Here is a 103,342-nt window from a genome sequence, read left to right as displayed (position 1 = left end):
CATTCGCGCAGAGCGGTTTGGATAAACCGCTCTGCCTTGCCGTTCGTGCGCGGCGTGTAAGGTTTGGTATAGATGTGTTTAAGCCCTAGCCGCTGGCATAGACGCTTGAAGCGTCCGGACTTGTAGCAAGGGCCGTTATCGGTCATCACCCGCTCAAAGCAGACGCCAAGGCTTGCGTAGTAGCGCAGAGCCCGAATCAGTGCGAGGCAGGCGCTGCGTCCACTTTGGTCTGGGTACAAGCCGCTGTGTGCCACTCGACTGTTATCGTCGATGGCAACATGGGCGTATTCCCAACCGACATGGTAAGAGCGGCCCTTTAGGCGGTCTCGCGTCACTCGGTGACCTGGTTTGTTAAAGCGCCCCAGCTTCTTGATGTCCAGGTGAAGCAGGCCTCCGGGCTGAGAATATTCGTAGCGAATCACCGGCGGTGGCGGTTCCAGGTATGCCAAGCGGTTGAGGCCGTTACGGCTCAATAACCTGCCTACAGTGCTGTGTCCCACCTTCAAGTCCCGGCTGATCTGGCGATAGGTTTTTCGCTGGCGACGTAGCTCAAGCACTTGTTCCTGGCACTTCTCAGGAAGCGCGTGCGGACAGAGCTTGGGGCGGGACGAACGGTCCTGCAGTCCTTCCTCGCCTTCAGCGCGATAACGATTAAGCCACTTGTAGGCCGTGCGAACACTGACTCCTTGGGACTGAGCTACCTCAACAGGTCTTAGGCCTTCTTTAAGTATTCGATGAACAAGAAGGGCTCGACCAGAAACGGTTAATCGGGCATTTTTATGAGTGTTCACTCGGGGCCTCCAGGTACTTGGTTTGGTTCGCACCTCCAATTTCCCGGAAAAGCCCCGAGTGAACAACCTACAGAGAGATCACAGCTAGCCTGCTGGCGATGACGGGCTGTCAGGCGACGAAGATCAAGCGCCTGGAACGAAGTGCTTCTGCGCCGTACCACGGGCAATCAGGCGGGAAATGTAGTCGAGCTTCTGCGCATCCTGATCCACAAAACGGAAGGTCAGTTGCAGCCAGTCGCTGTCGGGTTTCGGCTCAAACGCGACGATGGCGTGCAAGTAGCCATTGAGGCGGGCGACTTCTGCGTTCTCACCCTGCTCCAGGTCCAGCACCGCGCTGTCGAGGACTTGCGGCAGCGTGTCGGTGCGTTTCACCACCAGCAGCGCTTCCTTGATGCTCAAGGCTTTGATCACGCATTGCTGAATGCCGCTTGGCAGACGCAACTGGCCTTGACCCCGACCGCTGGACGGCGCGGAAGCAGCAACCGGTGCCTTGACCGGCGGGCTGTTGAGCAATCCGCGCGACGGGGCCGCCGCCGGTGTCGGAGCTGCGACCACGGCAGCCTTGCCGCCGGTCAATGCGCTCAGGGAATCGTTGCCGAAGGCCGAGTTCATTTTGGTCGGCGCACCGCTCATCAAGGCATCGAGCTTGCCGACCTTGTTCAGCGCCTGCTTGACCTTGGTCAGCAGTTGTTCGTTGGTGAAGGGCTTGCTGACGTAGCCGGAAACGCCGGCCTGAATCGCCTGGACTACGTTCTCCTTGTCGCCACGGCTGGTCACCATGACGAAGGGCATGGTCTTGAGGTTGTCCTGCTCGCGGCACCAGGTCAGCAGTTCCAGGCCAGACATTTCCGGCATTTCCCAGTCGCACAGCACCAGGTCGAACGCTTCCTTGGCCAGCATGGCCTGAGCCTTTTTACCGTTGATGGCGTCTTCGGTCCGGATACCCGGGAAGTAGTTACGCAGGCACTTCTTTACCAGGTCACGAATGAACGCCGCATCGTCCACCACCAACACACTGATCTTGCTCATCCACCACCCCTCGAAAAAATCCCGGCAAGCATACCGTTTTGCTGATGGCACATTGCCAAAAACCTTCAGTCACGCCGGGACTTTTCGTTCGCGGGTGCTGCTATTGAAGTCGAAAACCACACAAAAAAACGCCCGGCCAAAGGACCGGGCGTTTTTCTTGGGCAGTCTTACTTATCGTCAGCTTTGTCCGGAACATTAGCGGTTTCGGCACTTGTGCCTTCAACTTCTTCTTTCATGCGCTTGAGGCCCAGGTGCCGCACGTCGGTGCCGCGCACCAGGTAAATCACCAGCTCCGAGATGTTGCGTGCGTGGTCGCCGATCCGCTCCAGCGAACGCAGCACCCAGATGATGCTCAAGACCCGCGAGATAGAGCGTGGGTCTTCCATCATGTAGGTCGCCAGCTCACGCAGCGCAGTCTTGTATTCGCGGTCGATGATCTTGTCGTACTGGGCCACCGACAACGCCAGGTCGGCGTCGAAACGGGCAAAGGCATCCAGCGCATCGCGAACCATGTTGCGCACCTGGTCACCGATATGACGAACCTCGACGTAACCGCGCGGCGCTTCGCCTTCTTCGCACAGCTGGATGGCGCGGCGGGCGATCTTGGTCGCTTCGTCACCGATGCGTTCCAGGTCGATCACCGATTTGGAGATGCTGATGATCAGACGCAAGTCAGACGCCGCTGGCTGACGGCGGGCCAGAATGCGCAGGCATTCTTCGTCGATGTTGCGTTCCATCTGGTTGATCTGGTCGTCGATCTCGCGAACCTGCTGGGCCAGGCCGGAGTCGGCCTCGATCAGCGCGGTCACCGCGTCATTGACCTGCTTTTCCACCAGACCGCCCATGGCCAGGAGGTGGCTGCGAACTTCCTCCAGCTCAGCGTTGAACTGCGCGGAGATGTGATGGGTAAGGCCTTCTTTGCTAATCATGTTGGCGTCCTTGGAGCGTCCGGTAAGGTGCGGTGGACCGCAGCGTCAATTCAGTGAGCAACAACAGCTTCCTAGCCGTAGCGACCGGTGATGTAGTCTTCGGTCTGCTTCTTCGCCGGATTGGTGAACAGGGTATCGGTGTCGCCGAATTCCACCAGTTTGCCCATGTACATGAACGCCGTGTAGTCGGAAACCCGCGCGGCCTGTTGCATGTTGTGGGTCACGATGACGATGGTGAATTTCGATTTCAATTCGTAGATCAGCTCTTCGACTTTCAGCGTCGAGATCGGGTCGAGTGCCGAGCAGGGTTCGTCGAGCAGCAGCACTTCCGGCTCTACGGCGATGGTGCGGGCGATCACCAGACGTTGCTGCTGACCACCGGACAGGCCGAGTGCCGATTCATGCAGACGGTCTTTGACTTCGTCCCACAGCGCCGCGCCTTTCAACGCCCACTCGACCGCCTCGTCGAGGACGCGCTTTTTGTTGATGCCCTGGATGCGCAGGCCGTAGACCACGTTTTCGTAGATGGTTTTAGGGAACGGGTTCGGCTTCTGGAACACCATGCCGACGCGACGACGCAGCTCGGCCACGTCTTCGCCCTTGCGGTAGATGTTGTTGCCGTAGAGGTTGATTTCACCTTCTACGCGGCAGCCGTCGACCAGGTCGTTCATGCGGTTGAAGGTCCGCAGCAGCGTGGACTTGCCGCAGCCGGACGGGCCGATGAAGGCGGTCACGCGCTGTTTCGGGATGTTCAGGCTGACGTCGTACAGCGCTTGTTTGTCGCCGTAGAACAGATTCAGGCCCGGCACTTCGATGGCCACGGTTTCCTGTTCAAGACTCAGGCTCTGTTTGTCGCGGCCCAGGGCAGACATGTTGATGCCGTGGGTATGTGTTTCGTGCTGCATGGGAGGCTCCCTGTGCTAACAAATTCGGTTCGGGGCCGCAGGCCAGGCCTGCGGTTACGCAATTCTTTTGTAGGAGCCGGCTTGCTGGCGATGCAGACAACTCGGTCCCGCAGTCTCACCGCGGTGATGCCATCGCCAGCAAGCCGGCTCCTACAGTTGATTAGCTATCCAGCGCTTTGTATTTCTCGCGCAGATGGTTACGGATATAAACGGCCGACAGGTTCAATGTCGCGATCACCAGCACCAGCAGCAGCGCCGTGGCGTACACCAGCGGCCGCGCAGCTTCGACGTTCGGGCTCTGGAAGCCGACGTCATAGATGTGGAAGCCCAAGTGCATGATCTTCTGGTCCAGGTGAAGGTACGGGTAGTTGCCATCCAGTGGCAGCGACGGCGCCAGTTTCACCACGCCCACCAGCATCAGCGGCGCCACTTCACCGGCGGCGCGAGCCACGGCGAGGATCATGCCGGTCATCATGGCCGGGCTGGCCATCGGCAGCACGATCTTCCACAAGGTTTCAGCCTTGGTCGCACCGAGGGCCAACGAGCCTTCACGTACGGTGCGGGGAATCCGCGCCAGGCCTTCTTCGGTGGCCACAATCACCACCGGCACCGCCAGCAGCGCCAGGGTCAGGGACGCCCAGAGCAGGCCCGGCGTACCGAAGGTCGGTGCCGGCAACGCTTCAGGGAAGAACAATCGGTCAACCGAGCCGCCGAGTACATAGACGAAGAAGCCCAGACCGAACACGCCGTAAACAATCGCCGGAACGCCCGCCAGGTTGTTCACCGCGATACGGATAATCCGGGTCAGCGCGTTCTGCTTGGCGTATTCACGCAGGTAAACCGCCGCCAGTACGCCGAACGGTGTCACGATCATCGCCATGATCAGGGTCATCATCACGGTGCCGAAAATCGCCGGGAAGATCCCGCCCTCGGTGTTCGCCTCACGCGGGTCATCGCTGAGGAATTCCCAGACCTTGCTGAAGTAGAAGCCGATCTTGGTGAAGGTGCCCATGGCGTTCGGCTGATAGGCGTGAACCACTTTGCCGATGTCGATCACGACCTCTTTGCCGTTCGCATCGCGGGCCGTCAGGCTGTCGCGGTTGAACTGGGCGTGCAGGTCGGCAAGACGTGCTTCGATGTCCTGATAACGCGCATTGAGCTCGGCGCGCTCGGATTCCATGTCCGCTTGCGCGGTGGCATCGAGCGTGCCGGCCAGTTCCAGTTTGCGACCGTGCAGACGGATGCGTTCGAGCCCGGAGTTGATCGCACCGATGTCGACCTTTTCCAACGTCTTGAGCTGCGCGGCAAGCTGATTGACGCGGGCGACACGGGCCTGCAACTCAGGCCACGCGGCTTCGCCTTCAGCGATGACTTTGCCGTCCTGCTTGACGTTGACCAGGTAGCCGTAGAAGTTGCCCCACTCGCGACGCTCGATGGCCATCAGCTCCGGCGGCGTCTTCTGGTTGGTCAGCCACTCGCCGACGATCCAGGTGAAGTCGTTGCCGTTCAGGTCACGGTTGCCGACCTTGATCAGCTCGCGGGTCATGAATTCCGGGCCCTGATCGGGCACCGGCAGGCCAGCGCTTTTCAGGCGCTCGCGCGGCACTTCTTCTTTCTGCACCACTTCGCCAATGACGAGGTGGTTGGCCTGGCCCGGCACGTCGTAACTGGCGTGCACCAGGTCTGCCGGCCAGAAGTGGCCAAGACCGCGCACGGCAATCACTGCCAGCAAGCCAATGGTCATGATGACCGCGATGGACACCGCGCCACCGCTGATCCAGACGCCTGGGGCGCCGCTCTTGAACCATCCATTCAGGGAGTTCTGTTTCACAGACTTCTACCTTTCTTAAAGCGACGAGTATTTCTTGCGCAGACGCTGACGAATCAGTTCCGCGAGGGTGTTCATGACGAAGGTGAACAACAGCAGCACCAGCGCCGAGAGGAACAGCACGCGGTAGTGGCTGCCGCCGACCTCCGATTCGGGCATTTCCACCGCGACGTTGGCGGCCAGCGTTCGCAGACCTTCGAACAGGTTCATCTCCATGACCGGGGTGTTACCGGTGGCCATTAGCACGATCATCGTTTCACCGACCGCACGACCCATGCCGATCATCAGTGCCGAGAAGATGCCCGGGCTGGCGGTGAGGATCACCACTCGGGTCATGGTCTGCCACGGTGTGGCACCAAGGGCCAGGGATCCGAGGGTCAGGCCGCGAGGTACGCTGAACACGGCGTCTTCGGCGATGGAGTAAATGTTCGGGATTACTGCGAAACCCATGGCCAGACCGACCACCAGAGCGTTGCGCTGGTCGTAGGTGATGCCCAGGTCGTGGGAGATCCACATGCGCATGTCGCCGCCGAAGAACCAGGTTTCCATGTACGGGCTCATGTACAGCGAGAGCCAGCCCACCAACAGGATCACCGGAATCAGAATCGCGCTTTCCCAACCGTCCGGCACCCGCAGGCGCAGCGATTCAGGCAGGCGGCTGAAGGTGAAACCGGCGACCAGGATGCCGATCGGCATCAACAGCAGCAGGCTGAAAATCCCCGGCAAATGCCCTTCCACATACGGTGCGAGGAACAGGCCGGCGAAGAAGCCGAGGATCACCGTCGGCATCGCTTCCATAAGCTCGATTACCGGCTTGACCTTGCGGCGCATGCCCGGGGCCATGAAGTACGCGGTATAGATTGCAGCGGCAACGGCCAGTGGCGCGGCCAGCAGCATGGCGTAGAACGCGGCTTTCAGGGTGCCGAAGGTCAGCGGAGACAGGCTCAGCTTCGGTTCGAAGTCGGTGTTGGCCGCAGTCGATTGCCAGACGTATTTAGGCTCGTCGTAGTTCTCGTACCAGACCTTGCTCCACAACGCGCTCCACGACACTTCCGGGTGCGGGTTGTCGAGCAGCAACGGTTGAATCTTGCCGCCCGCTTCGACGATCACGCGGTTGGCCCGTGGCGACAGGCCGAAGAGGCCTTGGCCGTCAACCACCTGATCCACCAGCAAGGTGCGGTGAGCGGTGCTGTGGAACACGCCGAGCTTGCCGGACGCATCGAGGGCAACGAAGCCTTTGCGACGTTCTTCGGCGGTGATTTCAACGATGGGCGTGGTGCCCATCTGGAAAGTGCGGATCTGCTTCAGACGCAACTCGCCATCCGGGTCACGGGCCATGAACCACTGGGCCAGGCCACCCTTGGAGTCGCCGAGGATCAGCGAGATGCCGCCCACCAATTGAGTACTGGCAGTGATTTCCGCCTCGCCGTTTTCGAGCAGTTTGTAGCGACCGTTGAGGCTCTTGTCGCGCAGGCTGAACACGTCGGCCTGCGCACGACCGTTAATCACATACAGCCATTGCTGACGCGGGTCGACGAAGATGTTCTTCACCGGCTCGGTCATCTGCGGCAGATCGATACGCTTCTGCTCGTTGGTGATTTCGCCGGTCATCATGTTTTCTTCGCTGGTGAGCGAGAGCACATTGAGTTGCGAACCGGTGGAGCCGACCAGCATCAGGGTGCTGTCAGTGGCGTTGAGGCTGACGTGTTCCAGCGCACCACCCGCCTCGTTCAGCGCAATCGGGGTTTCGCCGTACGGGTATTCAATGGCTGGCGAGATGGTCTTCTTGCCGTCCGGGTAGCTGACTTTATAGGTGTGACGGAACACCAGCGCCTGGCCGTTGGAGAAGCCCACCGCCACCAATGGATGGCCCGGTTGGTCTTCGCCGATGGAGGTCACGGTAGCACCGGCCGGAACCGGCAGATCGACGCGCTTGAGTTCGGCGCCAGTGTCGATATCAAAGAACAGTGCCTGCCCTTTGTCGGAAACCCGCATGGCGACCTGATTCTGCTCTTCCAGGGAGATCATCAGCGGCTTGCCGGCGTCTTGCATCCAGGCAGGCGTGATGGTGTCCTTGGCAGTCAGGTCGGCACCCTGGAACAGGGGGAAGACGACGTAGGCAAGGAAGAAAAAGATCAGCGTGATCGCACCGAGGACGGCGAGGCCGCCGACGAGGACGTACCAGCGGGTCAGGCGATCTTTGAGCGCGCGGATGCGGCGCTTGCGTTGCAGCTCAGGCGTATTGAAGTCAATTCGCTTGGGGGGATTCGTAGTCATGGTGGAATTGGCCAGATCATTCATGCGCACACCCTAGCGATCCTGTATGACAGAAAGATGACAATGCAGTGACGCAACAAATCCGCCGCCAGCGGGAACTGGCAGTGGACCGGAAATTTGGGGGTGTAGGAGCCGGCTTGCTGGCGATGGCATCACCGCGGCGAACGTGTCAGACCGAGTCGACAGAATCGCCAGCAAGCCGGCTCCTACAGGTCCGGGTTTACCCCGGGCCTAGGGTTTTACTTTTTTGCGACTTCAGCGCCGCCTTCCTGCAGACCCAGGTCAGCCAGTGCTTTGGCAGCAACTTTGGCCGGCAACGGGATGTAGCCGTCTTTCACTACAACTTCCTGGCCCTGTTTGGACAGAACCAGTTTCACGAACTCGGCTTCCAGCGGGGCCAGAGGCTTGTTCGGGGCTTTGTTGACGTAGACGTAGAGGAAGCGCGACAGCGGGTACTTGCCGTTCAGGGCGTTTTCTTCGGTGTCTTCGATGAAGTCAGTGCTGCCTTTCTTGGCCAGGGCCACGGTCTTCACGCTAGCGGTCTTGTAGCCGATGCCCGAGTAACCGATGCCGTTCAGCGAGGAGCTGATCGACTGAACGACCGAAGCCGAACCTGGTTGTTCGTTGACGTTTGGCTTGTAGTCGCCTTTGCACAGGGCTTCTTCTTTGAAGTAGCCGTAGGTGCCGGATACCGAGTTACGACCGAACAGCTGAACCGGCTTGTTGGCCAGGTCGCCGGTCACACCCAGGTCGCCCCAGGTTTTCACGTCGGCTTTGGCGCCGCACAGACGAGTGGACGAGAAGATCGCGTCGACTTGTTCCATGGTCAGGTGCTGGATCGGGTTGTCTTTGTGAACGAAGACAGCCAGGGCGTCCACGGCAACCGGGATAGCGGTTGGCTTGTAGCCGTACTTCTGCTCGAAGGCAGCCAGTTCGGTGTCCTTCATCTTGCGGCTCATCGGGCCCAGGTTAGAGGTGCCTTCAGTCAGCGCAGGTGGCGCAGTGGCGGAGCCAGCCGCCTGAATCTGGATGTTTACGTTCGGGTATTCTTTTTTGTAGTTCTCAGCCCACAGGGTCATGAGGTTGGCCAGGGTATCGGAGCCGACGCTGGACAGGTTGCCCGACACACCAGTGGTCTTGGTGTAGCTCGGGATAGCAGGGTCAACAGCGGCAACCGCGTTGGCAGTCGCAACGCCAGCAGCGACAAAAGTCATTGCCGCCATCAAACGCTTCAGTTTCATGCCTTACTCCTAGCAGATAGGGTGTGTTAAGTCGGGGCCAAGTATCAGCAGGCCGTGTGAACACTCTATGGCTGAAATATGACAATTGGATGAAAGGCCAGCATTCGGGTTTTTACAGAATGATTCATGCGGACCAATCGCCAGCAGGCTAGCTCCCACATGGGAATGCATTTCAATGTGGGAGCCAGCCTGCTAGCGATTGGGGCCGGTACAGCACAGACAATTCAGGGATCAGCGCCCCTTCTTCCAGAGATAAGCACCCACCAGAATCCCGACACCGCAAAGAACCGCTACGTAATACGACGGCCCCATCGGGCTTTCCTTGAGCAACAGGCTGACGATCATCGGCGTCAGGCCGCCAAAAATGGCGTAGGCGACGTTGTAGGAAAACGACAGGCCACTGAAGCGCACTACAGGCGGGAAGGCTTTGACCATCACGTAGGGCACGGCGCCGATGGTGCCGACCAGCAAGCCAGTCAGGGCATACAGCGGGAACAGCCAGTCGGGATGCGCGGCCAGGCTGTGATAGAAGGTCCAGGAGCTGAGCAACAGTGCCGCACAACCGAACACGAAGACCCGCCCTGCGCCGAACCGGTCCGACAGTGCACCGGCAATGATGCAGCCAAAACTCAGGAATACGATCGCCAGGCTATTGGCTTGCAGCGCCGTGGTTGGCGAGAAGTGGTACACCGTCTGCAGCACGGTCGGCGTCATCAGGATCAACACTACGATGGCGGCGGACAGCAGCCAGGTCAGCAGCATGGAAATCAGGATCGCTCCGCGATGGTCACGCAGCACCGCGCGCAGCGGCACTTCTTCGGCCAGGGCCTTGCGCAGTTGCAGCTCGGCGAAGACAGGGGTTTCGTGCAGCCAGCGGCGCAGGTAGACCGAGAACAATCCGAATACGCCACCGAGCAGGAACGGGATCCGCCAGGCGTAATCGGACACTTCAGCCGGGGTGTAAAGGCTGTTGATCGCGGTGGCGACCAATGAACCCAAGAGGATGCCAGCCGTCAGACCGCTCGTCAGGGTGCCGCAGGCATAACCGATATGACGCGCTGGCACGTGTTCGGAAACGAATACCCACGCGCCCGGCACTTCACCGCCAATCGCCGCGCCTTGAATCACCCGCATCAGCAGCAACAGGATCGGCGCCCACATGCCGATCTGCGCATAGGTCGGCAGCAAACCCATGATCAGGGTCGGCACCGCCATCATGAATATGCTCAGCGTGAACATCTTCTTGCGACCCAGCAGGTCGCCGAAGTGCGCCATGACAATGCCGCCCAGCGGGCGAGCAAGGTAGCCGGCGGCGAAGATGCCGAACGTCTGCATCAGGCGCAGCCACTCGGGCATGTCCGCCGGGAAGAAAAGCTTGCCCACCACCGTGGCGAAGAACACGAAGATGATGAAGTCGTAAAACTCCAGCGCACCACCCAAGGCAGACAGCGATAAAGTCTTGTAGTCGCTACGGGTTAACGGGCGTGCAGGCTGGGTCGGCTGCGCGATGCTAGAGGGCGCTGTGGTCATGGCAAGGGCTTCTCTTATAGTCGGATCTGCAACCCCAACAACGCTGGCGAGGGCTTGGGCAGGTCCGGCACGATAGCAAATTGTTCGAAAAAGCACATAGAGGTGCGTATTTGACAGTCAAAATGAGAACCGGACGGTCGTCTCGGAGTCTACCGACCGATATACTCGCTGCATTGCAGCATTTGTAAGGGGTTGCTGTGCGAAAACGCGCTGGCTGTCAGGCAAGGTAATTGCCTGATTCAGTCGCTTTCGCAGAGTTTCCCTTTAGGCGCCTTACGAAAAACGTGACGAACGTAGTATGTTCGGGCTGAATCGTTTTTCCTTGAGACGGCTATTCACCTGAAGTACCAATGAAGAGTCACGGGTCAGAGGCACCCCCGGCATGATAGAGCTCGAACAAGAAGATCCAATCCCGCAAGGCGACCTGGCCCTGCAAATCACCGCGCTTCCGCGTGAAACCAACGGCTTCGGCGATATTTTCGGCGGCTGGCTGGTAGCACAGATGGATTTGGCCGGCACCGCGATGGCCAGCAAAGTCGCTGGCGGACGCGTGGCGACTGTTGCGATTGATCGCATGGCGTTCCTGGTGCCGGTGGCAGTGGGCGCCCAGCTCTCCTTCTATACCCAGGCGCTGGAAATCGGCCGCAGCTCGATTCAGATGATGGTCGAAGTCTGGAGCGACGACCCGCTGTCCAGCGAGTGGCGTAAAGTGACTGAAGCCGTGTTTGTGTTTGTCGCCATCGACGGCAGTGGACGCACCCGTTCGGTTCCACCACGCGCGCGTTAAACGCCGCGATCGTTTTGCGGTCCATTGCAGTCATTGTTCCTGATCGAGAGCTGTTCCATGACAACGCCCAACGTTGAAGCCGTGAAACTGGATGAACTGAACTGCTGGCGAATCCGCCACGGTCAGGCCGAATTGCTGGTCGCCCAGCAAGGCGCGCACATCCTCAGTTATCAAGTGGCCGGCCAACCGCCGGTGATCTGGCTTAACGACGAAGCCGTGTTCAAGACCGGCAAGAGCATCCGCGCCGGTGTGCCGGTGTGCTGGCCGTGGTTTGGCAATTTCCCGCGCAACCCGCAAAGCGTCCAGGCGATGCGCGTGAGCAACGAGCCGCCGACCGCCCACGGTTTTGTCCGGGCGATGGATTGGGAATTGGGCGGTATCGAAGCCGAGGGCGAAAGCCTGAAGGTGGAATTCGTCCTGCCCTACCCCGAAGGCGGCTTCCCTGGCTGGCCGCATCAGGTGGATCTGAAGCTAAGCATTCGTCTGGATGAGCAACTGCACATCAGCCTGACCAGCCACAATCGCGGCACCGACAAAGTCACCATCAGCCAGGCGCTGCACAGCTATTTCGCCGTCAGCGATGTGCGCAATGTGCATGTCGAAGGGCTGGATGGCTTGAGCTATATCGAAACCCTGGATGACTGGAAAACCAAGGCTCAGACCGGTGAACTACGTTTTACCGGCGAGACTGATCGCATCTACCTCAATACCCCGGCGAAGCTGAGCATTGTCGACCCGGCCTGGGAACGGCGCATCGAGCTGACCAGCAGTGGTTCGCGCACGGCAGTGATCTGGAACCCTTGGATTGATCGTGCCGCAGCGTTCAGTGACATGGCTGACGATGGCTGGCAGAAGATGCTGTGCATCGAGACGGCGAATGTGATGGATGACGTGGTGACATTGGCGCCGGGTGCGAGCCATACCTTGGGTGTCAGCGTCGGCGCAAAACCGCTCTAAGCCATACCGTAATACGAAATGTGGGAGCCAGCCTGCTGGCGATGGCGTCGTGTCAGTCAACTTGAAAGTATCCGACCCACCGCTATCGCCAGCAGGCTGGCTCCCACAGTTATTTCGAGTGGCTGTTAGAGATCGGACTCCTGCACCACCCGCACCTTCGCCGCATCCAGCGCATACGCCGCGTCAGCCAGATCATTGTTGACCTTCTCGATCTTCAGCGTGCCGGTCACCCACAGCGGCGTGTAGATATCATCCAGCTTCAATCCCTTCGGATACCGCACCAGCACCAACTGATTAGGCGGCGGTGGCGGCACGTGGATGCAGGCGCCGGGGTACGGCACGAGGAAGAACAGCGTGCTGCGACCCTTGGCGTCGGACTCCAGCGGCACCGGATAACCACCGATGCGGATGTTCTTGTCGTTCATCGACGGCACGGTTTTGGTCGAATACATCACCGCCGGCAAGCCCTTGCTCTGCTTCATGCCACCCTTTTCGGTAAAGGTGCCATCGCCTTCAGGGGAGTTGTGGTCGATTTCGGGCATGGCCTCAAGGGCCTTCTGGTCCGACTTGGGCATCAGTTCGAGCCAGTCGGTTTCCGGCAATTCGCCGGCATGGGCCAAACCACTGCCCAACAGGAGGAGAGTCAACAAAAGACGGCGCATGGAGGTGCTCGGTAAGGAAAGGACGTGTAACGCCGAGCATTCTAGCCCTCCCCGCGTGCGCCGCAGAGAGGACTTTGTCGCTTAAATCAGTTCTTTCTGATCAAGCCGTAGATCACCAGCAACACCACCGCGCCGACCAGCGCACCGATGAAGCCTGCACCTTCGCCCGCGCGATAGATGCCCAGAGCCTGACCGCCGTAAGTGGCCGCCAGCGAACCGCCGATACCGAGCAGGATGGTCATGATCCAGCCCATGCTGTCATCGCCCGGTTTCAGGAACCGAGCCAGCAGGCCGACGATCAAGCCGATAAAGATGGTTCCGATAATTCCCATGACATTTCCCTCTGATTTGAATGGCTATGCCAAAGCCTAGTCAGACTTTGGCATCCTGCCATGAGAGAACGGCGACACTTGAATGGTTCCGCCGCTGCCACATGAAACTGTTTATTCGGCGATGAGCGCTTCGACCTTGAGGATCTGCGCGGCCAGTGTTTCGCGGTTTGCACAACGCAGGTTGGCGTGACCGACCTTGCGGCCGACCTTGAACGCCTTGCCATAGTGGTGCAGATGGCAATCGGCGATGGCCAGGACTTTCTCGGTCTCCGGCACTTTACCGATGAAGTTGAGCATCGCGCTCTCACCGACCTTGGCCGTCGAACCCAGCGGCAGACCGGCAACGGCCCGCAGGTGGTTTTCGAACTGGCTGCACTCGGCGCCTTCGGTGGTCCAGTGCCCGGAGTTGTGCACGCGCGGGGCGATTTCGTTGGCCTTGAGGCCACCGTCGACTTCAAAGAACTCGAACGCCATCACGCCGACGTATTCCAGCTGTTTAAGCACGCGGCTGGAGTAGTCTTCGGCCAGTGCTTGCAGCGGGTGATCGGTGCTGGCCACGGACAGCTTGAGGATGCCGCTGTCGTGGGTGTTGTGAACCAGCGGATAGAACTTCGTTTCACCATCACGAGCGCGCACGGCGATCAGCGAAACTTCACCGGTGAACGGCACGAAACCTTCCAGCAGGCAGGCGACGCTGCCCAGTTCGGCGAAGGTGCCGACCACATCTTCGGGTTTGCGCAGGACTTTCTGGCCCTTGCCGTCGTAACCCAGGGTGCGGGTTTTCAGTACGGCCGGCAGACCGATAGAAGCAACGGCGGCGTCCAGATCGGCTTGCGATTGAATGTCGGCGAACGCTGGGGTTGGAATCCCCAAGTCCTTGAACATGCTCTTTTCGAACCAGCGATCACGGGCGATGCGCAAGGCTTCGGCGCTCGGATAGACCGGGACGAACTGCGACAGGAACGCCACGGTTTCGGCCGGGACGCTTTCGAATTCGAAGGTCACCAGATCGACTTCATCGGCCAGCTGACGCAGGTGGTCCTGATCGCCGTAATCGGCCCGCAGGTGTTCGCCCAACGCAGCTGCGCAAGCATCCGGCGCCGGGTCCAGGAAAGCGAAGTTCATGCCCAGCGGAGTGCCCGCCAACGCCAACATGCGACCCAACTGGCCGCCACCGATTACACCGATCTTCATCGTCAACAACCTCAGGCGATGCGTGGGTCTGGATTTTCCAGGACGCTGTCTGTCTGCTCAGCGCGGAATTTTTTCAGCACCGCGTGGAATTGCGGGTGCTTGGCGCCGAGGATACTCGCCGACAACAGCGCGGCGTTAATCGCGCCGGCCTTGCCGATGGCCAGGGTGGCGACCGGAATGCCCGCAGGCATCTGCACGATCGAGAGCAGCGAATCGACGCCCGAAAGCATCGACGACTGCACCGGAACGCCCAGCACCGGCAGGTGGGTCTTGGCCGCACACATGCCAGGCAAGTGGGCCGCGCCACCGGCACCGGCGATGATCACCTCGATGCCACGCGCCTCGGCCTCTTCGGCGTACTGGAACAGCAGGTCCGGGGTGCGGTGGGCGGAGACCACTTTCACCTCGTAAGGGATGCCGAGCTTTTCCAGCATATCGGCGGTGTGGCTAAGGGTGGACCAATCGGACTTGGAGCCCATGATCACGCCAACCAGTGCACTCATCGTCGTGCCTCTTCTCTCTGGGCGCCCGCAGGCGCGTCAAAAAACAACAAGCCACGCAAAAATGCGTGGCTTGATTGTACGAATTATGGCCGGACGAACCGGCCGAAGGCCGCGCAGTATACCTCAATGAAGCAGATAAACAGCCCCCGTTGCGACCATCTGTCATATGCCGCAGAACGGTGTCTTTGCTGACTCGAAAGTCAACGGATCACAACTGACTCCAACACGGCATGCAACGCTGGCGTAACAACAAAATACTTCAACTAAATCCCCTTACAAAAACATCTAAAACATACTGCGCAATACAACCACGACTGTCCAGAAAAGCAAAACCGGCACTCGCATGGTATATATCGATGCAGCACCAAAAAGAACAACCAACACGCAGACATCCATCCTCATTCCAAAACTATCGAGAGCTGTCGCTCCATGAGAACTACCTATGTCCATTGCACTAAGACTTTTCGCACTTATCGTTACTTTGATATTAAGCATCAGTGCTAACGCACTCAATAAACAGAGCGGGCTTACCGACAATATCGAGGACCCTTTCCGACTGTTCGTCCTATTCCACGACGACGTTCCAGAATCAAAACGAAGTACCGTTTACGTTGAGCATATCCGCCCCTTTACAGCGGAATTTGAAAAAATAACCGGTCGGCAAATCAGCGTAGTCTTTGATCGAAGCCGGCCACCCTATACCAACTTCAACTACAAAGCTGAAGACCATAAAGCCATGTTTGAACGCTGGAAGAAACTGACATGGACCTATAGAGCAGAACGACATGACAGCAATGAATTCCTCTTCTCCCGTAATGATCGAATCCTTTTAATCACCAATGACTTCATTAACGGCAGCCCTCTCTTTGGAGGGACTGGAGGTATCGCAACTCAGCCTGGGAACTCTGCCATTGCTTCGCTTGATTACAAGCAGATAGTCGGGCACGAGCTGGGGCATTCATTTAATGCCATCCACGAAGACGGCGAAGTACTTTATAACGGATGGTGGTGCGAAACCTTTATGTTCGAACCCCTGCCGTTCCGATCGAATTGCTATGTATTCAGCGAAGCAAACAAAAAGCACATAAAAGCGTACGTCGACAGTCAGTCCTGAAACTAGCCGCAGGCGCGAGATTCTGCTCGCTCCTGCGGCACCGTCATGCTCCAGCCGCAGCCCCGCCTTCGAGCTTGCGCCACAACAACCTTACATTCGCCTTGCGCACCAGCGCGCAACGGTACAAACGAATCTCCAGCGGCACATGCCATTGCGGGCCGCCGCAGACCACCAGCTCACCACGCGCCAGTTCGGCGCGGACGCTGAGCTGCGGCACCCAGGCAATCCCCAATCCCTCCAGCGCCATGCTTTTCAGGCTGTCGGCCATGGCGGTCTCATAGATGGTGGTGAAGCGCAGCGCGCGCTGGCGCAACAGCATGTTCACCGAACGCCCAAGAAACGCACCGGCGCTATAGGCGAGCAACGGCACACTGCCTTCGCCCTCCAGATCGAACAACGGTTTGCCGTCGGCATCCGCCGCGCAAACCGGCAGCATCTCGGTGTGGCCCAGGTGCAGCGACGGGAAGATTTCCGGGTCCATCTGCAAGGCTGCATCCGGGTCATAGAACGCCAGCATCAAGTCGCACCCGCCTTCACGCAACGCATGCACCGCGTCGCCGACGTTAGTCGCCACCAACCGCGTGGCAATGTTCAAGCCTTCGTTACGCAGCTGCGCGATCCAGCGCGGAAAGAAACCCAACGCCAATGAGTGAGCGGCAGCCACTTGCATCACTTCGCCCTGCCCACCTTCCAGATGATGAAGATGGCGCAGCACTTCGCCGAGCTGTTCGACCACGGTCCGTGCGGTCACCAGGAACAGCTGCCCCGCCGCCGTCAACTCGATCGGCGTGCGCGAGCGATTGACCAATTGCAGCCCCAGCGCGGCTTCAAGGCTGCGGATTCGGCGGCTGAACGCCGGCTGGGTCACGAAGCGTCGTTCCGCAGCTTGGGAGAAGCTGCGGGTGGCGGCCAAGGCACTGAAGTCCTCGAGCCATTTACTTTCCAGATTCATCCGTCCTCCCGGACACGCACCAATTTAGGTCACACGCTCGCCGCATTCGCGGCGTCACATGGGCATTATGCCGAATGTGCATAGGCCAGTGTTTAACAGCATTGGCCGAAAATTCTCCACAAGCCTAGCATTTGCAGTGTTCCGGCACAGACCGGGTCCCTATCGAGATGATTTCTATCATGTCCTCCGCTGCATCTTTCCGCACAGAAAAAGACCTGCTTGGCGTACTCGAAGTACCTGCGCAAGCGTATTACGGCATCCAGACCCTGCGAGCGGTGAACAACTTCCGTCTCTCGGGCGTTCCGATTTCGCATTACCCGAAGCTGGTTGTCGGCCTGGCAATGGTCAAACAGGCCGCCGCTGACGCCAACCGCGAACTGGGTCACCTGAGCGAAGCCAAGCACGCTGCCATCAGCGAAGCCTGTGCACGTTTGATCCGCGGCGATTTCCACGAAGAGTTCGTGGTGGACATGATTCAAGGCGGCGCTGGCACTTCAACCAACATGAATGCCAACGAAGTCATCGCCAACATCGCGCTGGAGGCCATGGGTCACCAGAAGGGCGAATACCAATACCTGCACCCGAACAACGACGTGAACATGGCGCAGTCGACCAACGACGCCTACCCGACCGCGATCCGTCTGGGTCTGCTATTGGGTCATGACGCTCTGCTGGCCAGTCTCGACAGCCTGATCCAGGCGTTCGCCGCCAAGGGCCAGGAATTCAGCCACGTATTGAAGATGGGCCGTACCCAGCTGCAAGACGCCGTGCCGATGACCCTGGGTCAAGAATTCCGCGCCTTCGCCACCACCCTGAGCGAAGACCTGGCGCGCCTGAAAACACTGGCACCTGAACTGCTGACCGAAGTGAACCTGGGCGGCACCGCGATCGGCACCGGCATCAACGCCGACCCGCGCTACCAGCTCCTGGCCGTGCGGCGTCTGGCATTGATCAGCGGTCAACCGCTGGTTCCGGCGGCCGACCTGATCGAAGCCACTTCCGACATGGGCGCCTTCGTGCTGTTCTCCGGCATGCTCAAGCGCACCGCGGTCAAGCTGTCGAAGATCTGCAACGACCTGCGCCTGCTGTCCAGCGGCCCACGCACCGGCATCAACGAAATCAACCTGCCGGCGCGTCAGCCAGGCAGCTCGATCATGCCCGGCAAGGTCAACCCGGTTATCCCGGAAGCCGTGAACCAGGTAGCGTTCCAGATCATCGGCAACGACCTGGCCCTGACCATCGCGGCCGAAGGCGGCCAACTGCAACTGAACGTGATGGAGCCGCTGATCGCGTTCAAGATTTTCGACTCGATCCGTCTGCTGCAACGCGCCATGGACATGCTGCGCGAGCACTGCATCGTCGGCATCACCGCCAACGAAGAACGCTGCCGTGAACTGGTCGAGCACTCGATCGGTCTGGTCACCGCGCTGAACCCGTACATCGGCTATGAAAACGCCACCCGCATCGCCCGTATCGCTCTCGAAAGCGGCCGCGGCGTGCTGGAACTGGTGCGCGAAGAAGGCTTGCTCGACGACGAAATGCTCGCCGACATCCTGCGCCCGGAAAACATGATTGCTCCGCGTCTGGTTCCGCTTAAAGCCTGATCCGACGCGTTACTTGTAGCACCGCTCACCAGGTCGAGGGACTAGACACCTCTCACCTTTTGAGGGCTTGGGGATTTATTCCCCAGGCCCTTTTTTTTAACTCGTTAAGCGACAACACCGACCCTGTGGGAGCGAGCCTGCTCGCGATAAACGATGACGCGGTCTAACTGAAAAACCGCGGTGCCTGCATCGCGAGCAGGCTCGCTCCCACAAGAGCCCGGCGCCGGTAACGCCGGGTGTTTCAAAGGCTTCAGTTCACCGAATGCACCACAACCGTGCAGACGGACGGCACTCTCCTAGGTATAGTGCCGCCCCTCTTCGCGTGAGCGGTCGTCGGTAACGAGGCCCAAACCCATGCGAAACCCGAACTAATAACAAACCTGCGATATGGGCCCGGGACGAACACTCGCCTCACTGTTGTGCCACGTGCACATCGGTGTAACGCGATGTTTCTACCTGCCCAGCATTTGCCTACACAAAAAACAGCGAGGAATAATCCATGCTCGAAGTCATTAACGACTTCCTCTCAGGGAAAGTACTGATCGTGCTCATTGTCGGGCTCGGTAGCTACTTCACGATCCGCTCGCGTTTCGTTCAATTGCGCCACTTCTTCCACATGTTCGCGGTGTTCCGCGACAGCCTGAAAAGCAGCGCCGGGCAACTCAGTTCGTTCCAGGCCCTGATGCTCAGCCTCGCCGGCCGTGTCGGCGCGGGTAACATCGCCGGTGTCGGCATCGCCGTGACCCTCGGTGGCCCGGGTGCGGTGTTCTGGATGTGGGTGACCGCACTGGTCGGCATGTCCAGCAGCTTCTTCGAATGCTCCCTTGGTCAGCTCTACAAACGAACGGATGCCGACGGCACCTACCGTGGCGGCCCGTCCTACTACATCCAGCACGGTTTGCAGAAGCGCTGGTTGGGTATGGTCATGGCGTTCCTGTTGCTGGTGACCTTCGGGTTTGCCTTCAACGGCCTTCAAGCCCATGCCGTCACTCACTCGCTGAACAACGCGTTCGGCCTCGACACCACCTACACGGGCCTGGCCCTGGCGGTGTTGCTGGGCATGGTGTTCATCGGCGGGATCAAACGCATCGCCAAGGTCGCTGACCTGCTGGTGCCAGTGAAAACCCTGGTGTACATCGGCGTGACCATCTACGTGATCGTGCTGCAATTCGACCACGTGCCGGCGATGCTGATGACCATCGTCAAAAGCGCTTTCGGTCTGGATCAAGCCTTCGGCGGCCTGATCGGCAGCGCCATCGTCATGGGCGTGAAGCGTGGCGTGTTCGCCAACGAAGCGGGCCTGGGCAGTGCGCCGAACGTTGCCGCTGTGGCTTCGGTCGAGCACCCGGTGGCACAAGGCGTGGTTCAGGCGTTCAGCGTGTTCCTCGACACCTTCGTGATCTGCACCTGCACCGCGTTGCTGATCCTGCTCTCGGGTTTCTACACACCGGGTTTCGAAGGCGATGGCATTGCCTTGACCCAGAACTCCCTGGCCGCCGTGGTCGGTGACTGGGGCCGGAGTTTCATCTCCGTAGCCCTGTCGTTGTTCGTCTTTACTTCGATCCTCTACAACTACTACCTGGGCGAGAGCAACCTGCGCTTCCTGATCGGTGAAAACCGCAAGGCGCTGATCGGCTACCGCGCGCTGGTGCTGGTGTTGATCTTCTGGGGTGCGATCGAGAACCTGGGTACGGTGTTCGCGTTCGCCGACATCACCATGACCCTGCTTGCGTTCGTGAACCTGATCGCGCTGTTCCTGCTGTTCAAGGTTGGCATGCGCATCCTGCGTGACTACGACGACCAGCGTGCTGCCGGGATCAAGACGCCGGTGTTCGATTCCAGCAAGTTCCCGGATCTGGACCTGGACCTGAAAGCCTGGCCCGCCAACCCGCCAGCGGCTGCCACCCGGGCTGAAGCTGAGCCGCAAGGCGTACCCGCAGCGCAACGCTGATCGTTAAAAGAAGGGTGCACAAACCTGTGGGAGCCAGCCTGCTGGCGATGCCGGACTGTCAGATGACACATTAGTGTCTAACATACCGCCATCGCGAGCAGGCCGGTCTCGCTCCCACATGTCATCTCTTGCGGAGACTTCCCCATGGTTCCCAATTCCTTTCCTGCCGCCCAGCACGTCATGGTGCTCTACACCGGCGGCACCATCGGTATGCAGGCCAGCGCCAATGGCCTGGCCCCGGCGTCCGGCTTCGAAGCGCGGATGCGCGAATACCTGAACAGCCAGCCTGAACTGGTGGTGCCGCAGTGGCGCTTTCGCGAAATGTCGCCGCTGATCGACAGCGCCAACATGAGCCCGGCGTACTGGCAGCAACTGCGTGAAGCGGTGGTCGACGCCGTTGATGTCCACGGCTGCGACAGCGTGCTGATCCTGCACGGCACCGACACCCTCGCCTACAGCGCGGCAGCCATGAGTTTTCAATTGCTCGGCCTGCAGGCCCGCGTGGTGTTCACCGGGTCCATGCTGCCGGCCGGCGTGACCGACAGCGATGCCTGGGAAAACCTCAGTGGTGCGCTGGTTGCTCTGGGGCAAGGCCTGGCCCCGGGCGTTCATCTGTACTTCCACGGTGAACTGCTGGACCCGACCCGTTGCGCGAAAGTCCGCAGCTTCGGGCGTCATCCGTTCAAGCGGCTGGAGCGTCAGGGCGGTGGTGTGAAGGCCACTTCACTGCCGGCTCAATTGAATTACAACCAGAGTAAGCAGTTGGCCAAAGTCGCTGTGTTGCCGTTGTTTCCTGGCATTGGCGCCGAGCAACTTGATGGCGTGCTGAACAGCGGCATTCAAGGCTTGGTCCTCGAGTGCTACGGCAGCGGCACCGGGCCGAGCGATAGCCCTGAGTTTCTGGCCAGCCTGGAGCGAGCGAGGGACAAGGGTGTTGTGGTTGTGGCGGTTACGCAGTGCCACGAAGGTGGTGTCGAGCTGGACGTTTATGAGGCCGGTAGCCGATTGCGTGGCGTTGGCGTGCTTTCGGGCGGCGGCATGACCCGTGAGGCGGCGTTCGGCAAGTTGCATGGGTTGTTGGGTACCGGGCTCGACTCCGCTGAAGTGCGACGACTAATCGAACTCGACCTCTGCGGCGAACTCAGCTGAAACAATACAAAACCTGTGGGAGCGAGCCTGCTCGCGATGCGGTATGTCAGACACATTAATGTTGAATGTGCCGACGCCATCGCGAGCAGGCTCGCTCCCACAGAATCTTCACTGGGCACACAACTTGCTGCCGTTCCAGCATCCCAAGGCTGGAACACCCCATGCTCCATTCCCACCTCACCACCCTCAACGCCGTCTCTCTGGTGCTCAATGCCTTCAAAGGCGAAGGCTTGTCCAGCGAGGCACTGTTGGCAGGAAGTGGCATCAGCGCGGCGGATCTGGGCCGGGCGGACACGCGCATCACCACCAACCAAGAGATGCAGGTCTGCGCCAACGCGGTCGCGCTCAAGCGTGATATCGGCCTGGAACTGGGGCGGCGCATGCACGTTTCGTCCTACGGCATGCTCGGTTATGCGCTGCTCACCAGTGCCACCTTCGGTGACGCTTTGCGCCTGGCGATACGTTATCCGGCGCTGCTGGGAACACTTTTCGAGTTGAGCCTGGAAGATGACGGCGAGCGCACCTGGTTTGTGGCCGCCGATTACCGGGAGAACCCGGCTCTGGCGGTGTTCAACGCCGAGTTCTGTCTGGTGTCGTTGAAAGTCACCTGCGATGACTTACTCGGGCACCCGCTGCCATTACTCGCGGCACGTCTGGAACATGCGGCACCCGACTATCAGGCGACCTACGCCGAACACTTCGACTGCCCGTTGCACTTCGACGCACGGGACAACGCCTTCGCTTTCGACAAGCGCTGGCTCGACCAACCCTTGCCGCTTGCCGATGTCATCACCCATCAGGCCATGGTCGAACGCTGCCGCAAACAGAACACCGAGTTCACCGGGCGTCAGGCGTGGCTGGGGCGGATTCGAGAGTTGCTCCGTGCGCAACTGAATGCGGCGCCGGGGCTGGAAGGTTTGGCGCTGCAAATGAATTGCTCGGCGCGCACGTTACGTCGCCATCTCAAGGATCTGGGATGCAGCTATCAGGAATTGCTCGACGAATTACGCTTCGAACAGGCCAAGCAGATGCTTTGCGAAGACCATCTGCCGATCTACCAGATCGCCGAGGCGCTGGGCTTCAGCGAAACCGCAAGTTTCCGCCATGCGTTTGTACGCTGGAGCGGCGTAGCACCCAGCCAGTTCCGCCCTTGACCCACCCCCTGTGGCGAGGGGATTTATCCCCGTTCGGCTGCGAAGCAGTCGTAAACACGGTTTAACTTTGAAATGCCGGGGCCGCTACGCAGCCAAACGGGGATGAATCCCCTCGCCACAGGGGTCTGCACTCCATGCTCTGAACCGGGGCACGCCTGCGCCACAGGGGGGCGAATTCCGGTCAATTATTTTGGCCATATCGATCCCCTTTTGGCCTTTCCTGCCGTTCTCCCAAACGCCGGCGCCCGCAAGACTGTGTTCAACCGAATCAGCCTGCGGAGAACAAGAAATGCTGACGATCTACTCGGACGATCACCACCTGCACCACGGCCGGTGTGAATTGATGGACGGGCAACTCATGCCCTGCTTCGAAATGCCCTCTCGGGCCGACCATGTCTTGCAGCGTGTGCAAAAACAGAACCTCGGCCCGGTCGAAGCGCCGCAGGATTTCGGCCTCGACCCGATCGCGCGCATTCACAGCCGCGACTACCTGGACTTCTTCAAAGGTGCCTGGGCACGCTGGACCGAGTTCAATACCGACGGCGACTTGCTGCCCTACACCTGGCCGGCCCGCACTCTGCGCCGAATCATCCCCACCAGCCTGCACGGCCAGCTCGGCTATTACAGCTTCGACGGCGGCGCACCAATCACCGCCGGTACCTGGCAAGCGGCGTACAGCGCAGCGCAAGTGGCCCTCACCGCCCAAGCCGCGATCCAGCGTGGCGCTCGCAGTGCCTTCGCCCTGTGCCGTCCACCGGGACACCACGCCGCCAGCGACTTGATGGGCGGTTACTGCTACCTCAACAACGCCGCCATCGCCGCTCAAGCCTTCCTCGATCAGGGCCACAAAAAGGTTGCGATCCTCGACGTCGACTACCACCACGGCAACGGCACCCAATCGATTTTCTATGAGCGCAGCGATGTGCTCTTTACGTCGATCCACGGCCATCCGGAAGCCGAGTTTCCGTTCTTCCTCGGCTACGAAGACGAACTCGGCGAAGGGGCCGGCGAAGGCTTCAACTTCAACTACCCTTTGCCGGCTGGCAGCGGCTGGGACAGTTGGAGTGCCGCGCTGGAACAGGCCTGCAAAGAGATCGAGAAATACGGCGCCGACATTGTCGTTGTCTCCCTGGGCGTCGATACCTTCAAGGACGATCCCATCTCCCAGTTCAAACTCGACAGCCCGGACTACCTGGCCATGGGCGAGCGCATCGCGAAGCTCGGCAAACCGACGCTGTTCGTGATGGAAGGCGGTTACGCGGTAGAAGAAATCGGCATCAATGCCGTGAACGTTCTCGAAGGTTTTGAAAGCGCCCAATGAGGAATTAGAACAATGAACAGACTCAAGCGTTTTATCGCACCGGTGCTCTGCGCCACGGTGCTCGGTGGCGCCGCCCACGCTGAAGAGCGAACGTTGCGCGTCTACAACTGGTTCGACTACATCACCCCCAAGGCGCTGGAAGATTTCAAGGCCCAGAACACCCAGACCAAACTGGTCTACGACATCTTCGACACCAACGAAGCACTGGAGGCCAAGCTACTGACCGGCAACTCCGGCTACGACGTAGTAGTGCCGTCCAATGTGTTCCTCGCCAAGCAGATCGAAGCCGGCGTGTTCCAGCCGCTGGACCGCAGCAAACTGCCGAACTGGAACCACCTCGATCCGAAGCTGATGAAGCTGCTGGAAGGCAACGATCCGGGTAACAAATTCGCCGTGCCGTACATGTACGGCACCATCCTGATCGGCTTCAACCCGGACAAGGTCAAGGCCGCACTGGGCGACAATGCGCCGGTGGACAGTTGGGATTTGATCTTCAAGGAAGAGTACATCAGCAAACTCAAGCAGTGTGGCGTCGCCCTGCTCGATTCGCCGTCGGAGATCCTGCCGCTGGCCCTGCAACACCTCGGTCTGGACCCCAACAGCAAGAAGCCGGCGGACTACGAAAAGGCTGAAGCGCTGCTGATGAAAATTCGGCCGTACGTCACTTACTTCCACTCGTCCAAATACATGGCCGACATTGCCAACGGTGATATCTGCGTCGCAGTCGGTTACTCCGGCAGCTTCTCCCAGGCCGCCAACCGCGCCAAGGAAGCCAAGAACGGGGTCGTTGTCGACATGCGCCTGCCGAAAGAAGGGGCGCCGATCTGGTTCGACATGCTCGCCATTCCCAAGGGTGCGAAGAACCCGGAAGACGCCTACACCTTCATCAATTACCTGCTGCAACCGAAGGTGATCGCGCCTGTCAGCGACTTCGTCGGCTACCCGAACCCGAACAAGGACGCCACGGAGCTGGTTGATCCGGCGATCCGCAACAACCCGAACCTGTATCCGACGGAAACGGCGATGGGCACGCTGTACACCCTGCAACCGTTGCCGCGTGATGCCGAACGCGCACGGACCCGGGCCTGGACCAAGATCAAGTCCGGGACCTGAAAACTCTCCTTTGTAAACCGAAGACCCGCCGTGAAGCGGGTCTTTTTTTGCCAGCGATATTTATGTACCGCCAAACACATGGGCCCGCCCGATACCGTCCTCTGATCCAGCGCTGCGCAATCAACAGCGGCGCATCCTCAATCAGGAGACGACCATGCCCGACACCGCCTCGCCGAGTTCAGAAAACATACTGACCCAACTGGTCACAGGTCCCTCGATCAGAGAAGTTGCAGCGACTGCATTGGCACCTGCACTCAACACGCTTTATCCGCATTTGAAGATTGATCCGACACTTGCCACGGTCGTCACCCCGACCTGGGTCGATACCGGCAACGATGTCGTGCCTGGCGATAAAGTGTATGAAACGCTCACCGATGTGCTGGTGCGACTCGGATTGTCGGGATCGACCGTGACCCTCATTGATGGAGAGCATTTCCTGACCCTGCAACCGGGCGCTGAACCGCAGATTCAACTACCGGTGAAAATCGATGCCCTCGGATGCCTGCTCAATACGCTGGCACCGCAACTGTTCATCGCCTATCAGCAACAGCAGCTTGATTACTGGAACCAGGAAACAAAGCCTTCGACCCCACGCTGGCATTCGCTCTCACGATCGCTACAGGAGATCTGGAACCTCGATGAGGCCAGTGACTGGAATGAAGATGAAAAATCAATGGCCAAAGCCGTGTTCAATGATCCAGATCGCGCAACGCGGCGCCCACAGGACAAGTACCTGACCAAGGCCTGCCTGATCGACACCGATTGCGTTGAAAAAGCGGTGAGCGAACATGTGCGTGTCCTGGATATTGCCGTGTTCGTGGGCACAGTGGGCACGCGAACCCTGGTGTTGACGCACTCGATCGCTGAAGGGTTCAAGCGTTACGACTCTATTGCGGCACTGGGTGATACGTTGTTCGCCCAGCCTGGAACGTCGAGCAGCGAACAGACATTGCAATGGCGTCTGTATGAACCCAAGGGCAATTTCTTTCATCACCAGGCCTGCGCGCTGATCGCACTGGAAGCCGAAGCCATCGGTGCATTGAATACCTTTCAAAATGAATCTCCAGCGAACCTTTCACCGCACATCAGCGCCTCGGCAAAAAGCATCATTGATACCGCAGCGTTGCCAGCGTCACGTTTCAGCAAGGTCCAGGGACTGCTGACGGGTTGGGTGATGAATGCGTCGTCAGCGGATCTCACCCGATACAGCCGACACCTGATGGACCTTGCGCTGTTGCGGGAACAGGACGCGGGAAAAGTCTTCGACGAAGGCATCGCGTCCCTGCCGGTATTTACGCTCAATACCCTGCGCGAACAGATGATCAAAGATCATCCAGCGGCAGCGGGCCTGAATCTTGAAGACGTGCAAATCAGCATCACCAGCGTCATTGTCCTGGGCGCTGTCGTAGTACCCGGCAAGACGCAGACCGTCACGCTGTCTCTGATCGAACTGGCGCTGCAAAACCTGATTGCCGTGCCGCTAGGCAACAAGACGGTGCAATACAAAAACGGCGACGCAGTACCGGCCTGGATGACTTCCTCCTATCTGGAAACACTTGTTACCAAGGTCGATATCGGCGCGGTATACCCGGCGCTGATCAAGCGCAAACTGCTTGAGGATCCGCAAGAATCAGTGCGACGACAGGCGCTCTACACCCGTCATCTGCGCACCCAACTGCCCTTGCAGGCGCTGCAACACAAGATGCGCGGTGAGGCTGGCATCGATGAACGCGGGTATCAATTCGTCAATGCAGCCATGCAGGAAAACATCGCCGACCGCAGGGTGAACGGGCTGGAGATTGTCATTCGACCGCTGGCCTTCATAACTGGAGATCGCGCCAATAGCAAAGGTGATGAAGTCGCCAACATGTTCGTCATCGGTCCCCGGTCCGCTGATCAGGGACCGTGCCTGCTTTACCGGCCATTGCTCACCCCCTCGCTGACGCAGTACCCGAACGAGGCCAATCTGCTGTATGCAATCAAGCACGAAAAGCCCCTTCGCCAATCTGTCCTGGCGTGGCTGGGTGACGATGTGCGCTTCAACTATTCCCAATATGTGTTTTCGGGTGAGTTGCCTTCGGTCTGGACGCTGACCCAATTGCTGGTCGATCCCACTTCGGCCCTGGGCATGATGGGCAAGGTGTCGCTCAGTGCTGCTGCCCTTGATGACGCTTCACTGGCAACCTTGTTCAAAGCCAACGTCAACTTCATGATTACTCTGGCGGACCGTCAATCGGTGTCCAATGCGCAAGCTCGCTGGGCAACGCTCAAGCACGGCGCATGGATGCTGTTCAACGTTGCCTTGCCCTTTCTCGGTCGCACTGCCGGGGTGGCCGCGTGGATCTGGCAGATCATGGACGACTTGCAGGCAATGACCGATGCCAAAGAGAACGACGACAGCGAATCCGCCTGGTCCGCCCTGACCGATTTGCTGCTGACGCTCGGTATGGTGCTGGCCCATCGGGCTGCCACGCGCAATAAACCCATGGCGCACCTGCCCGAGAAGCTCGAACCGCCACTTGTAACACCGCCAACCCGTACCGAGAGCAAAATCACCGTCACTCGTCTGTCCGACCTCAATCAGCTTCCTGCCGCTCACGAGATATCTCTGCACGCCACCGCTGCGCTGCCTGCTACTGCCTTGGGTGTCTTGCTGGATGAACTGGCCATCGCCGAACCCAAAGGCATGGCGGCCGCCTCCAGCAATCCCGGTCCTCATCAACACCTCAGTTCACTCAACGGAAAACTGTACGCGAAGGTCGGTCAGCGATGGTTCGAAGTCACTCTCGACGATAACGATGTACAGATCACTGACTCACGCCAGACTCCCGCACGCACCGGTCCGCTGCTGGTCAAGAATGCTAACGGCGAATGGTTCATCGATACACGGTTGAGGCTCAGGGGCGGAGGCAAGGGAAAACAACGGCTGCAAGAGCAAAACAGGCAGCGCCAGGCTGAGTTGAAACAGCAAATGATCGCGTTCGAAAGCCAAACCAAAAGCCGGGAAACCGAGCTCAAGGAAGCTGAAAAAAACGCGCAGGGGGCCGACGCTACCGATGCCCATCGCCGCTTGTACCTTGAATTGCTCGACACGCAATTGTCCGCCATCAGCGTCAACCTGGAGCAGATGAAAGCGTTCAATGCTCGCGAGGCCATTCCCAATTACCGAAAAGCGATGATCAGCCGCCTGGATTTCCAGCTTTCGCTACTAGAGAAATGGTTCAACCACCAGCGCCCGGTTTTCAACGATCAAATGCGCCTGTCCCTCGATCTTCTCGACACACAGCCAACGGGAGACACGCAGACCGCCCGACAGACCTTTCAACACATGAGCGATCTGACCGCAGGCTACATCCAGAAAATCGAGTTTGCGCAATCGCGCTTCGAGCAACTGAACCTGCTCGGCAAAGAAGCCATCGAAGTGATCCGCGACGTCAAGGCCAACATGCCGTCGTTCGATTTGCAAGACCTTAAAATGTTCCAGATCACCCTGGGGCAGGAGTTGTGCCTCGTTACCAGCAGTGCGGCCGCGTCTGAAGCACGGCAGGCGCTGGGGAACGTTGTCGAAAACGCAGCCCTCGCCATCCAGGCTTCACTGGACCTGGCCGCTGACGAAGAGGTACTGAGGTTACCGGAGCGGATCGCCGGGCTCAGCGATCTGGTGGAGCAACTCACTCTCAGCGACCAGCATATCCTCGATCTGCCAACCGAATTTCCCGGTCAGTTTCTGCAAGCACCGCTCGACTCGATGCGCCAACGTATCAACGACTTTTACAAGCGCACCGTGAAACATCTGGCGAGTCTGCTGCGGGAGCGCCAGGCGCTCGAGCCGCAACCGGGCCCTTCACGCCTGCCGGCCGTTCCCGCCAGACGAATCATCAAGACCCGCTACAAAGGTACGGTGGTGGGTCAGATACGGCCCGACCCGTTGGCGCACGGGACAGAACTGCTCGACGTGACCTCGGGATTGACCGGCAAAGTCATCTCGACCTTTCATGAAAAAACACCGGGTGAGTGGGTTGAAAGGGTGATCTCTACACAGGTGTCCCCTGCCGTCGCGCCCCCCGATGTGAGGACAAGCATTCTTCAAGGCCAGGCATTGCTGGACGCGCAGGACGCGTTCATTCGTCGAACAGAGGCCCACTCAAAAGGGACGCGGCGAATTCCGGTGGAAATCGAAGAAATGTTCCATCAGGAGGCCCGTCGCCTGCAAAAGGCTGCCAGCGCAATCGACGATGCGCTGATCGCCAGTAATTCCACTGATAGCGGGCCGGGATCCGCCGTTGCGCTGATCAGGCAACTGAACGACGCGGCAACCCGGCTATACAGCCGAGGAAGCGAGACGCGAATCAGTATGACCAAGCTACAGCCGCCGACGGCGGAGCGCGTCCAGTGGTTGCAAACCAAAGGCCAGGTCGACATCGTCAAAAATCCCGGCCGACGCTTGCTCAAAACCCGGAAAAAAGACTACCTCGAGGAGTATGAAATACGTGACCACAGCACCCAAAAAGTTCTGTGGTATGCCCACTTTCACTATTCGCAGCCCGCATCACCTGCACCCGCTTTCACGGCGGCGCACCTGAAGACCGTGGAACAACGATTGCTGGGTGGCGCTATCGAAGCTCGTAGCGTGACCGATGATCTACAGACGATTTCAATCTACCGTAGCGAGATAAGTCAGCCACTGGCGACAACACTGTTCTTCGCGAATGTGCCGTCAACTTCGTCAGGATCGTAAGCTTTGGGTTGTTCTGTACCGGACCCGCAATCGAGGGTCTTTTTTTGACGGGCGACAAGTGCGCCGAGAGGTGTTTCTGGCCTGGAGATCGAACCGGGCGCTACGTCTCGGCCATTCAGGGGCGCCAGACTTTTTCCAGGCGTTCGAGCGCTGCACGAATCGCCGCCTCCGGCACCGCCGCGAAACCCAGGACCAGCCCGGCGCGCTGGTCCGCAGGTTTTGCGGTATCCGGCAACCAATAGCTGCTCAGCGCATTGATCTCGACATCGACGCTGGCCGCGTGCTCAATCAGTTCCCGCTCTCGGACCTGTGAGTCGACCGCCACCGTCAGATGCAGCCCTGCCGCGACACTCGGCAGGCTGCCGATGCCCGGGATATTCTGCGGCCAGCCGGCCAGCAGGGTATTGCGTCGGCTCAGGGCCGCTCGGCGCATGCGACGGATATGCCGCTGAAAATGCCCGGCGGCCATGAATTCGGCCATGACCGCTTGAGTGCTTACCTCGGAATGCCGAACGTCCACCGCTCGACGCTGAGAAAACGCCTGCACCAACGCCGGTGGCAAGACCAGATAACCAAGGCGCAGCGCCGGGAAGGCGACTTTGCCAAAGGTCCCGACGTACAAAACCCGCCCCTGGCGGTCGAGTGCGGCCAACGGGGCCAACGGCGCGCCGCTGTAACGGTATTCACCGTCGTAGTCGTCCTCGACGATCCAGCCTTGGGTGCGTTCGGCCCAGGCCAGCAATTCGAGGCGTCGCGCCAGGCTCATCACCACGCCGGTCGGGTATTGATGCGACGGCGTGACATACGCCAGCCGACAATCGCTGAGGCCATTCAATTCGTTGCAGTCGATGCCCTCACTGTCTACCGCCACGCCGTGCAATCGCGCACCGGCCACGGCGAACGCATGACCTGCCGCCCGATAACCGGGATTTTCAATCCCTACCCCGTCACCCGGCTCCACCAGCAGCTGTGCACAAAGGCTGATCCCCTGCTGCGCACCGCTGGTGATCACTATTTGCTCAGCCGAGCACTGCATTCCCCGCGAACTGCGTAAATACGCGGCGATCATGCCCCGCAAACGCTCGTCGCCCGCCGGATCGCCATAACACAGCTGCTGTAAATCCGGCTTGCGCCAGAAAGCCGCATTCAGCTTGGCCCAGACCTCGAAAGGAAACAGATCGAATGCCGGAACACCGACCCGAAAGGCACGCGGCGGGCCATTTGGCGGGGTGGGCAAATGGTTATTTTCCACGCGCCCCAACGCGCCGCTGTGGATAACTTTACTGGATGAAACCACAGGCAAATCAAGCCAATTTGTGGATAAGGCTGTGGGTAACCCTGTTGACAACCCTGTGGATACTTTTGTGGATAATTTTTTGGCGGGTAGTGCGGCTTGAGGCAGTAGCGCAACGTAAGTCCCATCACCGACACGCCCCTCAATAAACCCTTCGGCATAGAGCTGATCGTATGCGCGCACCACGCTATTACGAGAAATCGCCAGCGCCGCTGCGAGATCCCGGCTCGCCGGTAATCGTGTGCCGCTGGCCAGTCGCCCGTCGAGCACTCGCAGGCGCAATGCCTGATAGAGCTGACGACTCAGGCCCTGGCGACGGTCGAGTTCGATACCGGCAGGGTTGAACGACAGGGAAAGCGGCATGTCGGTCATGGCAATGGACCTATGAAATTGGTCATTAATGGCTCTTACAACAGACCAATAGCCTGCCTAGGATGAAGGCATTCGCCAAGGAATATTTCTATGTACAACCCCAGCGGCTTTGCCATCAAAGATTTGTCTGAACTGCAGCAGCAGATACTCGATACGCGCCTCGCCATGGTGGTCACTCATGGCGAGCAAGGCCTGCAAGCCAGTCATCTGCCGCTGTTATTCAATCCTGAACAGGGCCCGAATGGCACCCTCTACGGTCACTTCGCCCGGGGCAATCCCCAGTGGAAGGAACTGCAGGATGGCGCAGAAGCGCTGGTGATTTTTGCCGGTGCCGACGCCTACGTCAGCCCGGGGTTTTACCCGAGCAAGGCCGAGCACGGCAAAGTCGTACCGACGTGGAACTACGTCGCCGTGCACGCTTACGGAACCGCTGAGGTGTTCACCGATGCCGATCGCCTGCTCGCCCTGGTCAGCGCTTTGACCGAGCGTCATGAAGCCGGTCGTGATCAACCCTGGAAAGTTGCGGATGCGCCAGCCGACTACATCGACGGCATGCTCAAGGCCATCATCGGATTCGCCCTGCCGATCCAGCACCTGGAAGGCAAACGCAAGCTCAGCCAGAACCGCAGCACCGCAGACATCGCCGGTGTGCGCGAGGGGCTCGCCGCCAGCCCCAATGTGCACGACCAGGCCCTCGCCCACTTGATGCGTTAAGGAAAGAACATGAGTCAGATTGAAATCCGCCAGGTCAGCGCCGACGATCACGCAGCGTGGCTGCCGCTGTGGCAAGCCTACCTGCGCTTCTACAACACCGAATTGCCCGAGGTTGTCACTGACAGCACCTGGCAGCGCATGCTCGACCGCAATGAGTCCACTCATTCGGCGTTGGCGTGGGTCGATGGCAAAGCCGTCGGCATGGTGAACTTCATCTACCATCGCTCGAACTGGAGCATCGAAAACTCCTGCTACCTTCAAGACTTGTTGGTAACGCCGCAGACTCGCGGCACCGGTGTCGGCCGCAAGCTGATCGAATTCGTCTACGCCACCGCCAAGGCGGACGGTTGCTGCAAGGTCCACTGGCTGACCCACGAAACCAACGCCACCGCGATCCAGCTCTACGAGCGCATCGCCGAACGCCCCGGTTTCATCCAGTTTCGCAAAGCCCTTTAAGGTTCAAGGAGAACAGCATGTCGACTTCACTCGCAGACTGGAAAGGCGTCCCGGCGCCATCGGTTCAAATCATCGAGGGGCGTTTCATTCGCCTGGAAAAACTCGACCCGGCGCGTCACGCCGATGGCTTGTGGAAAGCCCTGCAGGGCCCCGGCTCCGACCCGAAACTCTGGGACTATTTGCCGTACGGTCCTTTCCCTGAACGCAGCGCTTTCAATGATTGGCTGAACAACCATGCGGCCAACAGCGACCCGTATTTCTTCAGCGTGATCGACCGTTCCAGCGGTGAGGTGCAGGGCATCCTGAGTCTGATGTCGATCGTCCCGGCGCAAGGACGCATCGAAATCGGGCACGTGACCTTCGGCGCGCCGATGCAACGTTCGCCGAAAAGTACCGAAGCGGTTTACTTGCTGGCCAAGGAATCCTTTGCGCTGGGTTACCGGCGTCTGGAGTGGAAGTGCAACAACGGCAACGCCCGTTCCAAGTACGCGGCCGAGCGGTTGGGGTTCAGTTTTGAAGGCGTGTTCCGTCAGCACATGGTGGTGAAGGGGCAGAACCGGGATACCGCGTGGTACTCGATTCTGGATTCGGAATGGCCGGCGATCGGGGCTGGGTTTGAGCGGTGGTTATCCGATGAAAACCAGACGGAATCGGGGCAGGTGAAAACCCTGGCTGAGTACCGCGGGTAATTATTCGGCGCCTGGACGGACGCCTTCGCGGGCAAGCCCGCTCCCACAGGGTTTGGGGTCGCTCACACTAGTGTGATCAGCGATTCAATGTGGGAGCGAGCCTGCTCGCGAATGGCTTCACGCAAGTTTCTGGGCAAGCACCGCAATATGCTCCGGCCCAATCCCGCAGCATCCGCCCAGATGACTGGCGCCGCGTTCTTTCCAGTCCACCGCCCACTGCAGATACCCCGGCGGATCGAGGTCCTCACGCAACGGGTCCAGAACATCGTTGGCCGTGGCCTCTTTCGGCTGTGGCGGGAAGGCATTGGCGTACGCGCCGATGTAGATCTTCACCCCCAAACGCTCGAAGGTTTCCCGCGCCGCATCAATTGCAGCGCCGATCACTTCTGGCTGACTGCAGTTGAACAGCAACGCCTCGACACCCAGCTCAGCCGCCACCGCAGCGGCCTCGGCTACAGGCTCACCCGAACGCAAACGCGGCACTTCGTCCGTGTCCTCATCCTTCAAGGTAAACGACAGCCAGAACGGCTTTCCGTCCTTTGGCAGACCAGCCTGAATCGCCCGCGCCTCGACGATGGAGCTCTGTGTTTCGGCTAGCCACAGGTCGACATGAGGCGCCAGCCCCTTGACCAACGGCGTCAGCAATTCCGTCACCCGAGCAGCGTCAAACAGGTCTGGACGATAGGAGCCAAACAACGGTGGCAACGAACCGGCCACGCGCACAGCCTTGCCCGAAGCGTCCACTGCCCGTCGCGCCAACTCACCGGCCAGCGCTGCGAGGGCCTGGCCCTCAGCGGCAAAACGCTCTTCGCCAATGTGAAACGGCACCACCGCGTAACTGTTGCTGGTAATCACGTTGGCGCCACTGTCGATATAAGCCGCATGCACCGACTCTACCGCTTGCGGTGCCTCAATCAAGGCCAGCGCCGACCATTCGGGCTGTCTGAACGGCGCTCCTGCACGCTGCAGCTCACGGCCCATGCCGCCATCCAGAATCACTGTGCTTCCTGCGCTCATATGCTTTTCACTCATATGCTTATGAAAATTACTCACTACCAATGTAGTTCTTATAACTATTTAATACGCACCATTCGGTTAATAACAACCACTTTTTTTCAGGGATCGACTGTGAAATTTCAACCACTCCTGGCCCTGGGCCTGACGATTCTGGCTGCCTCCACCCAAGCCTTTGGCGGAGCGACACTGGACCGCATCGAGCAGAAGAAAGAACTGGTGGGCGTGTTGATGGAAAGCTATCCACCGTTCTCGTTCCTCAACGAACAGAACCAGCTCGACGGGTTTGACGTTGATGTGGCTAAAGCCGTGGCTGACAAACTGGGTGTCAAACTGCGCCTGGAAACGCCGTCCTGGGACGTCATCGCCGCCGGTCGCTGGAGTGGCCGTTACGACATCTGCGTCTGCTCGATGACGCCGAGCAAGGCAAGGGCCGAAGTCTTCGATTTCCCGGTCGAATACTACGCCTCGCCCGCCGTGATCGTGGTCAATGCCAAGGATGATCGCATTCACAGCGCCAAGGACCTGAGCGGCAAGAAAGTCGGCCTCACCAGCGCCTCCAGCTACGAAAGTTACCTGAACAAAAACCTGGTAATCGAAGGCGCTGAAGACACCCAGTTGCAGTACCCGTTCGAGGACGTGCAGATCGCGCCGTATGACACCGATAACGTGGCGTTCCAGGACCTGGGTCTGGGTGCCGGTGTGCGACTGGATGCGATCCTCACCAACCTCGTCACCGCACAACCGCGCCTGACCGAAGACAAACGCTTCAAGCTGGCCGGCGAGCCGCTGTACTCGGAGCCGAACTCCGTGGCCATCGAGAAAGGCGACGCGCAGTGGGACGCCAAGGTGCGTGAGGTCTTTGCGCAACTGAAACAGGACGGCACCCTGAGCAAGCTCTCGCAGAAATGGATCGGCGCCGACATCAGCCAATGACTTCTTTCCCGACACCTCCTCAGCCACCGCAACCGGTGGCTGAGTCGCGGCTGCAACGCCTCTTCGGTTTCCGCACACGGCTGTACCTGACGTGGGCGGCGATGTTTGGATTGTTCGCCAGTTTCTTCCTGAGCTTCGACCTGAAGTTCTCGATCATCCTCGACAAACTGCCCAACCTGATCGGCCTGCACCTGGCGCCAAACGGCTTCCTGCAAGGCGCGGCGCTGACGCTGTTCTTGTGCCTGGCCTCCATCGTCACGTCGTCGCTGCTGGGTTTCATCACCGCCCTGGCACGGCTGTCGAAAAGCGCCGTGGCCTTCGGCATCGCCAGTTTCTACGCCTCATTCTTTCGCGGCACACCGCTGCTGATCCAGATCCTGCTGATCTACCTCGGCCTGCCGCAGCTGGGCGTCGTGCCCGGCGCAGTCACCGCTGGCATCATCGCCCTGTCACTGAACTACGGCGCCTACCTCAGCGAAATCTTCCGCGCCGGCATCCTCGGCGTCGCCCATGGACAACGCGAAGCCTCTCTGGCACTGGGCATGCGCGAAACCGTGATCTTCTGGCGCGTCACCCTGCCCCAGGCCATGCGCACCATCATCCCGCCGACCACCAACCAGTTCATCTCGATGCTCAAGGACTCGTCGCTGATCTCGGTGATGGGGGTTTGGGAAGTGATGTTCCTGGCGCAGTCGTACGGGCGGTCGAGCTATCGGTATATCGAGATGCTGACGACGGCGGCGATTATTTACTGGGTGATGTCGATCGGGCTGGAGCTGATTCAGGCCAGGATGGAGCGGCATTATGGAAAGGCGTATTTGAGTCGGAGTTAATTTAAGGATCGCTGCCTCCGAATGGCAGCAATCCCTGGATGCCATCTTAAAAGGGGGCGCCTGTGCGCGGTGCAGTATCAGGTCAAGTCGCGCCGAATCCGAACTACGCCCATCTTCAATCCAAACGGTCTGAACACTGCATTCAATGATTTCAGCGTCTGGTTTCCTTCTCCGTGCTCGATATGCACCAGCGTGCGCACCGAGATTTTGCACATTTTTGCGAATTGGGTCTGGTGCAGGCCTGTGACCTCTACTCGTAATCGGCGAACCGCCTCGCTTATCTCAAGAGTGCCTTGGGCCAGCGCTTTCTGGATGCTTTCGATGAGCACAGTACGCTCGGCAACAGTCATGCTCATTTCAGGTCCCACTCTTTCAAACGCTGCTCCAGATTTTTCAAGGTGACTCGCGGGTGATTCATTGTCGCGTCAGGCAAGCCACTGGCGGTCAAAATGTCGGGGAGTGCTGCCAGATGCTTGGCGTCCTCACGCAATCGCTCGAAAGCCCCCTGTGCGTCATTCAATGCGGCCAATGGATCCTTCGGATCGGCAATGTCCGCCAATGCTCGGCATACGCCGCGCCAATCAACGTCACCCGCTCTTTCCAATTCTTTTGGCCACTTGGTGGTGCGTGTTACGCCTTCGTCATCCATCACCATAGGCGCCAGATCATAAATCGGAGCCAGACGAAATGAGTCTGTATCGCGGATGATTGCGGTGTTGCGGCCATGGTTATCTGAGTTTCCGAGAATTTTGTTGAGCAGATCCCGACGCAGATAGTCAGCAACAAGATTCGGGATCTGGTCCGTCTGCCCTGCATCACGCCAGAGTCTCGCAAGTAGCCGGATAACCTCCATGTGGTCCATTGCGCTACCGGGCGTGGTTACTTGCGCCAGAGAGTAGATCGACTCCACGGCAAAACGCTCGACCCCCTGAGAGGTCACTTGTCGATCAAAACGCTGCATCCACAAGCTGGGTTTGGACGCCTCTTCCAAGGCCAGACCCTCTTCTGCCACCGTTTCGATACCTAGTTTTTGCAGTGCCTTGTAGTAGTGGTACTCGCTTCTGAGGATGTCCTGATCGTTCCTGTTTCCTTTGTTGCGAGAGAACTTCACGAACCAGTGTTGGGTAACGTCTGCGTCGTCCAATACTGCGTCGGGGTATAAATTTCCATCCTTACCCTGAGCTAACAAAAGTTTGGGCGCCTCGCCACCCGCCCCCGTTGCCCCACCAATAGCGGCGCCTTGCTCATAGGCATATTCGAGAAACCGGTTATCACGACTAATGACGTCTTGGCGTTTAAACCCTATAGGCTCGCGCTGATCTACCGCCTCGGCGGATTCCTTAATGCGCATATTGCCGATCGGTGCAGGAGTGCTTTCGGCCAGTAAATAGAGGTCGGCACTGACGTCAGCAGGCTTGTCGCGACCTACGTGTGTCAGCAGAAATTTCTTGGCGGCACCGGCGGGTGCAATGTCGTGAAGAAATGCTGGTGCATTGGATCGCTTGCCCTCCCATTCCAAGGGAAACCTGGCACTCACGGCCTTGGCAAATGGAGCTCCAATGTCCTCAATATTTTCGACGAGATAAGGTGTTGCGTAGCCGAAGTTGCATCGGCTTTCGAATCCTTTTTCAGGACTGTCGAAGCTCAAGACCATGGCGTCGTGCCATTTCCCTGTAATGAAAATCTGTAAAGTCAGGTTGTACATGCCATCGCCACCTGCATCTAAATGCACACTTGGGGAATTTTTTAAGCCCTGAGTGCAATATAGTGCATTTGGAATACCCTAGGCATTCGATTGAACGCATTAAAATGCAGATGCAGAACTGTTAGTCGTTTGAAAATGCAAAATAATGCAGATACCGGTGATGCGCAGACATCATTCTGTAAAAACCCTCCGCTATACAAGACGGCCCGCTTATAACAAAAAGGCCGTCTCACATGCCCTTCTCTCCCCAGCGCCTGGCATTCAGCATCGCGTTATTGATCAGTACAGGTGCCCACGCCGCCCCGTTCAAAAATGTGCAAATCGACACCGCCACCACCACAGCACAAACCCTCGGCGGTGCCGACACGCTGACGATCTCGGCGCCGGGCAGCATCACCAATGCCGGCAAGACTGTCAGCCTCAAAGACAGCACCAGCGGCGTGGGGGTGGTGATCGATAACTCGGGCAAGATCATCTCGACCGGAGGCCGGGCAATCGACAGCAGTGGCGACCTGACCCAAGCCCGCAACTACAGCATTTATAACCGTGCGGGCGGGCAGATCCTTGGCTTCAACGACGCGTTGCGCATCGACAGCAACTTCGCCAGCGGCAGTCTGCTAATCGACAACAGCGGCGTCATCCGCTCAACCACCGGCCAGGGTCTGGATCTGGATGCGCTGCGCAGTGCCGGGGTCAAAACGACGATCATCAATCGCGCGGGCGGATTGATTCGCGGGGATGCCAGCGATGGCATGAAGACTGGCGCCAACGCGACGATCACCAACCATGGCGAGATCTCTACCGGCGACTCTCGCAGCGCCGACGACAAGTTCGACGGTATCGACATCGACACCGCGACCGGCGTGACGGTGACCAACTACGGCAGCATTTCCGGCGGCCGCCACGGCATCACCACCGACCTCGGTGCGACACTGACCAACTACGGTCAGATCACTGGTCGCAACGGTTCGGGCTTTGGCTCCGATGGCGACGGCACCGTGATTAACCACGGCACGATTACCGGCGCCTATTCGGGCCTGCAAGCCAATGGCGACGGCGATGGCGTGGACATCGACAAGCTCGCCCACATCGAAAACTACGGCACCATTCAGGGTGTCGGCGCGGGCGGTGTCGACAAGGGTGGTTTCGCCAACGGCAGTGAAGGCATCGCGCTGGGCGGTGGCTATGTGTTGAACGCCAACGGAGCCCTGATCAGCGGCGCCAACAGTGCAATTCTGGTGGACGATGGCAGCGGCGGATCAGGCGTGGCGGCGACCACGCTGGAAAACTTCGGCACCATTCAGGGCCTCGACGGGTTCGGTGTGAAGTTCGTCGGTGAGTTCGCCGACAGCGTGATCAACGGCGGCACCATCAGCAGCAGCAACGGCCTGGCGCTGGATTTGGGCGGCGGCAACGACAGCCTGACCTTGCGCAACGGCAGTCGCTTCGTCGGTGTGGTCGACGGCGGCAGCGGTTATGACCGAGTGGTGATGGACGACGCAGCCGGCGGGAGTTTTGGCGCGAGTCGTAACTTCGAATGGCTGGAGGTCGAGCAAGGCGCCTGGACGCTGACCGGCAGCGGTGATTTCAGCGATGGCGGCGCGGTGCGCAACGGCGCGACGCTGATCAACCAGGGTGGCATCGCCGGTAACCTGACCGTCGACGCCGGCGGTGTGTATGCCGGCGGTGGTTCGGTCGGCAACTTGCTGGTCAACGGGACGTTGCAGACCAACACTCAACTCGGCACGGCGACCATCGCCCATGACTTGACCATGGGCAGCGGCGCGACCCTGGCCTACGGCGTCAACGCCGACGGCAGCAGCGCGCCGATCAAAGTCGGCGGCATAGCCAACCTGAACGGCGCCACCCTGGCGGTGAACCCCGGCAGCGGTGCCTATCCGTGGCAGAGCCAATACACCGTGCTGCAAGCCGCGAGTATCAACGGCACCTTCGGCAAAGTTACCAGCGACTACGCATTCCTCACGCCGACCCTCGCGTACACCCCGACCCAGGTCGACCTGACCTACACGCGCAACGATGTCGCGTTCAACGAATTCGCGGTCACCGGCAACGGCAACAGCGCCGCCAACAGCCTGGCTTCGATGAGTAAAAACAACGCGCTCTACAACGCACTGCTCAACACCTCCAGCAGCACGGCTGGCGCTGCCATCGAACAACTCGCCGGCGCCAGCAACGCCAACCTGACCAGCGCCACCCTCGGCGCCAGCAGCCAGATTGGCGGCAGCATGCTGTCGGCGATGCAGCAAATGGGTAGCCGTCCAGGATTGCTGGTGGGCCTGGATCAGCGCGACACCCTGGTGCTCGCCGCCACCGGCGTCCCGTCCGAAGCCCGCAACCTCAACGACCCGAATGCCCAGGGCCGACTCTGGCTGCAAGCCATCGGCGGCTACGGCAAGCTCGATGGCGAGCATGGCAGCAGCGGTCTGGAACAACACACAAAGGGCAGCGTACTCGGGGCTGACTGGGCGCTCGATCCGCAATGGCGACTGGGTGTGCTCGGCGGCTATTCGAAAACGGATCTGGACGCCACAGGGGTCGATGGCAACGTCGAGAGCTGGCACGCCGGCCTATATGCCTTGCGCCAAAGTGGAGCTTTCGCTTTGCGTCTCGGCGCCGCCTACAGCGGTCATCAAGGCGAAAGCAAACGCACCGTCGCCTTCAACGGTTTCAGCGACCGACCAAAAGGCGATTACGACGCCGACAGCCAACAGGCCTTCGCCGAGCTGGGTTACGCGATGGGCAGCGGTCGGCTCAACGCCGAACCGTTTGCCAACCTCGGCTACCAGCGTTACCACCGCGACAGCTATCAGGAAAAAGGCGGCGCCGCAGCCCTTCAGGTCGACAAACAAACCCAGGACAACTTCAGCAGCACCTTCGGCATGCGCCTGGCGCACCTGAGTTCGCTGGAGAACGGCATGAGCCTGACGCCGCGAATGACCGCCGGCTGGAAGCACACGTATGGCGATGTCAGCAACTCGACGCGCCAGGCATTTGTGGTCGGTGGCACGGCGTTCAGTGTTGATGGCAGTTCGCTGGATCGCGACAGCCTGGTGCTGGAAGCCGGGCTGGACCTGGGCATTTCGGCGCGGCATTCGGTAGGGGTTGGGTACAGCGGGGAGATCGGGAGTAACAGCCGCAATCATGGGGTGATTGGGCAGTGGCAGATGAGTTTCTGATTTGCGATAGCCGGAAACGTCTTGAATAGTTGTAAGAAAGGTCTTTCGATCGAACGGCCAAAAATCCTCTCGATCAAGCGAGCGGTTATTTTCTACTCAACTATCTGACACCGCCCGCGAACGCGCCGGAACCAGCTGACATCGGCATAGCAGCGCTCTCTTTAGAGTTTGACCTCCTGTTTAATGAGGTCAAACCCGATGCCCGTTCAGCACAAATTTCGCCCACAACATCTGGCGCTGGCCATTGCACTTGCGCTCGGTTGTACCGAAATCTCACTTGCCCAACAGAGCTCTGCCGATACCCTCGCACCTGCGGTCGAAACACCGGATCAGCTCCTGGCGGCTCTCGAAGCATTCATCATTGATCCCGGCACCCTCGAGATTCCGATCAGCAAGGTAGCGGATGGTATTGATCGAAAACTTGGTGATGGAAATGATCTGGTCATAGTCTCTGGTCGCGGAAGAATCACCGGAACAATTGACGGTGGTGGCGGGACCAACTTCATTCAGCTCGACACTTCGAACGGCGGCACGTTAGGCAAAAGTCATCGCTTCGAAGGTTTGGAGCTCAAACGAAGTACCTGGACCTTGAATGGTTCCGGTGACTTCAATACCGGTGTCCTGATCCGCGCCAAAGCAACGCTGATCAATGATGGGCATATCGCGGGAGGCGCGCTGGCCCAGGGTACTCTTGTCAACACTGGCGAGATTGGCGGCGGCGTGACTGTGCGATCAGGAGGCATCCTGAAAAACTCGGGAGATATTCGAGGTGACGTTGTTATTGATGAACAGGGTTTATTTGCTGGCAACGGTTCAGTCGGTGCTCTACAGGTAAACGGCAAGTTCTCCGTCGACAAAATGCACGGTGCCCCGAAAGTATCAGGTGACTTGACGCTTTCGAATACCGCCGAACTGACCTACGAGGTGGATGCCGGTCGCAAAAGTGAAGCGTTAATCGTCAATGGCACGGCCAGTCTTGGTGGCGCCACGCTGAACATCGTTGCAGCACCCGGTGACTATCCCTTGATCAGCGAAAACACCCTTCTTGTTGCCAATAAAGTCGAAGGTGAATTTGGAAACGTTTTCAACAACCTTGCCTTCTTAACACCCAGGCTCCAATACGCAGACAATAAAGTTGATCTGATCATCACCCGGAATAATGTGCCCATTGAAAGTGCCGCGATCAGCGATAACGGAAAGGAACTCGCGCAAAGCATTGAAGAACCGCAGGCACGGGCTGCATCCGACAACCCACTAGTCGCTGAAGCCCTGAACCCACCGGCAGCCGCCGACACACCCGCCACCGCCTCAACTTCGTCGATAGCGACCCATCCCGTCGCCACAGCAACAAAACCACACACCCCGACAAACGTTGCCGTCACCGCCCTGCTCGGCAGTGACAAAGTCACCGCCTCCTACGCGATTGAACAACTTGCCGGTGGCAACAACGCCAACCTCGCCAAGGCAACCCTGAACAGTGACAGCCCGGTCAGCGCCACCCTGCTCTCGGCCATGCGCCAATTGGACAGCGCCAGCGGCTACAACAAACCCGGCAACCGAACCAACGCACCCCGCCTCGCCGCAGGCAACGAAGAAAACGGCAGGGTCTGGATGCAAGCCCTGGGACACGGCGGATCGCTGGATCGCGACCACGACGCTCTGCAGACTTCCACCAAAGGTCTTGTTCTGGGGGCGGATTGGCGCGTCGATGAGGAATGGCGTATCGGTGTGATGGGCGGCAAGTCAGACACTCGGCTGGACAGCCGCGAACTCGACGGCGCTCTCGATAGCTGGCATCTCGGCGCCTATGCCCTGCGCCAAAACGGCCCCATGTCGCTGCGCCTGGGCGCGACCTACAGCAATCACGACGGCAGCACTAAACGTCGGGTTGCCTTCAAAGGTTTCAGCGATCGCCCAGAGGGTCATTACGATGCCAGCACCCAACAGGCCTTCGCAGAAGTCGGTTACAACCTGGGGCGAGCCAATGTCAGCATCGAACCGTTTGCCAGCCTTGGCTACCAGCGCTATCAGCGCGACGGCTACACGGAAAAAGGTGGCGCGGCAGCACTGAAAGTCCACGGCCAAACCCAGAACAACCTGAACAGCACGTTCGGCCTACGACTGGCGAAGATCAATACGCTGGATAACGGCATGCGACTGACGCCGCGGTTCAGCGCTGGCTGGAAACACACCTACGGGGATATCTACAGCGACACCCGTCAGCGATTGGCAACGGGAGGGAAAAACTTCACCGTTTCCGGTGCGCCGCTGGATCGCGACAGCCTGCTGATCGATGCCGGGTTCGACCTGGGTTTGTCAGCGAAACATACGTTGGGTGTCGGCCTCAATGGCGAGATCGGCACTGACAGCCGCAATCATGGTGTAACGGGTCAGTGGCGGATGGCGTTCTGATCCAAGACTGAATAACCCCAACGCGAAACTCCGGGCGAAAAAAAAGGGGAGCACATGCCCCCCCGAGGTTTAAAGCGGTGTATCGAGGCTGTTAATTCAGCCTTCGATCTCAATCAGGATTTCGCCCGGATTCACCCGGTCGCCCTTGGCCACGTGGATGGCGGTGACTTTGCCGGCGATGGCTGCCTGGACTTCGGTTTCCATCTTCATCGCTTCGGTGATCAGCACGGCTTGCCCGGCTTTCACGGTGTCGCCTTCCTTGACCAGCACGTCGACGATGTTGCCCGGCATGGTGGTGCTGACGTGGCCGGGAGCCGTGGCTTGCTTGCGCTTGCTGCTGCCGCCGCTGACGAATTCGTTGAGCGGTTCGAACACCACCTCTTCCGGCATGCCGTCGATGGACAGGTAGAAGTGTCGCTTGCCTTCCGCCTTGACGCCGACACCGGTGATGTCGACGCGGTAGGTTTCACCGTGGACGTCGATGACGAACTCGGTCGGCACGCCTTCGCCACCGGCCGAGGCCACACCACCTGCCTCGGGAATCGGCAGCAACACTTCTGGGGTCAGCGTGCCGGCAGCGCGTTCTTCGAGGAATTTGCGGCCGATGTCCGGGAACATGGCGTAGGTCAGCACGTCTTCTTCAGACTTGGCCACAGTGCCGATTTCGGCACGCAGCTTGGTCATTTCCGGCTTGAGCAGATCGGCCGGACGCACGTCGATCACTTCTTCGCTGCCGATCGCCTGGCGACGCAGTTTTTCGTTCACGGTGCCCGGCGCCTTGCCGTAGCCGCCTTGCAGGTAGAGCTTCACTTCGTTGGTGATGGTCTTGTAGCGCTCGCCGGCCAGCACGTTGAAGAACGCCTGGGTGCCGACGATTTGCGAGGTCGGGGTCACCAGCGGCGGGAAGCCGAGGTCTTCACGAACCCGCGGGATTTCGGCCAGCACTTCGCTCATGCGGTTCAGGGCGCCCTGCTCTTTCAACTGGTTGGCCAGATTGGAGATCATTCCGCCCGGTACCTGGTTGACTTGCACACGGGTGTCGACGGCGGTGAATTCGCTTTCGAACTGGTGATATTTCTTGCGCACGGCATAGAAGTACAGGCCGATCTCTTGCAGCAGTTCCAGGTTCAGGCCGGTGTCGAACTCGCTGCCTTTAAGGGCAGCAACCATCGACTCGGTGCCTGGGTGGCTGGTGCCCGAGGCGAAGCTGGAGATCGCGGTGTCGATGTGATCTGCACCGTTTTCGATGGCCTTGAGTTGGCACATCGTGGCCAGGCCAGCGGTGTCGTGGGAGTGGATGAAGACCGGCAGCGACTGCTCGGATTTCAACGCCTTGACCAGTTCGCCAGTGGCGTACGGGGTCAGCAAGCCGGCCATGTCCTTGATTGCCACCGAGTCGCAACCCATGGCTTCCATTTGTTTGGCCTGGGCCACGAACGCATCGATGGTATGCACCGGGCTGGTGGTGTACGCGATGGTGCCTTGGGCGTGTTTGCCGGCCGCTTTTACGGCCTCGATGGCGACGCGCAGGTTACGCACGTCGTTCATCGCATCGAAGATGCGGAACACATCGATGCCGTTGACCGCAGCCTTGGCGACGAACGCTCTGACCACGTCGTCGCTGTAGTGGCGGTAGCCCAGCAGGTTCTGGCCACGCAAAAGCATTTGCAGGCGCGTGTTAGGCAGTGCGGCGCGCAGTTGGCGCAGACGCTCCCACGGGTCTTCTTTCAGGAAGCGTACGCAGGCGTCGAAGGTCGCGCCGCCCCAGCATTCCAGCGACCAGTAGCCGACTTTGTCGAGCTTGTCGCAGATCGGCAGCATGTCTTCGGTGCGCATGCGGGTCGCGAGCAGCGATTGGTGGGCGTCGCGCAGGATCGTGTCGGTAACGTGGATTTTCTTGGACATTGTTTTATTCCTCACAGGCCTGCGTGGGCGGCGATGGCGGCGGCGATGGCCAGGGCCAGCTCTTCGGGTTTGCGCTTGATCGAGTAGTTGGTCAGTTCAGGGTGGCTTTCAACGAAGCTGGTGTTGAACTGGCCGCTACGGAATTCCGGGTTACGCAGGATTTCCTGATAGTACGCGGCGGTGGTCTTGACCCCTTGCAGACGCATGTCGTCGAGGGCGCGCAAGCCACGGTCCATCGCTTCTTCCCAGGTCAGCGCCCACACCACCAGTTTCAGGCACATGGAATCGTAGAATGGCGGAATGGTGTAACCGGTGTAGATCGCCGTGTCGGTACGAACGCCGGGACCGCCGGGTGCGTAGTAACGGGTGATCTTGCCGAAGCTCGGCAGGAAGTTGTTTTTCGGGTCTTCGGCGTTGATCCGGAATTGCAGCGCGAAACCGCGGTGCTGGATGTCTTCCTGTTTCACCGAAAGCGGCAGGCCGGATGCAATGCGGATCTGCTCACGGACAATGTCGATGCCGGTGATTTCTTCGGTGATGGTGTGTTCCACCTGCACCCGGGTGTTCATTTCCATGAAGTAAACCTCGCCCTCGGCGAGCAGGAACTCCACGGTGCCGGCGTTCTCGTAACCCACAGCCTTGGCTGCACGCACCGACAGGTCGCCGATGTAGGCGCGTTGTTCCGGGGTCAGTTGCGGGCTAGGAGCGATTTCGATGAGCTTCTGGTTGCGGCGCTGGATCGAGCAGTCACGCTCGAACAGATGCACGACGTTGCCAAAGCTGTCGCCGAGGATCTGCGCTTCGATATGTTTCGGATTGACGATGCATTTTTCCAGGAACACTTCCGCCGAACCGAAAGCCTTGGTGGCTTCGGAAATGACCCGCGGGAAGGCTTGTTCGAGTTCTTCACGGCTGTCGCAGCGACGGATGCCACGACCACCACCACCGGAGGTTGCCTTGAGCATGACCGGATAACCGATGCGATCACCTTCGACCAACGCTTCGGCGATGTCCGCGACGTTGCCTTCGGTGCCTGGCGTGACCGGCACGCCAGCCTTGATCATGCTGCGACGGGCTTCGGTCTTGTCGCCCATGCGGCGAATAACTTCAGCCGATGGACCAATGAATTTGATGCCGCGTTCAGCGCAAATATCTGCCAGCTCGGCGTTTTCCGACAGGAATCCGTAGCCGGGATGCAACGCATCACAACCGGTTTCCACGGCCAGATTCACCAGCTTGCGCGCATTCAGGTAACCGGCCAGTGGCTCGGCACCGATGCTGTGGGCCTCGTCCGCGCGCTTCACATGCAAGGCATGGCGGTCGGCGTCGGAATAGATCGCGACCGAGCGAATGCCCATCTCGGCGCAGGCACGCACGATTCGTACGGCAATCTCACCACGGTTGGCGATCAGGATCTTTTTTATCACTTGGAGGTTCCCTTGAGCCGGTGGTACCCACGACCTGCTAGACCAGGTCGACGCGTGACTAAATGTTTCGATTTAGTCGCAGCCCCACACTAGCCCCCACAAGGGATTAACAAAAATGATTAATAATTGGGTTAGCCATAAGTAAAGACTTATAGTTGATTTATCAGCCTGTGGTGAGAGTGCTTATAAAATGCGTAAGTCATTGATGCGTATGACATTGCGTCAATTGCAGATCTTCAATGAGGTCTGTGATTTGCGATCCTACAGCCGTGCGGCCGATGAAATGTCGCTCACACAACCTGCCGTGAGCCTGCAGATTCGTCAACTTGAGGAGCTGATTGGTCAGCCGTTGTTCGATTACGTCGGCAAAAAACTCTACATGACCGAGGCCGCCGAAGCACTTCAGCGTGCCAGCCGGGACATTTTCGGGCGCCTGGAAAACCTCGATATGCAGCTTTCGGACATGCAGGGATCGTTGCAGGGCCAGCTGAAACTGGCAGTGGAATCCAGCGCCAAGTATTTCGTGCCGCATCTGTTTGCCGCGTTCAAGCGCCAGCATCCGGAAGTGAATCTGCAACTGACGGTGGTCAACCGCGGGCAGGTGATTCGACGTCTGTATGATAACCGCGACGATCTGGTGATCATGTCGATGGTGCCGCAGGACATGGGGCTGGAGTTTCTGCCGTTCCTCAACAATCCGATCGTGGCCGTGGCGCCTCCGGATCATCCGCTGTGCCACATGGGACCGCTGCGCCTGCAAGACCTCGAGCCTTACACCTTGCTGTTGCGCGAACCCGGTTCGGGAACGCGATTGGCATGCGAGGAGTACTTCAAAGAGAAGCGCGTGCACTTCAACCAGACTCAGGAGGTTGCATCGGCCGAAGCCCAGCGTGAATGTGTGCTGGCGGGTCTGGGCGTCGCGCTGTTGACGCGCCACGCCCTGAACCTTGAGTTGGCGACCGGCGGACTGATCGAGTTACCGGTCGAAGAACTGCCTCTGTATCGCAGCTGGTGCCTGGTGCAGGCCAAGGCGAAACGGCTGTCACCGGTGGCACACGCGTTCCTTGCGTTTATCCGCAGCGAGCGGGTGCAGATCAGCGCGCTGGTTGAGCGTTTCGACGGGAAGTTGCGGGAGCTGCCTGCCAGTAGTTGAGTTCCAGCTCGGGGAAATCACCGATCTCGGCCAGCAGTTGGCGGCGTTCGCAGCGATCTTCAATGGCGCGGCGAAACTCCATGCGGCGCTGATCTTCTTGCTGACGACGGGTTTTGGCGGCGCTGTTGCGTTCTTCGTAGGGCTGGGCCATTTCGAGTCTCCCAAGGCGATTACGGGAGTTTCAAGATAGGCGCGCGGGATGACGGTTTGGCGGCTTGTGCGTTACAGGGAGATGAATGTTGTGGCGAGGGGATTTATCCCCGTTCGGCTGCGCAGCAGTCGTAAAACCAGTGAATGCGGTGTGCCTGATACACCGCGGTTGCAGGTTTGGGGCCGCTTCGCAGCCCAACGGGGATAAATCCCCTCGCCACAGGTTCCGTGTCGCTTGAATCAGTCGTCCAGGGCTTTCACCGACTTGGGCGACAGCCGCAAGCTGCGCAGGCTGCGTTTGACGCTCTTGAGGTGGTTGACCAGACTCGGCCCGCGCGCCATGGCCACGCCCATCGCCAACACGTCGATCACCACAAGGTGAGCGATACGCGAAGTCAGCGGGGTATAGATTTCCGTGTCTTCGTGCACATCGATCGCCAGGTTGACGGTCGACAGCTCAGCCAACGGCGTCTGGCTCGGGCACAGAGTGATCAACGAGGCGCCGCTTTCGCGCACCAGATTCGCCGTGATCAGCAAATCCTTGGAGCGCCCGGACTGGGAAATGCAGATCGCCACATCGGTCGGTTTCAACGTGACTGCCGACATCGCCTGCATATGCGGGTCGGAATAAGCCGCCGCCGTGAGCAGCAAACGGAAGAACTTGTGCTGGGCATCCGCCGCCACCGCGCCCGATGCGCCAAAGCCGTAGAACTCGACGCGCTGGGCCTGGGACATCAGCGACACGGCCCGCTGCAACTCCACCGGATCGAGCTTCTCGCGAACTTCCATCAGGGTGTGCAGGGTGGTGTCGAAGATTTTCAGGCTGTAGTCGGCGACCGAATCGTCTTCATGGATCGCAAACTGACCAAAGCTCGCGCCAGCCGCCAGGCTTTGCGCCAGCTTCAGTTTCAAGTCCTGGAAACCGGAGCAACCGATGGCGCGGCAGAAGCGCACGATGGTCGGCTCGCTGATGCCCACGCTATGGGCCAGGTCGGCCATGGAGCTGTGCATCACCGCCGCCGGATCAAGCAGCACGTGGTCGGCGACCTTGAGCTCCGACTTGCGTAAGAGGTGGCGTGACTGGGCGATGTGTTGCAGCAGATTCAAAGGGCTGGACTCTTTGTTATTGGCAGGCGCCGGGGATGTAGCAAGCTTGTAGTTATACTACATGAATCGGCTTTTTGCCTGCTCAATGCGTAACTCGATGTCCCCATTTCACGCCACATGCGCTTGATGTAGCACTGCAGCCCTTGTAGCAGCTGGCGTTGTGGCGAGGGGATTTAGCGAAACGTCGCACCGCCCCGTTCGGCTGCGAAGCAGTCGTGAATTCAGACAACGCGGTGCATCAGATAGACCGTGCGTTCAGGTTCTGCGACTGCTTCGCAGCCGAACGGGGCGGTGCGACGTTTCGCTAAATCCCCTCGCCACAAGGCAGCTGCTACAGGGGTTTTGCGTCGTGTTGCAGGAGTGCGGCGAGGTCATCGGCCTCGACTGGGCGGCTGATCAGGTAACCCTGCACTTCATCGCAGCGCTCGGCTTTCAGAAATTCCAGCTGCTCCGGCCGTTCCACACCTTCAGCCACCACTTTCAGCGACAAGCCGTGCGCCATGGCGATGATCGCCCGGGTGATCGCAGCATCCTCACTCCCCTGCCCCAGGCCACGAATAAACGCCTGATCGATCTTCACGTAATCCACGGGAATGCGCTTGAGATAGCTCAGGGACGAATAACCCGTGCCGAAATCATCGATCGCCAGCTTCACGCCCAGATCCCGCAACTGCTGGAAGGTCGCAATGATGTGCTCGACGCTGTCCAGCAACTGGCTTTCGGTAAGTTCGAGTTCCAGGTAGTGCGGCGCCAGGCCGGTTTCTTCCAGCACCTGCCGCACCAGGCTGACCAATTTGCCCTGGCGCAATTGATGCACCGATAAATTGACCGACACGCGAATGGGCTCAAGTCCCTGCCGTTGCCATTCACAGGCCTGCCAACAGGCTTGGCGCAACACGAACTCGCCAATCGGACCGATCAAGCCGGTTTCCTCGGCCAGGCCGATAAAGTCCCCCGGCGGCACGCGGCCCATGATCGGATGATCCCAACGCACCAGGGCTTCGGCAGCGTTCAGGCGACCGGTCGCGAGGCAGAGTTTGGGTTGGTAATAGACTTGCAGCTGCTTCTCTTCGATGGCTTTGCGCAGCTGATTCTCAAGCTGCAAGCGTTCAAGGGTGCTGGCTTGCAGGCTTTCGGTGTAGAACTGGAAATTGTCGCCGCCCAAGTGTTTGGCGTGCTGCATGGCAATGTTCGACTGGCTGACCAGCGCGGATATTTCCCGGGCGGTGTCCGGCAACATGCTGATGCCCATGGAGGCGCTGACCACCAGTTCATGGCCATCGACAGTAACCGGCAAACGCAGCTTGGTCGACAATCGGGTCGCCACTCGCGCAAGGCTCGACAGGTTGCCGTAGGCATCGAAGATCACCGCAAATTCATCACCGGAAAGCCGCGCGATGGTGTCTGCCTCGGGCAGTGCGTTGACCAGCCGCCGGGCCATTTTTTGCAGCAACTGGTCGGCGACTTCATGGCCAAGGCTGTCATTGAGCAGCTTGAAACGATCCAGGTTGATATGCAGCAAGGCCAGGCTGCGACGCCCACCCTGACGCACCCGCTGATGAGCCTCGCGCAGCCGCTCGCGGAACAGCGAACGATTGGCCAGGCCGGTGAGTTCATCATAGTGGGTCAGGTAGCGCATACGCTCTTCGGATTCACGTCGCGCAGACAGATCGGCGAAGAAGCCGACGATATGGCTCACATTTCCCCGAACATCTCGAACAGCGTTGAGTTGCAGCCACTGCGGATAGAGCTCGCCGTTCTTGCGGGTTTCCACCAGCTCGCCCTGCCAGGTGCCGTGCTGCTCCAGCGCTTGATGAATCGCTCCGTAGTGCCGGCGCGCGTCGCGGCTGCATGGCAACTCGACGACGTTACGCCCGAGCATGTCTTCAATGTCGTAACCGGTGACGCGGCTGAACGCCTGATTGACCGCGATCAGCGCGTAATTCGGGTCGAATATCACGATACCTTCGCTGGCCGCCTCGAACACCGTCGCTGCGAGTTGGCGCTGTTCTTCCTGGCCCTTGCTTGCGCTGATGTCGCGGCGGGTGCCGACCATGCGGATCACCCGGCCATTTTCGCTGCGCTCGACCGCTCGCCCACGGTCTTCGATCCAGACCCAATGACCGTCGCCATGCCGCACGCGGTATTCGATCTGGTAATCCTCGCTGCGGCCCTTCAAATGCTCGACCAGGGCACGGCGCAGGGACGGCAAGTCTTCGGGATGAAGACGCGGCTTGAGGTGGCTGAGCATCGCGGTCACGAATTCCGGCTCAAGACCGAACAACTCCTGAAGCTGAGTGTGATGGACTTCGTCGGTTTGCAGGTTCCAGTCCCACAGCCCGAGCTCACTGGCCTTCAACGCCAGCGCCAGCCGCGCTTCGCTCTTGCTCAGGGCCTGGTTGGCCGCATCCAGCTCAAGGCTGCGCTGGGCAACACGGTCTTCCAGATCGACCTGGGCTTCACGCAATTTTTCTTCGGCGCACCGACGGTGATCAATCTCTTTGGCCAATTCGTGATTGAGTTGGTCGCTGCAAGTCTGCGCCTGCTGCAAGTGTTCGATCAGGGCCTGATTCTGAAAGCGCCGCAGCAAGCCGCTGTCGATCAGCCGATTGACCTGCCAGGCCACCACGCTTAACGCGCCCAACAAAATCAGCCCGAACCAGCCCCAACCCTGGCCTTGTTCATCACCGCCCCAGAATAGATAAGCGATAGCCGGTAACAGGCAGGGCAAGGTAAAGGACAGGAACGCCGGCAGGCTGACCGCGTACGCAACACTCGCCGACAGGGCGGCGGCGCCGATCAGGCCGAACACCCAGGCTTGTTGCATGAAATTGTCGGCGGGGACCAGGGCGATGCCGGCACCGGCCAGGGTCAGGCCCGTCATGGCAGAGCCCAGCAGGAACATGCGACGCCAGACCGGATGGGCCTGGCGGTCAGGAATGGCCGAATCGAAGGCCGCGACTTGAATCACCCGCAAGGCCACCAGCGACAACAGCCAGATCAGCCAAATGCTGACGATGAAGTAGCGCTGCGGACTCCAGAGCAAGCCGGCGCAGACCAGACCGTTGATCAGCATGAACAGTGTCGGCAGCAGCGAGCCCTGATAAAGCAGACGCGTGCGCTCGACCGCCATTTCCATGGCGTACTGTTTACGGATAACCCGAGGCTCCACAGAGGGGCCCGACAGGTCGGAGCTGAGGGTCATAGGCAATGTTCTTGTTCTTATAATGATGAGCATGAGCCCGAAACGTGGACGGAGCATACACAAGCCAATGCCCTTACCAAACTGCCCCGGATCATAAAATCGACAAAATTTCAGGCCCCCGCCGCCCCCTGAAAACCCTTCGAGCGAGCCCCGTCAACGCTTGCAGCCAGTGACTGACCGGTCGTCATTCGTGCTTCTTTCATCGGCTAATGCAAAGCTCGGTTTGCCCGGTGTGACGGCGCACCCTAGAATGCCCCGATGCGCGATGATCTCTCCCTTCTGCTGAACTCCCTCAACGATGCCCAACGCCAGGCCGTAGCTGCCTCCGTGGGTCGTCAGTTGGTCCTGGCCGGTGCTGGCTCCGGTAAAACCAGAGTGCTGGTGCACCGTATCGCCTGGTTGATCCAGGTCGAGAACGCCTCGCCCCACTCGATCCTGTCGGTGACCTTCACCAATAAGGCCGCTGCCGAGATGCGTCATCGCATCGAGCAGCTGATGGGTATCAACCCGGCCGGCATGTGGGTCGGCACCTTCCACGGCCTGGCGCACCGCTTGTTGCGGGCGCACTGGCAGGAAGCCGGCCTGAGCCAGACTTTCCAGATTCTCGACAGCGACGACCAGCAACGGCTGGTCAAGCGGGTGATCCGCGAGCTGGGTCTGGACGAGCAGCGCTGGCCGGCCCGTCAGGCCCAGTGGTTCATCAACGGGCAGAAAGACGAAGGTCTGCGTCCGCAACACATTCAAGCCAGCGGCGACTTGTTCCTGGCGACCATGCGCAGCATTTATGAGGCCTACGAGGCCGCTTGCCTGCGCGCCGGCGTCATCGACTTCTCCGAACTGCTGCTCCGTGCCCTCGACCTGTGGCGCGATAACCCGGGCCTGCTGGCCCATTACCAGAAGCGCTTCCGGCACATCCTGGTGGACGAGTTCCAGGACACCAACGCCGTGCAGTACGCCTGGTTGCGTCTGCTGGCCAAGGGCGGCGACAGCTTGATGGTGGTCGGCGACGACGACCAGTCGATCTACGGCTGGCGCGGCGCGAAAATCGAGAACATTTACCAGTATTCCGATGACTTCCCGGATGCCGAGACCATTCGTCTTGAGCAGAACTATCGCTCCACCGCCGGGATTCTCAAAGCCGCCAACGCCCTGATCGCCAACAACACCGGGCGCATGGGCAAAGAGCTGTGGACCGATGGCGGCGAAGGCGAAGCGATCAATCTGTACGCCGCGTTCAACGAACACGACGAAGCACGCTACGTGGTGGAAACCATCGAAAGCGCGCTGAAAACCGGCTTGGCCCGCAGCGATATCGCGATTTTGTACCGCTCCAATGCCCAATCCCGCGTTTTGGAAGAAGCCTTGCTGCGCGAGCGCATTCCGTACCGCATCTATGGCGGTCAGCGCTTCTTCGAACGCGCCGAAATCAAGAACGCCATGGCCTACCTGCGTTTGCTGGAAGGTCGCGGCAACGATGCGGCGCTGGAACGGGTCATTAACGTTCCGGCGCGTGGCATTGGCGAGAAAACCGTCGAAGCGATTCGCGACCATGCGCGCCACAGCGATGTGTCGATGTGGGAAGCGATGCGCTTGCTGGTCGCCAATAAAGGCCTGACCGGGCGTGCAGCGGGCGCGCTCGGCGCGTTTATCGAGCTGATCGAGAACCTCGCCGCCAAGTGCATGGAAATGCCGCTGCACCTGATGACCCAGACGGTGATCGAGCAGTCGGGGCTGATTGCCTACCACGAAGCGGAAAAAGGCGAGAAAGGCCAGGCGCGGGTAGAAAACCTTGAGGAACTGGTCAGCGCCGCGCGCAACTTCGAAAACGCTGAAGAAGACGAAGACCTGACGCCATTGGCGGCGTTCCTCGGCCATGCGTCGTTGGAGGCGGGGGACACGCAGGCCGACGAGCACGAAGACAGCATTCAGCTGATGACCTTGCACAGCGCCAAGGGCCTGGAATTCCCCTACGTGTTCCTCGTGGGCATGGAAGAAGGCCTGTTCCCGCACAAGATGAGCCTGGAAGAGCCGGGTCGTCTTGAAGAGGAGCGCCGTCTGGCCTACGTCGGTATCACCCGGGCCATGCAGAACCTGGTGATGACCTACGCGGAAACCCGACGCCTGTACGGCAGCGAGACCTACAACAAGGTGTCGCGTTTCGTACGAGAAGTGCCGAAAGGCCTGATCCAGGAAGTGCGGCTGTCCAACAGCGTCAGCCGTCCGTTCGGCGGTGGCCAGCAACAGAGTTCCAGCAGCTTGTTTGGCGGTAGCGAGATTCCGGATACCGGGTTCAGCCTCGGTCAGGCTGTACGGCATTCGGTATTCGGCGACGGCGTGATCCTCAACTTTGAGGGCGCCGGAGCCCAGGCCCGGGTGCAGGTGAACTTCAGCGAAGGCAGCAAGTGGCTGATGCTCGGTTACGCGAAGCTGGAAGCGATCTAAGATTGCCCGCTTTTATGTGGGAGTGAGCCTGCTCGCGATGAACGATACGCGGTCATTTAGATGAACCGCGTTCTCCCCATCGCGAGCAGGTCGAATCGTCGCACCGTCGCTCCCACAGGGTTCGTCCGACCAGACACCCTTCCTACAGAACTAATCCACTCGTCCTACAGACCAAAGTTAACAGGCCTTATTGCGCTGACTGAAGCTGAACGCAACCTGTCAGGCAAAAGCCCGAAACACTCTGCCGCTAGCCAGTAACACTTCAGCTGTGCAACATGGCGCGCGTGCCATCCACAAATGGGAATTCCCTTTATGAAACGTTTTCTTAGCATCGCCATGGCGTTGTGCATCGGCCTGACGATGAGCCTCGACGCCAACGCCAAGCGCTTTGGTGGCGGCAAGAGCTCCGGCGCTGCGCCGACTCACCAGACCAGCCAAATGGCTCCTTCTTCTGCCGCTGGCGGTGCTGCCGCCACTGCGGGCGCGGCCGGTGCCGCTGGCGCTGCCGCCAAGGCCGGCGGTGCTTCGCGCTGGCTCGGCCCTCTGGCCGGCATCGCTGCCGGTGGCCTGCTGGCCTCCATGTTCATGGGCGACGGCTTCCAGGGTATGCAGATCTTCGACATCCTGATCATGGCCGTCATTGCCTTCCTGGTCTTCCGTTTCATCGCCGCTCGTCGTCGCAAGCAGCAGGAGCACCTGGCTCCAGCCGGCGCGCCGATGCAGCGTGAAGTGTTCGAGCAGAAGCCAGCAGGCATGGGTTCGATCTTCGGTGGTTCGGCAGCACCTGCTGCCGCTCGTCCGGTAATCAACGCGCCAGCCTGGTTCAATGAACGTAACTTCATTGAAGCGGCCCGCAACCACTTCCAGTCCCTGCAGCAGCACTGGGACGCTAACGAAATGGACAAGATCGCCGAGTTCGTGACTCCGCAACTGCTGGAGTTCCTCAAGCGCGAACGTGCCGACCTGGGCGAAGGTTTCCAGTCCACCTACATTGATAACCTCAATGTTCAACTGGACGGCGTGGATGATCGTGCCGACAAGACCATCGCCACCCTGACCTTCACCGGTGTGTCGAAGACGTCGCGTTTCGACCAGGGCGAAGTGTTCAGCGAAAGCTGGAACATGGAACGTCCACAGGGCGAAAACCAGCCTTGGCTGGTAGCCGGTATCCGCCAGAACGGCTGATCCCCTCGCGTTACGCATGCTGTAATGAAAACCCCGGCTCGCCGGGGTTTTTCTATTTCGCGGTTGCATCTATAGCGAGCTACTGTATAAACCGCCCCAACTAAACCGCGCCATCAAGCAAGAGGATCCCGGACGTGGAAGAAATCATCGAACAACTGCGTGAAGCCAACGAACCGGTACCGGTCCCCTTGGAGTTGCCTGACGAAGACCAACTGGTGGAAATCGAGGAACAATTGTTCATCGACATTCCCTTCGTCTTCAGAGAGTTTTTGCTGACCGTCAGCGACGTCGTCTACGGCAGCCTGGAGCCGGTGACCGTCACCGACCCGCAATCCCACACCTACCTGCCGGACGTTGCGGCCAACGCCTGGGACGCTGGCGTTGACCGCAGCATGATCCCGATCTGCCAGGACGGCGACAATTACTATCTGGTTGAAGAAGACGGCACCGTGGTGCTGTGGCTGGCCGAAGAAGAACTGATTGCCGAAGAAACCTGGGAATCGGTATGGCACTGGGCGCGGGACGTCTGGCTGGAAAGCTGAGCAAGCGCGACTTTGTAGCAGCTGGCGTAGCCTGCGTCCGGCTGCGCAGCAGTCGCAAAATAAAGCATTGAGGTGTTTCAGGCTCACCGGGTCGCCAGGATTTACGACTGCTACGCAGCCGGACGCAGGCTATGCCCGCTGCTACAGGTCCGATTTCAATGCCCGGACGTTTCCTTATGGTTGTCCAGCGTTTCGAGCAAGGCCACTTGCATCCGCGTATGCACGCGGATGAACCAGCGCCAGAGCAACGCCGCCACAGCGGCCGCTACCACGGCGATCAGTATCAGCAACTTGTTGGTCGGCAAGATACTGGCCGACAGGGCTGCCAGCAGCAGGAAAATCACCAGCAGCGAGAGGATCGGGATCACTTCGGCGATCACCCGGCGCACTCGCTGCGTGTGCCGCCCCGCCATCTCGGGCTTCACGCCCATCTCTGCCAATAGCATCGACAGCGCCTTGAGCTTGCGATAGGCGGCGATCAGGAACGGCAGCGACAACAGCAACGCCCCACCCCAGATCAACGCTTTCTGCCAGCTCGGATCACTGATCCAGTCTTGCAGGTAAACGGACATGCGTTTGGCGAAGTACGCGCCCGAAAAGAAGATCGCAATCACCAACGCCAGATTGACCCCGACCTGCAACAGAATCCGCCGAATCATCGATGCCAGCAACGCGCCCTCGCCCTGAGGCTGGATACTGCGCAGCCACTCGCCGTACATTCCCAACACTCGGCCCAGTCTCTGTGGCATCACGGCGGCAAGTTTGATCGATAACGGATCAGCCGCGCGGATCAGATACGGCGTCAGCAGCGTGGTAATCACCGAGACCGCCACGGCGACCGGGTAGAGGAAATTGCTGGTGACCTGCAGCGTCATGCCCAGCGCAGCGATGATGAAGGAGAATTCGCCAATCTGTGAAAGTCCCATCCCCACGCGCAGCGAGGTGCGTCCGTCATTGCCGGCGATAAAGGCCCCGAGGCCGCAGGAAAGCATTTTGCCGAGCACAACGGCCACGGTGATCACCGCGATCGGCCAAGCGTATTGCAGCAGGATCATTGGATCGAGCATCAAGCCGATGGCGACGAAGAAGATTGCACTGAACAGGTCGCGAACCGGCTCGATCAGGCGCTCGATCTTCAGCAATTGCCGCGACTCGGCCATGATCGCCCCGATCAGGAACGCGCCCAGGACCATGCTGTATTCGAGCTTGACCACCAGCAGGCAGAAGCCGAAACACAGGCCCAGCACGGTGATCAGTAGCATTTCGTTGCTCTCGAACTTCGCCACGTAGGCCAGTAATCGCGGCACCAGCAAGATGCCAATGACCAGCGCGACGATCATGAACAGCGACAGCTTGCCCACCGTGGAAAACACTTCGCCGGAACTGACCGTGCCGCTGACCGCGATGCTCGACAGCAAGGCAATGATGCCGATACCGAGGATGTCCTCGACGATCAGCACACCGAAGATCAGTTGGGCAAAGCGCTCGTTCTTCATCTTCAGGTCGTTGAGCGCCTTGACGATGATGGTGGTCGAGGAAATCGCCAGGATCGCGCCGAGGAACAAGGAATCCATGGTGTTCCAGTCGAACCATTGGCCGATCTCGAAGCCGATCCAGATCATCAGCACGATTTCCAGGAACGCCGCGATGAAAGCCGTGGCACCGACCTTGAACAGCTTGCGCAGGCTGAACTCGAGGCCCAGGCAGAACATCAGGAAAATCACCCCGAGTTCTGCGAGCGTCTTGATGGTTTCTTCGTCGTGGATCAGGCTGAACGGCGGCGTGTGCGGGCCGATGATGAAACCGGCGACGATATAACCCAGCACCACCGGCTGCTTGAAGCGGTGGAACAGCACGGTCACCACACCTGCGACCAACATGATCACTGCCAGGTCCTGAATAAAACTGATGGCATGCATGGTGTGGGGCTCCTAAAGGTCGACTTTCGGAGGTTAACACCGCGACTTCCGCCGGAAAGGCGGTGCAATATATGGAAACAGATCGATCCGGCGTGACGGCGACCACCCGCCCGGCGTCCCGATAACTGTGGTTTGAAAAAAACCGACCAGGCACCCGCAGAGGTGCCGCCCTTCCGCCATTCTGCCTTGACCCGTGAGAACGCTATGGAACCCGGAAACGCCCAGCTGTCGATGACGGTATTGATGACCCCCGACATGGCCAATTTCTCTGGCAATGTTCACGGCGGTACCCTGCTCAAGTACCTCGACGAAGTGGCCTACGCCTGCGCGAGCCGGTATGCCGGCCGCTACGTGGTGACCCTCTCAGTAGACCAGGTGATTTTCCGCGAGCCGATTCATGTCGGCGAGCTGGTGACATTCCTGGCGTCGGTGAACTACACCGGCAACACCTCCATGGAGGTGGGCATCAAGGTGGTGACCGAGAACATCCGTGAACGCTCGGTGCGCCACACCAACAGTTGCTTCTTCACCATGGTCGCGGTGGACGACGCCCGTAAGCCGGCTGTCGTACCTCCCTTGCAACCGCAGAACAGCGAAGACAAGCGCCGCTTCATCCAGGCCCAGCAACGTCGGCAGATTCGTCAGGAACTGGAAAAGCGCTATCAGGAAATCAAGGGCGATGCCTGAGTCGTCCAGTCAGTTTGATGGTGTTGCTTAGATAGCCATCGTCGGATCGCCGCCCGGAGCCGGCTCGCTCCCACAGGGGGATTTGTGAACACCCCCGATCCAATGTGGGAGCGAGCCTGCTCGCAATTGGGCTCATCGCAGATTCAGAGGCTGATCGCAGTCGCTTCGAACTTAACGCGCGGATGCGCAATCCGGTCCTGCGCCCGCACAAGCTCCAGTTCATAGCTGGCACACGCCTGGGTTTCCAGCAGCACTTCATGCACCGCCGCCGCCGTGAACTCGAAGGCCGCGACCAGGCTGTCGCCCAACAGTACACGCGCCAGAAACAGCCCCGACGTCAGGTCGCCAACGCCCACCGGCTGACGCGGAAACGCCAGTAGTGGACGACGCAGGTGCCAACTGCCTTCAGCCGTCACCAGCAACATCTCGAAGCCATCCGCCGGCTTGCCGGGGTAGTCCAGATGCTTGACCAACACTGCTTTCGGCCCACGCGCCAGTAACGCTCGCGCCATCGCCAGGCAATCGAACAGTGACTGCGGCTTGCGCCCCGAGAAGCTGTCCAGCTCCAGTTGATTCGGGCACATGAAGTCCGCCACCGAAGCGGCCTCTTCCAGCAGGAAATCGCTGACTTCGGCCGGCACGCTGCAACCCTTCTCCGGATGGCCCATCACCGGGTCGCACAAATACAACGCCTTGGGATTCATCGATTTGATCCGCGCCACGCCGGTCAGGATCGCCCGACCTTGGGCCGCACTGCCGAGGTAACCGGACAGCACTGCGTCGCAATTGCCCAGCTCGCCGATCGCCGCGATTCCTTCGACCAGATCGGGAATCTGGTGTGGTGCCAACACATCACCGGTCCACTGGCCGTACTGCGTGTGATTGGAGAACTGTACGGTGTTAAGCGGCCAGACATTCACCCCGACCCGCTGCATAGGGAAAACCGCGGCGCTGTTGCCAGCGTGGCCGAACACCACGTGGGACTGAATGGCGAGCAGATGGGGCGTACGTTTCATGCGGTGTGTTTTCCGTCAAACGATTGAAATTCGAGCCGCGCAGTATGCGACTAAACACGGCCTGTACGACAGACCGGCGACGCAGTTAAGCTGGCACTATCTTGTTGGAGCAACCTGTTGATGCTGACCCTCGGAAATATCTTCGTGCTGATGCTGCTCGCCACGGGCGGTGCCTGGCTGTGGCACAACCACGGCTTGCGCGAGCGGGCGCTGGAACGGGTGAAGCAGCATTGCACCAAGCTCGGGATCGAGCTGCTGGACGGCAACGTGGCGTTGAAAAAGATCGCGTTCATCAAAGACGCCAACGACCGACGGCGTCTGGCTCGCGTGTATAACTTCGAGTTCACCGTGACCGGCGAAACCCGCCACAACGGCACCATCACCCAGTTCGGCGCCCACAGCGCGCAGATCGAGCTGGCGCCCTACCCGATGCCGTTCGACGACGAGCCTGCGGTGGTCGACGTGGTGAAGCCTCGCGCGGAAGTGATCGAGCTGAGCCAGTGGCGACAGGAACACACCAAGTGGCGTCCTTGACCCTACCGACAGTCGGCCAGCACTCTTTGCAGTGAATCGACATCCTGCGCCTCACTGAAAATCAGCTCGATCCGCGAATCCTGGCGCCATTCGCTGGGCTGCCATTGCAGTTCCGAGTTATCCAGCGCATTCGCCGACACCCATCCGTCGACGCTGTGGATAACCAGCTTCGCTCGCCGCCAGGCGATGCTTTCAAGCCATTGGCCAACGCGCACCACATCGAAGGTCTGAGTCGGGTGCCAGCGCCAGCCGACGCTCCAACCGCCCTCCTGTGCCTGACTCAGGCAAATCGGCAGCGCAGGATCGGTCCAGATGGCCGGCATCTGCGCCAATCCCTTGGGCACGATGAAGTTATCCACACCCGCCACCGCCTGAGCATCAAGGCCCGGCAATTTGCTCAGCGGCAAGAGCGCTTGCTGCGTCCAGTACAGGGGACGAGCAGGCAGCTGCACGGCGATTCGCGTTCGATCTTTGAGATCGAGACTTTCTGCCTTGTTCAGCACCAACAAACCGGCGCTGCTCAACGCCTCCTGTTGGGCCTCGGGTAATGGTTTGCCAGTGGCGAGCGCCTGGGCATCCAAAACCAGCACACAAGGTTGTACAGCCAGTACACCTTGCCACGGTGCCTCACTCAATTGCCTGAGTAACTGCGCCGGGTGGCCCAATCCGGAAGGCTCGATGAACAGCCGGTCCGGCCGCGCCTTGCGCAGCAACCGCCCAAGGCCGATCTGAAACGGCGCACCGTTCACGCAACACAAACAGCCCCCGGCCACTTCCCCCAGTGCGATACCATCGGCGTCCTGGGTCAGCAGTGCTGCATCGAGGCCAATCTGCCCGAACTCGTTGATCAGCACGGCCCAGCGCTCACCGATCGGCCGCTGTGCAAGCAGTTGCTTGATCAGGCTGGTCTTGCCGGCGCCCAATGGGCCGGCAATGACGTGAGTGGGAATGTTCTGCAACATGGTCGTGTTTTCTGAAGGAGGTAATGGATGCGGTTGATGGGATTGTCGTTGCTCTTGGCGCTGTGCTCCGGCGAGGCGCTGGCCCAGGCATGCGTGGTACATAGCACGGCTGAGCGACTCGACGTGAAAGTCTGCCAGCAAAACCGAAACATCCCGGAAAAGCTCTTCGCCGACGGGTTCTGCCAACCGAACCTTCCCGGGCAGAAAGTCGAGGTGCAATACGTCGACCAATGCCCCACCGGCGCGTTCGGCGTGTGTAACAACGCCCAAGTCGCCAATATGCCTTACCGGCAGGATATTCACTATTACGGCGTAGCCACCGATGCTGCGTATCTGAAACCGTTTTGCGAAGGCCAGAGCCAGGGCAACTGGCTCAAGCCTTAAGCCAGCCAATCCAGGGTCAGAATCAAACGGCGTTCGCCCGGCGCGGGTTGCGGCGAACGGTGGATCAGGCCGAAACCTTCGTTGCCGTGCCATTTCTCGCCTTTGAGCAGCGCCACATCGCCGCTGGCGATTTGCTCGATCAGCGAATTATCTGTGGGTTCGGCCTCAGGCTTGCCCAGTTGCCGGCGATCCATCACCCCTTCTTTCAGCCACTGACTACCGATGCCGGCGTAGGTGGTGATCAACCGCACCGGCACATGATCGACGTGAAATCGCGGGCACATGGCCTTGTCCAGAACCCGCACGCGCAGGCCGATGCGCTTGGCGCCCAACAGACAGGCGAACGCGCTGACCAGCCAGGACACGTCGGCAATGAAACCTGCATACCCTTCCAGATCGCTGAATCCCGAGGCCAATCCATGCAGATCGGGTTCGGCGTCATCGCTGATCAACTCCAGAACCAGCGACTCGGCCAGCGGTTCGTTCAGGGACAGCAGCAAGCAGCCGAAATCATCAATGTGCGCAGGGAGTCGGCGCCGCCAAACGGCGAGGTTTACCCCATCATCAAGAATTCGAGTCAGGGTTTGCGGCGTGTCGCCTTGAACCTGTTGCACGATTGGCTGCCGCTTCAGACTGGGCGCCAACATCAGGCGGCGACCTCTTCGTGCCAAGGGCCGAACGGATCCGTCAGCAAGCGCCAGCCCTCGGCACCCAAGGCCATTTCATCATCGCTCAGCAGGCAATTGTCGAGTTCGGCGGTGAGCAGCGCAAAGTCGATGTTTTGACCAATGAACACCAGTTCCTGCCGGCAATCGCCGGAGGCGGCGGTCCAGTTTTCCATGATTCCGGCCGTGCTTTCTTCGTCCTGTGGCCACTGGGTTTTCGGCACGAAGCGCCACCAGCGCCCGGCGAAACCGTGGCGCATCAAGCCGCCGGCCTGGGACCAGCTACCGGCATCCATGGGCTTGCTGGCCAGCCAGAAAAAGCCTTTGGAACGCAGCAGTTTGCCGTTCACCCACGGCCGATCGATGAAGCTGAAAAAACGCTGTGGATGAAACGGTCGGCGGGCTCGGTAGGCCGTCGAGGCGATGCCGTACTCCTCGGTTTCCGGTACGTGTTCACCACGTAATTCCTGCAACCAGCCTGGCGCCTGAGCAGCTTTCTCAAAGTCGAAACGGCCGGTATTCAGGATCTTTTTCAAAGGAATTTCACCCATGACCATCGGGATGATTTCTGCCTGTGAATTGAGGCGTTCAAGGATCGCGATCAGTTCCTGGCGCTCACGGCTGCTGATCAAATCGATCTTGCTGATGAGGATCACATCCGCGAATTCGATCTGCTCGATCAACAGGTCCGTGATCGAGCGCTCGTCCTCCTCGCCCAATGTTTCACCTCGGGAAGCGAGGCTTTCGGCGGCTTGATAGTCGAGCAGGAAGTTCATGCCATCGACCACCGTGACCATGGTGTCGAGCCTTGCGATGTCGGCCAGGCTCTGCCCTTGCTCATCACGGAAGGTGAAGGTTTCCGCCACCGGCAATGGCTCGGAGATCCCGGTGGATTCGATCAACAGGTAATCGAAACGCCCGTCCCTGGCGAGTTTGCTGACTTCCTCGAGCAAGTCTTCGCGCAGGGTGCAGCAAATGCAGCCGTTGCTCATCTCCACGAGTTTCTCTTCGGCGCGGTTCAGGCTGACATCGCGCTGGACTTCGCTGCCATCGATGTTGATCTCGCTCATATCGTTGACGATGACAGCGACTCGCAGATTCTCGCGATTACGCAAAACATAGTTGAGCAGCGTGCTTTTGCCGGCGCCGAGAAAGCCCGACAGGACGGTCACGGGGAGACGATTGGGCATCAGGGATTCCTCACAGGGATGCCCGATCACAGTGTCGGGCTTGATTTGGATGTTATAGTATAACAAAGTATTCAAGCCACTTTTCTCTTGCCCCTTAACGACAGAGGCTCGATGCTGAAGCCCGTCCGCTTCTTGAGAAATCCAATGCGCATAGCCCTGAAATCAGTATCGGTGAGCTTTTCGCTGTTACTTGCCGTAAACGCCTGGGCGCAGATTCCGACCCTGGCCAAATGCACCCGAAGTGCCAATCTGCTCGCCTGCGTGGACGCCGACGGCAATGCCTATAGCGTCAACACCATCGGCAACACGCTCTATTTGCGCGGTTTCGAAAAGGCGGGAAAACGCTACTGGGCGCAGACCAACAGCCGCTACGGGCAACTCACGTTCTTCACGGGTATCGCATCCGACGGCGAGGCTTGGGTCGGTTACAACCGTCGCGTTGGCTGGACCACGATCAACCGGTTCTCCAGTTCCGGCGGCAGCAGCGCCAAATTCACCTGTAGCCGGATTGCCGGCTGCTAGGCCTGCTTATTTTTCTGCTGCTGTTGCCAGGCGATGTAACTGTTGGGCGGCGGATTTTTCTGAAAATAGCGCTGCAATCCGTCGAACAAACCGTCAGCCACAGCCTGTTGATGGCGAGCGGTCATCAGTCGCTGGCTGTCGCGGGAATTGGAAATGAAGCCGGTTTCCACCAGGATCGACGGCACATCCGGTGATTTCAGCACCGCAAATGCCGCTTGTTCCACGCGCTTCTGATGCAGTGTTGTTATGCCCGCCAGGCTATCGAGGACGGTGCTGCCCAACTGCAAGCTCGCGGCGAGGGTGGCGTTCATCGACATGTCAAGAATCACCCCGGCAAGCATCGGGTCCTTTTCCTTGAGATTGAGCAGACTTGTCGCGCCCAACAGGTCCGCGCCGTTCTCCCGCTGCGCCATGAAACGCGCCGTGGCCGAAGTTGCGCCTCCTTCCGACAAGCAATACACCGAGGCGCCTGAAGCGGTGAGACGCGGTGCCGCGTCCGCATGCACCGAGATGAACATATCGGCGTTGTGCTTGCGGGCGATCTCGACCCGCTTGCGCAGCGGAACGAAAAAGTCGTCGTTGCGCACCAGCTTCACGTCGAAGCCCTTCTCGCGCTTCAGTCGCTTGGCCAATAGCTGGGCAATGGACAGCACGACGTCTTTCTCGCGCTCCCCTTTGGCGCCCACCGCGCCGGGGTCTTTGCCGCCGTGGCCCGGGTCGACCACCACGATGATGTCGCGTTTGGGGTGAGCCTTGTCGGCGCTCGCCTCAGGCGCCACGGCAATGGGTAACGACGTTGTCGACTTCAGATCGAGCACCAGCCGATCGCCTTGACCATCCTGCGGCGGCAGGAGAAAGCTGTTGAGCTGCACCGGGGCGCTGAGGTCAAGAACGATCCGCGTATCGCCCTGGCCAAAATGCCCGGAGCGGATCGAACGGATGACTGTATTGCCAAGCCCCAACTGGCTGAAATCACCACTGAGGTTGGCGCCACTCAGATCGATGATGAGCCGCTCGGGAGCGCTTAGTGAAAAGGTTTTGTACTGCACCGGCCCGCTCAGATCGAACACCAAACGCAGCTTGTCATCGGAATGCCAAAGTCGCGCGTTTTGAATCAGTGTGGCTGAAACATCAAAGGGCAAAGCGAAGGCTGCGCTGGCCAGCATCCATTTGAGCAGATGACGTCTGTGCATGTGAAAGCTCGTTCATGAAAAAGGCGTGGTTGAATTAGATGTAATAACATAACATGCAAATACAACTTCCACGATGGACCTGCTCATGAATGCGCTGACTCTGCCGGATATCGCCGCGCAGGCTTCACGCCAAGACGTGCCGCTCGAATGGGTGGGCATGTGCGGCATTGCTCTTCCTGTTTTATTCGATGGCCAACGGCTGAGTGCAAAGGCTGACGCAGGCGTGAGCCTTGATGATGGAGAAGCACGCGGCATTCACATGTCCCGGCTGTATTTGGCGCTGGAAATGCTCGAGCAGGAAAACCTGACTCCCGCATTGTTGCGTCGTGTCTTGCAGCGTTTTCTCGACAGTCATGAAGGACTGTCCAACTCTGCCTACTTAAGAATTGATACGGATTTACTGCTCAAAAGGCCGGCGCTGATCAGCCCGTTGGCCGGATGGAAAACGTATCCGGTGAGTATCGAAGCGCGTTTGAAAAACGCAATGTTCCACGTGGAACTAAAAATCGACGTTCCTTATTCCTCAACGTGTCCGTGTTCAGCAGCACTGTCCCGACAGTTGATTCAGCAACAATTCGTTGACGACTTCGCCAACAAGTCATTGCAACACGCCGATGTTTTGGCGTGGCTTGGCTCCACAAAAGGCATTGTTGCAACACCTCACAGCCAACGCAGCAACGCGTTTTTACGGCTGCGGCTCGATGATTATGTGGATGACATACCGCTGATTGCGTTCATCAGCGATGCAGAAGCCGCGTTGGGAACCGCCGTGCAAACCGCTGTAAAGCGCGCCGATGAACAAGCGTTCGCCTTGGCCAATGGTCAGAATCTGATGTTCTGTGAGGACGCCGCTCGCCGCTTGAATCTTGTCCTGAAACGCTCGCCCGGCATCAACGCCTTCCACATACGCGTCGTCCACGCCGAAAGCCTTCACGCTCACGATGCCGTCGCCGAAAGTCGATGGAATTGGGTAGCCGCATGATCCGTTGCCAGGATTTACGCTGGGGCGCACCCGGACAACCGCTCACGCCGCCCGTTAATTTCGAACTATCCAAGGGCAGCCTGACTGCCGTGATCGGGGCTAACGGCTCGGGTAAAAGCAGTCTGCTAAAAGTCATCGCCGGGCTGCAAAAGCCACTGGCCGGTAAAGTCATTCTTGATGTTCCACGCAAAGGCTCGCTGTCCTTTCTCCCACAACAACAGCACTTGGACCGGCAATTCCCCATCAGCCTCCAGGAGTTGGTAGCCGCTGGTTTCTGGGGCAGCAAACAATCACCAGAGCTACGCCACCAACGCCTGAAAACCGTGCTGGAAAACTGGTGCCTGGCGGGTTTGGAACAACGCCCGTTGATGGCGTTGTCCGGTGGCGAATTGCAGCGCGCCCTGCTCGCCCGGTTGAGCCTCGCCGAAGCGCCGCTGTTGTTGCTCGACGAACCCCACTCCGCACTGGATGAACTGGGGCAGTCGCTGCTCTGGAAGCACATCCACGCCTGGCACACCGAAGGTCGAACCCTGCTGATCGTATGTCACGACCTGACTGCGGTTCGCCAACACATGCCTCAAAGCTTGCTGATCAAAAGCAGCGGCTGCGTCCTCGGACCCAGTATCGAACTGATCCACCAACAACCGCAAACGCAGGTGGCCTGATGCTCGCTGCCGCTCATCTTTGGCAACCCTTCCAAGACTTCGTGTTCATGCGCCGGGCACTCTTGGGAGGATTGGTCCTGGCGTGCAGCACCGCTCCGCTGGGTGTGTTTCTGATTCTGCGCCGCATGAGCCTGATCGGCGACGCGGTGGCTCACGGCATCCTGCCCGGCGCTGCGCTCGGCTTCTGGTTCGCCGGTTTGAGTCTGCCGGCACTGACCCTTGGTGGCCTCGGCGCAGGCCTGAGCATGGCCGGACTCGCCGCCTGGATTACCCGTCGCACAGGGTTGCGCGAAGACGCCAGTCTCGCCGCGGTCTACCCGATTTCCCTCGCCAGCGGTGTGTTGATCCTCGGCATCGCCGGCAAACGCCTGGACCTGCTTCACCTGTTATTCGGCTCGGCACTGGCGGTCGATGGGCCGACGCTGACCGGAATGCTGTGGGTGTCCGGGTTCAGCCTGATCGCCATGGCACTGATCTACAAACCGCTGTTGCTGGACACCCTCGACCCGCTTTTCCTGCAAACCGTCAGCCGTCTCGGTCCGTTGGCACACGGCGTATTTCTGACCCTGGTGGTGCTGAATCTGGTGATTGGCTTCCAGGCCATCGGTGCATTGATGGTGGTCGGCTTGATGATGTTGCCGGCCGCCGCGTCGCGCTTCTGGAGTCGTCGTTTGCCGTTGCTGATCGCGATCGCCGCCCTGCTCGGCTGCCTCTCGGTGTGGCTCGGTCTGTTGCTGTCGTTCTATTACTCACTGCCTAGCGGACCGGCAATCGTGCTCGTAGCTGGCAGTTTGTATCTGCTGTCCGTGGTGTTCGGTCCAGTGCATGGCTTGTTGCGCCGCCCGCCTTTGCTTACATCCCAATGAGGTATTTTCCGATGCGCGCTTTACTCGTGCTGTTCAGTTTGATGCTGTCGATGTCGCTGTCCGCAGCGGAAAAGCTTCAGGTGGTCACCAGTTTCAGCATCCTCGCCGACATGACTCATCAGGTCGGTCGCGACCATATCCACATCACTAACATGGTCGGTCCCGACGCCGATGCCCACACGTACGAGCCGACCCCGGACGATGCCAAAGCCTTGCTCAAGGCCAGGCTCATCATCAAGAACGGTCTTGGGTTTGAGCCCTGGCTGGACCGTCTGGTGACCAGCACGGAGACCAAAGCCCCGATGATCAGCGCGAGTCACGGCGTCATACCGCGCTCCCTGGATGAAGACGGCGAGACCGTGCCCGACCCTCACGCCTGGCACAACCTGGCCAACACCGAGTTGTACATCAGCAACATCACCAAGGCGCTGATCGCCGCCGACCCGGCGAACAAAGCCGACTACGAACGCAACAGCCAGGCCTACCTGAAACAGATCTACGCCCTGCTCGCCGAAGCCAAGGCCAAGCTTGGTTCGCTGCCACCGGGCAACCGCAAGATCGTCACCTCTCATGATGCGTTCGGTTATCTGGGCCAGGCCTACGGCATCGACTTCATGGCACCGCAAGGTCTGTCCACCGAACGCGAACCTTCAGCCGCCGAAGTCGCTGCGTTGATCACCCAGATTCGCCAGGCCAAGGTCAAAGCGGTGTTCATGGAAAACATTAAGGATGCACGCCTGCTCAAACAGATTGCCGACGAAAGCGGCGCACACATCGGTGGCACGCTGTACTCCGATGCGCTCGCCGCCAGCGGCCCGGCGAGTACCTTTGCCGGCCTGTTCGAATACAACCTCAACACCCTTTACGACGCATTGAGCAAGCCATGATCCGCAAGAACCCCTCAGGCGATTTGCCACTGATTGCGGAGTCCGCGTATGTGGATAAAACTGCAATCATCTGCGGCAAGGTGGTGATCGGCGAAAACGTGTTCGTCGGTCCCTATGCCGTTATTCGGGCCGACGAAGTGGATGCGTCAGGCGAGATGGAGCCGATCACCATCGGTGCCAATTCGAACATTCAGGACGGTGTGGTGATTCACTCCAAGTCCGGCGCGGCGGTGACCATCGGCGAGTTCAGTTCGATCGCTCACCGCTCCATCGTTCATGGCCCGTGCACCGTTGGCGACCGGGTGTTCATCGGGTTCAACAGCGTGTTGTTCAACTGCGCAGTCGGTGATGGCTGCGTGGTGCGGCACAACTCTGTGGTCGACGGTCGTGATCTGCCTGAGGACTTCTACGTGCCCTCCACTACCCGCATCGGTCCCAATACCGACCTCTCGCAGTTTCCCCCGGTGAGTGTCAGTGCCTCGGAATTTTCCGAGGACGTGGCCCGCACCAATGTCGATCTAGTACGCGGCTACAAAGCCCTGCAGAACGAGTTTTGACCATGAGCAGCGTGCTGATTCGCAATGCAAGACTGGTCAATGAAGGTCGGGAATTCGAGGGCGATCTGCTGGTGAGCAACGGTCGGATCGTGAAGATCGCCAGCAGCATCCACGGAGAAAATGCCGACGTCGAGATCGACGCACAAGGGCAATGGCTAGTGCCGGGAATGATCGACGACCAAGTGCATTTTCGAGATCCCGGGGCGCCGGACAAGGGTAGCTTTTACACCGAGTCTCGGGCGGCCGTGGCCGGTGGCATCACTAGCTTTATGGACATGCCCAACACGCAACCGGCGACACTGACCCTCGCGGCTCTCGCCGACAAGAAGCGGCGAGCGGCAATCAACTCTGTCGCCAACTACGGCTTTCACTTCGGTGTGAGCAACGACAACCTCGACATTGTCGCGGCGCTCAATCCCTGCGAAGTGGCCGGCGTGAAAGTGTTCATGGGCGCCTCTACCGGCAACATGCTGGTGGACGATCCGCAGACCCTTGAACGATTATTTGCCGAGGTACCGACCCTTCTGCTGGCTCATTGCGAACACATGCCCAGCATCGAGGCCAACGCGGCGAAGGTCCTTGAACGTTTCGGGGAGCACATCCCCGCCGCCGTGCACCCGCAGATTCGCGACGCCGAAGCCTGCTTTCGCTCCTCCTCAATGGCGGTGGACCTGGCCAGGCGGCACGGCACCCGATTGCACGTTTTGCATTTGACCACCGCGCGGGAACTGGCGTTGTTCGAGGACAAACCGCTGGCCCAAAAACGCATTACCGCTGAAGTCTGCCTGCATCATTTATTGTTTGATGATCGGGATTACCCGAGCCTCGGAAACCTGATCAAATGCAATCCGGCGATCAAGAGCCAGGCCGATCGTGATGCCTTGCGTCATGCCCTGCTGAGCAATCGACTGGACGTAATCGGCAGCGATCACGCGCCCCATACCTGGGCTGAGAAACAACGACCCTACCACCAGGCCCCGTCCGGTTTGCCCTTGGTGCAACATGCACTTCCCGCACTATTGGAACTGGTGGTTGATGAAATTCTGCCGATAACTACCCTCGTGGCCAAGACCAGTCACCGCGTGGCTGATCTGTTCGCCATTCCCGACCGCGGTTATCTGCGCGAAGGCTATTGGGCCGACCTCGTCCTGATCAAACCCGAACCGGATGGCGTTGCCGTTTCCCGGCAGCCGGTCCTGTCGCAATGTGGCTGGACACCCTTCGCCCGACAACGTTTTCGCCACAGCATCAGCACTACGATCGTATCGGGGCAAATCGCCTGGAACGACAAACGTCTTAATGACAACTGCCAGGGTTTACCCCTACGGTTTATGCGCTAACCCGCGTTTATAAGCATTCGAGAGCACCGACATGATTCACATCACCCTGAGCGATGGTTCATTGCGTGAATACGACCAACCGTTGTCGGTGTATGAATTCGCCGCAAGCATCGGTGCAGGGTTGGCCAAAGCGGCAGTTGCCGGCCGGGTGGACGGTACTCTGGTGGACTGTGAATTCATGATCAAGGCCGATGCCCGTGTCAGCATCGTCACGCCTCAAGAGCCCGACGGGCTGGAAATCTTGCGACGTTCCTGTGCATTGATGCTGGCGATGGCCATAAAACAACTCTATCCAAAAGCGCAACTGCAGAGCGGATCGGTGCTGGGGGATGGCTTCTTTTATGAGTTTGCGTTTGAGCGCCTGTTAAACCTGGTCGACCTTGCCGGCATCGAAGCGCGCATGAAGATCCTGGCGGCAACCAATCATTCGATCCGGCGCCGCAAACCAGTCTCCGGATCGACACTCACAGTAAAACCATTGCCCTACCTGCTCGGGGACTTCGAATGTCTGTCGGTGGGTCCACATGTTCCCGCAACCCGAGTGTTGCAGGCATTCGCTCTTGATTACATCAGCGGCACCGCGCCGCAACGGATCTATGGCACTTGCTGGTCCTGCCAACAGGAACTGGAAGACTGGCGGGCGCCGCCCCACGTGATCATCGTCAGCATGGACGAGCGTCAGGCCGCGTACGCCCAGTCAGTTACCGAGGCCTTGCGCCGAAGCGGCGTGCGCGCTCGCGCGGATTTGCGCAACGAGAAAGTTCGCCACAAGATCCGCGAGCACAGTCAGCACGTGCCGTATCTGGTGGTGATCGGGGAGAAAGAAAAAGAAGGCGGCTTTGTCAGTGTGCGCAGCCGCACCGGGGAGGATTTCGGCAGGATGGCGGTTGCGGCGGTGTGTGACTGGCTGAGGTCAACGGGGATTGCGGGTGTCTGAAGCGACGCCATCGCTAGCAGGCTGGCTCCCACTGGATGTACACCATCCCTGGGGGAGCTAGCCTGTCAGCGAAGTTTTTTAGGCCCGTGGCTTTACAGTGCCGCAATCCTGACCCAGCCAAACGGCACGGGTATCCAGGCTACCCTTCTGCTGAATACCGGTCGCATTGAACGTGCCGTTGACCTTGGTGGTGAACTCACGATCACTGAGGAAAGTAGCTACACCGGCACCTTGGGCCTTTGGACAGCTGAAACGGAATTTCCACTGATTACCGCTGCGCTCGGTGATTTCCTGTTTGCAGCCCGATTGCGGATCCGTCAGCGGAATATTGTCTGACTTCACTTGCTCCGGCGTCAGGCACGCCCGAATGCCTTTGCCGCCCATGGTGATGCCCTGCTTCTCCAGCTGCGCGCGCTGCTGCGGGGTCATCTGGCCCTGCAACTGACCGAGGATCAACTGCAAGTCCGGCAAGTTCTGGTCATCGACCTTCATGTTGCTGGTGGTCAATTCCCACAAACCGGGCTGCAACATCTGCGCCTGAGCGGCCACAGGAAGTGCCAAACCAAAAGCCACGGCCAAACCCAGCAGACGAACGTTCATCGAGTAACTCCTGATCAGTAGTGGCCGTTAGACGTCAGCCATGGGCTTCAGTTCATGGGCCAATTAAATAGCGACATTCTGCACGGAACATGGTCTGTTAAGCATTGAATCTTCAGGAGCAAGGCTGCCCCATGGATTACTTTGGACCGCACATTTTCGGCTACACCATCGCACTGCTTCATACGCTGGGCCTGATCGCAGCCATCCACGCCGTGCTCACCGTCCGCACCGCCCAGGGATCCATCGCCTGGGCCCTGTCGTTGATCTTCATGCCTTACCTCACGCTTATTCCCTATCTGGTATTCGGCCGCAGTACCTTCGATGGCTACATCAAGGCGCGGCGCCAGGCCAACGAGGAAATGCGCAAGGCGATCTCGGAGCTCAACTGGCGTCCTTGGGTAGAAGAGGCATTGACCGCACGCGCCTCAAACGCTTACGCATCCCTGAGGGCCATGCCGAAACTGGGGCGCATGCCGTGCCTGGCAAACAATGAAGTGCGCTTGCTGATCAACGGCCAAGCCACCTTCGACGCGATTTTCGAAGCCATCGACAACGCGGAGCAAGCGGTACTGATTCAATTCTTCATCATCCACGACGACCGCCTCGGCCAACGCCTGCAAACCCTCCTGCTGAAGAAAGCCGCCGAAGGCGTGGCGATCCACTTGTTGTATGACCGCATCGGCAGCCACTCCCTGCCCCACAGTTACGTGCAACCGTTGCGTGATGCCGGCGTCGAGGTCAAAGCCTTCGCCACCCGCAGCGGCTGGCTCAACCGCTTCCAGGTCAACTTCCGCAATCACCGCAAGATTGTCGTGGTCGACGGTATTCTGGGCTTCGTCGGCGGGCATAACGTCGGCGATGAATACATGGGCGAGAAACCACCGTTGGCGCCTTGGCGCGACACCCACATTGGCGTACGCGGTCCGGTGGTCGCCTGCATGCAGGAATCGTTTGCCGAGGACTGGTTCTGGGCGGCGCGCTCGTTGCCACCGCTGATCCTGCCGGATGTGTACCCGGACGACGGTGTGCTCTGCCAGTTGCTCGCCAGTGGCCCGGCCGATTCCTACGAAACCTGTTCGTTATTCTTCGTCGAAGCCATCCATGCGGCGACTGAACGGGTGTGGATCACCAGCCCTTACTTCATCCCCGACGAAGCGGTGTTCGCGGCGTTGAGACTGGCGGTGCTGCGAGGCGTGGACGTGCGACTGCTGCTGCCCTCACGCCCGGACCACCGAATCGTTTACGCCGCTTCAAGCCTCTATGCATTCGAAGCCGTGCGCGCAGGCGTGCGAGTGTTTCGGTACCAGCCCGGGTTCCTGCATCAGAAGGTTGTGTTGATCGACAGCGAAATCAGCGCCATCGGCAGCGCCAATATGGACAACCGTTCGTTCCGGCTCAATTTCGAAGTGATGTTGCTGACCGTCGACAGCGTATTTGCCGCCGAGGTAGAAGAAATGCTCAACGATGACTTCGCCCAGGCCCACGAAATCGCCAAAGAAGAAAGCCGGGAGACCCGCCGCCTGCAACAGGTCGGCATGCGGATCGCCCGGCTTATTTCACCGATTCTCTAAGGGTTGTAAATGTCGTCGCGCGTCCATGGCAGTTCGTGGCTGCCATCGGCGTGAGCTTTCACCGCGAGGATCTGGTGCAGATTGATCCAGCCTCTGGCGAACGCATAAGCGCATCCGGCCAGGTACAACCGCCAGATCCGCAGCGCCTGTTCCGGAACCAGTTTTGAAGCCGCCTCCAGATTGTCTTCCAGGCGTTCGCTCCAATGGTCCAGGGTGCGCGCGTAGTGCAGGCGCAGACTCTCGACGTCGACTATTTCCAGTCCCGCTTCACTGATCTCGGCGGAGATCATCGACAGGTGCGGCAGCTCGCCGTTGGGGAACACGTACTTCTCGATGAAATCACCGGCACCGCGTCCGACCGGACGGCCATCAGTGTGCTTGGCGGTAATCCCGTGGTTCATCACCAGGCCGCCCTCTTTCACTGCGCCGAACAAGGTCTTGCAGTACTCGGCCAGATTGGCGTGGCCGACGTGTTCGAACATGCCGACGCTGACCACCTTGTCGAAGCGCCCGTCCTGAGGCAAATCGCGGTAGTCGAGCAATTGCAGTTCGACCAGATCGTCCAGGCCTTCGGCGCTGACCCTTTCACGGGCCAAAGCCAGCTGCTCTTTACTCAGGGTAATCCCGAAGACTTTCGCGCCGAACTCACGCGCCGCATAGCGGGCGAGCCCACCCCAACCGCAACCGACATCCAGCAGGTATTCACCTGGTTGCAGCCGCAGCTTGCGACACAGGTGGCGGAATTTGGCTTGCTGGGCTTGCTCCAGCGTTTCGCTGCCGGTCTCGAAATAGGCGCAGGAATACGCCATGTCGCTGTCGAGCCACAGCTGGTAAAAGGCATTGGAAAGGTCGTAGTGGTAGGAAATCGCCTTCGCGTCGGTTTCCTTGTCGTGGACGGTGCGCACTGGCTGACTGTCCTGGTCACCGAGCAACGCCTGGCTCCACTCATCACAGACGCGTATCACGTCGCTGATGGAGCCTTCGAGCTCAAGTTTACCTTCGACAAACGCCGCTCCGAGCGCGTCCAGGCTTGGGTGGGTGAACTGGGTAACCATTTGTGGGTCCTTGACCACAATAGTGACGCTGGGCGTCGGCCCCAGGTTGAATTCATGGCCGTCCCAGAGTCGCAGGCGTAGCGGAAGCTGCAGATTCTGTAAGGCCGGTGGAAGTTGCGCGAGCATGGAAAATCCCCCTTGTTTCAGACGTCTGATGTGAGGGTAGACCATCCTTGAAAAATAGCTGGCTATCGATTTAATAGCCTTTTCCTATAACACGCGGCGCTGCGACCAGCCGTCGTGAGTTCACAAAACAGATGGTCCTCACCCTAGATGACTACGAACTTGCTACACAGTTCTAAAAAATGAGTGGTGCTCTCATCTACCTTGTTTAGAGCCTTTAAGCCTCGTCTTTGATTTTCAACAAAGGTTCCTGAAAACGCAGCAGACGCCCCGCGTTTCCGAGCACCAACAATGTGCTGAGGTTATGCAGCAACGCTGCAATCATCGCCCCCGCAGCACCCAGCCAGCCGAACGCAGCGAAGGCCACAATCGCCAGGGTCCAGCCCAGACCGATGATCACGTTGACCTGCAAAGTCTGCCTGCATTGGCGACTCAACCGGACACAGGTTCCGAGGCGACGCAGGTCGCTGCCGATCAGCACAATGTCCGCCGACGCCAGCGCGATGTCCGCACCGCCGGCGCCCATCGCCACACCCACGACGCCGGCCTTGAGTGCCAGCGAATCGTTGATGCCATCCCCCACCACCATCGGCCGGAAACCGTTGCCGATTTCCGTCAGCACGCGATTGAGTTTGTCCTCAGGCAACGCCTGCGCTTCGACATCGCTGATGCCGACATCGCGCGCCAGCGTGTGCGCCACGCTTTGCCGATCTCCGGTGAGCAGCAACTGACGACCCAAACCCAGCTCACGTAATTCACTCAAGGCAAAACGCGCTTCAGGTTTGACGCTGTCGGCCAGCAGCAGCCAGGCAAGGAATTCACCGTTGAGTGCAAGCCCGGCAATCGGGCCGTCGTGTTCGGGAACGGCCGACGTGGCGATGCCCAGTTGCGCGAACAACTCCGGACGACCGAGCGCGGCCTCGCCCTGCTCCGTCATCGCCACCACGCCCAGGCCCTGACGCTCACGAATGTCCGAGAGCAACAGAAAATGTTCCTGCGTGACCAACCCGGCAAGCGCGCGGCTGACCGGATGACTGCTGGCCGAGCCGAGACTGGCGGCGAGTTTCAGCACGTGGCTGCGGTCTTCCAGCGGGCTGTCGATGGACTGCAAACGCAAGGTGCCAAACGTCAGGGTTCCGGTCTTGTCGACCACCAGCGAGGTCAGGTCCGCCAGCTCTTCGAGAAACGCCGAACTGCGGATCAGAATCCCGTGCCGCGCCGCCACCGCCACGCCGGCAATTGCCGTGGCCGGAGCCGACAGCACCAACGCGCAAGGACACGCCGCCACCAGCACCGCGAGCATTGCCTGGGCATCGTTGGTGACAAACCAGGTCACCGCGGCCAACAGCAACACCAGCACCATGTAGCTACCGGCGTAACGTTCGAGCAAACGCGTGATCGGTGGCTTCGAACGCTCGGCGCTTTGCATCAGGGCGATGACTTTACCGAGGGTCGATTCGTTGCCGGTGCGCGTCACTTCGATCCGCAGCAGACCGTCGAGGTTGATTGCCCCGCCGAACACCTGCATGCCGACACCCGCTTCGATGGGCACCGACTCACCGGTAATCGATGCCGTATCGAGGCTCGCCTGTCCGGACAACACCCGACCATCGGCCGGCACTCGATCACCCGCACGCACTTCGACAATGTCCCCGGGCTTGAGTGTGCCGTTGTCGACTTCGGCAATGACTCCATCAGCCTGAACCTTGCGCGCGTGACTGCGGGTCAGTTTGCCAAGGGCGCGAATCGCTTCCTGGGAGCCGATCACGCTGCGCTCTTCCAGAACGTGGCCGAAGATCATGATGATCGGCAGCAACGCGGCGGTCAGCAGGTCACCTGTGGCCCAGGCGCCGAGCATGGCAAGGGCGATCAGTTGATCGGTGATTCCGTGCAGACTCGGATAGCGCAGGCTGTACCACGCCGAACGCATCACCGGCACGGCCACCAGTAACGAAGCAAAACCCAACAGCAATTGACTGACGCCGGTCTGCTCCGGCGACAGCCAGCGCCAGACCAGTCCGAGGCTGAGCAAGCCAAGGGCAAGCATGGCAAGGGTCAGTTGGCGCGCAGCGTTGCGTTGTTCCGCCGAGGACAACATGCTCGGTGCGGCGGCGGTTTGGGCGGTCATTGTGCTGCTCCCTGAATGATCAGGCGGGAATCGTCTTTCGGGTTGACCGTTGTCACCGAGCCGGCCTGACCGAGAATCTTCGGCATCCGCTCGCGATAGATGCGTAACAACATTTGCGGGTCGGTGCCCTGTTGTTGCGCCTTGGCCAGGCTCAACACCGTAGCGGTATCGGCCGATGCTTTGGCCAGCCGTTCGCTCGCCTGGGCATGGGCGACTTGTAGCGTTCGGTCACCCTGTTCATTGGCCGCCTGAGTCAATTTTTCGGCCTCGGTACGCGCATTGGCGACGGCTTTGTCGGCTTGTTGGCTGGCGGTTAATACCGCATTGAACGCATTCACCGCCGGGCCGGGCAGACTCGATTGCACGTCGACTCGCGACACCTCGATACCCAGTCCCTGCCCCGTCGCGGTCAGTTCGGCCAGTCGCTGATTGATGCCCTGCACCAAATCACCGCGCAGTCGCTCGCGGCGTTCGGCGGCCTGATTGTCGGTGCCGATCAGCTCGGGTCGTGCCACCAGAATGGTATCCAAGTCTCTCGCGGCAGTCAGGGCAACGGCGCTGCGGGTGACCAGCCGATCAAGTGCTGGCAGCACATGTTCACCTTGAAGCACGAACGCATAGGGTTCGATCACCTTGTAGAAAACCCGCACATCCAGTTGTACTACACCGGCGTCACCGGTCAGCAAATAGCCTGAGCCCGCGAGCGCGTCGCTCAGCGGTGTCGCGAATGACGCCAATCGATCGGCCTGCAATGCGGCATCGCTGCGCAGTAGATTCTCCACCCGGCGCTCGATCACCCGTTCGGCTGCCGGCAACAAAATCACTTGTTCAAAGGGCCGCGGCCAAGCCAACAGCAACCCGGCATTCTGGATGCGATCCAGAGCGCCAAAATGCAAAACCATCGCGCGATTCTGTGGATCAATTTGCCGCACATTGGAGAATGCCCAGGCTAACGCGGCGAGAACGGTCACCGCATACAGCGCGAGAAAAGCCAATCGCCCGGCCTGAATCCAGGGGCTACTTAACTCATGTGTTCCACGTGGAACTAAATTCATGGCTGCGACCCGGACTTGGTTTCGAGGGTCGGCGGACCGTCAACCAACACCCGAAAAGGTGCGGCATCGGTACGCAATATCAGCTTGGTGCCCGGGGTGACGATCGTGCCCAAGGTATCAAGGGAGCGCAGCAAATTATAAAGCTGTGGCGAACCGGCGTAGGCGCGCCCATAAATCTGCGCGGCTTCGACCCGGGATTGAGCTTCGATGTCAGCGGCTTTCACCGTCGCATCAGCTTGCACGATTCGCGCATCACGCTCGGCGGCCGATCGGATTTGCGCAGCTTCCCGTTTGCCGATGGCGGTGCGTTCAGTGGCGATAGTTTCACGCTCGGCGCGCATGCGATCGACGGTGGCGGTGAGCGTCACCGACGGCAGGGTCAAACGCTCGATGCCCACTTGCAGCACTCGAACGCCATACGTGGTCAGCAACTGCTGATCGATCTGCTGACGCAGCTGCGCTTCGAAGTCGGCAATGTGCACCTGATTGGCATCGGTGTTCACCAGGTTGGCCAGATCGAAACTGCTCGCGGTAGTTTCCAGCGCAGAGCCCACAAACGTACGAATCTGCCGCGCGGCTTCGTCCGGCTGATTCTGCACGGCGCGCATAAAGCGCTGCACGTTGTCCGGATCGCCCTGCACCTGCCACGCCACGTACGCCTGAACGATGATGCGCAAACCGTCGCGCGTGCCCACATCCTGCAAACCGCTGGAAGTGGTGCGCAGCCGCAAGTCGACAGGAATGGCCGCTTCAAACGGTGCCGGCCAACGCCAGCCGAGACCCGGCTCCAGCAACACCCGCGACGGATTGCCAAAGCGAGTGATCACCGTGGCTTCCCCCGAACGCACCTGCACCAGACTCGCTGCCGCAATGGCGAACGCCACGAGCAACGCCGCCCAGCCCATACGTCGCCACGGGAATGGCCCGGCTTCCTGTGGATCGCCGTGATGATGGTGACCGTGGTGATGACCGCCATGGCCGTGATCGTGGCCGGCGTGGTCGTCATGATCTTGAGTGTGCGACTGGCTCAATTGGCAGCTCCTGGCTGAGCGCTATTGCGCGGCGACGCAGGATCGGCCGGCAGCGTGAAAGTACGTAGGTCGATGGTCGGCGCATTGTTGCTGCCGCCCAGGCGATGATCGAGAACCAGCAACTTGGCGTTTGCCAGGCCTTGGGTTAGTTGACTGAAATACTGTTCCAGCACAAACGCCTGGCCGGCACTGGCATACGCCTTTTGTTCAGCGGTGAATTTAAGATCAGCCGCCTGAGCGGTGGAATTGATTTCATGCGCGCTGGCAGTCGCTTGATCGCGAGCGATGCTGGCCTGCAATTGCGCCTGATTGGTCGCCTCCGCTGCTGCCCCGCGCTCGCGGGAGATCAAGGCCTGCGCGCCAATCTGTGCCGCCTGAACACCGTGATAGGCATTGGCCGCACCGGCCGGCGGATGGATCGCCTCAACCACCGTCGCGAGAATTTCCACGCCGCTGTCGAGTTTCTGCAGATCGGATTGCACGGCGCGACCGATCTCTTCGGCCAGCCCTACCCTGTCTTCGCCGAGCAAACCATCGAGGGTTCGCGAGGCAAAGTCGTGAACCAGAATCCGGCTGGCGGTGCTGCGAAACAGCGTCGGTACATCAGCACTGTTGTACGTCGCCGCCAACGCCGCTTGATCGGTCAGACCGATGCGATAGACAAAACGCACGTCCATGTTGACGATCTGAAAGCTCTGCTTGTCGGCACGGCTGCTGGCGATGACCTGGGATTTATCGTTTACATGGCTGGCGTCCCACAGGCGATTGGCAATCGCCGGTGCCGGGCCTTCCGCAGGTTCCAACACCACCGGCGCCGTTTTTTCGCCCACGCTGGTCGCCAACTCATGAACCACACCGTTTTCAACGCTCAGCACCCGGCCCAAAGGCCACGGCAAACCGGCGTGCAAACCCGGACCGAACACTTCCACCGGTTTGCCGAAACGCTCGTAGATACCACGCCCTTGCAACGGTATTTCGTGAATGCCGGTGAGCGACCACCCGACGATCGCCACCACCGCCATCACCGGCAAAAACGCCCGGCGCATATAGGTGAAGGCCCAGATCTGTCGCAAGTCGATGCCGAAGCGATTATGCAGTTCATGCTGCAACGCCAGTAATGGTTGTGGCGGCCAGCGCAGCATGTCGGCAACGAAACTGCGTGCCAGCAACGTAGGTTCAAGTTGTTCACGGCGAGGGCTGAACAGCGACAGTGCGGCGCGCAACAGCAACTCGACCGCGACCAGCCCCGGCAGCAAGCCGATCAGCACCGCCAACCGCGCCGGCCAGACTGATGATTCGGTGCTGAACAACAGACACAACGCGCTTAACACCAGGCAAATGATCGCCACCCGGCTCAGCTGCGCCAACTGCCTCGCTTCTGGCCATTGGGCGACGTTTTCCTGTGCGAGCTGACGCTCCAGCACCAGCAGACCGAAGGCCAGCACCAACGACAGCGCGGCGCCTACGCTCGCCGACAATCCCAACGCAGCGGGCGGCAAAGTAAGGTTCCAGAACTGGCTGATGCTGAAGATCGTCAACAGCCCCCAACCCGCGAGCCAGAGTGTCGGCGCGCCGATCTGCCCGAGCATTCGCACCCAGCGCTGGCTGAGTCGCTCCAGCAATCGCTCATACCAGCCTTCCGGGGTAACGGTGTCGTCCACGACCACCACCGGCAGCGTCGGACTCATGGCCTGCGCACGCCATTGAGTCACCCACCAGGCCGATTGCAGGCCCGCAATCAGTACCAGCAAGCCGGCACTCTGGCTCACCAGCAACGGGGCCCACAGCGACAGCGGCGCAAACAACCCGACGAAAAACGCCAACACCAACCCGACCGCCGCCAAGCCACTCAGGCCGATGGCGAACTGACGTAATCGCCGCCCTTGAAAAACCGCCTGCTGAAAACGCGGCAGCCCGGCTACCTGCGTTCCATCGACTTCGAGATCGACTTGCATACCACCCCAGTACTTATCATTGGCTACATCGCAATTCGTTACGATATAACGAAAGTGGTGAAATTTTTGTACTAATTCGTTCTATCTAAAGACGCTTAACCTGTCGCCTTGCTGAAGCCTTGACCGAAACAGCCACAAACGCACATATTACGTCCGTAATTTTTAATCAAAGACTAGGGTTATCCAGCCCATTCCCCTTTCAGTCCAGGAGTACATCCATGAGCACTTATGACGTCGTGATACTGGGCGGTGGCCCCGGCGGTTACAACGCAGCGATCCGCGCAGGTCAACTGGGCCTGAAAGCGGCGTGCGTGGAAGGCCGCGCAACGCTCGGCGGCACCTGCCTTAACGTCGGCTGCATGCCCTCCAAGGCGCTTTTGCATGCCTCGGAACTCTACGACGCCGCCATGGGCAGCGAATTCGCCAACCTGGGGATCGAAGTCAAACCGACCCTCAACCTCGCGCAGATGATGAAGCAGAAAGATGAAAGCGTGACCGGCCTGACCAAGGGCATTGAATTTCTGTTTCGCAAAAACAAAGTCGACTGGATCAAAGGCTGGGGCCACATCGACGGGCCGGGCAAAGTGACGGTGACCGACAGCCAGGGTGGCAAGACCGAACTGAGCGCCAAGGACATCATTATCGCCACCGGCTCCGAACCCACTCCCCTGCCCGGCGTCGAGATCGATAACAAGCGCATCCTCGACTCCACCGGCGCGCTGTCTCTGGCCGAAGTGCCGAAACACCTGGTGGTGATCGGTGCCGGCGTGATCGGCCTGGAACTGGGCTCGGTATGGCGGCGCCTGGGCGCTCAGGTAACGGTGGTCGAATATCTCGACCGGATCTGCCCCGGTGTGGACGCTGAAGCCGGCAAAACCCTGCAACGCTCGCTGAGCAAACAGGGCATCAGCTTCAAGTTGAGCTCGAAAGTCACCAGTGCGGCACCCTTGGCAACCGGCGTTCAGCTCAGCGTCGAGCCCGCTGCCGGTGGCACGGCCGAAACGATTGAAGCTGATTACGTGCTGGTTTCTATCGGACGCCGTCCTTACACCGAGGGTTTGGGTCTGGAGAACGTCGGCCTCAACACCGACAAGCGCGGCATGCTCGCCAACAAGGGCCACCGCACCGAAGCCGCTGGCGTGTGGGTAATCGGTGACGTCACCTCCGGGCCGATGCTCGCCCACAAGGCCGAAGATGAAGCCATGGCCTGCATCGAGCAGATCGTCGGCAAGGCGGGCGAGGTCAACTACGACCTGATCCCCAACGTCATTTACACCCGGCCTGAGCTGGCCAGCGTCGGCAAGACTGAAGAGCAGCTCAAGGCTGAAGGTCGTGCGTACAAGGTCGGCAAATTCCCCTTCACCGCCAACAGCCGGGCGAAGATCAACCACGAGACCGAAGGCTTCGCCAAAGTGCTGGCCGATGAGCGCACCGACGAGATTCTCGGCGTGCACCTGGTGGGGCCGAGTGTCAGTGAAATGATTGGTGAGTATTGCGTGGCGATGGAATTCAGCGCTTCGGCGGAGGACATTGCGTTGACCTGCCATCCGCATCCGACGCGATCTGAGGCGTTGCGTCAGGCGGCGATGAATGTGGAGGGGATGGCGACGCAGATGTAAGACCTGAATATTGGCGGTGACAGGTCTACCGCTATCGCGAGCAGGCTCGCTCCCACAGGGGATTTGTGGTGTTCACAAAACCAGTGTGGGAGCGAGCCTGCTCGCGATTGGTCCGACTCGGTCTAAAGCGGCAAATGCCCCAACGGCAACGCCCCCGGCGTCTTCACCGTGTGAATCGCAAAGTTGCTGCGAATGTCGCTCACACCCGGCAATTTCAGTAGCCGCTCCGTGAGAAAGCGGTCATACCCGCGCAAGTCCGGCACCACCACCTGCAACAGAAAATCCGACTCCCCTGACACCAGAAACGCCGAAATCACCTCGGGCAATGCCGTCACGGCCAGGCGAAAAGCTTCGGCTTGTTCATCGTTATGGCGCTCCACTTTGACCCCGACAAACACCGTCAGCCCAAGCCCCACTTCATCCCGATCGAGATTGGCCTGATAGCCGCGAATCACGCCAGCCTCCTCCAGCATCCGCACCCGGCGCAAACACGGCGAAGCGGACAAACCGATCTCATCGGCCAATTGCACATTGCTCAGGCGCCCGTCCCGTTGCAGGGCTGCGAGAATCTTGCGGTCGTAGGCGTCCAGTTTCATGGTTTGGCAGATCCTGATGGTTTGATCGTCACGAAGTGGCAGGTTATGCCAATTATCGATCCTTTAGAAGCTGACTACGCAAGCACCTGCCCCGCCCTCCAGCCCTAGACTGGCGCTACCAAATCGACAACGAATGGGGTGCAACGTGGAAGGACTCTGGCTGTTTTTCATGGCGCTGGCGGTGGTGTATCTGTTGCCCGGCCCGGACATGATTCTGCTGCTGCAGACCGGCGCCCGTCAGGGCAAAGGCGCGGCATTGGCGACGGCGGTGGGCCTGGGCATTGCCCGTGGTTGTCATGTGGCGCTGGCCGCGTTGGGGCTGGCGGCGCTGTTCAAGGCTGCGCCCTGGACCTTCGACGTGGTGCGCCTGGCGGGGGCCGCGTACCTGCTGTGGATCGGTATTCAGTGCCTGCGAACCACGATGTTGCCGAACCTGAATGGCACTGGCGCAACCGGCGAAAAGGCTTGCTGGCGAGCATCGATCCAGCGTGGCTTGCTGACCAACCTGCTCAACCCCAAGGCGTTGCTGTTCTGCTCGGTGCTGCTGCCGCAGTTCATCAACCCTCACGCCGGACCGGTACTCGCACAATTTGCGGTATTGGGCGTGCTGCTGGTCGGCGTCGGTTTGCTCTTCGACAGCGCCTACGCCTTGACCGGCGCCGCACTGGGCCGCTGGCTGCAACGCAGTCCCTCAGCCCAGCGCCTGCAACAGTGGGTGTTCGGCAGCCTGTTGATCGGTTTCGCCCTGCGGCTGACCTTTGTTCAACAAGCCTGAACCTTACTGCGCCTTGCGACGGCGGCGCCGGTTGATCAACAGCAGCGCCGCCGCAATCACCGCGATTACACCGCCGATCTGCAACGGCCACTTGTACGGCCGCAGCACCGAACGCGTGGCGTCAGTCACCTGGGTGACATAACGTTTGCTTGCATTTTCAAAGTCGGGATACGGGCACTGGTGACCGAAGTCCACCGCCCACTCCACATAGGGTCCCTCTTTGACATAGCGCTGGTACAACGCACTTTGGTCTTCAAGGCTGCTGTTCCACCCCGCCGCCGAACACAGCACCGCCGCGAAGGCCTGGCTGGTGTGAGGCAGGTTATCGGCGGCGCGGTTGGCCAAGGCTGTGGCGACGAATCGATAGTGGTAGCGCTCGTCGGGTTTGGCTGCACTGGCTTGCTGGCGTTGGACTTCACCTTCGGCCACCAATGGGCCAACCTTGAGTTCAGCCGTCTCCAGGCTGTAATTGCCGCCAAACGTGGCGTAGTCAGGGGCCATTTCATAACCCAGAATGTCCATGCCCCACTCACGCGCCGTCCAGGCTGCATTAAACAGTGCGGCGGCACGCTTGGTCGGCCACCACGCCGCATCGGCTAGCTGCCGCTGTTGCGCATACAACCGGGCTTTTTTCTGTAGATCGGGATTGTCGAAATACCCCAGCGCTTCGTCGTAGCGCTCTTCGCGCAACAATCGCCGTCCGAGCAGATTGCGCAGTTGTGCCGCCACCGGCAACGGCACGTAGTTGTCACGATCCTGCTGGCTCAGCACTGGCGGCGCCGGCACTTGGGTGTCGACGTAATGCTTGAGTTCATCGACAGTCAGCACGCGCTCGGCAACAGTCGCGGCATCGAACCAATAAATGCTTTGGCTGCGATAAAGCTGATCGAACGCTTGCAGGTAATCGCCGCGTTGCAGCGCCAAAATCGCGCTTTCACCCTCAACCCGGCACTTGGGCTGCAGGCTTTCGAAATCGTAATCCGGCGTGCGTCGCTCGCCCCACGACTCGCTCTGCGGGAACGCCTGCGCAGCCTTGGCATACGCCGCAGCCGCTGCGTTTTTGTCGCCCTCACGCAGCGCCAGTTTCGCCCGCAGCCACCACGCCAGGCCGCCGTCCCCGGCGTGTTCAAGGAATGCTTTGGCGCTGGCGTAGTCGCCCTGTTGATAATTCATCGCCGCCAACCGGTCAGCGTTATCCAGACTGCCGCGCGTGCTGCTCTGCAGCAGTTTGATCAGTTTCAGTTCGTTCGGCGGTTGATCACCGAATGACCAGCCCAGGCGACTGATCAACGACGCGGTCACCAGTTGCTGCACCGGTTTGCCCTTGAGCAATTCGGTCAACTGATCCTCAGGCATCGCCAGCAGGTCAGCCATCAACAGCTTCAGCGAGGTGTAACCCACCGCCGAGCCGTGTCGATTTTGCGTGGCGTACAGGTTGATGGCGCTGTTCCAGTCGCCGGCGGTGCGCGCCGCGCGGGCTTCTTCACCAAGGCTGGCGACACCGAGTTCCAGCGGGTCGCTGAAACCGTCGATGCTCAGCAAACGGGTCTGCTCGAAAGCCTTTCGCGACTGCGCCAACAGGTCGGGCGCTGCGTCTGCTTCGGCGCTCAGGGCAAACAGCGTCCGGCCCAGCGAGTAAGCCGCCCACGTGCTGCGCAACGGGCGCTGATCTGCCGGCAGCGCCAGCACTTTCTGGAAGTATTCGGCGGCGAGTCCGTGATCACCGGCATTGAATGCCACCGCACCCGCCAGGTAGAACCGAAGCTCGGCGGGCAAGCTCGCGCCCTGGGTGTCGACTTCATGGGCATCCGTCAGGGCGCGCAGCTGTTTGACCAGCGCTTGCTGCTCCACCGTCAACCCGGCCTGCTCGGCCTTGTCCCGTTGCTCGGCGTAATCGGTCGCCTCCATGCTGTAAGGGGACGTCTCAACGTTCTTGAGCCCTGCAATCACATGCCCGAGGCGATTGATCTCGAACTGGAAGTTGCCTTCCGGCAGCTCCGCCAGCGACTGCGCGCGGTTATCCAGCAAGCGCATCGGGAAGTCCGGCCCGCAGGCCAGCGCCGAACCCAGCGGCAGGCTGAGGCTCAGGCAAAGCAAATGGCGGGGCCAGTTACGGGTGAACATTCGAGCCTCCTTGATCAATGTGTGCGCAGCGTGCCCAACCGATGGCGCGCTGCTCGCCGGCCGGTAGGCGGCCGTCGCGCAGGCGGGTGAAGGTAAGCAGATCCGGGCTTTGTTGCAATGCATAACCGGCCAGCGCATCGGCACCGTCGCAACCGCGAACCGCCAGCGTGACGCGTTCGGGCCAGGCACTGTCGAGGTTGCCTTGATTGCTGACGCTGATGTCATAGAGGTCGGCTTGCGCGCTGAGTTTCAAACTCAAGTGACTGTCGAGCGCATCTCCGCGAGCGACGGCACTTAGCGTGTTCAGGCTCCAGGCCCGGCGATCACCCGCCAGCGGCAGGCGAAACCAGATCAGGCCGGCCAGATGCGCCGGTGGATCTGCGCGCAGTTCGGCGGCGAGTGTGCTCAGTTGCATGGGGTCCGCCAGCAATTCCCGACGTTTGCCGGTGCGCTCGATGGGCACTTCGCTTTCAACGACGGGTGCTCCTCCAGCGCCCGGCAACAGGGCCACGCCATAGGTGGGCAGCGCGAGATAAAAGGGTTTCGAGGTGATCCGGCTCCAGGCCTTGGCCCATTGCCTGGCTTGATCCGGATCAAACAATCCACGGCGCGGATCGCTCACTGCATGCACCTGCAACACGCTGCTGTCGACGGTCGCCAAGAGTGCCGGCAACTCGGGGCTGTCGAGCCAGGCCGGTAATGCGGTGATGCTTAACGGCAACGAGGTGGGTAAGACCGCGCGCAGGTGCGTAAGAAATCCCCGATAAGCCGGAAGCCGGGCGCTGCCTGCGTCGTGATCAATTTCCACACCGGAGAGCGTCAGCCCCTGCCCTTGCCAATCGCTGAGCACTTGCTGGATGTGCGCTGTGACGTCGTCCTGGTCCAGCGCCTTGAGCTGGCCATCAAGACGAATCACCGCAATCAGCGGCCGGCCATCACGCTTGAGCAGCGCCGGATCAATCCGCGCCCGGCTCCAGCCTGCCTGAGGAAACGCCTGCAAGGCCAGCACTCGCAAAGTCGAGAAGTCAGCGCGGCTGTCTTGCAGTGCGGCGTCATGCGCCGACGTCCATTGCCGTTGCCAGACGTAGAGCTGCTGATCGAGCGGTGGTGCGTCCTTTTGCTCACAACCGTTGAGCAGCACCAAAGCGACAAGCAACGCCGCCAGTCGAACAAAAAAATCCATGAATCCCCTTTCTCTGTAGCAGCTGTCGTGTGGCGAGGGGTTTTATCCCCGTTCGGCTGCGAAGCAGTCGTGAAATCAGGCGAATCGGTGTGTCAGATCCACCGTGCATTCAGGGTTTACGACTGCTGCGCAGCCGAACGGGGATAAATCCCCTCGCCACACGGCAGCTGCTACAAAGATTGCCTACACCGAGGGTTTGCGGGCGATGATCACCTGACTCTTCGCCACGACCGCGTCCAGCGCCTGCTTGATTTGCGCGCCACGGGGCGACGCCAGAATCGCCTGCCACGTGTCAGCCCAGTGGTTGAGCAATGGATGGTCGGCATTGCTGAAGTCGACCTTGGCTTCCCAGAACAACAGCATCCACATCGACCAGTAAAACCCGTACTGGCTGTGGCTGAGCACTTCCAGGCCGGCGTCGCTGACCATCGCCTTGAACTGCTCTTCGCTGATGATGCGAATGTGGTTTGGCTTCTGGAAGTACTCCGGCGCGGCGATGTCTTTTTGCAGGTCTTCAGAACTTGGGTGCGGGACGCTGAGCAAATACAACGCGCCCGGTTTGCCAACCCGCACCAGTTCGGCGAGGAACTGCGCCGGATCGTCCACGTGTTCGATGACTTCGGTGGACACCACGCGGGTGGCCGTCGCATCGGCAATCGGCAGTGGATTGCAGTCGGTGACGTGGCATTCGACCTCGCGCGCCGGCGTGTCGCTCAGACGCTGGCGGGTGGCTTCGACCTTGGCCGCGTCGATGTCGGCGATGATGATCTTCGCCCCGCGCATTCCGCAGAAATGCACGTTACCGCCATCCCCGCAGCCGACGTCCAGCAGCGTGTCCTCGGCGGTCACCGGGAACCCGGTGAACAGCTCACCGGTTTGCTGATTGAACCAGCCGCTGAGCATCGCGTCGTGCAGGCCGAGCATGTACGGATCGACCTTCTCGACCTTGTCCGCTACCGGCGCCGCGGGAGCGGGCGTACCCGCCGTGAGTTTCTTCAAAAGGCTCAGCATGAGGTAGCTCCAGAGGTTTGGGCGGCTGTTCGGGAAGTGCCCAGGCGTTTGACCAGGGAGGCACCGCGATTGCGCATGGGCATTTCGATGAAGCGGTAGTTGAGTTCGCTCAACAAGGCGATCAGCCCGCCGGCAATCATTAGCGTCAGGATCGGATGGCCGCCTGGATTTGGCAGCCCGGCAGCCTGCAAACGGAAAGTGAATTCGCGCACCAGCAAATACGCCGGAATGTGGATAAGGTAGATCCCGTAGGAGCGGCTGCCGACCCACGTCATCAGGTTCTTGAACACGCCCCGTGGCATCAGGTAATCGCGATTGTAGGAAGCGATCCAGACCAGCACCGCACACAGAACGGCAATCGTGCCGATACGGTAATTAGTGAACGTGAAGCGATCCGTCGCCATGAAACTGAGCACCAGCGACAGCGCGACCAGCGCCGTCACACCGGCCCATGGACGGCGCAAAAACGTCGGCTCCCAGCGCAGATACGAGGGTTGCACACTCCACATCGCCAGCAAGATGCCGAGGGCCAGCGCATCGGTGCGAACCACCATCAGGATCGGCGTGCGCAACGTGAACAACTGCACCGCGACCAGCGCCAGCAAGGCCCAGACCAGGTGCTTGCGACAGATCAGAATCAACAGCGGAAACAGCAGGTAGAACTGCTCCTCCAGCGACAGGCTCCAGTACACGAAACTGGTGCCGTACCCATAGTTATAGAAGCTGTCGGCGAAGCGGAAGTTGGCGTACTGCGCGACCCCGGCCAGCGTCGCTTGAAGGTTGGCGTGCAGCGTCCCGAACGCCCCGGAGCGATTGAGGAAAATGCAGCCCAGCAACATCAGCCCCAGCCACAACCACGCCGACGGCAGCAATCGAAAGGCTCGGCGCAGCCAGAAGTTGCGCGTCTGCTGCCAGTACTCCTGACGCGTGCTGCAACCTTGCAACGCCGGGATCAGGCTGCGTGCGATGACAAATCCGGAGATCGCAAAAAACAGATCGACGCCCCACCACGGCTGACCCAGAGCAATGATGGTTTGCAACAGCGGCACCGGTGCCGCAAACAGGCTGTCTTGCAGGTGATGGAACAACACGCCGAGCACCGCAATACCGCGCAACAACTCGATGTCCATGATCCGTCTGTCGTGACTCATGTCGTCCTCCTGGACGTAGCGCCGGCATCAACCGGTTTGCGGGCGATGATCACCTGGCTCTTGGGCATGAGCTGATCAAGTACCTGCTTGATCGCCAAACCGTTCGGTTGCGCCAGCAGGTCCTGCCAGGTGTTCGCCCAACTCTCCATCAGCGGCGGATAAGGTGCCTGAATCCGGTCGCGCACAGCGCCGCTCAAATCCCGGCCGGCAGCCCGTTCACTGGCCCAGAAAAAGATCATGCCCATCACCCAGAAAAATCCGGTGGCCTGACGATGCTCAATCACCAGGCCGGCGTCCTCGACCAGCGCGGCAAAGCGTTCAGGGGTAAAAATCTGTACGTGATTGGGCGATTGAAAATAGCTGTCCGGGGCGATGCCCTTCTGCAAATGCTCGCCCACCGCTGCCGGAACGCTGAGCAGATACAGCGCCCCGGGGCGGCCCATGCGCACCAGTTCGGCCATGAACGGCTCGGGCTGATCAATGTGTTCGAGCACTTCCATGCACACCACTTTGCTCGCACAACCGTCAGCCAGCGGCAGCGGCAAACTGTTGCTGACCAGGCCGAGATTGGCTTTGTCCGATTGCGCGTCCACTTGCCGGGCCAGGTCGCGGACCTTGTCGTGCTCGCTGTCGGTGAAGATCACCGACGCCCCCTGACGCACCGCAAACAGGGTCGCAACGCCTTCGCCACAACCGACGTCCAGCAAGGTGTCGTCGGCGGTGATGGCAAAACCCTTGAGCAATTCACCGCTGTCACCCGAGAACCAGCCGTCGTGCATCGCGTCGTGCAAACCCACGTCACGCGGTGACGCGCGCGGCGGCTCAGCCGGCAACGGTTCGGGTTTCGCCACGGGAAACAGGCGTCTCACCAGGGCGCGGATCATGCCTCGGGGGTTTCCACGGCGCGGGATTCGAACAACCGGGCAAAAAAACTTTTCAGACGCTGCTCGGCGGTGGTCTGGCTGCAGAATTTTTCCAGGCTGGCCACCGAATGCGCGGACATCTGCGCGTAACGCTCGGCGTCGTTTTTGGCGACGTCGTAGCTGGCCCGATAAGCGTTGCACAACGACGCCCAGTTCGTGACGTAACGCAGGGTTCGGAACGCCTTGCGCGGATCATGCGGCCAAGCCGTCAACTCGTCGGTAGAGTCGATCAGGAACGCATTATCGGCATCCAGATAATCGATCATCGCCGTGGTGCGCGGCGCCACCGCCGGTTTGCCGCAGGACATGAACTCCATCAGCGGCAGGCACTGGCCTTCACCGTATGAGGTGTTGACCACGTAACTGGTCGCCTGCACCAGCTGCTCGTAATCCGCATCCGCGAGGTAGCCGTAAATCAGCACGATGCGGCAGCGATAGGACTGGTTTTTGTACAAATGGTGAAGGATATCGGTCAGCGCTTCTTCGGCGTCGTGGTGGGTCAGTTTCAGTACCAGCGTCGCGTCATCCACCTCGCGGAACGTCACGCAAAAGGCACTGAGCATGTCTTCCCAGTTCTTGCGCCCGTCACCCGGGTTGAACACCGAGGTGTAGATCACGCCGTCGAGCAGCAACTCGTGCTCACGGGGCGGCGCCTCGAAGTCGATACCTTCACCTTCGCGTAACGGCGCCGGCCCAAAGGCCCGCAAGTCGAGCGTTCGGCTGTCCGCCACCAGGCCTTTGATCTTCAGTCGCACCTGAATGGCCATCGGCTGACATTGCAACTGCGCGCCACGCGCCGAGAATCGGTCCCACACCGGCGCCGGCACCGCGACAATCGGATAGTCGTCGCCCATTGCTTCGCGCACGGCGTTCACGGTGTAGCCGGAATGGGTAATCGCCGCACCTGAGGCGTGCAATACCGTGCGCCAGTCATTGCGCGATTCACCGGCAAAGGGCTCGTTGGGAATGGTGCTGAATTCCCACGCGAACACCGGCAAGGTCGGACAGGCGAAATCCACCGGCGTGCAATGCGGCGGTGAGAACGACAGGAACACGCAGTCTTCACCCCGGGACAGCGCGTCGAGGTACAAGGCATCGACCTCGGTCTGCGGGTCGCTGACTTCCACCACGCGCCCCAGACGTTCCAGCACCGGCCGGTACTCCTTGAGCACGAAGTAATAGCTGTACTCCGAACGGCCGAGGTTCTGGGCGATGGTGTGCTGGTTGGTTTCCGAATGAATGATGATCAGCATGAGGCGTTATCCGTCACGGCTGCTGCCGGCAAGGCCTGCGGCGTCAGACCGAAAAAATCCGCCAGGCGCTTCTGCACCGGGGCGAATGCACAGTAATCGCGCATGCGCTCGACCGCGTCGTCAGACATGCGCTGGTACTCCAACGGCTGCTCCTTGGCGATCCGGTAGCTGTTTTCATAAGCGATTTTCAGCGAGCCCCAATCCGGACGATAACGCAGCGTGCGGTAAATGATCCGGGTGTCCTGCGGCCAGATGGTCAGTTCTTCGCTGGACTTGACCACAAACGCCACGCGCTCATCGATGTAATCCTCCATGGCAGTGTGGTCCGGGGCGATCACCGGTTTGCCACTGGCCATGAATTCCATCAACGGCAGGCACAGTCCTTCGCAGCGCGAAGCGTTGACGTAATAACTGGCCGCTTCGTACAGCCGGGCGTATTGCGGATCGTCCAGGTAACCATGCATCACCACCACCCGACAGGCGAACGGCGAGAGTTGCGCGAGCAAGGTCATCAGCTCGTCGTAGTAGGAAGAAAGGTCACTTTGGGTAATCTTCAGTACCAGCGTGGCGTCATCCGTTTCGCGGAAGGCCCAGCAGAATGCAGTGATCAATTGATGCCAGTTCTTGCGACCGTCACGGGGGTTGAACACGGTGACGTAAACCACACCGTCGACTTGAGTGTCGACCTGCGCGGTGGTGTCTGGCCAATCGCGCGGAGCGGGCTCGGGCACCGCCATCGTCTGCGGGCCAGCGATGGCCGGCAGGTAGTCGGCCAGCCGGGCATGAGCGGCAGACGACAGCAAGTCGCGAATGCCCTCCCAATACCACTGGCTCAGATAGTGCGTGCGATGCACCGGTGTGGGCAGCGTTTTGCCCATGTCCCGGCGCCACATGTGCAGATAATGCCGGGCAATGATCAAGCGGCGCTTGAGCGTCAGCGGTGGCGGCTTCAACGCCTCCAGCGCTGCCAGCTCCTCGGCGGTCGGCGGCACCGGAATCAGCGCATCGGCGTTCAGTCCGAGGGCACGCGTGTCGAAGATGCAGCCCTTGATGTCCAGCGTCGAACCGACATTAACGGGCGTACTGGTGTGGCGGCTACGAATGGCGGCGAAGTTTTCCCACAACGGCGTGGGCAAGACCAGCACGGGGAAGTCTTCACCCATGGCCCGCCGAATCGCCCGCGCGGTGTGGCTGGACAGCGTGATGACCCGGCCCTGACGCGCGAGCATCTGCGTCCAGTCCTGGCGCGGGTCGTTGTCCCATTGCTCATCGGGAATGGAATCGAATTCCCAGGCGACCACGCAGATCGTCGGGCATTCCAGGTCATTCGGGGTTTTCTGCGGCGGCGTGAAGGACAGGAACAGGCTGTCTTCGCCGGCGGCCAGCAGTTGTCGATAAAGGGGATCGACCTCGGCGGTGGAGGACACCACATGCACCCGCCCGAGGCTTTCGAGCACCGGGCGATAAGCCTTGAGCACGAAGTAATAGCTGTATTCGGGACGACCGAGGCTCTGGCTGATGGAGCTGTCGTTGACGTCCGAGTAAAGAATGAAATTCATGGCATCCCACGATGAAACCGCCATCCCGGCAGCCTCACTCTATGACGGCAAAGCCATGGATCGACCCGGTGTTCGCCGGTCGTCGTCCATCGTCTTCAAGCCCGTCTACGTTCTTGTTTTAATGGTCAGTTTCGCGGGGCGTGAATACAACCCGGTCGAACCCTGGGTAATCGTGACGAGGGGCATTCTAAACACATCCGCTGAGGATTCGTGAACCGCCCGGCGAGAATAAATCGGGCTACGCTAATGAGAACTGACCGGTCACGGTGGGACCTGTTGAAATTGCCGCGCAATTGGCACAGATTGGCTACCAAACAACTACAACAAACGTTTCGCCTGTCTTTCGACCAAGGAATCCACCCGGTCTGTCAGACATCTCCATATAGCCTGTGGGGAATGGACGAAATACACGACCAAGGGGCCGCTGTTTGAAAAAGCGTCTGTTCGTTACGGGTCTCAGTGGATTCGTAGGACAACACATCCAATCTCGCCTGAAGGTCGATGCCTCGGAATGGGAGCTTCTGCCTGTCGCCGCCCGTTACGATCTCAGTGACCCAGGCACCCTCGACGGCCTCTGGCCCGAGTTGCCCGACGCGGTCATTCACCTGGCCGGCCAGACCTTCGTTCCCGAAGCCTTCCGCGATCCGGCGCGCACGCTGAATATCAACCTGCTCGGCACCTTGAACCTGCTTCAGGCACTCAAGGCCCGCGGCTTCAGCGGGACGTTCCTGTACGTCAGCTCCGGCGACGTCTACGGCCAGGTGATCGAATCACACCTGCCGATTACCGAGCTGCAGCCACCCTGCCCGCGCAATCCGTATGCCGTGAGCAAACTGTCGGCAGAATTTCTCTGCCTGCAATGGGGCCTGAGCGAGGGTTGGCCAGTGCTGGTCGCGCGTCCGTTCAATCACATTGGTACCGGCCAGAAAGAAAGCTTCGTCATCGCCAGCGCCGCACGACAAATCAACCGCATCAAACAAGGCCTGCAAGCCCCGCAACTGGAAGTCGGTGACATCGATGTCACGCGCGACTTCCTCGATGTGGGCGATGTGGTATCGGCCTATCTGGCGCTGCTGGAAAAGGGCACGCCGGGCCAGGTCTACAACATTTGCTCGGGGCGCGAGCAGAGCATTCGCAGTCTGATCGAACAACTGGGCGATCTCGCCCAGGTCGACATGCAATTGATTCAGGACCCTGCGCGTCTTCGCCGCGCAGATCAGCGTCGCGTTTGCGGCAGCTCTGCCAAGCTCGCCCAGACCACAGGATGGACGCCTGAAATCACAACACAACAATCCCTGCGGGCGATCCTGTCCGACTGGGAGAAGCGAGTAAAAGAAGAATGACAAAAAGTGCATTGATCACGGGGATCACCGGTCAGGACGGCGCGTATCTGGCCAAACTGTTGCTCGACAAGGGTTATAAAGTCCATGGCCTGGTGGCGCGGCGCAGCAGCGATTCGCGCTGGCGCTTGCGTGAGATGGGGGTCGAGGGCGACATCGTTTACCTGGACGGTGACATGGCCGATGCCTGCTCGGTGCAGCGCGCGGTGATCAAGTCCGCCCCGGACGAAATCTATAACCTGGCGGCACAAAGCTTTGTCGCGGCCTCCTGGGATCAACCGGTCACCACCGGCATCGTCGATGGCCTGGGCGTGACTCACCTGCTCGAAGCGATCCGCCAGTTCAGCCCGCACACGCGTTTTTACCAGGCGTCGACCAGCGAAATGTTCGGCCTGATCCAGGCCGAGCAGCAGGACGAGAACACGCCGTTCTACCCGCGCAGCCCTTACGGCGTGGCCAAGCTTTACGGTCACTGGATCACCGTGAACTACCGCGAAAGCTTCAATCTGCACGCCAGCAGCGGGATCCTGTTCAACCACGAATCGCCCCTGCGCGGCATCGAGTTCGTGACCCGCAAAGTGACCGACGCTGCCGCCCGTATCAAGCAGGGCAAACAGCAGGAACTGCGCCTGGGCAACATCGACGCCAAACGCGACTGGGGGTTTGCCGGCGATTACGTCGAAGCCATGTGGCTGATGCTGCAACAGGACAAGCCTGACGATTTTGTGGTCGCCACCGGCGTGACCACCACCGTGCGCGAGATGTGCCGCATCGCCTTCGATCATGTAGGCCTCAACTACCGCGACTTCGTCAAGATCGACCAGGCATTCTTCCGCCCGGCCGAGGTCGAAGTACTGCTCGGCAACCCGGCCAAAGCCCAGCGTGTATTGGGCTGGAAGCCAAAAACCGATCTGGATACCTTGATCCGCATGATGATGGATGCGGACATGAAACGCGTCGCCAAGGAGTAGGCCATGCTGATTCCTGTGATTCTCTCCGGCGGCGCCGGTACTCGCTTGTGGCCGGTGTCCCGCGAGGGCCATCCCAAGCCGTTCATGACCCTGCCCGACGGCCAGTCGCTGCTGGGCAAGACCTATCGGCGTGCGGCCGGCTTGCTCGATGGCTGGGGCGACATCGTCACGGTGACCAACCGCGACTACTACTTCCAGAGCAAGGATCACTATCAGGAGGCGCAGCTAAGCCGTCATCGCGGGCACTTTCTGCTGGAGCCAACCGGCCGCAATACGGCACCGGCCATCGCAGCGGCCGCCCTGTCGCTGCAAGCCTTGCACGGCGATGAAGCGATCATGGTGGTGATGCCCGCCGACCATTTGATCCTCAACGAAGACGCGTTGAAAACGGCGGTCGAACACGCCGTCGCGCTCGCCAAGGATGGATTCCTGGTGACCTTCGGCGTGGTGCCGACCGCCCCGGAAACCGGTTTCGGCTACATCGAGACCGGCGCGGCGCTGGACGGAAAAGGCGCCGCGAAGGTGCAGCGTTTCGTTGAAAAGCCTGATCTGCAAACCGCCACGCATTACCTGGAAAGCGGCAAGTTCCTATGGAACTCGGGGATGTTCTGCTTCTCGGTCGCGACCGTGCTGGCCGAGTTGCAGATTCATGCTCCGGAGTTACTGGAGCAGACGCAAACCTGCATGGCACAAAGCGCCCCGGTGGAAACGGCCGGGTGTCTGCAACAGGAATTGTCCCCGGCGTTGTTCGCCGAAATCACCGACATTTCCATCGACTACGCCTTGATGGAACGCTCCGACAAAGTGGTGGTGGTGCCCGCCGGTTTCGACTGGAGCGACATCGGCTCCTGGGGCGCGGTGGCCGCGCTGGTGCCGGCGGATGCGCAAAACAACCGCGCCAGCGGTGACGCGGTGTTCGTCGACAGCCACAACAACTTCGTACAGAGCGAAGACCGGCTGGTGGCCGCGGTGGGTGTGGATAACCTGATCATCATCGACACCGCTGACGCGGTGCTGGTCGCCCACGCCGATCGCGCGCAGGATGTGCGCCGGGTGGCCAAGCAGCTCAAGGACAAAAAACACGAGGCCTATCGCCTGCACCGTACGGTCAGCCGACCCTGGGGCACCTACACCGTGCTCGAGGAAGGCCCGCGCTTCAAGATCAAGCGCATCGTGGTCAAGCCCGGCGGCAAGTTGTCGCTGCAAATGCACCACCACCGCAATGAGCACTGGGTGGTCGTCGAAGGCATGGCCAAGGTGACCAATAACGGCAGCGGCACCCACTTGGTGGCCAAGAACGAATCGACTTTCATTGCCGCCGGTCACAAGCATCGCCTGGAAAATCCGGGCGTGATCGACCTGGTGATCATTGAAGTGCAAAGCGGCGAATACCTGGGAGAGGACGACATCGTTCGCTTCGAAGACCAATACGGCAGGACGGTTTGAATGCTGCTTTCTCTGTACCGCTCGCTGTGGGGCTATCGGGGTTTCATCCTCGGTAGCGTCAAGCGAGAGTTCCAGGCGCGTTATCGCAATTCGTTGTTCGGTGCCTTGTGGACCGTGCTCAACCCGCTGTCGATGATCGTCGTCTACACCGTCATCTTTTCCCACATCATGCGCGCCCGTTTGCCGGGGGTGGATGACGGTATGGCTTACAGCGTCTACCTCTGCGCCGGGCTGTTGACCTGGGGGCTGTTTGCCGAAATCACCTTGCGCAGCCAGAACATGTTTCTGGAAAACGCCAACCTGCTGAAGAAAATCAGCTTCCCGCGGATCTGCCTGCCAGTCATCGTGTTGTTCAATGCCGGCATCAACTTCGCAATCATCATCACGCTGTTTCTTGGGTTTCTGCTGATCACGGGACGATTGCCCGGTATGGCGCTGCTCGCGTTGGTGCCGCTGTTAGCGTTGCAAGTGATGTTTTGTGCCGGGCTGGGGATGATTCTTGGCGTGCTGAACGTGTTTTTCCGCGATGTCGGACAATTCTTCGCCATCTGCCTGCAATTCTGGTTCTGGCTGACCCCCATCGTGTACCCGATGAGCATCTTGCCGGAATGGGTCCAGCGCCTGCTGCAACTAAACCCCCTGACCAACCTGATGACCAGCTATCAGAACGTGTTCCTCTACGGCCAGTGGCCGGTCTGGGATTCGCTGCTGCCGATCTTCGTCAGCGGCGTAGTGTTTTGCGTGATCGGGTTGCGGCTATTCCGTCAGCGAGTCGGCGAAATGGTGGATGAACTCTGATGGGGCACATACGCGTTACGGGTCTGGGCAAGGCCTACAAACAATACCCCACGCGCTGGAGCCGGCTCGCCGAATGGCTGATCCCGTTTTCGCCGATTCGTCATCGCCAACACTGGGTGCTGCAAGACGTGGCCTTCGAGATTGCCCCCGGTGAAGCGGTGGGCATCGTCGGGGTCAACGGAGCCGGCAAAAGCACCTTGTTGAAGATGATCACCGGCACCACGCAACCCACCTGCGGCCACATTCAGCTTGAAGGACGCGTCGCCGCGCTGCTGGAATTGGGCATGGGCTTTCACGCGGACTTCACCGGCCGCCAGAACGCCGTCATGGCCGGGCAGCTGCTGGGCATGCACATCGAAGAAATTGAAGCCTTGATGCCCGACATCGAACGCTTCGCGGAAATCGGCGAGGCCATCGACCACCCGGTTCGCACCTATTCCAGCGGCATGCAGATGCGCCTGGCGTTCAGCGTCGCCACGGCGCGACGCCCGGACATTCTGATCGTTGATGAAGCGTTGTCGGTGGGCGACGCCTACTTCCAGCACAAAAGCTTCGACCGCATCCGCAGCTTCCGCAAAGCCGGGACGACGCTGCTGATCGTGTCCCATGACCGCTCGGCAATTCAGTCAATCTGCGACTCGGCGATCCTCCTGGAAAACGGTCGCATGGCCATGCACGACAAACCAGAAGCCGTGATGGATTACTACAACGCCCTGCTCGCCGAGCGCGAGGGCCAGACCGTGCGCCAGGAAATGCTCGCGGGGGGCCAGGTGCAAACCGTTTCCGGCACCGGTGAAGCCGGGATTCTCGGCGTGCGCCTGCTCGATGAAAACGAGCGCTCCATCGATGCGGCCGAAGTCGGTCAGCCAGTGGTGCTGGAAGTGCAGGTCGAAGTCCGTCAGGACATTGAGCGTCTGGTGCTGGGTTTCATGATCAAGGATCGCCTCGGCCAGGCCATGTACGGCATCAATACCCATCGCCAGGATCAGGCGCTGAACGACCTGCAGGCCGGCGAGCGCGTGACTTATCGCTTTGCGTTCGTGATGGGACTGGGCAAGGGCAACTATTCCGTGGCGCTGAGCCTGTCACGCCTGGACTCGCACCTGGACCGCAATTTCGAGTGGCGTGATTACGGCCTGGTGTTCCATGTAATCAACAACCGCCATGAAGACTTCGTCGGTTGCTCATGGCTGGGGGCGAAAACCAGCATCACCCGCATTGCCGGGTCGATCGTTCCGGAGCGCACGGCATGACCCGTCTTCTGGTGGAATGCACCCATGTCTTCCAGCACCCCAAGGTCAATTCGGGCATTCAGCGGGTGGTGCGTAACGTCATCAATCAGCTGCCGGAAAGTGTCGACGGTGTCGAGTGCATTCCGGTGGTGATGCTCAAGGGCAAACTCTATCGAGTGCTGAAACTCGGCGCGTTGAACATACCGTTTTTCGATGGCTTGATGACCTTTGGCGGGCGCCTGGAGCGCCTGGCTCATCGTTTCTGGCAACTGCACCAGCGGATCGACAAACGCTGTACAACGCGGTTCACACGGCGGGTGTTGTACGTGGCTTACCGTCTCACCACGCTGGCCTGTTTCAGCGTGCCGCTGCGTCTGATCGATCAGGTCAACCAATATCAACTGCCCAAACGCTGCTCGCCGTTGCAGCACCGCCCGGGGGACCAACTGGTGCTGCTGGATTCGTCCTGGCATGCCGATCTGTTCCCGGTGGTCGAACAGCTCAAGCGCGAAGGCGTGGGCATTGTCTCGGTGATCTACGACCTGATTCCCCTGACACATCCGCAGTTCTACGACACGCGGCTGGTCCAGGTCTTCAACGAGTGGTTCAACTGGATCACCCGGACTGCCGATGGCTACGTGGCGATTTCCGCCACCGTGCGCGATCAGGTGCGTGAGCAATTGCAGCACCGCCTCGGCCCCGCCAACGCCGACACCCTGTGGTTCGATTACTTCCACCTCGGCTCCGAACTGGACCTGAGTGAAGTCACCGCCGCCGTCGAGCCGCGTCTGACACGGCTGTTCGAAACGCCGGAACCGGTGTTCCTGATGGTCAGTACCATCGAGCCGCGCAAAAACCACGACTACCTGCTCGACGCCTTCGAACGCGCCTGGGCTAACGGTTCGCAAGCCCGGCTGTGCATCGCCGGGCGCATCGGCTGGAAGTGCGACGCCCTGCTCGCCCGCGTGCGCAACCACGCGCAACTGAACAAACGCCTGTTCATGTTCAACGACTTGAGCGACACCAGCCTTGAACATGCCTATTCCCACGCCAGTGCGCTGGTGTTTCCGTCATGGGTCGAAGGCTTCGGGCTGCCATTGGTCGAAGCGATGCAGCGTGGCTTGCCGGCCATGGGCAGCGACATTCCGATCTTCCGCGAAATCGGTGGCGAGTTCATGGCGTACTTTGACCTGGCCGAGCCGCAGAGCCTGGCGGATCTGGTCACGGGTTTCGAACGCTCCGGACAATTCCCGGCAGCTCGCACTGTGGCGGACTGGCAATGGATCGGCTGGCGTGAAGCCAGTGCGCAACTGGCCGAACGAACCCTGCGAAATCTCGTAGAAACACCGGACGTGCAAGCGAGGCAACATGCGAATTGCCCTTAACGCCCGGATCCTTCAAGCCCCGCGCACTGGCATTGGCCATTACGTCGCCGAGCTAGTGAATGCCCTTGCCTGCGAACCCGATGTCGAACTGGCGCTGTTTCACGGCTGGGGCTGGAGTGAGGCGCTGCCTGAGGCGGCCATGCCCGGTTACTCGCGATTGACGCCGTTACTGCGGCAGATTCCGGGGGCTTATCAGGCCCGGCGCTGGCTGGAGCAGAAACGCTTCAATCAGGGGCACTCACAAGCCATCGACCTCTATCACGAGCCGAGCCTGTGGCCGCTGTCGTTCGAGGGCCCGACCGTCATCACCCTGCATGACCTGACCCACCTGCACTACCCCGAGACGCAACCACCCGCGCGTTTGCGAGAGATCGAACGGCGGTTGGCTGACGGCGTGCGCCAGGCGAGCCTGATTCTCACCGACTCGCAATACATCGCCGACGAAGCCCAGGCGTATTTTGCGCTGCCGGCCGAGCGTTTTGTCGTCGCACCGCTGGGCGTGGCCGCACGCTTCCACCCACGGGAGCCCGAGGCCATTGACGTGGTGCTCAAGGCCCATGGCGTCGAGGCGCGGGAATATTTCCTGTGTGTCGGCACCCTGGAGCCGCGCAAGAACCTGACGCTGGCCCTGCGCGCCCATGCCAAATTGCCCGACACCGTGCGTCAGCGTTTTCCATTGCTGATCGTCGGTATGGCCGGTTGGCAGCGCGAGCAGTTCAGCGAAGAACTGCACCAGGCCCTGGCCGACGGCCATGTCTGTTTGCTGGGTTACCTGCCCGACGAACAGGTCGCGCAGCTGTTGGCCGGTGCCCGGGCGCTGATTTTTCCGTCGATCTACGAAGGCTTTGGTCTCCCGGTTCTGGAAGCCATGGCCAGCGGCACGCCGGTGATCCTCGCTCGACGTTCGGCCATGCCGGAGGTTGCGGGGGCTGCGGGCAACTACATTGAGCCTGACGAACCGGACGGCTTGCGCGAGGCAATGAACCGTCTGATCGACGATCAAGCGCATTGGCAGGCATGCCGGGAAGCCGGATTGCAACAGGCAAGGCTGTTTACCTGGGAGCGCTGCGCCAACATCACGGCCAGCGCGTACCGCCAGGCAATAGGAGGTTGAATGCGAGTACTCCATTTCTTCAAGACGTACCTGCCTGACTCGGTCGGCGGTATCGAGCAAGTCATCTTCCAGTTGTGCGAAAGCGGCGCCCAGCACGGCGTTGAAAGCCAGGTGCTGACACTCAGTGCCGACCCGACGCCGCCAGTGGTGCAACTCGGACAACACCAAGTCCACCGAGCCAGACTCGACATTCAGTTCGCCTCCACGGGGTTTTCCTGGAGCGTGTTCAAACAGTTTCGAGAGCTGGCAGCTGAGGCGGACGTGGTGAATTTTCACTTTCCATGGCCATTCATGGACCTGGTGCACTTCACCAGCGGCTTGAACAAACCGAGTGTGGTGACCTATCACTCGGACATCATTCGCCAGAAACACCTGCTCAAACTTTACCGGCCACTGATGAACCGCTTCCTCGCCAGCGCCGACCGGATCGTTGCCGCGTCACCCAATTACTTGCACACCAGCGATGTGCTGCAACGGTTTCAGCACAAGACCCGGGTGATCCCTTATGGCCTGAACAAGGCAGGTTATCCACAGCCCGACAGCGAACGCATGGCCCAGTGGCGGCAAAAACTTGGGGATAAGTTTTTCCTGTTTGTCGGCGTGATGCGCTATTACAAGGGGCTGCACATCCTGCTCGAAGCCTTGAAAGAGCTGGATTATCCAATGGTGATTGTCGGCGCCGGCCCGCTGGAAGCCGAGCTTCACGCCCAGGCCGCGGCATTGGGTTTGCGCAATATTCACTTCCTCGGGCGGCTGGGGGAAGAAGACAAAGCAGCGCTGCTGCAACTGAGCTACGCCATCGTCTTCCCGTCGCACCTGCGCTCCGAAGCGTTCGGTATCTCGCTGCTCGAAGGCGCGATGTATGGCAAACCGATGATCTCCAGCGAAATCGGCACCGGCACCAGCTACATCAACATCCACAACGAAACCGGGTTGGTGGTGCCGCCGAGTAATCCACAGGCCTTCCGTGAAGCGATGCGCACGCTGTGGGAAAACCCGGTGCGTGCGGCACAGATGGGGGTGAAGGCTGAGGCGCGGTATCGGCAGTTATTCACAGCCGATGAAATGGGCCGCAAGTGGACCGAGCTGTATGAGGAACTGCTGGAAGAAAAAGCCCTGTCCTACGCCTGACTGCTTTTTTGTAGAAGCTGCTTTTCTGTGGGAGCGAGCCTGCTCGCGATAGCGGTGTGTCATCCAGCATGGATGTCGACTGATACACCGCCATCGCGAGCAGGCTCG

General features: G+C 59.8%; 86 protein-coding genes. 44 read left to right on the top strand and 42 right to left on the bottom strand.

The window, feature by feature from the left end:
- From ACRC4F_RS13185 to ACRC4F_RS13150, 8 genes are all read right to left on the bottom strand, one after another.
- On the bottom strand, positions 1-791 hold a 791-nt coding region (locus ACRC4F_RS13185; protein WP_438659689.1), incomplete at its 3' end, for an IS481 family transposase.
- Between the two features lie 123 nt (positions 792-914).
- Complete coding sequence (locus ACRC4F_RS13180) at positions 915-1,820, bottom strand: response regulator (protein ID WP_438659688.1); 906 nt, start codon at positions 1,818-1,820, stop codon at positions 915-917.
- Positions 1,821-1,987: 167 nt separating this feature from the next.
- A complete protein-coding gene (gene phoU, locus ACRC4F_RS13175; protein WP_205889324.1) occupies positions 1,988-2,749 on the bottom strand; it encodes a phosphate signaling complex protein PhoU in 762 nt (253 codons plus the stop codon).
- 71 nt (positions 2,750-2,820) lie between these two features.
- On the bottom strand, positions 2,821-3,654 hold the full coding sequence (gene pstB / locus ACRC4F_RS13170; RefSeq protein ID WP_438659687.1) for a phosphate ABC transporter ATP-binding protein PstB: 834 nt from the start codon (positions 3,652-3,654) through the stop codon (positions 2,821-2,823).
- A gap of 160 nt (positions 3,655-3,814) precedes the next feature.
- Complete coding sequence (pstA, locus tag ACRC4F_RS13165) at positions 3,815-5,485, bottom strand: phosphate ABC transporter permease PstA (RefSeq protein WP_438659686.1); 1,671 nt, start codon at positions 5,483-5,485, stop codon at positions 3,815-3,817.
- Between the two features lie 15 nt (positions 5,486-5,500).
- A complete protein-coding gene (locus ACRC4F_RS13160; protein WP_438659690.1) occupies positions 5,501-7,534 on the bottom strand; it encodes an ABC transporter permease subunit in 2,034 nt (677 codons plus the stop codon).
- A gap of 464 nt (positions 7,535-7,998) precedes the next feature.
- Positions 7,999-9,000, bottom strand: coding sequence for a phosphate ABC transporter substrate-binding protein PstS (locus ACRC4F_RS13155; RefSeq protein ID WP_438659685.1), 1,002 nt, complete (start codon positions 8,998-9,000; stop codon positions 7,999-8,001).
- Between the two features lie 231 nt (positions 9,001-9,231).
- Complete coding sequence (locus tag ACRC4F_RS13150) at positions 9,232-10,530, bottom strand: MFS transporter (RefSeq protein ID WP_438659684.1); 1,299 nt, start codon at positions 10,528-10,530, stop codon at positions 9,232-9,234.
- Between the two features lie 382 nt (positions 10,531-10,912).
- Between ACRC4F_RS13150 and ACRC4F_RS13145 the strand changes: the two genes are divergently transcribed.
- On the top strand, positions 10,913-11,317 hold the full coding sequence (locus tag ACRC4F_RS13145) for an acyl-CoA thioesterase (protein WP_007896491.1): 405 nt from the start codon (positions 10,913-10,915) through the stop codon (positions 11,315-11,317).
- Between the two features lie 57 nt (positions 11,318-11,374).
- Complete coding sequence (locus ACRC4F_RS13140) at positions 11,375-12,274, top strand: D-hexose-6-phosphate mutarotase (protein ID WP_438659683.1); 900 nt, start codon at positions 11,375-11,377, stop codon at positions 12,272-12,274.
- A 125-nt stretch (positions 12,275-12,399) separates the two neighbouring features.
- Here ACRC4F_RS13140 and ACRC4F_RS13135 read toward each other — a convergent pair whose 3' ends face one another.
- The 4 genes from ACRC4F_RS13135 to purE all read right to left on the bottom strand — a co-directional run bounded on the left by ACRC4F_RS13135 (position 12,400) and on the right by purE (position 14,965).
- Positions 12,400-12,936 carry a DUF3299 domain-containing protein gene (locus ACRC4F_RS13135; protein ID WP_438659682.1) on the bottom strand — a complete coding sequence of 179 codons (537 nt, stop codon included), beginning with the start codon at positions 12,934-12,936 and terminating at the stop codon, positions 12,400-12,402.
- Between the two features lie 86 nt (positions 12,937-13,022).
- A complete protein-coding gene (locus ACRC4F_RS13130; protein WP_131058957.1) occupies positions 13,023-13,268 on the bottom strand; it encodes a GlsB/YeaQ/YmgE family stress response membrane protein in 246 nt (81 codons plus the stop codon).
- Positions 13,269-13,379: 111 nt separating this feature from the next.
- Complete coding sequence (locus tag ACRC4F_RS13125) at positions 13,380-14,462, bottom strand: 5-(carboxyamino)imidazole ribonucleotide synthase (protein ID WP_438659681.1); 1,083 nt, start codon at positions 14,460-14,462, stop codon at positions 13,380-13,382.
- Between the two features lie 11 nt (positions 14,463-14,473).
- On the bottom strand, positions 14,474-14,965 hold the full coding sequence (gene purE / locus ACRC4F_RS13120; protein WP_008150032.1) for a 5-(carboxyamino)imidazole ribonucleotide mutase: 492 nt from the start codon (positions 14,963-14,965) through the stop codon (positions 14,474-14,476).
- 442 nt (positions 14,966-15,407) lie between these two features.
- On the opposite strand from purE, the gene ACRC4F_RS13115 reads away from it, so the two are divergent.
- Positions 15,408-16,079: a hypothetical protein gene (locus ACRC4F_RS13115; protein WP_438659680.1), complete on the top strand. Its 672-nt coding sequence runs from the start codon at positions 15,408-15,410 to the stop codon at positions 16,077-16,079.
- A gap of 43 nt (positions 16,080-16,122) precedes the next feature.
- Here the strand turns inward: ACRC4F_RS13115 and ACRC4F_RS13110 are convergent, their stop codons facing one another.
- Complete coding sequence (locus tag ACRC4F_RS13110; RefSeq protein ID WP_438659679.1) at positions 16,123-17,031, bottom strand: LysR substrate-binding domain-containing protein; 909 nt, start codon at positions 17,029-17,031, stop codon at positions 16,123-16,125.
- Positions 17,032-17,210: 179 nt separating this feature from the next.
- Between ACRC4F_RS13110 and aspA the strand changes: the two genes are divergently transcribed.
- The 7 genes from aspA (at position 17,211) to ACRC4F_RS13075 (ending at position 30,061) form a co-directional block, all read left to right on the top strand.
- The gene (gene aspA, locus ACRC4F_RS13105; RefSeq protein ID WP_438659678.1) at positions 17,211-18,635 is read left to right on the top strand and encodes an aspartate ammonia-lyase; all 1,425 of its coding nucleotides are present in this window, start codon (positions 17,211-17,213) and stop codon (positions 18,633-18,635) included.
- 499 nt (positions 18,636-19,134) lie between these two features.
- Positions 19,135-20,586, top strand: a complete 1,452-nt coding sequence (locus ACRC4F_RS13100) for an alanine/glycine:cation symporter family protein (RefSeq protein ID WP_438659677.1) — start codon at positions 19,135-19,137, stop codon at positions 20,584-20,586.
- Between the two features lie 144 nt (positions 20,587-20,730).
- A complete protein-coding gene (locus ACRC4F_RS13095; RefSeq protein WP_438659676.1) occupies positions 20,731-21,735 on the top strand; it encodes an asparaginase in 1,005 nt (334 codons plus the stop codon).
- A 161-nt stretch (positions 21,736-21,896) separates the two neighbouring features.
- Positions 21,897-22,889: an AraC family transcriptional regulator gene (locus ACRC4F_RS13090; RefSeq protein WP_438659675.1), complete on the top strand. Its 993-nt coding sequence runs from the start codon at positions 21,897-21,899 to the stop codon at positions 22,887-22,889.
- A gap of 289 nt (positions 22,890-23,178) precedes the next feature.
- A complete protein-coding gene (locus tag ACRC4F_RS13085; protein ID WP_438659674.1) occupies positions 23,179-24,210 on the top strand; it encodes a histone deacetylase family protein in 1,032 nt (343 codons plus the stop codon).
- 12 nt (positions 24,211-24,222) lie between these two features.
- Positions 24,223-25,323 carry a polyamine ABC transporter substrate-binding protein gene (locus ACRC4F_RS13080; RefSeq protein ID WP_438659673.1) on the top strand — a complete coding sequence of 367 codons (1,101 nt, stop codon included), beginning with the start codon at positions 24,223-24,225 and terminating at the stop codon, positions 25,321-25,323.
- 154 nt (positions 25,324-25,477) lie between these two features.
- Positions 25,478-30,061, top strand: a complete 4,584-nt coding sequence (locus ACRC4F_RS13075) for a dermonecrotic toxin domain-containing protein (protein ID WP_438659672.1) — start codon at positions 25,478-25,480, stop codon at positions 30,059-30,061.
- A gap of 115 nt (positions 30,062-30,176) precedes the next feature.
- On the opposite strand, the gene ACRC4F_RS13070 is transcribed toward ACRC4F_RS13075, so the two are convergent.
- The gene (locus ACRC4F_RS13070; protein WP_438659671.1) at positions 30,177-31,727 is read right to left on the bottom strand and encodes a PLP-dependent aminotransferase family protein; all 1,551 of its coding nucleotides are present in this window, start codon (positions 31,725-31,727) and stop codon (positions 30,177-30,179) included.
- 90 nt (positions 31,728-31,817) lie between these two features.
- Between ACRC4F_RS13070 and ACRC4F_RS13065 the strand changes: the two genes are divergently transcribed.
- The 3 genes from ACRC4F_RS13065 to ACRC4F_RS13055 are packed head-to-tail and all read left to right on the top strand — an operon-like array spanning position 31,818 to position 33,586.
- Positions 31,818-32,441 (top strand): FMN-binding negative transcriptional regulator, encoded by a 624-nt coding sequence (locus tag ACRC4F_RS13065; RefSeq protein WP_438659670.1) that lies wholly within the window; start codon positions 31,818-31,820, stop codon positions 32,439-32,441.
- 9 nt (positions 32,442-32,450) lie between these two features.
- Positions 32,451-32,897: a GNAT family N-acetyltransferase gene (locus tag ACRC4F_RS13060; RefSeq protein ID WP_438659669.1), complete on the top strand. Its 447-nt coding sequence runs from the start codon at positions 32,451-32,453 to the stop codon at positions 32,895-32,897.
- A gap of 17 nt (positions 32,898-32,914) precedes the next feature.
- A complete protein-coding gene (locus ACRC4F_RS13055) occupies positions 32,915-33,586 on the top strand; it encodes a GNAT family N-acetyltransferase (RefSeq protein WP_438659668.1) in 672 nt (223 codons plus the stop codon).
- A 117-nt stretch (positions 33,587-33,703) separates the two neighbouring features.
- On the opposite strand, the gene ACRC4F_RS13050 is transcribed toward ACRC4F_RS13055, so the two are convergent.
- Positions 33,704-34,603: a homocysteine S-methyltransferase family protein gene (locus ACRC4F_RS13050; protein ID WP_438659667.1), complete on the bottom strand. Its 900-nt coding sequence runs from the start codon at positions 34,601-34,603 to the stop codon at positions 33,704-33,706.
- A gap of 111 nt (positions 34,604-34,714) precedes the next feature.
- On the opposite strand from ACRC4F_RS13050, the gene ACRC4F_RS13045 reads away from it, so the two are divergent.
- Positions 34,715-35,536: an ABC transporter substrate-binding protein gene (locus ACRC4F_RS13045; RefSeq protein ID WP_438659666.1), complete on the top strand. Its 822-nt coding sequence runs from the start codon at positions 34,715-34,717 to the stop codon at positions 35,534-35,536.
- Positions 35,533-36,369: an amino acid ABC transporter permease gene (locus ACRC4F_RS13040; protein WP_438659665.1), complete on the top strand. Its 837-nt coding sequence runs from the start codon at positions 35,533-35,535 to the stop codon at positions 36,367-36,369. Before ACRC4F_RS13045 ends, ACRC4F_RS13040 begins: the two co-directional genes overlap by 4 nt.
- 77 nt (positions 36,370-36,446) lie before the next feature.
- Here the strand turns inward: ACRC4F_RS13040 and ACRC4F_RS13035 are convergent, their stop codons facing one another.
- Together ACRC4F_RS13035 and ACRC4F_RS13030 are read right to left on the bottom strand one after the other, a co-directional pair.
- Positions 36,447-36,725: a helix-turn-helix domain-containing protein gene (locus ACRC4F_RS13035; RefSeq protein WP_438659664.1), complete on the bottom strand. Its 279-nt coding sequence runs from the start codon at positions 36,723-36,725 to the stop codon at positions 36,447-36,449.
- Positions 36,722-38,074 (bottom strand): HipA domain-containing protein, encoded by a 1,353-nt coding sequence (locus tag ACRC4F_RS13030; RefSeq protein ID WP_438659663.1) that lies wholly within the window; start codon positions 38,072-38,074, stop codon positions 36,722-36,724. Before ACRC4F_RS13030 ends, ACRC4F_RS13035 begins: the two co-directional genes overlap by 4 nt.
- Positions 38,075-38,307: 233 nt before the next feature.
- Here ACRC4F_RS13030 and ACRC4F_RS13025 point away from each other — a divergent pair, with 233 nt between their 5' ends.
- Together ACRC4F_RS13025 and ACRC4F_RS13020 are read left to right on the top strand one after the other, a co-directional pair.
- Entirely contained in the window at positions 38,308-41,271 is a 2,964-nt protein-coding gene (locus tag ACRC4F_RS13025; protein WP_438659662.1) for an autotransporter outer membrane beta-barrel domain-containing protein, read from the top strand.
- Between the two features lie 198 nt (positions 41,272-41,469).
- Positions 41,470-43,683 carry an autotransporter outer membrane beta-barrel domain-containing protein gene (locus ACRC4F_RS13020; RefSeq protein ID WP_438659661.1) on the top strand — a complete coding sequence of 738 codons (2,214 nt, stop codon included), beginning with the start codon at positions 41,470-41,472 and terminating at the stop codon, positions 43,681-43,683.
- Positions 43,684-43,779: 96 nt separating this feature from the next.
- Here the strand turns inward: ACRC4F_RS13020 and oadA are convergent, their stop codons facing one another.
- Entirely contained in the window at positions 43,780-45,588 is a 1,809-nt protein-coding gene (gene oadA, locus ACRC4F_RS13015; RefSeq protein ID WP_438659660.1) for a sodium-extruding oxaloacetate decarboxylase subunit alpha, read from the bottom strand.
- Between the two features lie 11 nt (positions 45,589-45,599).
- Positions 45,600-47,015 (bottom strand): acetyl-CoA carboxylase biotin carboxylase subunit, encoded by a 1,416-nt coding sequence (locus ACRC4F_RS13010; RefSeq protein ID WP_046030798.1) that lies wholly within the window; start codon positions 47,013-47,015, stop codon positions 45,600-45,602.
- Positions 47,016-47,205: 190 nt separating this feature from the next.
- Here ACRC4F_RS13010 and ACRC4F_RS13005 point away from each other — a divergent pair, with 190 nt between their 5' ends.
- A complete protein-coding gene (locus ACRC4F_RS13005) occupies positions 47,206-48,168 on the top strand; it encodes a LysR family transcriptional regulator (RefSeq protein WP_438659659.1) in 963 nt (320 codons plus the stop codon).
- Here ACRC4F_RS13005 and ACRC4F_RS13000 read toward each other — a convergent pair.
- From ACRC4F_RS13000 to ACRC4F_RS12990, 3 genes are all read right to left on the bottom strand, one after another.
- Positions 48,110-48,319 (bottom strand): PA3496 family putative envelope integrity protein, encoded by a 210-nt coding sequence (locus ACRC4F_RS13000; RefSeq protein ID WP_438659658.1) that lies wholly within the window; start codon positions 48,317-48,319, stop codon positions 48,110-48,112. The two genes, ACRC4F_RS13005 and ACRC4F_RS13000, sit on opposite strands and share 59 nt — an antisense overlap.
- A gap of 239 nt (positions 48,320-48,558) precedes the next feature.
- Positions 48,559-49,425, bottom strand: coding sequence for a transcriptional regulator HexR (hexR, locus tag ACRC4F_RS12995; RefSeq protein WP_008027445.1), 867 nt, complete (start codon positions 49,423-49,425; stop codon positions 48,559-48,561).
- Positions 49,426-49,756: 331 nt separating this feature from the next.
- On the bottom strand, positions 49,757-52,630 hold the full coding sequence (locus ACRC4F_RS12990; RefSeq protein ID WP_438659657.1) for an EAL domain-containing protein: 2,874 nt from the start codon (positions 52,628-52,630) through the stop codon (positions 49,757-49,759).
- Between the two features lie 258 nt (positions 52,631-52,888).
- Here ACRC4F_RS12990 and uvrD point away from each other — a divergent pair, with 258 nt between their 5' ends.
- From uvrD to ACRC4F_RS12975, 3 genes are all read left to right on the top strand, one after another.
- Positions 52,889-55,072, top strand: coding sequence for a DNA helicase II (gene uvrD / locus ACRC4F_RS12985; RefSeq protein ID WP_438659656.1), 2,184 nt, complete (start codon positions 52,889-52,891; stop codon positions 55,070-55,072).
- Between the two features lie 312 nt (positions 55,073-55,384).
- Entirely contained in the window at positions 55,385-56,257 is an 873-nt protein-coding gene (locus ACRC4F_RS12980; RefSeq protein ID WP_438659655.1) for a Tim44 domain-containing protein, read from the top strand.
- 134 nt (positions 56,258-56,391) lie between these two features.
- Positions 56,392-56,799 carry an SMI1/KNR4 family protein gene (locus ACRC4F_RS12975; protein WP_008156656.1) on the top strand — a complete coding sequence of 136 codons (408 nt, stop codon included), beginning with the start codon at positions 56,392-56,394 and terminating at the stop codon, positions 56,797-56,799.
- A gap of 155 nt (positions 56,800-56,954) precedes the next feature.
- On the opposite strand, the gene ACRC4F_RS12970 is transcribed toward ACRC4F_RS12975, so the two are convergent.
- Positions 56,955-58,718: a cation:proton antiporter gene (locus tag ACRC4F_RS12970; RefSeq protein ID WP_438659654.1), complete on the bottom strand. Its 1,764-nt coding sequence runs from the start codon at positions 58,716-58,718 to the stop codon at positions 56,955-56,957.
- Between the two features lie 204 nt (positions 58,719-58,922).
- Here ACRC4F_RS12970 and ACRC4F_RS12965 point away from each other — a divergent pair, with 204 nt between their 5' ends.
- A complete protein-coding gene (locus tag ACRC4F_RS12965) occupies positions 58,923-59,405 on the top strand; it encodes an acyl-CoA thioesterase (RefSeq protein ID WP_438659653.1) in 483 nt (160 codons plus the stop codon).
- Positions 59,406-59,548: 143 nt separating this feature from the next.
- Here ACRC4F_RS12965 and pdxY read toward each other — a convergent pair whose 3' ends face one another.
- Positions 59,549-60,421 carry a pyridoxal kinase PdxY gene (gene pdxY, locus ACRC4F_RS12960; RefSeq protein WP_438659652.1) on the bottom strand — a complete coding sequence of 291 codons (873 nt, stop codon included), beginning with the start codon at positions 60,419-60,421 and terminating at the stop codon, positions 59,549-59,551.
- Positions 60,422-60,541: 120 nt separating this feature from the next.
- Between pdxY and ACRC4F_RS12955 the strand changes: the two genes are divergently transcribed.
- Entirely contained in the window at positions 60,542-60,955 is a 414-nt protein-coding gene (locus ACRC4F_RS12955) for a DUF3301 domain-containing protein (protein WP_438659651.1), read from the top strand.
- A gap of 2 nt (positions 60,956-60,957) precedes the next feature.
- Here ACRC4F_RS12955 and ACRC4F_RS12950 read toward each other — a convergent pair whose 3' ends face one another.
- The gene (locus tag ACRC4F_RS12950; RefSeq protein WP_438659650.1) at positions 60,958-61,917 is read right to left on the bottom strand and encodes a CobW family GTP-binding protein; all 960 of its coding nucleotides are present in this window, start codon (positions 61,915-61,917) and stop codon (positions 60,958-60,960) included.
- 27 nt (positions 61,918-61,944) lie between these two features.
- Between ACRC4F_RS12950 and ACRC4F_RS12945 the strand changes: the two genes are divergently transcribed.
- Complete coding sequence (locus ACRC4F_RS12945) at positions 61,945-62,301, top strand: NADH:ubiquinone oxidoreductase (RefSeq protein ID WP_438659649.1); 357 nt, start codon at positions 61,945-61,947, stop codon at positions 62,299-62,301.
- Here ACRC4F_RS12945 and ACRC4F_RS12940 read toward each other — a convergent pair.
- Both ACRC4F_RS12940 and zigA read right to left on the bottom strand, forming a co-directional pair.
- Entirely contained in the window at positions 62,298-62,948 is a 651-nt protein-coding gene (locus ACRC4F_RS12940) for a DUF1826 domain-containing protein (RefSeq protein ID WP_438659648.1), read from the bottom strand. The two genes, ACRC4F_RS12945 and ACRC4F_RS12940, sit on opposite strands and share 4 nt — an antisense overlap.
- Positions 62,948-64,156, bottom strand: a complete 1,209-nt coding sequence (gene zigA, locus ACRC4F_RS12935) for a zinc metallochaperone GTPase ZigA (RefSeq protein ID WP_438659647.1) — start codon at positions 64,154-64,156, stop codon at positions 62,948-62,950. Before zigA ends, ACRC4F_RS12940 begins: the two co-directional genes overlap by 1 nt.
- 144 nt (positions 64,157-64,300) lie before the next feature.
- Between zigA and ACRC4F_RS12930 the strand changes: the two genes are divergently transcribed.
- Positions 64,301-64,678 carry a glutamine synthetase gene (locus ACRC4F_RS12930; protein ID WP_438659646.1) on the top strand — a complete coding sequence of 126 codons (378 nt, stop codon included), beginning with the start codon at positions 64,301-64,303 and terminating at the stop codon, positions 64,676-64,678.
- Here ACRC4F_RS12930 and ACRC4F_RS12925 read toward each other — a convergent pair.
- Complete coding sequence (locus ACRC4F_RS12925) at positions 64,675-65,871, bottom strand: N-acetylmuramoyl-L-alanine amidase (RefSeq protein WP_438659645.1); 1,197 nt, start codon at positions 65,869-65,871, stop codon at positions 64,675-64,677. The genes ACRC4F_RS12930 and ACRC4F_RS12925 overlap by 4 nt on opposite strands.
- Before the next feature lie 85 nt (positions 65,872-65,956).
- Between ACRC4F_RS12925 and folE2 the strand changes: the two genes are divergently transcribed.
- The 7 genes from folE2 to ACRC4F_RS12890 are packed head-to-tail and all read left to right on the top strand — an operon-like array spanning position 65,957 to position 72,105.
- Positions 65,957-66,853, top strand: coding sequence for a GTP cyclohydrolase FolE2 (gene folE2, locus ACRC4F_RS12920; RefSeq protein WP_438659644.1), 897 nt, complete (start codon positions 65,957-65,959; stop codon positions 66,851-66,853).
- Complete coding sequence (locus ACRC4F_RS12915) at positions 66,850-67,518, top strand: metal ABC transporter ATP-binding protein (RefSeq protein ID WP_438659643.1); 669 nt, start codon at positions 66,850-66,852, stop codon at positions 67,516-67,518. Before folE2 ends, ACRC4F_RS12915 begins: the two co-directional genes overlap by 4 nt.
- Positions 67,518-68,384 carry a metal ABC transporter permease gene (locus ACRC4F_RS12910; protein WP_438659642.1) on the top strand — a complete coding sequence of 289 codons (867 nt, stop codon included), beginning with the start codon at positions 67,518-67,520 and terminating at the stop codon, positions 68,382-68,384. The genes ACRC4F_RS12915 and ACRC4F_RS12910 overlap by 1 nt, the downstream gene beginning before the upstream one ends.
- An 11-nt stretch (positions 68,385-68,395) precedes the next feature.
- Entirely contained in the window at positions 68,396-69,271 is an 876-nt protein-coding gene (locus tag ACRC4F_RS12905; RefSeq protein ID WP_438659641.1) for a metal ABC transporter substrate-binding protein, read from the top strand.
- Positions 69,268-69,828, top strand: coding sequence for a gamma carbonic anhydrase family protein (locus ACRC4F_RS12900; protein WP_077748526.1), 561 nt, complete (start codon positions 69,268-69,270; stop codon positions 69,826-69,828). Before ACRC4F_RS12905 ends, ACRC4F_RS12900 begins: the two co-directional genes overlap by 4 nt.
- 2 nt (positions 69,829-69,830) lie before the next feature.
- A complete protein-coding gene (locus tag ACRC4F_RS12895) occupies positions 69,831-71,168 on the top strand; it encodes a dihydroorotase (RefSeq protein WP_438659640.1) in 1,338 nt (445 codons plus the stop codon).
- Positions 71,169-71,199: 31 nt separating this feature from the next.
- A complete protein-coding gene (locus ACRC4F_RS12890; RefSeq protein WP_438659639.1) occupies positions 71,200-72,105 on the top strand; it encodes a His/Gly/Thr/Pro-type tRNA ligase C-terminal domain-containing protein in 906 nt (301 codons plus the stop codon).
- Positions 72,106-72,183: 78 nt separating this feature from the next.
- Here ACRC4F_RS12890 and ACRC4F_RS12885 read toward each other — a convergent pair whose 3' ends face one another.
- Entirely contained in the window at positions 72,184-72,705 is a 522-nt protein-coding gene (locus tag ACRC4F_RS12885) for a DUF3617 domain-containing protein (protein WP_438659638.1), read from the bottom strand.
- Between the two features lie 131 nt (positions 72,706-72,836).
- On the opposite strand from ACRC4F_RS12885, the gene cls reads away from it, so the two are divergent.
- Positions 72,837-74,276, top strand: coding sequence for a cardiolipin synthase (cls, locus tag ACRC4F_RS12880; protein WP_438659637.1), 1,440 nt, complete (start codon positions 72,837-72,839; stop codon positions 74,274-74,276).
- Here cls and cfaB read toward each other — a convergent pair.
- From cfaB to hflK (ACRC4F_RS12855), 5 genes are all read right to left on the bottom strand, one after another.
- Positions 74,273-75,457 carry a C17 cyclopropane fatty acid synthase CfaB gene (gene cfaB, locus ACRC4F_RS12875; RefSeq protein WP_438659636.1) on the bottom strand — a complete coding sequence of 395 codons (1,185 nt, stop codon included), beginning with the start codon at positions 75,455-75,457 and terminating at the stop codon, positions 74,273-74,275. The genes cls and cfaB overlap by 4 nt on opposite strands.
- A 214-nt stretch (positions 75,458-75,671) precedes the next feature.
- Complete coding sequence (locus ACRC4F_RS12870; protein ID WP_438659635.1) at positions 75,672-77,582, bottom strand: cation-translocating P-type ATPase; 1,911 nt, start codon at positions 77,580-77,582, stop codon at positions 75,672-75,674.
- Positions 77,579-78,637 carry a protease modulator HflK gene (hflK, locus tag ACRC4F_RS12865; RefSeq protein WP_438659634.1) on the bottom strand — a complete coding sequence of 353 codons (1,059 nt, stop codon included), beginning with the start codon at positions 78,635-78,637 and terminating at the stop codon, positions 77,579-77,581. Before hflK (ACRC4F_RS12865) ends, ACRC4F_RS12870 begins: the two co-directional genes overlap by 4 nt.
- Entirely contained in the window at positions 78,634-79,668 is a 1,035-nt protein-coding gene (hflC, locus tag ACRC4F_RS12860) for a protease modulator HflC (RefSeq protein ID WP_438659633.1), read from the bottom strand. Before hflC ends, hflK (ACRC4F_RS12865) begins: the two co-directional genes overlap by 4 nt.
- The gene (gene hflK, locus ACRC4F_RS12855; protein ID WP_438659632.1) at positions 79,665-81,623 is read right to left on the bottom strand and encodes a protease modulator HflK; all 1,959 of its coding nucleotides are present in this window, start codon (positions 81,621-81,623) and stop codon (positions 79,665-79,667) included. Before hflK (ACRC4F_RS12855) ends, hflC begins: the two co-directional genes overlap by 4 nt.
- Positions 81,624-81,841: 218 nt before the next feature.
- Here hflK (ACRC4F_RS12855) and lpdA point away from each other — a divergent pair, with 218 nt between their 5' ends.
- On the top strand, positions 81,842-83,242 hold the full coding sequence (gene lpdA, locus ACRC4F_RS12850) for a dihydrolipoyl dehydrogenase (protein ID WP_438659631.1): 1,401 nt from the start codon (positions 81,842-81,844) through the stop codon (positions 83,240-83,242).
- Positions 83,243-83,364: 122 nt separating this feature from the next.
- On the opposite strand, the gene ACRC4F_RS12845 is transcribed toward lpdA, so the two are convergent.
- Positions 83,365-83,838: an Lrp/AsnC family transcriptional regulator gene (locus tag ACRC4F_RS12845; RefSeq protein ID WP_010465412.1), complete on the bottom strand. Its 474-nt coding sequence runs from the start codon at positions 83,836-83,838 to the stop codon at positions 83,365-83,367.
- Between the two features lie 145 nt (positions 83,839-83,983).
- Here ACRC4F_RS12845 and ACRC4F_RS12840 point away from each other — a divergent pair, with 145 nt between their 5' ends.
- Positions 83,984-84,613 carry a LysE family translocator gene (locus tag ACRC4F_RS12840; RefSeq protein ID WP_438659630.1) on the top strand — a complete coding sequence of 210 codons (630 nt, stop codon included), beginning with the start codon at positions 83,984-83,986 and terminating at the stop codon, positions 84,611-84,613.
- Positions 84,614-84,616: 3 nt separating this feature from the next.
- Here ACRC4F_RS12840 and ACRC4F_RS12835 read toward each other — a convergent pair whose 3' ends face one another.
- From ACRC4F_RS12835 to ACRC4F_RS12805, 7 genes are all read right to left on the bottom strand, one after another.
- Positions 84,617-86,737, bottom strand: a complete 2,121-nt coding sequence (locus tag ACRC4F_RS12835) for a hypothetical protein (protein WP_438659629.1) — start codon at positions 86,735-86,737, stop codon at positions 84,617-84,619.
- Positions 86,724-87,920 (bottom strand): DUF3142 domain-containing protein, encoded by a 1,197-nt coding sequence (locus ACRC4F_RS12830; protein ID WP_438659628.1) that lies wholly within the window; start codon positions 87,918-87,920, stop codon positions 86,724-86,726. Before ACRC4F_RS12830 ends, ACRC4F_RS12835 begins: the two co-directional genes overlap by 14 nt.
- A 183-nt stretch (positions 87,921-88,103) precedes the next feature.
- Positions 88,104-88,931: a class I SAM-dependent methyltransferase gene (locus tag ACRC4F_RS12825; protein ID WP_438659627.1), complete on the bottom strand. Its 828-nt coding sequence runs from the start codon at positions 88,929-88,931 to the stop codon at positions 88,104-88,106.
- Complete coding sequence (locus ACRC4F_RS12820) at positions 88,925-90,082, bottom strand: acyltransferase family protein (protein WP_438659626.1); 1,158 nt, start codon at positions 90,080-90,082, stop codon at positions 88,925-88,927. The genes ACRC4F_RS12825 and ACRC4F_RS12820 overlap by 7 nt, the downstream gene beginning before the upstream one ends.
- The gene (locus ACRC4F_RS12815) at positions 90,079-90,966 is read right to left on the bottom strand and encodes a class I SAM-dependent methyltransferase (RefSeq protein ID WP_438659625.1); all 888 of its coding nucleotides are present in this window, start codon (positions 90,964-90,966) and stop codon (positions 90,079-90,081) included. Before ACRC4F_RS12815 ends, ACRC4F_RS12820 begins: the two co-directional genes overlap by 4 nt.
- Positions 90,963-92,258: a glycosyltransferase gene (locus ACRC4F_RS12810; protein WP_438659624.1), complete on the bottom strand. Its 1,296-nt coding sequence runs from the start codon at positions 92,256-92,258 to the stop codon at positions 90,963-90,965. The genes ACRC4F_RS12815 and ACRC4F_RS12810 overlap by 4 nt, the downstream gene beginning before the upstream one ends.
- Complete coding sequence (locus tag ACRC4F_RS12805; protein ID WP_438659623.1) at positions 92,252-93,817, bottom strand: glycosyltransferase; 1,566 nt, start codon at positions 93,815-93,817, stop codon at positions 92,252-92,254. The genes ACRC4F_RS12810 and ACRC4F_RS12805 overlap by 7 nt, the downstream gene beginning before the upstream one ends.
- Here ACRC4F_RS12805 and ACRC4F_RS12800 point away from each other — a divergent pair.
- The 9 genes from ACRC4F_RS12800 to ACRC4F_RS12760 all read left to right on the top strand — a co-directional run bounded on the left by ACRC4F_RS12800 (position 93,807) and on the right by ACRC4F_RS12760 (position 103,234).
- Complete coding sequence (locus ACRC4F_RS12800; RefSeq protein ID WP_438659622.1) at positions 93,807-94,031, top strand: hypothetical protein; 225 nt, start codon at positions 93,807-93,809, stop codon at positions 94,029-94,031. The genes ACRC4F_RS12805 and ACRC4F_RS12800 overlap by 11 nt on opposite strands.
- A 214-nt stretch (positions 94,032-94,245) precedes the next feature.
- Positions 94,246-95,160 carry a GDP-mannose 4,6-dehydratase gene (locus ACRC4F_RS12795; RefSeq protein ID WP_438659621.1) on the top strand — a complete coding sequence of 305 codons (915 nt, stop codon included), beginning with the start codon at positions 94,246-94,248 and terminating at the stop codon, positions 95,158-95,160.
- Complete coding sequence (gene gmd / locus ACRC4F_RS12790; protein WP_438659620.1) at positions 95,157-96,128, top strand: GDP-mannose 4,6-dehydratase; 972 nt, start codon at positions 95,157-95,159, stop codon at positions 96,126-96,128. The genes ACRC4F_RS12795 and gmd overlap by 4 nt, the downstream gene beginning before the upstream one ends.
- Before the next feature lie 3 nt (positions 96,129-96,131).
- On the top strand, positions 96,132-97,574 hold the full coding sequence (locus ACRC4F_RS12785) for a mannose-1-phosphate guanylyltransferase/mannose-6-phosphate isomerase (protein ID WP_438659619.1): 1,443 nt from the start codon (positions 96,132-96,134) through the stop codon (positions 97,572-97,574).
- Positions 97,575-98,372 (top strand): ABC transporter permease, encoded by a 798-nt coding sequence (locus ACRC4F_RS12780; protein ID WP_438659618.1) that lies wholly within the window; start codon positions 97,575-97,577, stop codon positions 98,370-98,372.
- Positions 98,372-99,625, top strand: coding sequence for an ABC transporter ATP-binding protein (locus tag ACRC4F_RS12775; RefSeq protein WP_438659617.1), 1,254 nt, complete (start codon positions 98,372-98,374; stop codon positions 99,623-99,625). The genes ACRC4F_RS12780 and ACRC4F_RS12775 overlap by 1 nt, the downstream gene beginning before the upstream one ends.
- Positions 99,622-100,989, top strand: coding sequence for a glycosyltransferase family 4 protein (locus ACRC4F_RS12770; protein WP_438659616.1), 1,368 nt, complete (start codon positions 99,622-99,624; stop codon positions 100,987-100,989). Before ACRC4F_RS12775 ends, ACRC4F_RS12770 begins: the two co-directional genes overlap by 4 nt.
- Positions 100,973-102,103, top strand: coding sequence for a glycosyltransferase family 4 protein (locus ACRC4F_RS12765; RefSeq protein ID WP_438659615.1), 1,131 nt, complete (start codon positions 100,973-100,975; stop codon positions 102,101-102,103). The genes ACRC4F_RS12770 and ACRC4F_RS12765 overlap by 17 nt, the downstream gene beginning before the upstream one ends.
- Positions 102,104-103,234 (top strand): glycosyltransferase family 4 protein, encoded by a 1,131-nt coding sequence (locus ACRC4F_RS12760; protein WP_438659614.1) that lies wholly within the window; start codon positions 102,104-102,106, stop codon positions 103,232-103,234. It begins immediately after the preceding gene.
- The last annotated feature ends 108 nt before the right edge of the window (positions 103,235-103,342 follow it).

Source organism: Pseudomonas sp. (genome assembly GCF_051660785.1).
Classification (GTDB): domain Bacteria; phylum Pseudomonadota; class Gammaproteobacteria; order Pseudomonadales; family Pseudomonadaceae; genus Aquipseudomonas.
Note: the sequence above shows the minus strand (reverse complement) of the source record. Positions and strands in the feature narration are given on the sequence as shown.

Coding starts and splice junctions, on each gene's coding strand:
- ACRC4F_RS13180 (WP_438659688.1), bottom strand. CDS start 1,820: ATGAGCAAGATCAGTGTGTTGGTGGTGGACGATGCGGCGTTCATTCGT.
- phoU (WP_205889324.1), bottom strand. CDS start 2,749: ATGATTAGCAAAGAAGGCCTTACCCATCACATCTCCGCGCAGTTCAAC.
- pstB (WP_438659687.1), bottom strand. CDS start 3,654: ATGCAGCACGAAACACATACCCACGGCATCAACATGTCTGCCCTGGGC.
- ACRC4F_RS13160 (WP_438659690.1), bottom strand. CDS start 7,534: ATGCAAGACGCCGGCAAGCCGCTGATGATCTCCCTGGAAGAGCAGAAT.
- ACRC4F_RS13155 (WP_438659685.1), bottom strand. CDS start 9,000: ATGAAACTGAAGCGTTTGATGGCGGCAATGACTTTTGTCGCTGCTGGC.
- ACRC4F_RS13150 (WP_438659684.1), bottom strand. CDS start 10,530: ATGACCACAGCGCCCTCTAGCATCGCGCAGCCGACCCAGCCTGCACGC.
- ACRC4F_RS13145 (WP_007896491.1), top strand. CDS start 10,913: ATGATAGAGCTCGAACAAGAAGATCCAATCCCGCAAGGCGACCTGGCC.
- ACRC4F_RS13140 (WP_438659683.1), top strand. CDS start 11,375: ATGACAACGCCCAACGTTGAAGCCGTGAAACTGGATGAACTGAACTGC.
- ACRC4F_RS13135 (WP_438659682.1), bottom strand. CDS start 12,936: ATGCGCCGTCTTTTGTTGACTCTCCTCCTGTTGGGCAGTGGTTTGGCC.
- ACRC4F_RS13130 (WP_131058957.1), bottom strand. CDS start 13,268: ATGGGAATTATCGGAACCATCTTTATCGGCTTGATCGTCGGCCTGCTG.
- ACRC4F_RS13125 (WP_438659681.1), bottom strand. CDS start 14,462: ATGAAGATCGGTGTAATCGGTGGCGGCCAGTTGGGTCGCATGTTGGCG.
- purE (WP_008150032.1), bottom strand. CDS start 14,965: ATGAGTGCACTGGTTGGCGTGATCATGGGCTCCAAGTCCGATTGGTCC.
- ACRC4F_RS13115 (WP_438659680.1), top strand. CDS start 15,408: ATGTCCATTGCACTAAGACTTTTCGCACTTATCGTTACTTTGATATTA.
- ACRC4F_RS13110 (WP_438659679.1), bottom strand. CDS start 17,031: ATGAATCTGGAAAGTAAATGGCTCGAGGACTTCAGTGCCTTGGCCGCC.
- aspA (WP_438659678.1), top strand. CDS start 17,211: ATGTCCTCCGCTGCATCTTTCCGCACAGAAAAAGACCTGCTTGGCGTA.
- ACRC4F_RS13100 (WP_438659677.1), top strand. CDS start 19,135: ATGCTCGAAGTCATTAACGACTTCCTCTCAGGGAAAGTACTGATCGTG.
- ACRC4F_RS13095 (WP_438659676.1), top strand. CDS start 20,731: ATGGTTCCCAATTCCTTTCCTGCCGCCCAGCACGTCATGGTGCTCTAC.
- ACRC4F_RS13090 (WP_438659675.1), top strand. CDS start 21,897: ATGCTCCATTCCCACCTCACCACCCTCAACGCCGTCTCTCTGGTGCTC.
- ACRC4F_RS13085 (WP_438659674.1), top strand. CDS start 23,179: ATGCTGACGATCTACTCGGACGATCACCACCTGCACCACGGCCGGTGT.
- ACRC4F_RS13080 (WP_438659673.1), top strand. CDS start 24,223: ATGAACAGACTCAAGCGTTTTATCGCACCGGTGCTCTGCGCCACGGTG.
- ACRC4F_RS13075 (WP_438659672.1), top strand. CDS start 25,478: ATGCCCGACACCGCCTCGCCGAGTTCAGAAAACATACTGACCCAACTG.
- ACRC4F_RS13070 (WP_438659671.1), bottom strand. CDS start 31,727: ATGACCGACATGCCGCTTTCCCTGTCGTTCAACCCTGCCGGTATCGAA.
- ACRC4F_RS13065 (WP_438659670.1), top strand. CDS start 31,818: ATGTACAACCCCAGCGGCTTTGCCATCAAAGATTTGTCTGAACTGCAG.
- ACRC4F_RS13060 (WP_438659669.1), top strand. CDS start 32,451: ATGAGTCAGATTGAAATCCGCCAGGTCAGCGCCGACGATCACGCAGCG.
- ACRC4F_RS13055 (WP_438659668.1), top strand. CDS start 32,915: ATGTCGACTTCACTCGCAGACTGGAAAGGCGTCCCGGCGCCATCGGTT.
- ACRC4F_RS13050 (WP_438659667.1), bottom strand. CDS start 34,603: ATGAGCGCAGGAAGCACAGTGATTCTGGATGGCGGCATGGGCCGTGAG.
- ACRC4F_RS13040 (WP_438659665.1), top strand. CDS start 35,533: ATGACTTCTTTCCCGACACCTCCTCAGCCACCGCAACCGGTGGCTGAG.
- ACRC4F_RS13035 (WP_438659664.1), bottom strand. CDS start 36,725: ATGAGCATGACTGTTGCCGAGCGTACTGTGCTCATCGAAAGCATCCAG.
- ACRC4F_RS13030 (WP_438659663.1), bottom strand. CDS start 38,074: ATGTACAACCTGACTTTACAGATTTTCATTACAGGGAAATGGCACGAC.
- ACRC4F_RS13025 (WP_438659662.1), top strand. CDS start 38,308: ATGCCCTTCTCTCCCCAGCGCCTGGCATTCAGCATCGCGTTATTGATC.
- ACRC4F_RS13020 (WP_438659661.1), top strand. CDS start 41,470: ATGCCCGTTCAGCACAAATTTCGCCCACAACATCTGGCGCTGGCCATT.
- oadA (WP_438659660.1), bottom strand. CDS start 45,588: ATGTCCAAGAAAATCCACGTTACCGACACGATCCTGCGCGACGCCCAC.
- ACRC4F_RS13005 (WP_438659659.1), top strand. CDS start 47,206: ATGCGTAAGTCATTGATGCGTATGACATTGCGTCAATTGCAGATCTTC.
- ACRC4F_RS13000 (WP_438659658.1), bottom strand. CDS start 48,319: ATGGCCCAGCCCTACGAAGAACGCAACAGCGCCGCCAAAACCCGTCGT.
- ACRC4F_RS12990 (WP_438659657.1), bottom strand. CDS start 52,630: ATGACCCTCAGCTCCGACCTGTCGGGCCCCTCTGTGGAGCCTCGGGTT.
- uvrD (WP_438659656.1), top strand. CDS start 52,889: ATGCGCGATGATCTCTCCCTTCTGCTGAACTCCCTCAACGATGCCCAA.
- ACRC4F_RS12980 (WP_438659655.1), top strand. CDS start 55,385: ATGAAACGTTTTCTTAGCATCGCCATGGCGTTGTGCATCGGCCTGACG.
- ACRC4F_RS12970 (WP_438659654.1), bottom strand. CDS start 58,718: ATGCATGCCATCAGTTTTATTCAGGACCTGGCAGTGATCATGTTGGTC.
- ACRC4F_RS12965 (WP_438659653.1), top strand. CDS start 58,923: ATGGAACCCGGAAACGCCCAGCTGTCGATGACGGTATTGATGACCCCC.
- pdxY (WP_438659652.1), bottom strand. CDS start 60,421: ATGAAACGTACGCCCCATCTGCTCGCCATTCAGTCCCACGTGGTGTTC.
- ACRC4F_RS12955 (WP_438659651.1), top strand. CDS start 60,542: ATGCTGACCCTCGGAAATATCTTCGTGCTGATGCTGCTCGCCACGGGC.
- ACRC4F_RS12950 (WP_438659650.1), bottom strand. CDS start 61,917: ATGTTGCAGAACATTCCCACTCACGTCATTGCCGGCCCATTGGGCGCC.
- ACRC4F_RS12945 (WP_438659649.1), top strand. CDS start 61,945: ATGCGGTTGATGGGATTGTCGTTGCTCTTGGCGCTGTGCTCCGGCGAG.
- ACRC4F_RS12940 (WP_438659648.1), bottom strand. CDS start 62,948: ATGTTGGCGCCCAGTCTGAAGCGGCAGCCAATCGTGCAACAGGTTCAA.
- zigA (WP_438659647.1), bottom strand. CDS start 64,156: ATGCCCAATCGTCTCCCCGTGACCGTCCTGTCGGGCTTTCTCGGCGCC.
- ACRC4F_RS12930 (WP_438659646.1), top strand. CDS start 64,301: ATGCGCATAGCCCTGAAATCAGTATCGGTGAGCTTTTCGCTGTTACTT.
- ACRC4F_RS12925 (WP_438659645.1), bottom strand. CDS start 65,871: ATGCACAGACGTCATCTGCTCAAATGGATGCTGGCCAGCGCAGCCTTC.
- folE2 (WP_438659644.1), top strand. CDS start 65,957: ATGAATGCGCTGACTCTGCCGGATATCGCCGCGCAGGCTTCACGCCAA.
- ACRC4F_RS12915 (WP_438659643.1), top strand. CDS start 66,850: ATGATCCGTTGCCAGGATTTACGCTGGGGCGCACCCGGACAACCGCTC.
- ACRC4F_RS12910 (WP_438659642.1), top strand. CDS start 67,518: ATGCTCGCTGCCGCTCATCTTTGGCAACCCTTCCAAGACTTCGTGTTC.
- ACRC4F_RS12905 (WP_438659641.1), top strand. CDS start 68,396: ATGCGCGCTTTACTCGTGCTGTTCAGTTTGATGCTGTCGATGTCGCTG.
- ACRC4F_RS12900 (WP_077748526.1), top strand. CDS start 69,268: ATGATCCGCAAGAACCCCTCAGGCGATTTGCCACTGATTGCGGAGTCC.
- ACRC4F_RS12895 (WP_438659640.1), top strand. CDS start 69,831: ATGAGCAGCGTGCTGATTCGCAATGCAAGACTGGTCAATGAAGGTCGG.
- ACRC4F_RS12890 (WP_438659639.1), top strand. CDS start 71,200: ATGATTCACATCACCCTGAGCGATGGTTCATTGCGTGAATACGACCAA.
- ACRC4F_RS12885 (WP_438659638.1), bottom strand. CDS start 72,705: ATGAACGTTCGTCTGCTGGGTTTGGCCGTGGCTTTTGGTTTGGCACTT.
- cls (WP_438659637.1), top strand. CDS start 72,837: ATGGATTACTTTGGACCGCACATTTTCGGCTACACCATCGCACTGCTT.
- cfaB (WP_438659636.1), bottom strand. CDS start 75,457: ATGCTCGCGCAACTTCCACCGGCCTTACAGAATCTGCAGCTTCCGCTA.
- ACRC4F_RS12870 (WP_438659635.1), bottom strand. CDS start 77,582: ATGACCGCCCAAACCGCCGCCGCACCGAGCATGTTGTCCTCGGCGGAA.
- hflK (WP_438659634.1), bottom strand. CDS start 78,637: ATGAATTTAGTTCCACGTGGAACACATGAGTTAAGTAGCCCCTGGATT.
- hflK (WP_438659632.1), bottom strand. CDS start 81,623: ATGCAAGTCGATCTCGAAGTCGATGGAACGCAGGTAGCCGGGCTGCCG.
- lpdA (WP_438659631.1), top strand. CDS start 81,842: ATGAGCACTTATGACGTCGTGATACTGGGCGGTGGCCCCGGCGGTTAC.
- ACRC4F_RS12845 (WP_010465412.1), bottom strand. CDS start 83,838: ATGAAACTGGACGCCTACGACCGCAAGATTCTCGCAGCCCTGCAACGG.
- ACRC4F_RS12835 (WP_438659629.1), bottom strand. CDS start 86,737: ATGTTCACCCGTAACTGGCCCCGCCATTTGCTTTGCCTGAGCCTCAGC.
- ACRC4F_RS12830 (WP_438659628.1), bottom strand. CDS start 87,920: ATGGATTTTTTTGTTCGACTGGCGGCGTTGCTTGTCGCTTTGGTGCTG.
- ACRC4F_RS12825 (WP_438659627.1), bottom strand. CDS start 88,931: ATGCTGAGCCTTTTGAAGAAACTCACGGCGGGTACGCCCGCTCCCGCG.
- ACRC4F_RS12820 (WP_438659626.1), bottom strand. CDS start 90,082: ATGAGTCACGACAGACGGATCATGGACATCGAGTTGTTGCGCGGTATT.
- ACRC4F_RS12815 (WP_438659625.1), bottom strand. CDS start 90,966: ATGATCCGCGCCCTGGTGAGACGCCTGTTTCCCGTGGCGAAACCCGAA.
- ACRC4F_RS12810 (WP_438659624.1), bottom strand. CDS start 92,258: ATGCTGATCATCATTCATTCGGAAACCAACCAGCACACCATCGCCCAG.
- ACRC4F_RS12800 (WP_438659622.1), top strand. CDS start 93,807: ATGAAATTCATGGCATCCCACGATGAAACCGCCATCCCGGCAGCCTCA.
- ACRC4F_RS12805 (WP_438659623.1), bottom strand. CDS start 93,817: ATGAATTTCATTCTTTACTCGGACGTCAACGACAGCTCCATCAGCCAG.
- gmd (WP_438659620.1), top strand. CDS start 95,157: ATGACAAAAAGTGCATTGATCACGGGGATCACCGGTCAGGACGGCGCG.
- ACRC4F_RS12785 (WP_438659619.1), top strand. CDS start 96,132: ATGCTGATTCCTGTGATTCTCTCCGGCGGCGCCGGTACTCGCTTGTGG.
- ACRC4F_RS12780 (WP_438659618.1), top strand. CDS start 97,575: ATGCTGCTTTCTCTGTACCGCTCGCTGTGGGGCTATCGGGGTTTCATC.
- ACRC4F_RS12775 (WP_438659617.1), top strand. CDS start 98,372: ATGGGGCACATACGCGTTACGGGTCTGGGCAAGGCCTACAAACAATAC.
- ACRC4F_RS12770 (WP_438659616.1), top strand. CDS start 99,622: ATGACCCGTCTTCTGGTGGAATGCACCCATGTCTTCCAGCACCCCAAG.
- ACRC4F_RS12765 (WP_438659615.1), top strand. CDS start 100,973: ATGCGAATTGCCCTTAACGCCCGGATCCTTCAAGCCCCGCGCACTGGC.
- ACRC4F_RS12760 (WP_438659614.1), top strand. CDS start 102,104: ATGCGAGTACTCCATTTCTTCAAGACGTACCTGCCTGACTCGGTCGGC.